The organism is Actinoplanes sp. CA-142083 (assembly GCF_050942195.1).
Classification (GTDB): domain Bacteria; phylum Actinomycetota; class Actinomycetes; order Mycobacteriales; family Micromonosporaceae; genus Actinoplanes.
The window spans coordinates 9,862,758-9,973,869 of the sequence record NZ_CP192076.1 but is presented as its reverse complement, the minus strand read 5'-3'; the positions used below and the strand labels follow the sequence as shown (position 1 = coordinate 9,973,869).

At 70.4% G+C, this 111,112-nt stretch carries 112 protein-coding genes and 3 pseudogenes (2 of these 115 only partly in view); 66 read left to right on the top strand and 49 right to left on the bottom strand.

All coding sequences use genetic code 11. The features are described 5' to 3' along the window. The 5 genes in view from ACQPZX_RS46030 to ACQPZX_RS46010 are tightly spaced (at most 27 nt apart) and all read left to right on the top strand, a layout consistent with a single transcriptional unit that may run on beyond the window. Positions 1–789 carry the 3' portion of an ABC transporter permease gene (locus ACQPZX_RS46030; RefSeq protein ID WP_433370714.1) on the top strand. 483 nt of this gene lie to the left of the window's left edge, so 789 of the gene's 1,272 nt are visible here — the last part of the coding sequence; its start codon lies beyond the left edge, outside the window; it ends in the stop codon at positions 787–789. 5 nt (positions 790–794) lie between these two features. Next, the gene (locus ACQPZX_RS46025; RefSeq protein WP_433385897.1) at positions 795–2,063 is read left to right on the top strand and encodes an ABC transporter permease; all 1,269 of its coding nucleotides are present in this window, start codon (positions 795–797) and stop codon (positions 2,061–2,063) included. Positions 2,064–2,090: 27 nt separating this feature from the next. Next, on the top strand, positions 2,091–2,831 hold the full coding sequence (locus tag ACQPZX_RS46020) for a cytidine deaminase (protein ID WP_433370711.1): 741 nt from the start codon (positions 2,091–2,093) through the stop codon (positions 2,829–2,831). An 11-nt stretch (positions 2,832–2,842) separates the two neighbouring features. Then, positions 2,843–4,120 carry a thymidine phosphorylase gene (locus ACQPZX_RS46015; RefSeq protein WP_433370709.1) on the top strand — a complete coding sequence of 426 codons (1,278 nt, stop codon included), beginning with the start codon at positions 2,843–2,845 and terminating at the stop codon, positions 4,118–4,120. Between the two features lie 6 nt (positions 4,121–4,126). Further along, positions 4,127–4,807 carry a DUF4272 domain-containing protein gene (locus tag ACQPZX_RS46010; protein ID WP_433370706.1) on the top strand — a complete coding sequence of 227 codons (681 nt, stop codon included), beginning with the start codon at positions 4,127–4,129 and terminating at the stop codon, positions 4,805–4,807. On the opposite strand, the gene ACQPZX_RS46005 is transcribed toward ACQPZX_RS46010, so the two are convergent. After that, a complete protein-coding gene (locus ACQPZX_RS46005; RefSeq protein WP_433370703.1) occupies positions 4,804–5,595 on the bottom strand; it encodes a putative RNA methyltransferase in 792 nt (263 codons plus the stop codon). The genes ACQPZX_RS46010 and ACQPZX_RS46005 overlap by 4 nt on opposite strands. A 26-nt stretch (positions 5,596–5,621) precedes the next feature. Between ACQPZX_RS46005 and ACQPZX_RS46000 the strand changes: the two genes are divergently transcribed. The 6 genes from ACQPZX_RS46000 to ACQPZX_RS45975 all read left to right on the top strand — a co-directional run bounded on the left by ACQPZX_RS46000 (position 5,622) and on the right by ACQPZX_RS45975 (position 13,189). Then, complete coding sequence (locus ACQPZX_RS46000) at positions 5,622–6,707, top strand: adenosine deaminase (protein WP_433370700.1); 1,086 nt, start codon at positions 5,622–5,624, stop codon at positions 6,705–6,707. A 432-nt stretch (positions 6,708–7,139) separates the two neighbouring features. Further along, the gene (locus ACQPZX_RS45995; RefSeq protein WP_433370698.1) at positions 7,140–10,748 is read left to right on the top strand and encodes a nitrate- and nitrite sensing domain-containing protein; all 3,609 of its coding nucleotides are present in this window, start codon (positions 7,140–7,142) and stop codon (positions 10,746–10,748) included. Then, positions 10,745–11,149 (top strand): roadblock/LC7 domain-containing protein, encoded by a 405-nt coding sequence (locus tag ACQPZX_RS45990; protein WP_014447580.1) that lies wholly within the window; start codon positions 10,745–10,747, stop codon positions 11,147–11,149. The genes ACQPZX_RS45995 and ACQPZX_RS45990 overlap by 4 nt, the downstream gene beginning before the upstream one ends. A gap of 90 nt (positions 11,150–11,239) precedes the next feature. Next, on the top strand, positions 11,240–11,620 hold the full coding sequence (locus ACQPZX_RS45985) for a DUF742 domain-containing protein (protein ID WP_122982576.1): 381 nt from the start codon (positions 11,240–11,242) through the stop codon (positions 11,618–11,620). A gap of 1 nt (position 11,621) precedes the next feature. After that, a complete protein-coding gene (locus ACQPZX_RS45980; RefSeq protein WP_433370695.1) occupies positions 11,622–12,212 on the top strand; it encodes a GTP-binding protein in 591 nt (196 codons plus the stop codon). 320 nt (positions 12,213–12,532) lie between these two features. Continuing rightward, a complete protein-coding gene (locus ACQPZX_RS45975) occupies positions 12,533–13,189 on the top strand; it encodes a 4a-hydroxytetrahydrobiopterin dehydratase (RefSeq protein ID WP_433370692.1) in 657 nt (218 codons plus the stop codon). Positions 13,190–13,232: 43 nt separating this feature from the next. Here ACQPZX_RS45975 and ACQPZX_RS45970 read toward each other — a convergent pair whose 3' ends face one another. From ACQPZX_RS45970 to deoC, 5 genes are all read right to left on the bottom strand, one after another. After that, on the bottom strand, positions 13,233–15,623 hold the full coding sequence (locus tag ACQPZX_RS45970; protein ID WP_433370690.1) for a transposase: 2,391 nt from the start codon (positions 15,621–15,623) through the stop codon (positions 13,233–13,235). 32 nt (positions 15,624–15,655) lie between these two features. Further along, on the bottom strand, positions 15,656–16,537 hold the full coding sequence (locus ACQPZX_RS45965) for a DNA primase (protein WP_433370687.1): 882 nt from the start codon (positions 16,535–16,537) through the stop codon (positions 15,656–15,658). A gap of 119 nt (positions 16,538–16,656) precedes the next feature. Continuing rightward, entirely contained in the window at positions 16,657–17,502 is an 846-nt protein-coding gene (locus ACQPZX_RS45960; protein ID WP_433370684.1) for an aldehyde dehydrogenase family protein, read from the bottom strand. Continuing rightward, entirely contained in the window at positions 17,495–18,913 is a 1,419-nt protein-coding gene (locus ACQPZX_RS45955) for an aldehyde dehydrogenase family protein (RefSeq protein ID WP_433370681.1), read from the bottom strand. Before ACQPZX_RS45955 ends, ACQPZX_RS45960 begins: the two co-directional genes overlap by 8 nt. A 6-nt stretch (positions 18,914–18,919) precedes the next feature. Next, positions 18,920–19,846, bottom strand: coding sequence for a deoxyribose-phosphate aldolase (gene deoC / locus ACQPZX_RS45950; RefSeq protein ID WP_433370679.1), 927 nt, complete (start codon positions 19,844–19,846; stop codon positions 18,920–18,922). A gap of 59 nt (positions 19,847–19,905) precedes the next feature. Here deoC and upp point away from each other — a divergent pair, with 59 nt between their 5' ends. Further along, positions 19,906–20,538 (top strand): uracil phosphoribosyltransferase, encoded by a 633-nt coding sequence (gene upp, locus ACQPZX_RS45945; RefSeq protein WP_433370677.1) that lies wholly within the window; start codon positions 19,906–19,908, stop codon positions 20,536–20,538. On the opposite strand, the gene ACQPZX_RS45940 is transcribed toward upp, so the two are convergent. Genes ACQPZX_RS45940 through ACQPZX_RS45930 form a run of 3 tightly spaced genes read right to left on the bottom strand, consistent with a single transcriptional unit; the run spans position 20,535 to position 24,983 of the window. Beyond that, positions 20,535–21,023: an NUDIX hydrolase gene (locus tag ACQPZX_RS45940; RefSeq protein ID WP_433370674.1), complete on the bottom strand. Its 489-nt coding sequence runs from the start codon at positions 21,021–21,023 to the stop codon at positions 20,535–20,537. The two genes, upp and ACQPZX_RS45940, sit on opposite strands and share 4 nt — an antisense overlap. Further along, positions 21,020–22,135, bottom strand: coding sequence for a glycosyltransferase (locus tag ACQPZX_RS45935; RefSeq protein WP_433370672.1), 1,116 nt, complete (start codon positions 22,133–22,135; stop codon positions 21,020–21,022). Before ACQPZX_RS45935 ends, ACQPZX_RS45940 begins: the two co-directional genes overlap by 4 nt. Beyond that, entirely contained in the window at positions 22,128–24,983 is a 2,856-nt protein-coding gene (locus tag ACQPZX_RS45930; RefSeq protein WP_433370669.1) for a bifunctional glycosyltransferase/CDP-glycerol:glycerophosphate glycerophosphotransferase, read from the bottom strand. Before ACQPZX_RS45930 ends, ACQPZX_RS45935 begins: the two co-directional genes overlap by 8 nt. A gap of 104 nt (positions 24,984–25,087) precedes the next feature. Here ACQPZX_RS45930 and galE point away from each other — a divergent pair, with 104 nt between their 5' ends. Continuing rightward, on the top strand, positions 25,088–26,098 hold the full coding sequence (galE, locus tag ACQPZX_RS45925) for a UDP-glucose 4-epimerase GalE (protein WP_433370666.1): 1,011 nt from the start codon (positions 25,088–25,090) through the stop codon (positions 26,096–26,098). 58 nt (positions 26,099–26,156) lie between these two features. Further along, positions 26,157–26,840, top strand: coding sequence for a GOLPH3/VPS74 family protein (locus ACQPZX_RS45920; RefSeq protein WP_433370663.1), 684 nt, complete (start codon positions 26,157–26,159; stop codon positions 26,838–26,840). A gap of 3 nt (positions 26,841–26,843) precedes the next feature. On the opposite strand, the gene ACQPZX_RS45915 is transcribed toward ACQPZX_RS45920, so the two are convergent. Both ACQPZX_RS45915 and ACQPZX_RS45910 read right to left on the bottom strand, forming a co-directional pair. Next, positions 26,844–28,466 carry a phospho-sugar mutase gene (locus tag ACQPZX_RS45915; protein WP_433370661.1) on the bottom strand — a complete coding sequence of 541 codons (1,623 nt, stop codon included), beginning with the start codon at positions 28,464–28,466 and terminating at the stop codon, positions 26,844–26,846. An 87-nt stretch (positions 28,467–28,553) separates the two neighbouring features. Further along, on the bottom strand, positions 28,554–30,473 hold the full coding sequence (locus tag ACQPZX_RS45910; RefSeq protein WP_433370658.1) for a serine/threonine-protein kinase: 1,920 nt from the start codon (positions 30,471–30,473) through the stop codon (positions 28,554–28,556). Between the two features lie 205 nt (positions 30,474–30,678). Between ACQPZX_RS45910 and ACQPZX_RS45905 the strand changes: the two genes are divergently transcribed. Further along, entirely contained in the window at positions 30,679–32,244 is a 1,566-nt protein-coding gene (locus tag ACQPZX_RS45905) for an acyl-CoA mutase large subunit family protein (RefSeq protein ID WP_433370655.1), read from the top strand. Between the two features lie 251 nt (positions 32,245–32,495). Beyond that, on the top strand, positions 32,496–33,752 hold the full coding sequence (locus tag ACQPZX_RS45900) for an amidohydrolase (protein ID WP_433370652.1): 1,257 nt from the start codon (positions 32,496–32,498) through the stop codon (positions 33,750–33,752). A 143-nt stretch (positions 33,753–33,895) separates the two neighbouring features. Here the strand turns inward: ACQPZX_RS45900 and ACQPZX_RS45895 are convergent, their stop codons facing one another. After that, positions 33,896–34,798, bottom strand: coding sequence for a DUF4349 domain-containing protein (locus tag ACQPZX_RS45895; protein WP_433370649.1), 903 nt, complete (start codon positions 34,796–34,798; stop codon positions 33,896–33,898). Positions 34,799–35,014: 216 nt separating this feature from the next. Between ACQPZX_RS45895 and ACQPZX_RS45890 the strand changes: the two genes are divergently transcribed. The 4 genes from ACQPZX_RS45890 to ACQPZX_RS45875 all read left to right on the top strand — a co-directional run bounded on the left by ACQPZX_RS45890 (position 35,015) and on the right by ACQPZX_RS45875 (position 38,450). Further along, on the top strand, positions 35,015–35,647 hold the full coding sequence (locus tag ACQPZX_RS45890; protein WP_433370646.1) for an MBL fold metallo-hydrolase: 633 nt from the start codon (positions 35,015–35,017) through the stop codon (positions 35,645–35,647). Between the two features lies 1 nt (position 35,648). Beyond that, entirely contained in the window at positions 35,649–36,566 is a 918-nt protein-coding gene (locus ACQPZX_RS45885; protein ID WP_433370643.1) for a hypothetical protein, read from the top strand. Between the two features lie 109 nt (positions 36,567–36,675). Further along, positions 36,676–37,413 (top strand): SCO6745 family protein, encoded by a 738-nt coding sequence (locus ACQPZX_RS45880; RefSeq protein WP_433370640.1) that lies wholly within the window; start codon positions 36,676–36,678, stop codon positions 37,411–37,413. Between the two features lie 53 nt (positions 37,414–37,466). After that, a complete protein-coding gene (locus ACQPZX_RS45875; RefSeq protein WP_433370637.1) occupies positions 37,467–38,450 on the top strand; it encodes a GNAT family N-acetyltransferase in 984 nt (327 codons plus the stop codon). 64 nt (positions 38,451–38,514) lie between these two features. Here ACQPZX_RS45875 and ACQPZX_RS45870 read toward each other — a convergent pair whose 3' ends face one another. Together ACQPZX_RS45870 and ACQPZX_RS45865 are read right to left on the bottom strand one after the other, a co-directional pair. After that, complete coding sequence (locus ACQPZX_RS45870) at positions 38,515–39,708, bottom strand: acyltransferase family protein (RefSeq protein WP_433370635.1); 1,194 nt, start codon at positions 39,706–39,708, stop codon at positions 38,515–38,517. Between the two features lie 42 nt (positions 39,709–39,750). Further along, positions 39,751–40,212, bottom strand: a complete 462-nt coding sequence (locus ACQPZX_RS45865) for a gamma-glutamylcyclotransferase (protein WP_433370632.1) — start codon at positions 40,210–40,212, stop codon at positions 39,751–39,753. Between the two features lie 98 nt (positions 40,213–40,310). Here ACQPZX_RS45865 and ACQPZX_RS45860 point away from each other — a divergent pair, with 98 nt between their 5' ends. After that, positions 40,311–41,711 (top strand): NAD(P)H-quinone dehydrogenase, encoded by a 1,401-nt coding sequence (locus ACQPZX_RS45860; RefSeq protein WP_433370630.1) that lies wholly within the window; start codon positions 40,311–40,313, stop codon positions 41,709–41,711. On the opposite strand, the gene ACQPZX_RS45855 is transcribed toward ACQPZX_RS45860, so the two are convergent. After that, the gene (locus ACQPZX_RS45855) at positions 41,641–42,402 is read right to left on the bottom strand and encodes a DedA family protein (protein ID WP_433370627.1); all 762 of its coding nucleotides are present in this window, start codon (positions 42,400–42,402) and stop codon (positions 41,641–41,643) included. The two genes, ACQPZX_RS45860 and ACQPZX_RS45855, sit on opposite strands and share 71 nt — an antisense overlap. 348 nt (positions 42,403–42,750) lie before the next feature. On the opposite strand from ACQPZX_RS45855, the gene ACQPZX_RS45850 reads away from it, so the two are divergent. Genes ACQPZX_RS45850 through ACQPZX_RS45840 form a run of 3 tightly spaced genes read left to right on the top strand, consistent with a single transcriptional unit; the run spans position 42,751 to position 46,105 of the window. Next, positions 42,751–44,325 (top strand): circularly permuted type 2 ATP-grasp protein, encoded by a 1,575-nt coding sequence (locus tag ACQPZX_RS45850; RefSeq protein ID WP_433370624.1) that lies wholly within the window; start codon positions 42,751–42,753, stop codon positions 44,323–44,325. Further along, positions 44,319–45,257: an alpha-E domain-containing protein gene (locus ACQPZX_RS45845; protein ID WP_433370621.1), complete on the top strand. Its 939-nt coding sequence runs from the start codon at positions 44,319–44,321 to the stop codon at positions 45,255–45,257. Before ACQPZX_RS45850 ends, ACQPZX_RS45845 begins: the two co-directional genes overlap by 7 nt. After that, positions 45,254–46,105 (top strand): transglutaminase family protein, encoded by an 852-nt coding sequence (locus tag ACQPZX_RS45840; protein WP_433370618.1) that lies wholly within the window; start codon positions 45,254–45,256, stop codon positions 46,103–46,105. Before ACQPZX_RS45845 ends, ACQPZX_RS45840 begins: the two co-directional genes overlap by 4 nt. On the opposite strand, the gene ACQPZX_RS45835 is transcribed toward ACQPZX_RS45840, so the two are convergent. Then, positions 46,089–46,535, bottom strand: a complete 447-nt coding sequence (locus ACQPZX_RS45835; RefSeq protein ID WP_433370615.1) for a DoxX family protein — start codon at positions 46,533–46,535, stop codon at positions 46,089–46,091. The two genes, ACQPZX_RS45840 and ACQPZX_RS45835, sit on opposite strands and share 17 nt — an antisense overlap. Positions 46,536–46,630: 95 nt before the next feature. On the opposite strand from ACQPZX_RS45835, the gene ACQPZX_RS45830 reads away from it, so the two are divergent. Beyond that, positions 46,631–47,266 (top strand): TetR/AcrR family transcriptional regulator, encoded by a 636-nt coding sequence (locus ACQPZX_RS45830; RefSeq protein ID WP_433370612.1) that lies wholly within the window; start codon positions 46,631–46,633, stop codon positions 47,264–47,266. Positions 47,267–47,279: 13 nt separating this feature from the next. Here ACQPZX_RS45830 and ACQPZX_RS45825 read toward each other — a convergent pair whose 3' ends face one another. Next, on the bottom strand, positions 47,280–49,031 hold the full coding sequence (locus ACQPZX_RS45825) for an acetyl/propionyl/methylcrotonyl-CoA carboxylase subunit alpha (RefSeq protein WP_433370609.1): 1,752 nt from the start codon (positions 49,029–49,031) through the stop codon (positions 47,280–47,282). 59 nt (positions 49,032–49,090) lie between these two features. Here ACQPZX_RS45825 and ACQPZX_RS45820 point away from each other — a divergent pair, with 59 nt between their 5' ends. Genes ACQPZX_RS45820 through ACQPZX_RS45810 form a run of 3 tightly spaced genes read left to right on the top strand, consistent with a single transcriptional unit; the run spans position 49,091 to position 51,377 of the window. Then, positions 49,091–49,645: a helix-turn-helix transcriptional regulator gene (locus ACQPZX_RS45820; protein ID WP_433370606.1), complete on the top strand. Its 555-nt coding sequence runs from the start codon at positions 49,091–49,093 to the stop codon at positions 49,643–49,645. Between the two features lie 28 nt (positions 49,646–49,673). Continuing rightward, positions 49,674–50,618 (top strand): ATP-binding cassette domain-containing protein, encoded by a 945-nt coding sequence (locus ACQPZX_RS45815; RefSeq protein WP_433370603.1) that lies wholly within the window; start codon positions 49,674–49,676, stop codon positions 50,616–50,618. 3 nt (positions 50,619–50,621) lie between these two features. Then, complete coding sequence (locus ACQPZX_RS45810; RefSeq protein WP_433370600.1) at positions 50,622–51,377, top strand: ABC transporter permease; 756 nt, start codon at positions 50,622–50,624, stop codon at positions 51,375–51,377. Positions 51,378–51,406: 29 nt separating this feature from the next. On the opposite strand, the gene ACQPZX_RS45805 is transcribed toward ACQPZX_RS45810, so the two are convergent. The 5 genes from ACQPZX_RS45805 to ACQPZX_RS45785 all read right to left on the bottom strand — a co-directional run bounded on the left by ACQPZX_RS45805 (position 51,407) and on the right by ACQPZX_RS45785 (position 55,397). Beyond that, positions 51,407–52,021 (bottom strand): Maf family protein, encoded by a 615-nt coding sequence (locus ACQPZX_RS45805; protein ID WP_433370597.1) that lies wholly within the window; start codon positions 52,019–52,021, stop codon positions 51,407–51,409. A gap of 66 nt (positions 52,022–52,087) precedes the next feature. Beyond that, entirely contained in the window at positions 52,088–53,242 is a 1,155-nt protein-coding gene (locus ACQPZX_RS45800; RefSeq protein WP_433370594.1) for a S8 family serine peptidase, read from the bottom strand. Between the two features lie 3 nt (positions 53,243–53,245). Beyond that, positions 53,246–54,625 (bottom strand): hypothetical protein, encoded by a 1,380-nt coding sequence (locus ACQPZX_RS45795; protein WP_433370591.1) that lies wholly within the window; start codon positions 54,623–54,625, stop codon positions 53,246–53,248. Next, positions 54,625–55,053 carry a hypothetical protein gene (locus ACQPZX_RS45790; protein WP_433370588.1) on the bottom strand — a complete coding sequence of 143 codons (429 nt, stop codon included), beginning with the start codon at positions 55,051–55,053 and terminating at the stop codon, positions 54,625–54,627. Before ACQPZX_RS45790 ends, ACQPZX_RS45795 begins: the two co-directional genes overlap by 1 nt. Positions 55,054–55,199: 146 nt before the next feature. Next, complete coding sequence (locus ACQPZX_RS45785; protein ID WP_433370586.1) at positions 55,200–55,397, bottom strand: acyl-CoA carboxylase subunit epsilon; 198 nt, start codon at positions 55,395–55,397, stop codon at positions 55,200–55,202. A 101-nt stretch (positions 55,398–55,498) separates the two neighbouring features. On the opposite strand from ACQPZX_RS45785, the gene ACQPZX_RS45780 reads away from it, so the two are divergent. The 4 genes from ACQPZX_RS45780 (at position 55,499) to ACQPZX_RS45765 (ending at position 60,330) form a co-directional block, all read left to right on the top strand. After that, the gene (locus tag ACQPZX_RS45780; protein WP_433370583.1) at positions 55,499–58,588 is read left to right on the top strand and encodes a protein kinase domain-containing protein; all 3,090 of its coding nucleotides are present in this window, start codon (positions 55,499–55,501) and stop codon (positions 58,586–58,588) included. Between the two features lie 69 nt (positions 58,589–58,657). Then, positions 58,658–58,873, top strand: a complete 216-nt coding sequence (locus tag ACQPZX_RS45775) for a hypothetical protein (RefSeq protein ID WP_433370580.1) — start codon at positions 58,658–58,660, stop codon at positions 58,871–58,873. A 23-nt stretch (positions 58,874–58,896) separates the two neighbouring features. Next, positions 58,897–59,628, top strand: a complete 732-nt coding sequence (locus ACQPZX_RS45770; RefSeq protein WP_433370577.1) for a M50 family metallopeptidase — start codon at positions 58,897–58,899, stop codon at positions 59,626–59,628. Positions 59,629–59,670: 42 nt separating this feature from the next. Next, positions 59,671–60,330 carry a M50 family metallopeptidase gene (locus tag ACQPZX_RS45765; RefSeq protein ID WP_433370575.1) on the top strand — a complete coding sequence of 220 codons (660 nt, stop codon included), beginning with the start codon at positions 59,671–59,673 and terminating at the stop codon, positions 60,328–60,330. A 4-nt stretch (positions 60,331–60,334) separates the two neighbouring features. Here ACQPZX_RS45765 and ACQPZX_RS45760 read toward each other — a convergent pair whose 3' ends face one another. Beyond that, the gene (locus ACQPZX_RS45760; protein WP_433385895.1) at positions 60,335–61,903 is read right to left on the bottom strand and encodes an acyl-CoA carboxylase subunit beta; all 1,569 of its coding nucleotides are present in this window, start codon (positions 61,901–61,903) and stop codon (positions 60,335–60,337) included. 116 nt (positions 61,904–62,019) lie between these two features. On the opposite strand from ACQPZX_RS45760, the gene ACQPZX_RS45755 reads away from it, so the two are divergent. The 3 genes from ACQPZX_RS45755 to ACQPZX_RS45745 are packed head-to-tail and all read left to right on the top strand — an operon-like array spanning position 62,020 to position 64,422. Beyond that, positions 62,020–62,940, top strand: coding sequence for a hypothetical protein (locus ACQPZX_RS45755; RefSeq protein ID WP_433370572.1), 921 nt, complete (start codon positions 62,020–62,022; stop codon positions 62,938–62,940). Positions 62,941–62,990: 50 nt separating this feature from the next. Further along, a complete protein-coding gene (locus ACQPZX_RS45750; RefSeq protein WP_433370569.1) occupies positions 62,991–63,845 on the top strand; it encodes a biotin--[acetyl-CoA-carboxylase] ligase in 855 nt (284 codons plus the stop codon). A gap of 4 nt (positions 63,846–63,849) precedes the next feature. Further along, entirely contained in the window at positions 63,850–64,422 is a 573-nt protein-coding gene (locus tag ACQPZX_RS45745; protein ID WP_433370566.1) for a PH domain-containing protein, read from the top strand. On the opposite strand, the gene ACQPZX_RS45740 is transcribed toward ACQPZX_RS45745, so the two are convergent. The 3 genes from ACQPZX_RS45740 to ACQPZX_RS45730 are packed head-to-tail and all read right to left on the bottom strand — an operon-like array spanning position 64,388 to position 66,309. Continuing rightward, a complete protein-coding gene (locus tag ACQPZX_RS45740; protein WP_433370563.1) occupies positions 64,388–64,912 on the bottom strand; it encodes a GtrA family protein in 525 nt (174 codons plus the stop codon). The two genes, ACQPZX_RS45745 and ACQPZX_RS45740, sit on opposite strands and share 35 nt — an antisense overlap. A 32-nt stretch (positions 64,913–64,944) precedes the next feature. After that, positions 64,945–65,493, bottom strand: a complete 549-nt coding sequence (locus ACQPZX_RS45735) for a GtrA family protein (protein ID WP_433370560.1) — start codon at positions 65,491–65,493, stop codon at positions 64,945–64,947. Between the two features lie 51 nt (positions 65,494–65,544). Then, entirely contained in the window at positions 65,545–66,309 is a 765-nt protein-coding gene (locus ACQPZX_RS45730; protein WP_433370557.1) for a sigma-70 family RNA polymerase sigma factor, read from the bottom strand. A 285-nt stretch (positions 66,310–66,594) separates the two neighbouring features. On the opposite strand from ACQPZX_RS45730, the gene ACQPZX_RS45725 reads away from it, so the two are divergent. Both ACQPZX_RS45725 and ACQPZX_RS45720 read left to right on the top strand, forming a co-directional pair. Then, positions 66,595–68,403: a phosphoenolpyruvate carboxykinase (GTP) gene (locus ACQPZX_RS45725; RefSeq protein ID WP_433370554.1), complete on the top strand. Its 1,809-nt coding sequence runs from the start codon at positions 66,595–66,597 to the stop codon at positions 68,401–68,403. Positions 68,404–68,518: 115 nt separating this feature from the next. Next, positions 68,519–69,289, top strand: a complete 771-nt coding sequence (locus ACQPZX_RS45720; protein WP_433370552.1) for an isoprenyl transferase — start codon at positions 68,519–68,521, stop codon at positions 69,287–69,289. On the opposite strand, the gene otsB is transcribed toward ACQPZX_RS45720, so the two are convergent. Continuing rightward, entirely contained in the window at positions 69,286–70,092 is an 807-nt protein-coding gene (otsB, locus tag ACQPZX_RS45715) for a trehalose-phosphatase (protein WP_433370549.1), read from the bottom strand. The genes ACQPZX_RS45720 and otsB overlap by 4 nt on opposite strands. Positions 70,093–70,348: 256 nt before the next feature. On the opposite strand from otsB, the gene ACQPZX_RS45710 reads away from it, so the two are divergent. The 4 genes from ACQPZX_RS45710 to ACQPZX_RS45695 all read left to right on the top strand — a co-directional run bounded on the left by ACQPZX_RS45710 (position 70,349) and on the right by ACQPZX_RS45695 (position 74,274). Further along, positions 70,349–71,740, top strand: a complete 1,392-nt coding sequence (locus ACQPZX_RS45710; protein ID WP_433370546.1) for a PhoH family protein — start codon at positions 70,349–70,351, stop codon at positions 71,738–71,740. A 283-nt stretch (positions 71,741–72,023) separates the two neighbouring features. After that, positions 72,024–72,743, top strand: coding sequence for a lytic transglycosylase domain-containing protein (locus ACQPZX_RS45705; RefSeq protein ID WP_433370543.1), 720 nt, complete (start codon positions 72,024–72,026; stop codon positions 72,741–72,743). A gap of 119 nt (positions 72,744–72,862) precedes the next feature. Further along, a complete protein-coding gene (locus tag ACQPZX_RS45700) occupies positions 72,863–73,576 on the top strand; it encodes a S1 family peptidase (protein ID WP_433370540.1) in 714 nt (237 codons plus the stop codon). Between the two features lie 38 nt (positions 73,577–73,614). Further along, on the top strand, positions 73,615–74,274 hold the full coding sequence (locus ACQPZX_RS45695; protein WP_433370537.1) for a rhomboid family intramembrane serine protease: 660 nt from the start codon (positions 73,615–73,617) through the stop codon (positions 74,272–74,274). Here the strand turns inward: ACQPZX_RS45695 and ACQPZX_RS45690 are convergent. Further along, the gene (locus ACQPZX_RS45690; protein WP_433370534.1) at positions 74,271–74,666 is read right to left on the bottom strand and encodes a MarR family winged helix-turn-helix transcriptional regulator; all 396 of its coding nucleotides are present in this window, start codon (positions 74,664–74,666) and stop codon (positions 74,271–74,273) included. The two genes, ACQPZX_RS45695 and ACQPZX_RS45690, sit on opposite strands and share 4 nt — an antisense overlap. Further along, positions 74,639–75,502, bottom strand: a complete 864-nt coding sequence (locus ACQPZX_RS45685; protein WP_433370531.1) for an LLM class flavin-dependent oxidoreductase — start codon at positions 75,500–75,502, stop codon at positions 74,639–74,641. The genes ACQPZX_RS45690 and ACQPZX_RS45685 overlap by 28 nt, the downstream gene beginning before the upstream one ends. Positions 75,503–75,718: 216 nt before the next feature. Between ACQPZX_RS45685 and ACQPZX_RS45680 the strand changes: the two genes are divergently transcribed. Continuing rightward, positions 75,719–76,033 (top strand): hypothetical protein, encoded by a 315-nt coding sequence (locus ACQPZX_RS45680; RefSeq protein WP_433370528.1) that lies wholly within the window; start codon positions 75,719–75,721, stop codon positions 76,031–76,033. A 25-nt stretch (positions 76,034–76,058) separates the two neighbouring features. Further along, complete coding sequence (locus tag ACQPZX_RS45675; RefSeq protein ID WP_433370525.1) at positions 76,059–77,327, top strand: hypothetical protein; 1,269 nt, start codon at positions 76,059–76,061, stop codon at positions 77,325–77,327. Here ACQPZX_RS45675 and ACQPZX_RS45670 read toward each other — a convergent pair. Beyond that, positions 77,317–77,772 (bottom strand): nucleoside 2-deoxyribosyltransferase domain-containing protein, encoded by a 456-nt coding sequence (locus tag ACQPZX_RS45670; protein ID WP_433370522.1) that lies wholly within the window; start codon positions 77,770–77,772, stop codon positions 77,317–77,319. The genes ACQPZX_RS45675 and ACQPZX_RS45670 overlap by 11 nt on opposite strands. Next, on the bottom strand, positions 77,769–78,065 hold the full coding sequence (locus ACQPZX_RS45665; protein WP_433370519.1) for a DUF1905 domain-containing protein: 297 nt from the start codon (positions 78,063–78,065) through the stop codon (positions 77,769–77,771). The genes ACQPZX_RS45670 and ACQPZX_RS45665 overlap by 4 nt, the downstream gene beginning before the upstream one ends. Positions 78,066–78,163: 98 nt before the next feature. Between ACQPZX_RS45665 and ACQPZX_RS45660 the strand changes: the two genes are divergently transcribed. After that, positions 78,164–78,748, top strand: coding sequence for a Uma2 family endonuclease (locus tag ACQPZX_RS45660; RefSeq protein WP_433370516.1), 585 nt, complete (start codon positions 78,164–78,166; stop codon positions 78,746–78,748). A gap of 14 nt (positions 78,749–78,762) precedes the next feature. Here ACQPZX_RS45660 and ACQPZX_RS45655 read toward each other — a convergent pair whose 3' ends face one another. Both ACQPZX_RS45655 and ychF read right to left on the bottom strand, forming a co-directional pair. Beyond that, the gene (locus ACQPZX_RS45655) at positions 78,763–79,551 is read right to left on the bottom strand and encodes a GNAT family N-acetyltransferase (RefSeq protein WP_433370513.1); all 789 of its coding nucleotides are present in this window, start codon (positions 79,549–79,551) and stop codon (positions 78,763–78,765) included. Positions 79,552–79,618: 67 nt separating this feature from the next. Beyond that, positions 79,619–80,698 (bottom strand): redox-regulated ATPase YchF, encoded by a 1,080-nt coding sequence (gene ychF, locus ACQPZX_RS45650; protein WP_433370510.1) that lies wholly within the window; start codon positions 80,696–80,698, stop codon positions 79,619–79,621. Positions 80,699–80,798: 100 nt separating this feature from the next. On the opposite strand from ychF, the pseudogene ACQPZX_RS45645 reads away from it, so the two are divergent. The 5 genes and pseudogenes from ACQPZX_RS45645 to ACQPZX_RS45625 form a co-directional block, all read left to right on the top strand. Further along, positions 80,799–81,813 (top strand): annotated as a pseudogene (locus tag ACQPZX_RS45645) (bifunctional transcriptional activator/DNA repair enzyme AdaA); the annotation flags it as partial. 86 nt (positions 81,814–81,899) lie between these two features. Next, a pseudogene (locus tag ACQPZX_RS45640) lies at positions 81,900–82,286 on the top strand (DNA-3-methyladenine glycosylase family protein); the annotation flags it as partial. Positions 82,287–82,370: 84 nt separating this feature from the next. After that, positions 82,371–82,865 carry a methylated-DNA--[protein]-cysteine S-methyltransferase gene (locus tag ACQPZX_RS45635; protein WP_433370507.1) on the top strand — a complete coding sequence of 165 codons (495 nt, stop codon included), beginning with the start codon at positions 82,371–82,373 and terminating at the stop codon, positions 82,863–82,865. Positions 82,866–82,915: 50 nt separating this feature from the next. Next, the gene (valS, locus tag ACQPZX_RS45630; protein WP_433370504.1) at positions 82,916–85,516 is read left to right on the top strand and encodes a valine--tRNA ligase; all 2,601 of its coding nucleotides are present in this window, start codon (positions 82,916–82,918) and stop codon (positions 85,514–85,516) included. Positions 85,517–85,746: 230 nt separating this feature from the next. Continuing rightward, positions 85,747–86,289: a hypothetical protein gene (locus tag ACQPZX_RS45625; protein ID WP_433370501.1), complete on the top strand. Its 543-nt coding sequence runs from the start codon at positions 85,747–85,749 to the stop codon at positions 86,287–86,289. Positions 86,290–86,521: 232 nt separating this feature from the next. Here ACQPZX_RS45625 and ACQPZX_RS45620 read toward each other — a convergent pair whose 3' ends face one another. Continuing rightward, positions 86,522–87,277 (bottom strand): hypothetical protein, encoded by a 756-nt coding sequence (locus ACQPZX_RS45620; RefSeq protein ID WP_433370498.1) that lies wholly within the window; start codon positions 87,275–87,277, stop codon positions 86,522–86,524. A 54-nt stretch (positions 87,278–87,331) separates the two neighbouring features. Here ACQPZX_RS45620 and ACQPZX_RS45615 point away from each other — a divergent pair, with 54 nt between their 5' ends. Beyond that, the gene (locus ACQPZX_RS45615; RefSeq protein WP_433370495.1) at positions 87,332–88,468 is read left to right on the top strand and encodes a DNA recombination protein RmuC; all 1,137 of its coding nucleotides are present in this window, start codon (positions 87,332–87,334) and stop codon (positions 88,466–88,468) included. Positions 88,469–88,796: 328 nt separating this feature from the next. On the opposite strand, the gene ACQPZX_RS45610 is transcribed toward ACQPZX_RS45615, so the two are convergent. Beyond that, positions 88,797–89,771 carry a 4-hydroxy-3-methylbut-2-enyl diphosphate reductase gene (locus ACQPZX_RS45610; protein ID WP_433370492.1) on the bottom strand — a complete coding sequence of 325 codons (975 nt, stop codon included), beginning with the start codon at positions 89,769–89,771 and terminating at the stop codon, positions 88,797–88,799. 38 nt (positions 89,772–89,809) lie between these two features. Between ACQPZX_RS45610 and ACQPZX_RS45605 the strand changes: the two genes are divergently transcribed. Genes ACQPZX_RS45605 through ACQPZX_RS45590 form a run of 4 tightly spaced genes read left to right on the top strand, consistent with a single transcriptional unit; the run spans position 89,810 to position 92,366 of the window. Then, positions 89,810–90,331, top strand: coding sequence for a hypothetical protein (locus ACQPZX_RS45605; RefSeq protein ID WP_433370489.1), 522 nt, complete (start codon positions 89,810–89,812; stop codon positions 90,329–90,331). A 53-nt stretch (positions 90,332–90,384) separates the two neighbouring features. After that, entirely contained in the window at positions 90,385–90,924 is a 540-nt protein-coding gene (locus ACQPZX_RS45600) for a hypothetical protein (protein WP_433370486.1), read from the top strand. 9 nt (positions 90,925–90,933) lie between these two features. Continuing rightward, on the top strand, positions 90,934–92,163 hold the full coding sequence (xseA, locus tag ACQPZX_RS45595; RefSeq protein ID WP_433370483.1) for an exodeoxyribonuclease VII large subunit: 1,230 nt from the start codon (positions 90,934–90,936) through the stop codon (positions 92,161–92,163). Continuing rightward, a complete protein-coding gene (locus ACQPZX_RS45590; protein WP_433370480.1) occupies positions 92,160–92,366 on the top strand; it encodes an exodeoxyribonuclease VII small subunit in 207 nt (68 codons plus the stop codon). Before xseA ends, ACQPZX_RS45590 begins: the two co-directional genes overlap by 4 nt. On the opposite strand, the gene ACQPZX_RS45585 is transcribed toward ACQPZX_RS45590, so the two are convergent. Beyond that, on the bottom strand, positions 92,359–92,925 hold the full coding sequence (locus ACQPZX_RS45585) for a DUF4245 domain-containing protein (protein WP_433370477.1): 567 nt from the start codon (positions 92,923–92,925) through the stop codon (positions 92,359–92,361). The genes ACQPZX_RS45590 and ACQPZX_RS45585 overlap by 8 nt on opposite strands. 100 nt (positions 92,926–93,025) lie before the next feature. Between ACQPZX_RS45585 and glpX the strand changes: the two genes are divergently transcribed. Continuing rightward, a complete protein-coding gene (gene glpX, locus ACQPZX_RS45580; protein ID WP_433370474.1) occupies positions 93,026–94,069 on the top strand; it encodes a class II fructose-bisphosphatase in 1,044 nt (347 codons plus the stop codon). 10 nt (positions 94,070–94,079) lie between these two features. On the opposite strand, the gene ACQPZX_RS45575 is transcribed toward glpX, so the two are convergent. The 3 genes and pseudogenes from ACQPZX_RS45575 to ACQPZX_RS45565 form a co-directional block, all read right to left on the bottom strand. After that, positions 94,080–95,057, bottom strand: a complete 978-nt coding sequence (locus tag ACQPZX_RS45575; protein ID WP_433370471.1) for a hypothetical protein — start codon at positions 95,055–95,057, stop codon at positions 94,080–94,082. Between the two features lie 2 nt (positions 95,058–95,059). After that, positions 95,060–95,578 (bottom strand): SigE family RNA polymerase sigma factor, encoded by a 519-nt coding sequence (locus tag ACQPZX_RS45570; RefSeq protein ID WP_433370468.1) that lies wholly within the window; start codon positions 95,576–95,578, stop codon positions 95,060–95,062. A gap of 73 nt (positions 95,579–95,651) precedes the next feature. Continuing rightward, positions 95,652–95,921 (bottom strand): annotated as a pseudogene (locus ACQPZX_RS45565) (GNAT family N-acetyltransferase); the annotation flags it as partial. A 26-nt stretch (positions 95,922–95,947) separates the two neighbouring features. Here ACQPZX_RS45565 and ACQPZX_RS45560 point away from each other — a divergent pair. Further along, positions 95,948–96,541, top strand: a complete 594-nt coding sequence (locus tag ACQPZX_RS45560; RefSeq protein WP_433370465.1) for a TetR/AcrR family transcriptional regulator — start codon at positions 95,948–95,950, stop codon at positions 96,539–96,541. Here the strand turns inward: ACQPZX_RS45560 and ACQPZX_RS45555 are convergent, their stop codons facing one another. From ACQPZX_RS45555 to ACQPZX_RS45545, 3 genes are all read right to left on the bottom strand, one after another. After that, positions 96,542–97,033: an SRPBCC family protein gene (locus ACQPZX_RS45555; RefSeq protein ID WP_433370462.1), complete on the bottom strand. Its 492-nt coding sequence runs from the start codon at positions 97,031–97,033 to the stop codon at positions 96,542–96,544. It abuts the gene before it with no gap. Continuing rightward, positions 97,020–97,367, bottom strand: coding sequence for an ArsR/SmtB family transcription factor (locus ACQPZX_RS45550; RefSeq protein ID WP_433370459.1), 348 nt, complete (start codon positions 97,365–97,367; stop codon positions 97,020–97,022). Before ACQPZX_RS45550 ends, ACQPZX_RS45555 begins: the two co-directional genes overlap by 14 nt. Before the next feature lie 67 nt (positions 97,368–97,434). Further along, complete coding sequence (locus ACQPZX_RS45545; protein WP_433370456.1) at positions 97,435–97,890, bottom strand: MarR family winged helix-turn-helix transcriptional regulator; 456 nt, start codon at positions 97,888–97,890, stop codon at positions 97,435–97,437. A 158-nt stretch (positions 97,891–98,048) separates the two neighbouring features. Between ACQPZX_RS45545 and ACQPZX_RS45540 the strand changes: the two genes are divergently transcribed. Genes ACQPZX_RS45540 through ACQPZX_RS45530 form a run of 3 tightly spaced genes read left to right on the top strand, consistent with a single transcriptional unit; the run spans position 98,049 to position 100,441 of the window. Continuing rightward, positions 98,049–98,810, top strand: a complete 762-nt coding sequence (locus ACQPZX_RS45540; protein WP_433370453.1) for a G5 domain-containing protein — start codon at positions 98,049–98,051, stop codon at positions 98,808–98,810. Between the two features lie 60 nt (positions 98,811–98,870). Further along, positions 98,871–99,704, top strand: a complete 834-nt coding sequence (locus tag ACQPZX_RS45535; protein WP_433370450.1) for a nucleotidyltransferase domain-containing protein — start codon at positions 98,871–98,873, stop codon at positions 99,702–99,704. Then, a complete protein-coding gene (locus ACQPZX_RS45530) occupies positions 99,701–100,441 on the top strand; it encodes a Type 1 glutamine amidotransferase-like domain-containing protein (RefSeq protein WP_433370447.1) in 741 nt (246 codons plus the stop codon). The genes ACQPZX_RS45535 and ACQPZX_RS45530 overlap by 4 nt, the downstream gene beginning before the upstream one ends. Here the strand turns inward: ACQPZX_RS45530 and ACQPZX_RS45525 are convergent. Both ACQPZX_RS45525 and ACQPZX_RS45520 read right to left on the bottom strand, forming a co-directional pair. Continuing rightward, complete coding sequence (locus tag ACQPZX_RS45525) at positions 100,429–100,791, bottom strand: PH domain-containing protein (protein WP_433370444.1); 363 nt, start codon at positions 100,789–100,791, stop codon at positions 100,429–100,431. The two genes, ACQPZX_RS45530 and ACQPZX_RS45525, sit on opposite strands and share 13 nt — an antisense overlap. A gap of 23 nt (positions 100,792–100,814) precedes the next feature. Further along, entirely contained in the window at positions 100,815–101,138 is a 324-nt protein-coding gene (locus ACQPZX_RS45520) for a 4a-hydroxytetrahydrobiopterin dehydratase (RefSeq protein WP_433370441.1), read from the bottom strand. Positions 101,139–101,321: 183 nt separating this feature from the next. On the opposite strand from ACQPZX_RS45520, the gene ACQPZX_RS45515 reads away from it, so the two are divergent. After that, entirely contained in the window at positions 101,322–101,747 is a 426-nt protein-coding gene (locus ACQPZX_RS45515; RefSeq protein WP_433370438.1) for a (deoxy)nucleoside triphosphate pyrophosphohydrolase, read from the top strand. Here ACQPZX_RS45515 and ACQPZX_RS45510 read toward each other — a convergent pair. Next, complete coding sequence (locus tag ACQPZX_RS45510) at positions 101,733–103,268, bottom strand: long-chain-fatty-acid--CoA ligase (protein WP_433370435.1); 1,536 nt, start codon at positions 103,266–103,268, stop codon at positions 101,733–101,735. The two genes, ACQPZX_RS45515 and ACQPZX_RS45510, sit on opposite strands and share 15 nt — an antisense overlap. Then, positions 103,265–104,437, bottom strand: coding sequence for an acyl-CoA dehydrogenase family protein (locus ACQPZX_RS45505; RefSeq protein ID WP_433370432.1), 1,173 nt, complete (start codon positions 104,435–104,437; stop codon positions 103,265–103,267). Before ACQPZX_RS45505 ends, ACQPZX_RS45510 begins: the two co-directional genes overlap by 4 nt. Before the next feature lie 64 nt (positions 104,438–104,501). On the opposite strand from ACQPZX_RS45505, the gene ACQPZX_RS45500 reads away from it, so the two are divergent. From ACQPZX_RS45500 to ACQPZX_RS45485, 4 genes are read left to right on the top strand one after another with little or no spacing between them, the layout of a single operon-like run. Next, complete coding sequence (locus ACQPZX_RS45500) at positions 104,502–105,131, top strand: TetR/AcrR family transcriptional regulator (protein ID WP_433370429.1); 630 nt, start codon at positions 104,502–104,504, stop codon at positions 105,129–105,131. Beyond that, positions 105,128–106,537, top strand: coding sequence for an aldehyde dehydrogenase family protein (locus tag ACQPZX_RS45495; RefSeq protein ID WP_433370426.1), 1,410 nt, complete (start codon positions 105,128–105,130; stop codon positions 106,535–106,537). The genes ACQPZX_RS45500 and ACQPZX_RS45495 overlap by 4 nt, the downstream gene beginning before the upstream one ends. Further along, on the top strand, positions 106,534–107,622 hold the full coding sequence (locus tag ACQPZX_RS45490) for an alcohol dehydrogenase catalytic domain-containing protein (RefSeq protein WP_433370423.1): 1,089 nt from the start codon (positions 106,534–106,536) through the stop codon (positions 107,620–107,622). Before ACQPZX_RS45495 ends, ACQPZX_RS45490 begins: the two co-directional genes overlap by 4 nt. 12 nt (positions 107,623–107,634) lie before the next feature. After that, positions 107,635–108,189: a DUF6886 family protein gene (locus ACQPZX_RS45485; protein WP_433370420.1), complete on the top strand. Its 555-nt coding sequence runs from the start codon at positions 107,635–107,637 to the stop codon at positions 108,187–108,189. Here the strand turns inward: ACQPZX_RS45485 and ACQPZX_RS45480 are convergent. After that, a complete protein-coding gene (locus tag ACQPZX_RS45480) occupies positions 108,175–108,948 on the bottom strand; it encodes a hypothetical protein (RefSeq protein WP_433370417.1) in 774 nt (257 codons plus the stop codon). The genes ACQPZX_RS45485 and ACQPZX_RS45480 overlap by 15 nt on opposite strands. A gap of 127 nt (positions 108,949–109,075) precedes the next feature. On the opposite strand from ACQPZX_RS45480, the gene ACQPZX_RS45475 reads away from it, so the two are divergent. Both ACQPZX_RS45475 and ACQPZX_RS45470 read left to right on the top strand, forming a co-directional pair. Further along, positions 109,076–109,468: an SUKH-3 domain-containing protein gene (locus tag ACQPZX_RS45475; RefSeq protein ID WP_433370414.1), complete on the top strand. Its 393-nt coding sequence runs from the start codon at positions 109,076–109,078 to the stop codon at positions 109,466–109,468. 70 nt (positions 109,469–109,538) lie between these two features. Then, entirely contained in the window at positions 109,539–109,838 is a 300-nt protein-coding gene (locus tag ACQPZX_RS45470) for an Imm21 family immunity protein (RefSeq protein ID WP_433370412.1), read from the top strand. Between the two features lie 89 nt (positions 109,839–109,927). On the opposite strand, the gene ACQPZX_RS45465 is transcribed toward ACQPZX_RS45470, so the two are convergent. Beyond that, the gene (locus tag ACQPZX_RS45465; protein ID WP_433370409.1) at positions 109,928–110,512 is read right to left on the bottom strand and encodes a TetR/AcrR family transcriptional regulator; all 585 of its coding nucleotides are present in this window, start codon (positions 110,510–110,512) and stop codon (positions 109,928–109,930) included. Continuing rightward, a protein-coding gene (locus tag ACQPZX_RS45460; protein ID WP_433370406.1) for an acyl-CoA dehydrogenase family protein crosses the window boundary here: on the bottom strand, positions 110,509–111,112 show its 3' portion. It continues 599 nt past the right edge of the window; 604 of the gene's 1,203 nt are visible here — the last part of the coding sequence; its start codon lies beyond the right edge, outside the window — the gene reads right to left on this strand; it ends in the stop codon at positions 110,509–110,511. The genes ACQPZX_RS45465 and ACQPZX_RS45460 overlap by 4 nt, the downstream gene beginning before the upstream one ends.

The window sequence follows — 111,112 nt, the reverse complement described above, 5'->3', positions numbered from 1 at the left end:
GTGGCCGGCTTCGCGTTCGGCCTGCCGCCCGGCCTGCACCTGATCGTGGCGCTGCTGTTCGGCCTGATCGGCGGCGCGCTCTGGGGCTTCCTGCCCGGCCTGCTCAAGGCCCGCACCGGGGCGCACGAGGTGATCACCACGATCATGCTCAACTACGTGGCCACGCTGTTCCTCGGCTGGCTGATCCTGCAGAAGGGCGTGCAGGACCCGGACCGCACCGACGCGATCAGCAAGGCCATCAGGACCTCGGCCGAGCTGCCGGCGCTGCCCTCGCCGCTGCGGGTGCACCTGGGCATCGTGCTCGCGGTGCTGGTGACGGCCGGGGTCGCCTGGCTGATCAACCGGTCCTCGTTCGGCTTCGAGCTGCGCGCGGTGGGCGTGAACCCGCCGGCCGCCAAGACCGCGGGCATGAGCGTGGCCAGGACGTACACGCTGCTCATGGTCGTCGCCGGCGGCCTGGCCGGCCTCGGTGGCGCGGTGCAGGTGCTCGGCACCGCCGACAAGCTCACCGCGCAGGTGGCCGGCAACATCGGCTTCGACGGCCTGCTGGTCGCCCTGCTCGGCCGCAACAAACCGTGGGGCACGCTGCTCGCCGCGATCCTGTACGGCGCGCTGCGGGCCGGCGGCAACCTCATGCAGGTCGACGTGGGCATCTCGCTCGAGCTGGTCACCGTCCTGCAGGCCCTCATCGTCATCTTCATCGCCGCGCCCGCCCTGGTGAAGACGATCTTCCACCTCCGCGCCGCCCGTTCCGCACGGCTCGGCGCCTCGATGGCGAAGGGCTGGTGAGCCGCGTGTCCACGGCCACGCTGGAAGGTCCGACCACGGTCGACGCTCCGGAGCGCTTCTGGAACCGGGAGCGGCGGCTCGGCGTCGGCATCACGGTCATCGGCCTGATCGCGACGTTCGTGTTCGGCGCGCTGGCGGAGTCCAAGACCGCCCGCTTCACGCTGAGCACCGACGCGAGCGGCGCCGCGCTGTCCATCAACGGGCAGGTCGGCACGATCGCGTTCGGCCTGGTCGCCGTGGTGGTCGGCGTGATCATGCTGATCGGCAAGGCCCGCCGCTACCAGACGCTGCTGCTGAGCCTGGGGATCCTGGCCTTCGTGCTGTCGTTCCTGTGCTGGCAGGTGGCCGGGAAGTTCCTGCCGCTGGTCGACACCCTGGACGGCAGCGTCGAGTACTCACTGCCGCTCGTCCTCGGCGCGCTGGCCGGCGTGCTCGGCGAGCGCTCCGGCGTGGTCAACGTGGCGATCGAGGGCCAGTTCCTGATGGGCGCGTTCGGCGCGGCCCTGGTCGGCACCCTCGCCACCAGCGTCTGGGCCGGCCTGGTCAGCGCCATGGTCGGCGGCGTCATCATCGCCGCGATGCTGGCCGTGCTGGCCATCCGCTTCCTGGTCGACCAGGTCGTGGTCGGCATCGTGCTCAACCTGTTCGCGCTGGGCGTCACGGGCTTCCTCTACGAGCGGCTCATGCAGCCGAACGCGCTCAAGTACAACGAGCCGCCGCAGCTGCCCGAGTGGAAGATCCCGGGCCTCTCCCACATCCCGGTGATCGGGCCGGTGCTGTTCGACACCAACCTGCTGGTCTGGCTGGCGCTGGTTCTGGTGTTCGTCATCCACTTCGCGCTCAAGGGCACCCGGTGGGGCCTGCGTACGCGGGCGGTCGGCGAGCACCCCACGGCGGCCGACACGGTCGGTGTGCGGGTGCGCGGGCTGCGGTACATGAACGTGCTGCTCGGCGGCGTCGTGGCGGGCTGCGGCGGCGCGTACTTCACGCTGGTCTCGACCGGCGCGTTCAACAAGAACATGACCGCGGGCGCCGGCTTCATCGCGCTGGCCGCGCTGATCTTCGGGCGGTGGACGCCGTTCGGGGCGCTCGGGGCGGCGCTGTTCTTCGGCTTCGCGCAGAAGCTGGCGTACTACCTGAGCGTGGCCGGCAGCCCGGTGCCCAACCAGTTCCTCAACATGCTGCCGTACCTGGCGACGATCGTCGCGGTGGCCGGCCTCGTGGGCCGGGTGCGGGCGCCCGCGGCCGACGGCGTGCCGTACACGAAGAGCTGACATCTGTCGATACGGCAGAATCGGCTTATGGAGATCGACTGGGCTGGCCTGCGTGCCGCCGCCATCGAGGCGATGCGGCACGCGTACGCCCCCTACTCCGACTTCCCGGTCGGGGTGGCGGGTCTGGTGGACGACGGCCGGGTGGTCGTCGGCTGCAACGTGGAGAACGCGTCCTACGGCGTCGGGCTCTGTGCCGAGTGCGGGCTCGTCAGCTCGCTGCACGCGACCGGCGGCGGCCGGCTGGTGGCGATCTCCTGCGTGGATGCCAACGGCGAGCCGCTGATGCCGTGCGGGCGCTGCCGTCAGCTGCTCTACGAGCACGGCGGGCCGGAGTGCCTCGTCGAGGCGGTGCCGGCGCCGCTGCGGGTGCACGACCTCCTTCCGTACGCGTTCGGCCCGGCCGACCTGGAGAAGGTCAACGGACCCGTGCTTCATGCCGTGCCCGAGTCGCTGGCCAAGTGGCGCGGCCGGGGCACGGTCTTCGTGCACCCCGACCTGTCCGGCGGTGAGACGGTCTGGACCGGTTACTGGGAACGGTCCGGGGGCAGCCCGGCCGAGAGCGACGCTGAGAAGGGCGTGCTCGAGGAGGGACCGAACTTCCCCACGGCCGCCGAGGCGGTCGCGTGGGGTCACGTCCGCACGCCGCGGATCGTGGTGGTGGACGCTTCCGGCGGGCTGGCGTGGGCCGGCGAAGGTGAGCCGCCCGAGGGTATTCCGTCGCGCTGGGAGCCGTCCGACCACCCCACCCACCGCCCGAAAAACGACTGAAGGCTGACCAAATGACCGAGTTCGCCGCTGTGGACGTCATCCGGGCCAAGCGGGACGGGCACACGCTGTCCGACGCGCAGATCGACTGGGTGGTCGATGCGTACACGAAGGGCGTGGTCGCCGACGAGCAGATGTCGGCGCTGGCCATGGCGATCCTGCTGCGCGGCATGACGCCCGCCGAGATCGCCCGCTGGACCGCCGCGATGATCGCCAGCGGCGAGCGGCTCGACCTCTCCGCGGTGACCCGTCCCACCGCCGACAAGCACTCCACCGGCGGCGTCGGCGACAAGATCACGCTGCCGCTCACCCCGCTCGTGGCCGCCTGCGGCGCGGCCGTGCCGCAGCTCTCCGGCCGCGGCCTCGGCCACACCGGCGGCACCCTGGACAAGCTCGAGTCGATCGCCGGCTGGCAGGCCACGATCAGCAACGAGGCGTTCAAGCGGCAGCTCGAGGACGTCGGCGCGGTGATCTGCGCGGCCGGCGACGGTCTCGCGCCAGCCGACCGCAAGCTGTACGCCCTGCGCGACGTCACCGGCACGGTCGAGGCCATCCCGCTGATCGCCAGCTCGATCATGAGCAAGAAGATCGCCGAGGGCACCGGCGCGCTGGTGCTCGACGTCAAGGTCGGCTCGGGCGCCTTCATGAAGGACCTGACGACCGCCCGCGAGCTGGCGAGCACCATGGTGCGGCTCGGCCAGGACAGCGGCGTCACCACCATCGCCCTGCTCACCGACATGAGCACGCCGCTCGGCCTGGCCGTCGGCAACGCGGTCGAGGTGGCCGAGTCGGTCGAGGTGCTCGCCGGTGGCGGCCCGGCCGACGTGGTCGAGCTGACCCTGGCCCTGGCCCGCGAGATGCTGGCCGCGGCCGGAGTCGACGCCGACCCGGCCAAGGTGCTCGAGTCGGGCGCGGCCATGGACACCTGGCGGCGGATGATCCGGGCCCAGGGCGGCGACCCCGACTCGCCGCTGCCGGTGGCCCGGGAGAACGAGGTCGTCCGCGCGCCGAGGGACGGCGTGGTGACGGCCGTCGACGCGTACGGGATCGGGGTTGCCGCCTGGCGCCTCGGCGCCGGACGCGCCCGCAAGGAGGACCCGGTCAGCTTCGGGGCCGGGGTCATGCTCAAGGTCAAGCCGGGTGACCGGGTGACGGCCGGAGACGTGCTGTTCGAGCTGCGTACGGATGAACAGTCCCGAATTCCCGCCGCGCGCGCCGTGGCCACGGATGCGGTGATTGTCGGAGATGCCGCTCCCGCCCTTACCCCGCTGGTGCTCGACCGCATAGCCTGACGCACCATGACGAAGGCCGCACCCGATCCGCGCGCGGTTCGCGAGGCGAGTCTGGACGAGCTCGACCGGCTCGGCCTGCCGATGCCGCCGCCGGGCTTCCCGCTGATCTGGGAGCTCGGCGACACGGTCGAGCTGCGGCCGACGCTCGACATCGAGGCGCGGTGCGCGGTGCTGCATGTGGTCGTGGCGCGCTGCTTCGGCATGCCCACCGAGATCGCCATGAGCTGGCTGCTCGGCTCGCACCTGGTCGACCTGGTCACCCCGCCGGAGTGGCAGTTCGTCATCGGCGCCAAGGGCGACCACCGGTCCTTCGTCCTGCACCACGACGCGGTCTTCGCGCTGTCCTGGCTGCTCGGGCTCAGCCGGCACCTCGACCCGACCGCGCCGCCCGAGGACCGGATGATGTCGCAGATGCCCGATCTCCCGGCAGGCGAGACTTTCGGTAACTGGCGGTCGCGGTCGCTGATGTCGCCCCGGGACCCGGTCGAGGCGGCCGTCCTGCTGGATCTCTACTACTGCCTGGACTGGGCGTTCCAGGAGGTCGAGCGGCTCGGCGGCCGGCTGCCGGGAGAGATCGACGCGAACGCGATCGGGCAGCGGCGGTGGGCCCTGGAGTGGGCGGTGATCTTCCACGGGCCGTACCACGACAAGCCACCGGAATGGGAAGAGGTCGACCTCTCGGTCTAGCGCGGCCGGTATGCGGTCAGATGCACGGCGGCGGTCACCGTGACGTCCTCGGTGGGCGCGGTGGCGCCGTGGCGGGCGCTCGGCGTCATGCCGATCAGGGTGCGGGCCTCCGCGGCCGTGAGGCGCAGCCGGCCGGCCAGCTTCTCGCCGCCGAGCGCCTCGAAGTGGTCGTCGAGCGTGTTTCTCACCTTTTCCGATTTTTCGGGATCCACCCGGATCAGGCCGTGCGCGGCGATCAGCTCCTGCAGGTGCTCCGCGGCCGGGGTCACCACCAGCAGGGTGCCGCCGGGCCGCAGAACGCGGCGGAACTCGGCGCCGTTGCGCGGGGCGAAGACGTTGAGGATCGTGTCCGCCGCCGCGTCCGCGATCGGGAGCGGCCGCCACAGGTCGGCCAGCACCGCCGCCGTCCGGGGATGGGCGCGGGCCGCCCTCCGCAGAGCCGGCTTGGATACGTCCAGCCCAAGGCCGATCTCTGCCAACTTGTCCAGAGCGCGCGCCAGATAGAAACCGGTGCCGACGCCGGCGTCGACCGCCAGGCCCGGGCCGGCCGCCGCCGCCAGCGCGTCGGCGATGAAGTCGTAGTGCCCGGCCGCGAGGAACGTCTCGCGGTCCGCGACCATCTCCGCGGTGTCGCCGACGTGCGGGAGGCGGCCGGCGCTCAGGTCCGCGTACCCCTGTCTCGCCATGTCGAAGCTGTGGCCGCGCGGGCATCGCAGGGCCCGGTCCCGCCGGTGCAGACCCTGCCCGCAATTCGGGCACCGCAGGTACGGCAATGCTCCGTCGATCATTCGTCCCCGACCTCTAGGCTCGGCTGATGGCGGCCATCACGCACTCCGACATCGTCAAGGCGCCCAAGGCGCTGCTGCACGACCACCTCGACGGTGGGCTGCGCCCCGGGACCGTCCTCGAGCTCGCCGACGCGGTCGGGCACCCGCTGCCGGCCGGCGACGCCGAGGCGCTGGGCGCGTGGTTCGTGGCCGCCGCCGACTCCGGCTCGCTGGAACGCTACCTGGAGACCTTCGCCCACACCGTCGCGGTCATGCAGACCGAGGCGGGCCTGCACCGGGTGGCCCGCGAGTGCGCGCTCGACCTGGCCGCCGACGGCGTCGTCTACGCCGAGGTCCGCTACGCGCCCGAGCAGCACCTGGAGTCGGGCCTCTCGCTCGACGCGGTGGTCGACGCGGTCAACGCCGGCTTCGTGGACGGCTGCGCCGAGGCGGCCGCGCTGGGCCGGCCGATCCGGGTCGGCGTCCTGCTGACCGCCATGCGGCACGCCGCCCGCTCGCAGGAGATCGCCGAGCTGGCCGTGCGGTACCGGGACGCCGGGGTGGTCGGCTTCGACATCGCCGGCGCCGAGGCGGGCTTCCCGCCCACCCGTCACCTGGACGCCTTCGAGTATTTGCAGCGTGAGAACTTCCACTTCACCATCCACGCCGGCGAGGCGTTCGGCCTGCCCTCGATCTGGCAGGCCATCCAGTGGTGCGGCGCCGATCGGCTGGGTCACGGTGTCCGCCTGGTGGACGACATCACCGGTTCGCCGGCCGCCGGCGACGCGGTGCTCGGCCGGTTGGCGGCCTATGTTCGCGACAAGCGGATTCCGCTGGAATTGTGCCCTTCGTCCAATGTGCAGACCGGGGCGGCCCCCTCGATCGCCGAGCACCCGATCGGGTTGCTGCACGACCTTCGCTTCCGCGTCACGGTCAACACCGACAACCGGCTGATGAGCGGCACCTCCATGTCGCGCGAGATGGCCCTGCTCAGCGAGGCTTTCGGGTGGGGCTGGAGTGAGCTGCAGTGGCTGACGATCAACGCCATGAAGTCCGCCTTCATCCCCTACGACGAGCGGCTCGCGATCATCACCGAGATCATCAAGCCGGCGTACGCCAAGCTCCTGGGTTGAGTGCCGTGGTGCAAATAGCACCCCACCTATGGGCTGCGGTTCTGCCGGTTCGGTGAGGTCACTCATCCGTTCGGTCAGAATGGTCCCTACAAACACTGCAAAATCCGGCATCTCACCTTGCTCTGCGGCTCGGACCGCGCCATCGTCTCTCCTGCCCCGATCCACTACGATCGGGCCCGATCGGCCTGCGCCACCCCCACGCTGTGCCGGTTGTCTGAGTGACAGTGAGAGACGCACACAGATACAGGCAGTCATATCGAACCGGCGTTGTCCCTGTTGGACAGGACAACATCGCATCACACAACCGGTCCGTGCCCGCCTGGTCTTTCTCTTTGACACTCGTCGTGATGGAATCTCGGGGGCCCGACGCGGGAGTCGGCCGTGTGCGGTGCCCGGCGACCGAGGCCGGGCCCGAATCAGGAGGACGGTGACGTGAGCAAGCGCCCCAAGACGGCGACCGGCGTCATGTCGCGTCTCCGTCGGCCGGCCGATCGGCTGCGAGATCTGCCGATCTGGTCGAAGCTCGGCTTGATCATGCTGGTTCCCACCCTGGCGACGATCATCGTCGGCGTCAGCGGCCTGGTGGACCACATCGATACGGCCAGCAACGCGGAGCGCGCACGTAACCTTGCGGTTCTGTCCGAGGCCGCCGGTGGCCTCGTCGACCGCCTTCAGAACGAACGCGCCTACGGCGTCATGGTCAAGACGTACGGCAACACCGACGTCGGCAAGGCGGCCGTCGAGGCGTACAACGACGAGCACGCCGCGGTCGACCAGGCCAAGGTGCCGTACTCGCAGCAGAAGGCCGCGCTCGACGACGTGCCGCCCAAGGTGGCCACGCTCCTGCTGCGCCTCGACCGCAACCTGGAGGAGCTGCCCTCCAAGCGGAGCCAGATCGCCAACAAGGCGCTGCCGGTCAGTGACGTCGAGGACACGTACACGATCCTCATCAACGACCTGCTCACCGTGCGTGACGTGTCGGCGCAGCTCTCCACCGACACCGAGCTCTCCGACCACCTGCGCACCGTCGCCGCCGTGGCCCGGGCCAAGGAGTACGTCGCCGAGCAGCGCGACATCGGTCACAGCGTCCTCGGCGAGGGCGACTTCACCTCGACGCTGCGCCGCGACTTCCTGCTCACCGACACCGGCCTCAAGCTGGCCACCGATACGGTGCACTCGATCGGCACCGACGCCGAGATCCAGCTCTTCGACCGGATCCAGAACGTTCCGGACGGCCGCGCCGCGACGAACTTCACGATCCAGCTGAAGAACCTGCAGGGCAACAACACCCGCAACATCCCCTACGACGCCCAGTCGTGGGAAAAGGCGATGATCGGCTACAACAACCTGTACCGCCAGGTTGAGCAGAAGATGGACGCCGACGTCGTCGCCCAGGCCACCGACCTGCGCAACGACGTGAACCGGCGGGTGTTCATCGAGACCAGCGTGCTGCTCGCGATGCTGCTGCTCGCGATCCTGTTCGCCTGGCTCGTCGCCCGGTCGATGGCCCGCTCGCTGCGTGAGCTGCGGCAGGGCGCCCTCTCGGTCGCACAGTTCGGCCTGCCGCACGCGGTGTCCCGGCTGCGTGACCCCGCGCTCGCCACCTCGCTCACCCCGGCCCAGGTCGCCGACCAGATCGCCGAGCCGCTGCCGGTGCGCAGCCGGGACGAGTTCGGCCAGGTGACCGAGGCGTTCAACGCGGTTCACCTCGAGGCGGTGCGCACCGCGGCCGAGCAGGCCGCCCTGCGGGCCTCCGTCGCGACGATGTTCGTCAACCTCGCCCGCCGTTCGCAGATCCTGGTCGACCGGCTCATCGGTCACCTGGACCGGCTGGAGCGCGGCGAGGAGGACCCGGACCGCCTGGCCGAGCTCTTCCAGCTCGACCACCTGGCCACCCGGATGCGTCGTAACGACGAGAACCTCCTGGTTCTCGCGGGCGCCGACTCGACCCGCGTGCAGCGGGAGCCGGCCGCCCTGATCGACGTGCTCCGCGCCGCGCAGTCCGAGGTCGAGCACTACACCCGCATCGAGTTCGGCATGATCGACCGGGACATCGAGGTGGCGGCGCACGCCGTCAACGACATGGTCCACCTGGTCGCCGAGCTCTTCGACAACGCGACCGCGTTCTCCCCGCCCAACTCGACGGTCACCGTCGAGGCCCGGCGGCTGGGCGACGGCGCGCTGCTCTCCGTCGAGGACCGCGGCATCGGCATCAGCCGCGAGCAGCTGCGCGACCTCAACGAGCGGCTCGCCAACCCGCCCATGGTGGACGTGGCCGTCTCCCGCATGATGGGCCTGGTCGTGGTCGCCCGCCTGGCCAACCGGCACGGCGTCAAGGTCGAGCTCCGCCCGGCCGACGCCGAGCGCGGCACGGTGGCCGACGTGAGCCTGCCGCTGCAGGTGCTGATCACCGGCGCGATGGCCGGCCGCGGCATCGGCGGCGGCTACGAGGGCCTCCCGCCGGGCGGCGGCCGTCCCGGCATGCCCGAGCCGCTGGCCCTGGAGAGCGGACGCGGCGGCTACCCCGGTGGTGGCTACCCCGGTGGCCGTCCCTTCGACCCCAACCCGCCGATGAACAACGGCGGCATGCTCGGCACCGGTGGCCGGTCCGTTCCGGCCTGGTCCGACCTGACCGGGGCGCCCTCCAACGGCGGCGGCAACGGCTTCGGTGGCGGCTCCGGCATCGGCGGCGCCTTCTCGAACGGTTCCAACGGCAGCAACGGCAACGGCTCGGCGAACGGCTTCTACGGGCCGCGCAGCAACGAGATGATCCCGCCGCTGCCGTCCGGTCCCGCGCCGTCCGGCCCGCAGGGCTTCGCCGGCCCCGACGGCCTGCCGCAGCGCCGCAACGGCGAGCAGTTCCGGCCCGGTCCCGACACCGACAGCGGCTTCGGCGCGACCATCCCGCGTCAGCTGCCGTCCAACCCGGAAAGCCAGGGCCGCGGGTTCGTCCCGCCGGTCTCGGCCCCGCCGGTTCCGCCCGTCTCCGCGCCTCCGGTGCCGTCCGGCCCGCCGTACGCCCGGCCCACCTCGGTGCCGCCGGTCAACGAGCAGCCGCCGGTCTCCGGCCCGCCGACCGCGGCTCCGGCCGCGCCGCCGGCCTGGCCGCCGGTCGCTCCGGAGCGTGACCCGGGCGCGGCGCCGCACGTGCCCGAGAGCCTCGCGGCCGCGCTCGACATGACCGCCGAGATCCCGCGCTACCGCCCCGAGGGGCAGCAGCCGCAGGTCGAGCGGCCGAGCAACCCGCAGACCGCACCGATCCCGTCGTCCGCGCCACCGGCTCGCCCGGTGTCCGCGACGCCGACCTCGGGTGGCTCGCAGGCGGACGCCCAGCGGGCGGCCGCGGCGGCCCGGGCGGCCCACGAGGCGGCGACGGCCCAGGCCGCCGAGGCCCAGGCCACCGCCGCGGCGCAGATCGCCGCGGCCCAGGCCGCGGCCCGCCAGCGGGACAACAACCAGGGCCAGTTCGCCGACGAGACCATGGAGCTGCCGATCTTCCGGGAGCTCGAATCCGCCTGGTTCACCACCGCCCGTCCGGCCGACAGCAAGCAGCCGGCCGGCGAGGAGGCGGTGACCGCTCAGCGGATCCCGACCGGCGAGCCGACCCGTACGGTCGGCGTGCCACAGCAGGCCGGTTCGCCCGAATCGCGTGACCACGATCCCGCTCCGGTGGGCGTTGGCGCCGCGAACGGCTACGGTTCTTCGAATGGCAGCGCTACCAACGGCGGCGTGGTGTCCAACCCCTGGCACACCGCGGCCGACGAGGGCTGGCAGGCCGCCCGTGCGGCAGCAGAGCACTCGATCGATTCCACCACCACGGCAGGGCTGCCCAAGCGCACACCGATGGCGCAGCTCGTCCCCGGCGGTGTCGACCGTGGCGAGAAATCCGTCCAGAAACGTACTCCCGAGGGTGTCCGCGGTCTGCTGTCCGCGTACCACCGGGGTGTGCAGCGCGGTCGCACCAAGGAACAATCGACCAACCCGGAGGAGACTCCGGGAGGGCAGCAGTCCTCGCAGGCTGGCAAGGAGCATGAGGCATGACATCTACGCAGGATCTCGGTTGGCTGCTGGCCAACTTCGCCGACCGCGTTCCCGGAGTCGCACATGCGATCGCGGTCTCCGCCGACGGTCTGCTCCTGGCAGCCTCGCGGGACCTTCCGCGTGACCGTGCCGACCAGCTGGCGGCCATCGCCTCCGGCCTGGTCAGCCTTACCCAGGGCGCCGCGCGGTGCTTCGAGGGTGGCGCGGTGCTGCAGACGGTCGTCGAAATGGACAACGGATTCCTCTTCCTGATGTCCATCTCCGACGGCTCGTCGTTCGCGGTGCTCGCAGCGCGCAGCTGCGACGTCGGACAGGTGGGCTACGAAATGGCCCTTCTGGTCGACCGCGTCGGCGAGGCCTTGACTCCCGCGCCGCGTTCCGCGGCCGGCGTTCTTGGCTGAACGGGCAGTGAGCCGGTTCTCTCGGCTGCTGTTCAAAAACTTGACAACAAGAGACACTTCTAGGGTTCGAGGAAGGGGTGAGCGGTGACGATGCCCGAGCGCGATGAGCCGACCGGCGCGCTGGTCAGGCCGTACGCCGTGACCCGCGGTCGGACCCGGCCGAAGCTTGAGATAGCGCTGGAAGCGCTGGTCGAGACAACCGTGCGCGGCCGATCTGGCATGATCCGCGGCGGGCAGGGTGGAAGCGAGCATCAGTACATCGCGGCTATGTGCGACGGCGGCCGTGTGCAGTCGCTCGCGGAAATCGCCGCACGCATGCAACTGCCGCTCGGTGTGGCTCGAGTGATCGTCGCCGACATGGCCTCTGACGGCCTTGTCGCGGTGTACGAGCCCACCTCGCTGGAAGACGAGACCGACGCGGTAGGCACGGAATTGTTGGAAAGGGTGCTGAGTGGACTTCGCAGGCTCTGACATGTCGCACCGTCCCGCTGCTGGGGGGCGCGTTACATCGGCGAAGATTGTCATCGCCGGTGGGTTCGGCGTCGGCAAGACGACGCTGGTCGGGTCGGTCTCGGAGATCACCCCGCTGACCACCGAGGCCATCATGACCTCGGCCGGTGTGGGTGTCGACGACAACCGGCAGGTGCCGGGCAAGATGACGACCACTGTCGCCATGGACTTCGGCCGTATCAGCATCGACCGTGACCTGATCCTCTACCTGTTCGGTACCCCCGGCCAGACGCGGTTCTGGTTCATGTGGGACGAGCTGGTGCGGGGCGCGATCGGTGCCGTGGTGATGGTGGACACCCGCCGTCTCGCCGACTGTTTCGCCGCCATCGACTTCTTCGAGCATCGTCGCCTGCCGTACCTGGTGGCGATCAACTGCTTCGACGGGATGCAGTACCACAACGCGCAGGACGTGCGGGACGCGCTGGCGATCTCGACCGACGTGCCCGTGGTGAGCTGCGACGCCCGCAACCGCGAGTCGACGAAGAACGTCCTCATCTCGCTTGTCGAGTATGTGCTGACGATGCGTCGCTCGCGCGCGGTAGCGCCCGCCTGACGGTCGGTGGAAGCCCCGCTCCGATGAGTCGGAGCGGGGCTTCTGCACGTCCAGGGTCCGGTACGCACAGTTACCGTTCGAGCGCGGCGGGCGCCGTCGTGTTCGCGGCTGCCGCCGTCGCCCACGTACCAGCAGTCCTCGGCGGACACCCCGAGACGGGCGCTCACAGCCGCGTAGAGCCGCAAATCGGGCTTGCGGTACCCCCTATGCCGGGAGAACGCGGCAACGTCCATACGGGGCGCATAGGGCGTCGGGGGCCAGGACTCGTACAGCTCGCTCGCACCGAACCATGATGCCGGTCGTGCGGGAATGATGGGCGCATGACGAAGCTCACGGGACGACAGATCGCCGACGAGGGGCTGACCGGGTGGGTGCCGCTCGCCAACGCCCTGCACACCCGCGTGCGCAGCGGAGACTTCGCGACCGGGCTGGCCCTGGTCAACGCGATCGGCGCGGCGGCCGAGGAAGCGAATCACCACCCGGACATCGACCTGCGCTACCCGCACGTGAACATCCGGCTGTCCAGTCACGACGAGGGCGGGGTCACCTCGCGCGACGTCGAGCTGGCCCGCATCATCACGGCGCTGGTGGCCGACTCGGGCCTGTCCCAGACCACGCTCGGGGTGAGCGAGCTGGAACTGGCCCTGGACACGCCCAACCTCAAGGCGCTGCTGCCGTTCTGGGCCGCCGTGATGGCGATGGAACCGGCGCAGAGCCTCGAGCTCGGCGACGACCTGCGCGACCGGGCCGGCACGCTGCCGCTGATCTGGTTCCAGGAGTCGGGCAGCGAGGAGCCGAGGCAGCGCTGGCACCCCGACATCTGGGTCGACCCGGCCGAGGTGCAGCCTCGCATCGACGCCGCGCTGGCCGCGGGCGGCACGCTGGTGAGCGACGCGGAGGCCCCGAGTTACTGGGTGCTCGCCGACCCGGAGGGCAACAAGGTCTGCCTGTGCACCTGGCAGCACCGCGGCGCGTGACCTGCTGATGCTCCCGGGAGCTCGTGCTCCCGGGAGTCGCCAGTCAGCGTGAGTAGTTGGCGCTGTTGTCGCGGAACTCGTCGGCGCCCTCGCGGTCGCGGGTGAAGTCCCAGCCGCCGGCCGACTCGCGGCCGGGGCGGCCGCCCATGGCGAACCCGCCGATCTCCTGGCCCCGGCGCCAACCGCGGAAGTAGCCCGTGGTGTGCGCCGCGATGCTCGCCGCGTCGCGGACGATGCGCAGCGGGCGCTCGTCGCGCAGCGGGGAGCCCGGCACCAGGTTGGCCTGGGGGACCCGCTTGGGCAGGCCGGCCGGCGTCTCGGCCGCGATCTCGGGCGTCGCCGCCCGCTCAGCCGCGCGCCAGCCGCTGTCGTTCGGGTTGGCCCAGTTCAGGTCGGCCGGGGTGTCGCTGTGGCCGGTGAACCAGGCCGAGCGAGCCGCCGCGAAGATCAGCAGGTCGGTGTCGTTGCTGTCGGCCGGCACCGGCGGGTTGGTGCTGCGGTCGAGCGCGGTGAGCTTGGTGCTCGTCGTGCTGACCACGCTGCTGGTGCGGCGCACGTTGCGGGCGGCCTCGCCCTCGACCAGCCGCAGCGACGGCGGGTCGTTGATCGGCGGCAGGTCGGCGACGGTGGTGTCGAGGCTGTTGCCGATCCGGGGCTCGACCAGACGCAGGGCCGGCGGCTCCTTGGGCATGTCCTGCCACGGCGGCTTGACCCGGCCGGAGTCGGACGGCGGCGCGCTCGCCGAGGCGGCGGGCGTGGAGATGTCGTCGCCGCTCGGGTTCATCAGCGGCCAGTTGGCACGGGAGCCGGGCTCGGCCGGCTCGGGCCGCTGGGTCGGCATCGGTAGCGACGAGTAGTCGGTGGCGCTGCCGGGTGCGGGACTGGACGGCGCGCGGCTCGGCAGCGACGAATAGTCGGTGGCACTGCCGGGCGCGGGGCTCGACGGCGCGCGGCTCGGCCGCGGCGGGATGACCGTGCGCTGACGCTCGGCGCGGGCGCTGTTGATCGCCGCGTTGGTGAGCGTCGCCCGGAACGGCTGCCCGCTTTCGGCCGGGGAGACCGAGGCGGGCGGCAGCGAGGACGACAGCGACGACGGCATCGAGGACGACAGCGGCGACGGCATCGAGGTGGGCGGCAGTGAGGCGGCCGGCAGGCCCGAAGCCGGGCGAGCGGCCGGCGACGACGGCGCCGGGGCCATGGGGTTGCGCGCGGCGGGCCGCGAGCCGGGCGTGATCGGCGTCATGCCGGGCGGGGGCGGCGGCACCGAGACCGGCCGGTTGCCGGGCACGGGCGCGCGGTTGGGGAACGCGGCCGCGGCAGCCGGCGCCGCGGGCGGCGGCGTGACCGGGCGGGGCGCGAGCGGCGGCGGGGCCACCGGGTCGGGAGCGACCGGCGGCGCGTTCATCGGCTGCGGGGTGGTCGTGGCGCTGCCCGCGCTCATCGGCTCGCGGCGGCTGCGCCGGCCGGCGGCGGCCGGGACGGACTGGAGCGCGGCGGGCTGCGAGCGCCGGGTGGCGCCGCCCGAGGCCGGGGCGCTGCGGGCGCTGATCGTGCCGATCAGCGAGGCGCAGGCGGCGTCGCAGGAGCGGACCGCGCCGATGGCGTTACGGACCGTGTCGGCGGCGGCCGGCGCGAGCGACTTGTTGACCCCGCCGCGGCGGGGGGACTCGCTGATCGCCACGTGGAGCGCGGTGACCGCGGAGATGATCTCGTCGTCGGAGCCGGCGCCGGCCCGGATCAGCTCGGCCGCGACCTGCTCGGCCACCAGCTGCGACTCGGCGCCGCCGGAGGTGAGCCGGCCCGGCTCGGGCAGCGCGTCGAGCACGGCCAGGGCGAGCGGGTGGGACGGGTCCGGGTACGCCCGCAGGGCGGCGGGGTAGAGCTCGCGCAGAACCTCGCGCAGCGCCACCGCGGCCGCGTGCCGGCCGCCGAGCAGCGCCACGTGGGCGGCCAGGACCGGCTTGTAGCTGACCAGCTCGCGCGGGGCGGCCTGGTTGACCGCGGCGATCGCGCCGGCCTGCAGCGCCCGGGCCAGGCCCACGGCCCGGCGGGCGGCCGGCGGGGCCTGCATCTCCTCGACGGAGTCGTCGTCGGCGAAGCGCTCGGCGAAGTCGTCGGTGGTGTCGTCGTCGGTGACGACCAGAGGTCGTCCGGCGGCGATGAGTAGCGAGGTGACCAGGTGGTCGTCGCTGTCGGCGGCCACCGCGGCGTCGGTGAATCCACTCGTCCGTTCCACGAGGAGCGCGCCCAGCTCGGCGTAGCCGCCGGGGTCGTCGCCGATCTCGTGGACGCCGAGCAGCCGGCCTGCGTCGTCAACCACGGCTATGGTCAGTTGCGCGGTTTGGGCCCCACGCACCGAATCATCAGCCGACGCGAGACCGCAGTACACGCGCACGAGCGCCACGGCGTCGTCCTCCTCCCCGGGTAGCAGCATCTGGCCAAGCACTGATGGTCCCTGGTAAGGGGTCAGTCGCGCCAGTCCACAGCAGCAGAGATCTTGCCGATTACCGAACGCCATCCGAGGCTTGCCTGTTGTGCCCCGATTTTCTTCAATCGACGTCGACCGAAGAATCCGCCCATCCCGCCGCTTTCCGCGGACCGGAGGGACTCGTCCAGGTCATCGAGCGGCGACCCGGGCGACAGGGCCAGGATCACCGGCTTGAGCCGCAGAGCGTACCCCAGGTCGCGGGCCACCTCGCCGGCGGCGATGAGCAGCGGCAGGTCCCACGTGTCGTGGCCGCCGCGCAGATTTTCCACCACGAGGTCGAGCTCGTAGCGGTCGTCCGCCGACGGGTCGATGTCGGCCGACTGTACCCGCTCGGCCAGGGTGGCCCAGCTGTCGAGTTGCGCGAGGTCGTGCGGAGCACCCGAACGGATGAAGGAGACCAGCGACTCGGGGCTCTTGAACGCCAGCAGACGGCCCTTGTGGCTGAGGAACATCGGCACTTCCTCGTCGGCCGCCTCCTCCTCGTCCTCGTCCTTCTCGTCCTCGAAGTCGGCCGGATCGGGCTCTTCCGCCTTGGCCGTGCCGGAGTCGTCGCCGCCCTCGGCGAGCAGCGCCTGGAACTCCTCGTCGACGATGACCTCTTCCTCGTCGTCGTCGCTGACCGCCTGGCGCTTGCGCGCGTCGAACGGATCCTCTTCCTCGGCCTCGACCTCGGTCGGGGTCAGCTCGGAGGCCATCCGGTATGCCCGGAGGGTCAGACCGACGCCGCCGGGCAGGGCGATCTCGACCGGCTCGATGCGGACGTCCTCCCAGAGCTCCTCACCGGAGAGCCCCGACTTGGCGTCCTCGGACTTCTCGTCCACGGGCGTCGACGCCTCGGACTCGTCGGACTGGCTGGCCACGGTGACCTCCGGGATGATGCGGGTCGGTTGGACGGTGATTCTGCCGACACACCCTAATGGGCGCGCCTGAGAGTGGACCGACCGTCCCCCGTACTTCCGCATCGGCCGACAAAGGAGGGTCAGAAACCCTTCGGGTGCCAGACCGTCTTGGTCTCCAGCAAAGCGGTCATCGGGCGTAGTCCGGGATCGTCCCGGAAGTCGACCTCGCCGCGCGGGCGCAGCACCCGCTTGAGCGTGCCGGAGGCGGAGCGCTCCAGCTCGGCGGCGAGCTCGGGATCCGTCACCCCGGTCAGGTCGAGTGCGTTGACATCGTCGTGCGAGGCCAGCCAGGGCGCCGTCTCGGGGGCGCGTCCGGTGAGGATGTTCACCACGCCGCCGGGCACGTCGGAGGTGGCCAGGACCTCGGCGAAGGTGATCGCCACCTGGGGGCCGGCCGCGAGCACGACCACCGTGTTGCCGGTGACGATCGCCGGCGCGACGACGCTGACCAGGCCGAGCAGCGACGCCGGGGCCACCACGCCGACCACTCCGGTGGGCTCGGGCGAGGAGAGGTTGAAGAACGGGCCGGCGACCGGGTTCGCGTTGCCGACCACCTGGGCGATCTTGTCGGACCAGCCCGCGTACCAGATCAGGCGGTCGATCGCGGCGTCCACCTCGTCGGCCGCGACGCCGAGGGCGGCGAACTCGGCCCGCCGGGCCTCGACCATCTCGGCGATGCGGTAGACGACCTGGCCACGGTTGTAGGCGGTGGCGGACGCCCATTTCGGCTGCGCCTTGCGGGCCGCCACGACCGCGTCCCGGGCGTCCTTGCGGGAGGCGAGGGCCACGTTGTCGCCGTCCACGAGATAGGTCCGTCCTGACTCGCTGCGGGGGAAGGCCCCGCCGACGTAAAGCTTGTAGGTCTTGCGCACCGAGAGGCGGGCGGGTGCCGCGGCTTTCGGCGCCTTGGTGGCTGACTTAGGCAAGGTACGCCTCCAGGCCGTGCCGGCCACCCTCGCGGCCGTAACCGGATTCCTTGTAACCGCCGAACGGCGACGTCGGGTCGAACTTGTTGAAGGTGTTGGCCCAGACCACCCCGGCGCGCAGCTTGTCGGCCACGGCCAGGATGCGGGAGCCCTTGTCCGTCCAGATGCCGGCCGACAATCCGTACGGCGTGTTGTTGGCCTTCTCTATGGCCTCGTCCGGCGTCCGGAAGGTGAGCACCGACAGCACCGGGCCGAAGATCTCCTCGCGGGCGATCCGGTGGGCCTGGGTCACGCCGGTGAAGATCGTCGGGGCGAACCAGAAGCCGCGGTCGGGCAGCTCACACGGCGGCGACCAGCGTTCGGCACCTTCCGAACCACCAATTTCCGACAATTCGGTAATCTTCTCCAGCTGCGCGCGGGAGTTGATCGCGCCGATGTCGGTGTTCTTGTCGAGCGGGTCGCCGACGCGCAGCGTGGCCATCCGCCGCTTGAGCGAGGCCAGCAGCTCCTCGGCGATCGACTCCTGCACCAGCAGCCGGGAGCCCGCGCAGCAGACGTGACCCTGGTTGAAGAAGATGCCGTTGACGATGCCCTCGACGGCCTGGTCGATCGGGGCGTCGTCGAAGACGATGTTGGCCGCCTTGCCGCCCAGCTCCAGCGTCAGCTTCTTGCCGGTGCCCGCGACCGAGCGGGCGATCTGGCGGCCCACCTCGGTCGAGCCGGTGAACGCGACCTTGTCGACGTCGGGGTGCTCCACCAGGTAGCGGCCGGTGTCGCCGGCGCCGGTGATGATGTTGACGACGCCCGGCGGCAGGTCGGCCTGGCGGCAGACGTCGGCGAAGAACAGCGCCGACAGCGGGGTGGTCTCGGCCGGCTTGAGGACGACCGTGTTGCCGGCGGCGAGCGCGGGCGCGATCTTCCACGCGAGCATCAGCAGCGGGAAGTTCCACGGGATGACCTGGCCCGCCACGCCCAGCGGCTTCGGATCCGGGCCGAAACCGGCGTACGCCAGCTTGTCGGCCCAGCCCGCGTAGTAGAAGAAGTGCGCGGCGACCAGCGGCAGGTCGACGTCGCGCGACTCCTTGATCGGCTTGCCGTTGTCGAGCGACTCGAGCACGGCCAGCTCGCGGGAGCGCTCCTGGATGATGCGGGCGATGCGGAAGAGGTATTTCGCGCGCTCGGCGCCGGGCAGCGCCGACCACGGGCCGAAGGCGCGGCGGGCGGCCGCGACGGCCCGGTCGACGTCCTCCGGGGCGGCCAGGGCGACCTCGGCGAGGACCTCCTCGCTGGCCGGGTTGACGGTCTTGAAGGTGCCCTTGCCGTCGGAGAATTCGCCGTCGATGAACAGGCCGTAGGTGGGGGCGATCTCGACGATCGACCGCGACTCGGGTGCCGGGGCGTATTCGAACATTTGGCCTCAGTCCAGCGTGAAGTAGTCCGGACCGGCGTAATGGCCGGTGGTGAGCTTGGTGCGCTGCATCAGCAGATCGTTGAGCAGCGAGGAGGCGCCGAAACGGAACCAGTCCGGAGACAGCCAGTCGTCTCCGACCGTCTCGTTGATGAGCACGAGGTACTTGATGGCGTCCTTCGTCGTACGGATGCCGCCGGCCGGCTTGACGCCCACCTGCCGCCCGTGCTGCGACCGGAAGTCGCGCACCGCCTCCAGCATGATCAGCGTGACCGGCAGGGTGGCCGCGACCGGGACCTTGCCGGTGGAGGTCTTGATGAAGTCGGCGCCGGCCATCATCGCCAGCCACGAGGCGCGGCGGACGTTGTCGTACGTGCCCAGCTCGCCGGTCTCGAGAATGACCTTGAGGTGGGCGTCGCCGCACGCCTCCTTGACCGCGACGATCTCGTCGAAGACCTTGGCGTAGTCGCCGGCCAGGAACGCGCCCCGGCTGATCACCATGTCGATCTCGTCGGCGCCGCCGGCCACCGCGTCGCGGGTGTCGGCCAGCTTGACGTCGAGCGGCGCCTGGCCGGACGGGAACGCCGTGGCCACGCTGGCCAGGTGCACCCCGCTGCCGCGCAGCACGGACGCGGCCACCGGGACCATGGCCGGGTAGACGCAGACCGCCGCGACGGACGGGCAGGACGGGTCGGCCGGGTCGGGGCGCAGCGCCTTGGCGGACAGGGCGCGCACCTTGCCCGGCGTGTCGGCGCCCTCGAGCGTGGTGAGGTCGACCATCCGGATGGCCAGATCGATGGCCTTCGCCTTGGCGGTCGTCTTCACCGATCGGGTGCCGAGCGCGGCCGCCCTGGCCTCGACGCCCACCTTGTCGACCCCGGGAAGCCCGTGCAGGAGGGCCCGCAGGTTGGCGGTCGACGTCGCTGTCGCAGTCATGAAAAGGATTCTACGCAGGCCGGTAACATTTGATCTTGACTGACCGGTAGGTTGGCGCCGTGGACGTACTCGTCGTAGATCACCCGCTGGCCCAGACCCGGCTCACCGCGATGCGCAACGCGGAGACCGACTCGGGCGTCTTCCGAGCCTCCCTGCACGAGCTCACCACGATGGTCGTGTACGAGGCCGCCCGCTCGTTCGCGGTCGAGCAGTACCCGATCACCACGCCGGTCGCGCCCACCGAGGGCATCCGGCTGGCCAACCCGCCGCTGATCGTCCCGGTGCTCCGGGCCGGGCTCGGGATGGCGGACTCGGCGCTGGCCCTGCTGCCGGAGTCGTCCATGGGGTTCGTCGGGCTGGCTCGCGACGAGCACACGTTCGAGCCCCGGGCCTACATGGAGTCGCTGCCGGCTGACCTGTCGGGGCAGCCGGTGCTGGTGCTCGACCCGATGCTGGCCACCGGGGGGTCGCTGCTGCATTGCTGCCGGTTGCTCGTCGACCGCGGCTGCACCGACGTGATCATCTGCTGCGTGCTGGCGGCGCCGGAGGGGATCTCCCGGCTCAAGGAGTCGGGGCTGCCGCTGCGGCTGGTGACCGCCTCGATCGACCAGGGGCTGAACGAGAAGGCCTACATCGTGCCTGGTCTGGGTGACGCCGGCGACCGCCAGTTCGGTGGGATGCGGCGGTTCTAGAGAGTGGAGTAACTCCAGCTCTGGGCCTTGCCGTTGGCGAAGGGCATGACGCCGTGGAAGACGGTGGGGGCGTCGGCGAAGACCAGCGGTAGGAAATGTCGGTCCGACTCCCACATGGGTACGTTGCCGGACAGGACGTCGGCGAGTGGGATCCAATGCAGGCTGCCCTCGTCGTTGGCGGTCAGCGGAGTGCCGGTCCAGGCGGGGACGCGGAAGAGGAACCCGAACCAGTTGCCGCCGTCCTTGCCGAAGCCGGGCCAGGAGATCGTGCCGGCCAGCTCGAGTGACGTGCACTCGATGCCGGCCTCCTCGTGGATCTCCCGGCGCATCCCGGCCGCGACGTCCTCGCCGGGCTCGAGCTTGCCGCCGAGCCCGTTGTAGTAGCCGTAATGGATGTCGTCGGGGCGGGCGTCCCGGCGGATCATCAGGATGCTCTTGCCGTCCTCGGCGAAGACGTAGCCGAGGGTGGCCAGCGTGGCTCTCATCGTTCCAGCAAGGCGAACAGCGCTTCCCAGCGGTCGATGACGCTGTCCGGCGAGAACCGCCGCACCGACTGCTGGCCGGCCTCGCCCAGCCGCCCGCGCAGGTCGCGGTCCTTCATGAGTCGCTCGAGCCCCGATGCCATGCCGGGCACGTTACCGGCCGTCACCACCAGGCCGCCGCTGACCTCGTCGTCGATCAGCTCGCGGATGCCGGGCGCGCAGTCGAAGGCGACCGTCGGCAGCCCGTACGCCATCGCCTCCATCACCGCGATCGGGAAGCCCTCCTCGCGTGACGGCAGCGCGTAGATCGAGGCGGCGCTCAGCGCCGCGTCGATGTTGTCGGTCTGGCCCTGGAAGATTTGGGTGTCGTCGAGGCCCAGCTCGCGAGCCTGCGCCCGCAGCGCCTCCTCGTCGGGACCCGAGCCGAAGACCTTGAGTCGCCAGTCGGGGAACTGCGGCCCGGCCAGCGCCCACGCCTCCAGGAGCATGTCGATGCCCTTGTCGTGGGAGAGGCGGCGGAGCGTGACGACCGTCTTCTCGTCGAGCGTGGGCAGCGTCCTGGGCACGGTCATCAGCGGGTTGGGCATCGCGCCGACGTTGGTCATGCCGGCCCGGGCCCACCCGTCCGCGTCGGCGTCGGTGAGCGCCAGGTGGATGTCCAGGTCCTCGTAGTAGATGCGGGCCCGGTTGTAGCGGCTGCTGTCCTTGCTGGCCTCGAACGACTCGTGGGACATGCCGACGGTGATGAGGCCGGTGGTGTCGGCCGCGGCCACCCACTCGCCCGCCCACACCTGGGCCGCGATCACCACGCCGCCCGGCCGGGCCGCCTGGAACAGCTCGGTGAGCTTGCGCGCGCCGACGGCTTGTTGCGCCGCGCGGCGGCGACGCCAGAAGGCGTCACCTTTGCGGGGCAGTCGGCGGTCGTGCAGGGTGACCGTCTCGTACGGCCGATCGGAGCCGTAGTCGCGGTAGACGTTGGCCGGCTCGACGCCGATCAGCGTGACCCGGTTGCCCCGGGCGGTGAACAGCCCGGACACGTCGTGTGCCCACTGCTGGAGGCCGCCGAGCTCGTCGACGGCGTTGGTGACGATGAAGATGTCCCGGGGCTCAGCCACGGCGTGCCCCCTGGGCGAAGAATCGGTCGACGACCGCCTTGGCCGCGGTGCCGGTGTCGTACTCGCAGAACCTCGCGGTGAAGGCGTTGTGCCGCTCGGCGTACCGCTCCTTGAGCTCGCCCAGGTCGGCGAGGGCGGCGAACAGCTCGTCCTCGGTGCGGGTCAGCGGGCCGGGCGCGAATTCGGCGAGGTCGAAGTAGGAGCCGCGGCTGCTGCCCACATAGTCGTCGTAGTCGGGCACGTGGAAGATCAGCGGCCGGTCGAGCAGCGCGTAGTCGAACATCAGCGACGAGTAGTCGGTGATGACCGCGTCGGCGATCTGCATCAGCGGCGTCACGTCGTGCACGTTGGCGACGTTGCGCACCGAGTGCGCGTACATCGGCGGCAGCGCGAACGAGACCAGGTAGTGCGGGCGGATCAGCAGCACGTACTTGTCGCCGAAGCGCTCGACGAAGTCGTCCAGCGAGAACGGCAGGGTCAGGCCCTTCGACCCGGTCGCGATCTCCTCCGGGCGGAAGGTGGGCGCGTAGAGCAGCACCTTGCGGTCGTCGTGGAGATTGAGCTGCTTGCGCAGCGCGTCGACCTGACTGTCGTTGGTGGGATTCACGAGTACGTCGTTGCGCGGGTACCCGACGCGCAGCAGGTCGGCGTGCACCCGCATGCCCTTGGTCAGCGTGTGCACGTCGTGCTCGGTACGCGCCAGGAAGAAGTCGAAGCGGTCGATGGCGTCCTGGAGCTTCTGCTGCTGGGACGCGGTCTGGCGCTTGATGTTCGCCTCGTCGAAGCCCATCCGCTTGAACGCCGAGCCGTGCCACGTCTGGATGTATGTGGTGCCCGGCCGCTTGCGCAGGTCGTGCGGGAAACCCTGGTTGTCCACCCAGTACCGGGCCCGGCCCAGCTCGCGCAGGTACGCGTACGACTGCCGGCGCACCAGCTTGACGTCGCCGGGGAAGCCGTTCGGGTGCTCGTCCGCGTACGACCAGACCGCGCGGAACCGTACGCCGGAACGCTTGAGCTCCTCGTAGATGGCCCGTGGGCTGTCGGAGAACTGCTTGCCCATGTGGCTCTCGAAGACGATCGTCCGCTTGCTGATCGGCATCCGCGAGAAGACCCTGTCGTACCAGGCCAGCTTGGTCCTGCGCTTCTCGAGCCGCTGCCGCACGTCCCGCCGGAGCGTCGCGGCTTTGCCCCAGGCGCGGGCGCCGAGCGGCTGGGAGCGCACCTTCTTGAGGGTCGCGTCGCCGGCGCGGGCCCGCTTGCCCTCGGCCGACAGCCGCAGCGCCAGGTTGCCCCGGTCGGTCTTGTAGGCCTCCATGCGGTCGGCGGCCAGCCGGGACAGCCGCGGTCGCACCGGCAGGCTGAGCTCCTCGGTCAGCTCGTCGGAGGCGAACAGGTGCAGGTCGCAGGTCTCGCCGCGGGCCTTGACCCGCAACGCGAACGAGTAGACCGGGTCGACGAAGCCGATCGGCCGCGGCGCCTTCTCGGGGGTGACGGTCGCGGTCCAGGTCAACTGGGTGCCGGCGGGGGTGGCCTTGGCCTTGGCGCTGAACTGGCGCCGCCGGTTGCGCCGGGCGATCATGACCAGTTTCGCCGAGGAGGCGCCGTCGAGCCGGCCCAGCGGGTTGGTGACCACGCCGCTGATCGTGATCGCGCGGCCGCTGCGCGACACCGAGGTGATCCGGCTGCCGAGGGTGAGCTTGGCCAGCGGCAGGTCCTGGAAGCCGACCTCGGTCACGTCGAGCACCTCGCGGCCCAGCGGGTCGTCCAGGTGCCGGTCGCACCAGAAGATCCGGCCGTCGCGGACGGTGAGCGTGGTGGTCAGGTGCGCCCGGTGCTCCTTGTTGGCCATGTAGTCGTGCGCGGTGGCCACGCCGTCGAGGTCGTCCATCCGAGCCATGTAGGCGGCGATCGCCGGCAGCGGTTTGGCCTGCTTGAACGCCTCGGGGTCGATGCCGCGCACGTACGGCCCGGCGACCTCGATCAGCCGCCGCTGGTCGTCCTCGGGGGCGTCGCCGATGCCGGCCAGGTGGGTGCGCAGGTCGTTCTCGATGAACCGGATGTCCTTCTGCAGCCGCAGCTCGGGGGTGCCGTAGCGGGCGAGCAAGGCGTCGATCTGGCGGGTGACCGCGATCCGGTCGGTGAGGTTGCGGACGTCCCGGGCACGGTTGGTGATCGAGAGGGAGGCGGCCCGGCGCTCGACGTTCCAGGTGTAGACCCGCTGCGGGATGACCGCGATCCCCTTGGCGGTCAGGTAGGCGTGCGCCGAGAAGACGTTGTCCTCGTAGTACCGGTCCTCGAGGAAGACGAGGTTCTCCCGGGTCAGGAAGTCGTGCCGGTAGAGCTTGTTGGTGGAGAGCACGTCGTACAGCAGCTCGGGCTCGTCGCGCAGCGACTCGTAGACCACCTTGCGCTGCACCAGCCACGGCATCCAGGAGTGCTCCTTGCCGGTGCCGACGTCGTGCCGCACGCACCGGCCGATCACCATGTCGGCCCCGGACTCCTCGGCCATCGCGACCATGTTGCGGCAGGCGTGCCGGTCGAGGGTGTCGTCGGAGTCGAGGAACATGATGTATTTGCCGCGGGCGTTGCGGACGCCCTCGTTGCGCGGGGCGCCGCAGTGCCCGGAGTTGGCCGCCAGCCGGATGAACTTCACGTCGTCCGGGTGCTGCGCGGCCAGCCGTTCCATGACCTCGGGGGTGCTGTCGCTGCTGTGGTCGTCGACGACGATCACCTCGCGGCTGCGCAAGGACTGATCGAGCACCGACCGGACCGCCGTCTCGATCCGTGCCGCGTCGTTGTAGACGATGACGACGACCGTGACATCGGGCCGGGGGTGGGGCGAGGTCACGCTGAGATGTCCTTTCGGAGAACGGCTCCCGTGGCGGCAGCATCATAGGTTAAGACGTCGTTCTCCTAAAAATTACCTGTGGTGCACCAGCTAAGGTCGTCGCCGTGAAGGTGCTTCTCGCCGGCGGGGCCGGTTTCATCGGCAGCACGATCGCGTCATGCCTGATCGACGCGGGTCATCAACCGGTCATTCTGGACAATCTGGTCACCGGCCGTCGCGAGTTCTGCGAGGGGCGCCCGTTCTACGAGGGCGACATCGCCGACCGGGCCGTTCTCGACCGCGTCTTCGACGAGCACCCGGACATCTCGGCGGTCGTGCACTGCGCGGCGCTGATCGTCGTGCCCGACTCGGTGGCCCGCCCGATCCACTACTACCGGGAGAACGTGGCCAAGACGCTCGAGCTCGTCGACCACTTGGTCGCCCGGGGCGTCACCCGTCTGGTGTTCAGCTCGTCCGCCTCGATCTACGAGCCGAACGACGAGTTCAGCGTGGACGAGAGCTCGGCGCTGGCCGCCTCGAGCCCGTACGCGCGGACCAAGCTCGTGGTCGAGCAGATGCTGACCGACATCACCGCCGCCACCGGGCTGAGGGTGCTGTCGCTGCGCTACTTCAACCCGATCGGGGCCGACCCCAAGATGCGCACCGGCCTGCAGGTTCCGGCGCCGAGTCACGCGCTGGGCAAGCTGATCGAGGCCCACCGCGCCGGCGCGCCGTTCCGGGTGACGGGTGTCGACTACCCGACCCGCGACGGCTCCGGCATCCGCGACTACGTCCACGTGTGGGACCTGGCCGGCGCCCACCTGCGCGCGCTCGAGGTCTTCGACACGCTGTTCGCCGGCGACGAGCGGTACCAGGTGATCAACCTGGGCACCGGCACCGGCACCACGGTGCTGGAGCTCGTCGAGGCGTTCAACCGGGTCGCCGACGACCCGGTCGCGGTCGAGCAGGCGCCGCCCCGCCCGGGCGACCAGGCGGGGGCGTACACCCGCAGCACCCGCGCCGCCGACCTGCTGGGCTGGCACGCCGAGCACTCGGTCGCCGACGGCATCCGGGACACGCTCGCCTGGTTCGCGCAGCGTGACCGGGTCCTGCCCGATCTCGCCGAGAAGCGGTGAGGATTCGACCCGACCTGGCGATCTCCTCGCGTGACTCGGGCCACTATCGTTGCGTCACATGACCTCCATTCCGCTCGCCGAGGAATTGCTCCTCCTCGCCTACGACGACCAGACCGGCAAGGCGACCGGTTCCCGCATCGGGCTGGACCTCGGCATGGCCGCGGCCGTGCTGGTCGACCTGGCGCTCGCGGGGCGGGTCGCGTACTCCGACGGTTTCCTCAAGGTGATCGACCCGACCCCCACCGGCGAGCCGATCGCCGACACGGTGCTCGCCAAGGCGTCCGACGACGAGCCGCACACGCCGGGCCAGTGGGTGCAGCGGCTGCGTCACCGGCTGCGCTCGCGCGTCCTCGAGGACCTGGTCGCCCGCGGCGTGGTGCAGGACGTGGACGAGACCCAGATGGAGTTCATCCACGTCCACCGCTATCCGACCACCGACCCGGCCTACGAGGCCGAGATCCGGCGCCGGCTGGCGGAGGCGCTGACCGGCCAGAGCATGTGCGACGAGCGGACGGCCGCGCTGGCCACGCTGCTGGTCGCCTGCCGCATGGAGCCGGCGCTGCGCCTGCCGCCCGAGGAGAGCGCGCGGGCGCACCAGCGGCTCGAGCAGATCGCCGCGGGCGCCGGCTTCTCCGGCTCGCTCGACCTGGAGGACTCGGTGGTCCGCCCGTCGGTCGCGCTGGTCGTGCACACGCTGGGCAAGGCCATCAGCGCCGCGCTGGGCGCGCCCAAGCCGGTTTAGCGGTCACACGCCGAGCGCGGCGGCGACCTCCTGACGGAGGATCTGCAGGGCGTCCGCCGCGCGGGCCCGGGCCGTCGTCACGTCGCCCTGGGTGACTTCTTCAACCACTTCCAGGTACGCCTTGAGCTTGGGCTCCGTGCCCGAAGGCCGGATCACCACCCGCACCGCGGCGGTGCGGAAGGTCAGCACGTCGTTCTCCGGCAGCAGGTCGTCGACGGCCGTCACCGGCGCGCCCAGCAGCGTCGCCGGTGGCTGCCGCCGGGCCCGGCCCATCGCCACGCCGATCTCGGCGAGGTCGTCGACCCGCACCGAGAGCTGGTCGGTGGCGTGCACGCCGAACTCGGCCGCCAGCTCGTCCAGGCGGTCCTGGACGCCCTTGCCGTCCTTCTGCAGGCCCGCGGCGACCTCCGCGGCGGTCAACGCGGCCGTGATGCCGTCCTTGTCGCGCACGAGGGCGGGCGCCACGCAGTAGCCCAGCGCCTCCTCGTAGCCGAACGCCAGGTCCTCGGCGGCCCGCACGATCCACTTGAAGCCGGTGAGGGTCTCGGCGTACGGCACGCCGCGGGCCGCGCAGAGCCGGCCGAGCAGCTGCGACGAGACGATCGTCGTCGCGTACGTGCCGGGCACGCCCCGCCGGATCAGGTGGTCGGCGAGCAGCACCCCGAGCTCGTCGCCGCGCAGCGGACGCCAGCCGTCCGGGCCGGGGATGGCCAGCGCGCAGCGATCGGCGTCCGGGTCGTTGGCGATAGCCAGGTCGGCGTTGCACATCCTGGCCAGTTCGAGCAGCTTGTCCATCGCCCCCGGCTCCTCCGGGTTGGGGAAGGAGACCGTCGGGAACTCGGGATCGGGCTCGGCCTGCTCGGTCACCGACGGCGGCATCCCGAACCCGGCCGTGACGAACGCGGCAGCCAGCGTGCCACCGCCGACGCCGTGCAGCGGGGTGTAGACCACGGTCAGGTCGCGCGGGCCGCCGGGCGTGAGCACGTTCGCGGCGCTCTGCACGTACCTCTGGACGATCTTCTCGTCGAGAAGTGTGCCCGGCACGCCCAGCCGGACCCCGGCGACCGGGCCGACCGCCCGGATGGCGGCCTCGATGCCGGAGTCGGCCGGCGGCACGATCTGCGCGCCGTCGCCGGCCGGGCCGCCGAGCTGCCGTCCGAGGTAGACCTTGTAGCCGTTGTCCTGCGGGGGATTGTGGCTGGCCGTGACCATCACGCCGGCCACCGCGTCGAGCGCCCGCACCGCGTAGGCGAGCACCGGCGTGGGCAGGGTCGAGGGCATGACGAGCGCCTCGCGGCCGGCGCCGGTGGCGACGCGGGCGGTGCGCTCGGCGAAATCGCGGGAACCGTAGCGGGCGTCGTACCCGATCACCAGCGGGCCCTCGCCGCCCTCGGCCGCGAGCCAGGCGACCAGCCCGGCCGCCGCCCTCGTGACCACGGCGAGATTCATCCCGTTCGGCCCGGCGCGCAGCCGGCCCCGCAGCCCGGCCGTGCCGAAGGTCAGCGGCCCGGCGAACCGGTCGCGTAGCTCGTCGGCCGTGCCCGGCAGCCCATCGATCAGCTCACGCAGCTCGGCCCGGCTCGCCGGATCGGGATCGTCGGCCAGCCAGGCCTCGGCTTCTTCCAACGGGGTTGTCTGGGGTTTTCCGCCGCGGGCCGGCTCAGTTCGCAGTTCGTTGTCGTCAGGCGCCACTAGGGATTGATAGCACAGCCCTCAGCTGTTGATTTTGAAGCTCTCCACCATCGCGTCGAAATACTTCTTGCTGTCGGCGAAGCTGGCGTCCGACGTCGTGAGGTAGAAGGAGTACATGCTGCCGCCGGCGGTCGTCATCCGCCAGATGCCGTGGCGCATGGCGTCGCCGCTGCCGCAGGTGTACTCGAACTGGGCGCCGGGCTGCCCGGAGACCTCGACGTCGGCCGTGTCGACCTGCTTGTACGGCGACGGGCACGCCTTCGACTTCTTGAGGGTGCCGGGCGCCGTCTCCGAGACGAACCGCTGCGGCTTGATCGAGCCCGGCTCGACCAGGACGCGTACCTTGCGCTGCTTGTCGCCGGGGTCGACGTAGTCGACGTAGTTGCCGCTCGCGGCCCTCTTCCAGCCCGCCGGCACCTTGACGCTGACCTTGTCGTTGCCCTGGTAGTCCTGGGTCTGGACGTCGGAGGCCGCGGCCTGGCTGGCGCCCGGCTGCGCGACCGGTGTCGTCGGCGTGCCGCTGCCGCCGCCGGAGAGCGAGATGACCAGCACCAGCACGATCACCAGGGCGAGCGCGCCGCCGCCGGCGATCAGCTGCTTGTTGCGCGGCCAGCCCTTGAACGTCTCGACGGCCTTGCCGGTGGCCGCCTTGGCCGAGCCGACCGCGTTGTCGATCATCGCCTTGCGCTTGGCCGCCGGGCTGCGCACGATCGTGCCGCCCATCGGCTCGCCGGCCGCGCGGGCGCCGTTCCACGCCTCGCGGGGTGGGATGACGCTCGTCGGGTCGGCGCCGTGGGCGGCCGGCAGGAAGCCGGTCGCCGCGCCTGGCATCAGCGTGTCGTCGGGCTCGGGAGCACGCCGGCGGCCGCCGGGGGTGGGGGCGTTGCTCTGCTGGAGCTTGGCCAGGTGGTCGGTGAGCGACGCGCCGGGGGCGAGCATGGCCCGGCCGCCGATCTGACCGCTCGGCTGCGGGGGCAGCGGCTGCGTCTCGGCCGGCGCGGCCGGCGGGCGCTGGGCCGGAACCACCGAGTACGGGTCGGTCATCATGTGCGGCGGGCTGGTGCTGGCCAGCGGGCCGGCCAGCTGCTGCCGGAGCATCGTGCGCGCGGTCTGCACGTCCATCCGCCGGTTCGGGTCCTTTTCCAGCAGGCCCATCAGCACCGGGGTGAGCGAGCCGGCCCGCACGGCTGGGGCCGGCGGGTCCTCGACCACGGCGTGCATGGTCTCGATCGGGTCGCCCTTGTCGAACGGCGGACGGCCCTCGACGGCGGTGAACAGCGTGACGCCCAACGAGAACAGGTCGCTCGGCGGGCCGAAGTCGCTGCCCATGGCGCGCTCGGGCGAGATGAAGTGCGGCGAGCCGAGCACCATGCCGGGCGTGGTCAGCTGCACGTCGGTGGGCATGCGGGCGACGCCGAAGTCGGTCAGCACGCAGCGGCCGTCAGAGCAGATCAGCACGTTGGCCGGCTTGACGTCGCGGTGCAGCACGCCGTGGGCGTGCGCCACCTCGAGCGCGCCGAGCAGCGCGATGCCGATCTTGGCGACGACGCGGGGCGTGACCGGCCCGTCCTCGATCACCATGTCGGCGAGGCTGCGCGCGTCGAGCAGCTCCATCACGATCCACGGGCGGCCGTTCTCGTGCACGACGTCGTAGACCTGCACGACGGCCGGGTGCTGAAGGGCGGCGGCGGCGCGGGCCTCGCGCATGGTCCGTTCGTACATCGAGTCGCGGTCGCTGGGAGCCAGGCCAGGCGGGAGGACGACCTCCTTGATGGCCACGTCGCGGCGCAGCAGCGTGTCCGCCGCGCGCCACACCGTGCCCATGCCGCCGTGCCCCACCGCCGCGCGGAGCGTGTACCGCCCGCCGATGAGCGTGCCCGGGGCTGCGCGTCCGCTGGTGGGAGCAGTGTTGCCGCCGCTCCACGTCGGAATCTGAGTCACTGAGGATGCCACCGAGGGGATGTAGGGGCTGTCGACCAACCCCGCTATCTTGCCGGGTGCGCCCCCCTATTTGAAAGTCACGACGCGGGTGTTCCTGGGAAGTCGACGGACCGTGACCGGAAAGCCGCTTTCCGTTCGGCTTATCGGACTCTCTGTGCAAAATCCCTCACGCTTGCGACCTGAACGAAGCCTTAGGATCACGGTTGTGAACGCAGAGTCGGGTTTCGAGATCAAGCCGGTCTACCGCCCCGGGGACGTGCCCGCGGACGTGCCGATCGGCGAGCCGGGGGAGTATCCGTACACCCGTGGCGTCTACCCGACGATGTACACCAAACGCCCCTGGACCATGCGGCAATATGCCGGTTTCGGCACCGCCGCCGAGTCCAACGCCCGCTATCACCAGCTGCTCGCCCACGGCACCATGGGCCTGTCGGTGGCGTTCGACCTGCCCACCCAGATGGGGTACGACTCCGACGACCCGATCGCCCACGGCGAGGTCGGCAAGGTCGGCGTGGCCATCGACTCGATCGACGACATGCGGCAGCTGTTCCGCGACATCCCGCTCGACCAGGTCTCGACCTCGATGACGATCAATGCCCCGGGCTCGGTGCTGCTGCTGCTCTACCAACTGGTGGCGGAGGAGCAGGGCGTGCCGGGCGCGGCGCTGCAGGGCACGATCCAGAACGACATCCTGAAGGAGTACATCGCCCGCGGGACGTACATCTTCCCGCCGAAGCCCTCGCTGCGGCTGGTGGCGGACACCTTCGCGTACTGCCGGGCCGAGATCCCGAAGTGGAACACGATCTCCATCTCGGGTTACCACATGGCCGAGGCGGGCGCGTCCCCGGCGCAGGAGATCGCCTTCACGCTGGCCAACGGCATGGAGTACGTGCGGGCCGCGATCGCCGCCGGGCTCGCCGTGGACGACTTCGCGCCGCGGCTGTCATTTTTCTTCGTGGCCCGCACCACACTGCTCGAGGAGATCGCGAAATTCCGCGCGGCCCGGCGGATGTGGGCCCGGATCATGCGCGAGGAGTTCGGCGCGAAGGATCCGAAGTCGCTCATGCTGCGCTTCCACACGCAGACCGCGGGCGTCCAGCTCACCGCCCAGCAGCCCGAGGTCAATCTGGTGCGGGTGGCGATCCAGGCTCTGGGTGCGGTCGCCGGCGGCACGCAGTCGCTGCACACCAACGCGTACGACGAGGCGATCGCCCTGCCCACCGAGAAGTCGGCCCGGCTCGCGCTGCGCACCCAGCAGGTCCTCGCCTACGAGAGCGGCCTGACCGGCACGGTCGACCCGTTCGCCGGCTCCTATGCGATCGAGGCGCTGACCGACGAGGTCGAGGCCGAGGCCACCCGGCTGGTCGAGCGGGTTTTCTCGTACGGGTCGGCGGTGGACGCGATCGAGCAGGGCTTCCAGAAGGAGCAGATCGAGACGTCGGCGTACCAGATCGCCAACGAGATCGACTCCGGGGAACGGGTCGTGGTGGGCGTCAACCGCTTCACGACGGAGACTGAGGAGCGGTACGAGCCGCTGCGCGTCGACCCGGCGATCGAGGCCGCCCAGGTGGCCCGTCTCGCCGAATTGCGGGCGGAAAGGGACTCGACGGCCGTCGAGAGCGCGCTGGCCGATTTGGCGAAGGCCGCCCAAGGGACCGAGAACGTCCTACCGTTGATGAAAGAGGCGTTGCGGCTACGTGCCACCGTGGGCGAGGTATGCCACACGTTGCGTGGTGTGTGGGGCGTCCACCACCCGGTGGAGCGTTTCTGATCGGACTCGTGGTGTGGGTCATCACCTCCGCGATCCGTTACACGTTGTAGGAGGTGGTGGGCCAGATGCTGCGCAGGGACGACACCCCGGGCATCCCCTCGCCTCTCATCGAGCGCTCTTATCAGGGCATTCGTGACCCAGCGCTACCCAGCGTGCACGGGAATGATGTTGCACAGCGTCACCAAAATGGGTCTAAGCTGTCGCGCGTCAAACAAACACGACAAACTTTCGAGAGCGATACGGAAACCGACGTGACTACTGCTCTGGCGCCTGGTGAAGAGGCGCAGACGGAGTGGCCCGGGCCGCTGCCCGGCGCCGAGCCCCTGCCCGGCCAGCTCGACCGCTGGCTCGCCGCTCACGGCGCGGAGCTCGTAGCGATTCGTCGGCACATTCACTCCCACCCCGATCGTTCCCACCACGAGTTCGAGACGGCCGCGCTGATCGCCCGCGAGCTGGCCGTGGCCGGCCTCTCCCCGCGGCTGCTGCCCAAGGGCAACGGTGTGATCTGCGACATCGGCGAGGGCGACCGGGTCGTGGCGTTCCGCGCCGACCTCGACGCGCTGCCGCTGCAGGACCTGAAGGACGTGCCGTACCGCTCGACCGTCGACGGCGTCGCGCACGCCTGCGGCCACGACGTGCACACCACGATCCTGCTCGGCCTCGGGCTCGCGCTGGCCCAGCTCGCCGAGCAGGGCCAGCTGCCCGGCCGGGTCCGGCTGATCTTCCAGCCCGCCGAGGAGAGCATCCCGTCCGGCGCGCCCGAGGTGGTCGTGGCCGGCGGGCTCAAGGACGTCGTCGCGATCTACGCGCTGCACTGCTACCCGCAGCTGCCGGCCGGCCTGGTCGGGGTCCGCTCCGGGCCGTTCACCGCGGCCGCCGACATCGTCGAGGTCAAGTTGACCGGCCCCGGCGGGCACACCGCCCGGCCGCACCTGACCGCCGACCTGGTGCACGCCCTGGGCCGGGTGATCGTGGACGTGCCGGCGCTGCTGGACCGGCGCATCGACCCGCGGGCCGGCGTCTCGATGGTGTGGGGCTCGGTGCACTCGGGCGACGCGTTCAACGCGATCCCGGCCTTCGGCGAGGCGCGCGGCACGGTGCGCATCCTCAGCCGGGAGGCCTGGCGGGAGGCTCCCGAGCTGATCACCAAGCTGATCCAGGACGTGGTCGCGGCGACCGGCGCCGAGGCCGAGGTCGGGTACCGCCGCGGCATGCCGCCGGTGATCAACGACCGGATGGCCACCGCGGTCATCGCGGGCGCGGCCGGCGCGGCGCTCGGCGCCGACCGGGTGGTCGAGGCCGAGATCAGCATGGGCGGCGAGGACTTCTCGTTCTACCTCGACCACGTGCCCGGCGCGATGATCCGGCTCGGCACCGGGGTGCCCGGCTCCGACGAGCGGTACGACCTGCACCAGGGCAGCTTCGACGTGGACGAGAGCGCGATCGGCTACGGCGTGCGGGTCTTCGTGCACACCGCCCTGGCGGCGCTGGCAACCGGCGCGTTCTGAGCTGGCTGGCTCCGCTTCGCTCCGCGGGCGATCGCCCCTTCGGGGTTGATGAGGAGTCAGCCGATTTCCCGGCGCCGCAAACCCCGCGGCGACGGCAAATCGACTGCCTCCTCATCAGCGGGGCGATCGCGGGCCGTACCGTGTCAGGGCTTGTCGGGTTTTTCGGTTTGCTGCTGTGGAGGGCCCGGCGGAGCCGGCTGGGGATAGACCGCCGGCACCGCTCCCGGAGCGACGAGAGCCGGCTGGCCGGTGGCGCGGGTCGGGCGCAGGCGCCGGTACAGGTAGAACAGGCCCCACACCGGCAGGCCGATCACGATCAGCCAGGGGAGCAGCGCCCCCAGCACGGTCAGCAGCACCTTGAGCGACGCCAGCAGCGCGTCCCAGCCGGCCGAGAGCCCGCCGAGGAACCCACCCGGGTTGTCTTCGACCTGCGCCGCCGGCGCGGCCGGGCCGAGGAACGTGACGGTGATCGTGGACAGCGCCGTGAGGTCGGCCAGCCGCCGCTTCTTGGCCTGCAACGACGCCAGGTCGGACTCCCGCGACGCCACCTCCTTCTCCAGCATGACCAGGTCGTTCAGCGACTTGGCCTGCGCCAGCAACCGCCGCCCGCTGTCCACCCGGGCCTCCTGCACGGTGATCCGGGCGTCGAGGTCGACGGTCTCCTCGGTGACGTCCTCGGTGCTGATCTCGCGGTGCTCTTCTTTGCCCAGCTTGGACAGTTGGTCGACGGTGGTGGAGAACTTGTCGGCCGGCACCCGCAGGGTCAGCGTGGCCGTGCCCGAGCCGCCCTCGCCGCTGGTGCGGTTGTCCGAGCCGATGAAACCGCCGGCCGTGGTCGCGATGCCGGAGGCCTGCCCGGCGGCGGCGTTCACGTCGTCCTTGACGCGCACCGAGATGCTGCCGCGATAGATGATGGACCGCTGGTCGACGCTCAGATCGGGCGCCTGCGCCGGCTGGTCCTTGCCGGTGGCGGGATCGGGCGCCGCCTCGGCGACGCCGCCGTCGGCCCGCTGCTCCGGGGCGGCCGCTTTGTCGGCCGCCGACACGCCGGAGGAATTGGATTGTGAATCGTCGGACGCTCCGGCGCCGCATCCGGCCAGTAGAACCCCCGTGAGAAGCACGGAGGAGGCGATGTATATGGGTCTGACGCGCATGGTTTTCTCCCATCCCCGTTGGGCGTGCACCTGGGACGTACGGCACACGGGACCCGGTTCCGGCAGACTGCGGGGTGAGCGGTTACGAATCGGCAGCGGAGGGGTCCCGTGCGCGTCACGAAGTTCACGCATTCCTGCCTCCGGATCGAGGGCGACGGAGTGCTGGTCGTCGATCCGGGCGAGTTCAGCGAGCGATCCGCGCTGGATGGCGCGGACGCGGTGCTGATCACTCACGAGCACATGGACCACCTGGATGTCGCGGCGGTGGCCGACGCCGCGGGGAAACGTCCGGAGCTTCGCGTCTTCGCCCACGCGGAGGTGCTGCCCAAGCTCGCCGCCTTCGGCGACATCGCGACCGCCGTGGGTCCGGGTGAGCAATTCGGTGCCGCCGGTTTTCGCGTACGGGCATTCGGCGGCCACCACGCGCTGATCCACCCGGACATCCCGCGGATCGCGAACCTCGCCTATCTGATCGGCGACGACGACACGAACGTCTATCACCCCGCCGACTCGTTCACCGTTCCGGAGGACACGGCCGTGGACACGCTGTTCGTCCCGTTGAATGCTCCATGGATGAAGCTGATGGAGTCGATCGACTTCGTCCGGGCGGTCCAGCCCGGCCGCGCCTACGCGCTGCACGACGCGCTGCTCACCCCGACCGGCGCCAAGATCTCCGACGGGCACCTCGACCGGCTCTCCGGCGCCGCCTACGAGCACGTGGCGCCGGGGACCACGATCTGACGTGCCCAGCGCAACCGACCAGCTGATCCAGCGGCTGTACGAGGAGCCGCCGGACGGCTTCGTGGCGGCCCGGACCGCCGCGATCAACGACGCCAAGCAGGCCGGCGACCGGGACGCGGCGAAGCGTCTCGCGGCGCTCAAGAAGCCCACGGTGGCCGCCTGGGTGGTCAATCTGCTCGCGACGCGGCGACCCGACCTGATCGAGGAGCTGGTCGACCTGTCGGCGGCTCTGCGCGAGGCCCAGCGCGGCCTGCAGGGCGACCAGCTGCGCGAGCTGACCGCCCAGCGCCGGCAGGTGGTCTCGGCGCTGGTGGGCGCGGCTCGCAAGCTGGCGCTGGAGGTGGAGCCGGGCGCCAAGCTCCCGCTCGGCGAGGTCGAGGCGACGCTGTCCGCGGCGCTCGCCGAGCCGGCGGTGGCGGCGCAGGTGCGCACCGGGCGGCTGATCCGGGCGGCCAGCTACGCGGGCTTCGGCGAGGTGCCCAAGCCCCGGCTGCGCCTGGTCGGCGACGACTTCCAGGAAGACCTCGCCGACGGGGAGCCGGAGGACGAGGGCGGCGAAGTCGTCGAGTTTCCGCAGCAGTCCACACGGGAGCGTCAGGCGGCCGAGCGCCGCCGGCGCCAGATCGAGCAGCGCCGCCGCGACCTGCGCCGCGAGCTGGGCACCGCGGAGGCCGCCGAGCAGCGCGCCGACGAGCAGCTCGAACGGGCCGAGAGCGCCGAGCGCGACGCCGAGCACCTGGTGGAGGACCTGGACGCCGAGCTGGCCGAGCTGGAGCGGCGGCGCACCGAGGCGCAGGCCGACGTCGCCCGGCGCAAGCAGGCCCGGCGCAACGCCGAGCGGGATGTCGCGGCGGCCCGCCGCCGGGTGGGCGACGTGCAGGCGGCCCTGGAGGATCTTGAAACGGACGAGTCCGACTGATCGCCATCCAACCGCCCCGCCCGCCGCCCTGAATCGGCCTAAAGCGCCTATTCGCGTCGGGACGGGAAGAATATTTTCCAGATCGGGCAGGGAAGAGCAGAATCGGCGCGTGACCCCCGAACAGGCTGCCGCCAACGCCATGACGGGACTCGCAACGATCGTCGGCGCCTTCGCCGAGTCACCGCAGACGCTGCGCCGCGCGCGGCTTCTGGGGCTCTCCGGCTGGGCGTACCACGTGTCTGCGCGGGCCGGTGCGCTCGGCGACGTACGACCCGAGACGGTGGCCGCGGCCATCGGATTCATCGCTCCCGACGCCGTCATCGACGGCTGGGAATCGACCGCCAAGGCGTCGGCCCCCATGGAGGTGGCCAGCTGGCACCTGCACGAGCTGTGCAAGTGGGGCATCGAGCAGCTCGGCGGCTTCCCCAGGCTGACCAGGATGCTCGAGCTCGCCGGCCGGGTGGTGGAGGCGGTCGACATGGCCGCGCTGCCGCTGTTCGCCGCGTGGCGGGCGATGCCGGTGCCCGACCGGGCCGCCGGGGCGCGGGCCGCGTTCGCCTTGCACCTGCTGCACGAGCACCGGCTCGGCGTGCACCTGGTGGCCGTGCGGGCCAGCGGGCTGACCCCATTGCAGGCCATCATCGCCGGGCCCGAGGGGGAGACGGGGGCGGTCGCGTTCGGCTGGCAGCCGCCGTACCCGCCGGCCGGCCCGATCGTGCGCCGGCTGATGTGGGCCGACTCGGTGGCCGACGCGCTGGCGGGGCAGGCTTACGCGGCGCTCGACATGGCCGAGCGCATCGAGCTGGTCGGCCTGCTCGAGTCGCTGAGCCAGCGCCTGACCCGCTGAGCCCGGTCGATATTCGGTCGACCGGGGGCTGTGGTTCGTGGTCCGATGCGCGGATGACCGCTGCCGCGATGACCGCGCTGCCCGAGGGCTGGACCACGCGCCGGCCGACGCTCGATGACGTGCCCGAGATTCTCGCGGTGGTGCATGCCAGCGACATCGCGGCGATCGGTGAGCCCGACTTCACCGCCGACGAGGTGCGGGAGATGCTCACCGACCCGCATACGGAGATGAGCCGGGACAGCTGGCTGGCGCTCGACGAGGCGGGCACGATCGTCGGCTGGACGTTCCCGCACAACATGACCGGTGGCGACCGTGACTTCCTCGAGGTCTTCGTCGACCCCGAGCGCGGGCGCCCGGCGATGCGGCCGCTGCTCGCGCTGATCCTCGACCGGATGACCGAGCGGGCCGCCGAGCTCGGCCACCACCGGTATGAGGTGCGTGCCGGCGCCATTCCGACCGAGCAGCCGTACATCGATGCTCTCACCGAGGCCGGCTTTGCCTTCCTCAAGCAGCACGCCCGCATGCGGATGCCGCTCGACGGCGTGCCGCACACCGCGCCCGAGCAGCCGGCGGGGGTGACGGTGCGGCCGGTTCGCGGCGACGACGAGGACGATCTGCGCGCGCTGCACGCGGTGATCGAGGAGGCGTTCCGGGAGACCGACCACTTCGCGGTCGACTATCCGACGTGGCGCGCTCAGGTCGCCAACGAGCCGTCGGTCTCCTTCGACGAGTGGTTCGTCGCCGAGGTGGACGGCCGCGTGGTCGGGTCGCTGCAGTCGTCCGATACCGGCATCGACGACAACGAAGGCTGGGTGAAGAGGCTCGCCGTGCTCCGCTCGTACCGGAAAAGGGGTGTGGGTGAGGCGCTCCTGCGCCGAGCTTTCGCGGTCTATGCCCGGAAGGGCCGATCGCACGCGGGCCTCGGTGTCGATCTGGAGAATCCCACCGAGGCCGTGCGCCTCTATCTGTCGGTCGGCATGACGCCGATGTACCGGGCCAACGTCTACCGCACCTATGTGGAGGCTCGCGCCGCCTAGCGGCGCCAGGTGCGGGTCGCGCCGGCGCGCGCGTTGCCGGCCCGGTAGTGGTCCGCATCTCCGGCTAGACCGACGCGGTGACCGGCTCGGTCTCGACGCGAGGTGGGATCGGGGCCGGGGCGCCGTCCTTCTTGCGGAGGAAGCGCTTCGGGGTGTGCTTGCGCCACCACTTCTCGGCCGGCTCCTCGACGAAGTGGAACAGCGCCCACGACATGGCGGCCACCACGAGGCCCATGCCGAGCAGCGTGAAGAGCACCGCGTCGTTGTCGCGCATCCGGCCCCACTCGTACGTCGCGAGCCGGCTCACCGAGTGATGGATGAGATAGAAGCCGTAGGACCAGAGGCCCAGCAGCACCAGCGGCTTGGCGTTGAGGACGCCCTTCAGGCCCCGCATCTCGCGCTGCACGAAGGCCAGGATGATCAGCACGGAGAGGATCGCGACGCACTGCCGGACGGTGAAGTCGAGCTGGTTGACGAGGCCGTGGGAGAGGCGCATCCGGCCCTGGTAGTAGGCGATGACGTAGACGAACAGCAGCGCGATCGGGAGGAACGGGCGCAGCGGGAAGCGCCAGCCGCGCTGCAGGGCGATCGCGACGGTCAGGCCGAGCAGGAACTCGGGCAGGTAGACGATCGGGTTCCGCATCACCCAGCTGGCGTGCGGGGCGGAGAGGTGCGCGACGGCGAGCCAGTTGACCGCCCACATGCCGATCAGGCCGAGCGCGGTCGCGGCGGCGAGATAGCGGGTACGCGTGCGCACCGCGATCCAGCCGAACAGCGGGAACATCGCGTAGAAGAGCAGCTCGACGCTGAGCGTCCAGGTCACCTCGTTGCCGGGCAGCGTCGGCGTGACGTGCGGGAACCAGGTCTGCACCAGGAACACCGAGGAGATCAGGCTCCACCACTCGATCGGCTTGTGCGCGGCGATGTAGTACGCGTAGACGCCGAGCGGCAGCGCGACCAGGTGAGCCGGCCAGATGCGGCCGACGCGCCGCCACCAGAACGAGCCGGGGTGCTCGCCGGGCTTGTAGACCCACATCATCAGGAAGCCGGAGAGCACGAAGAAGAACGTCACGCCGTGCCCGCCGATCTCCGAGTACGGGAAGATCAGCGGCGAGCGCCCGAAGCCGGTCTTGCCGCCCAGCCCGGTGAAGTGGTGGGTGAAGACCGCGAAGGCCGCGAAGAACCGCAGACTGGTCAGCGCGTCCAGGCGTTTGGGCAGCGCGGCCCCCGTGGCGGCCCGCAGGCCCTGTAAAGACATAGGACGTGAACGGTAAGTGAAGGCTGGGTGGCCTGTCCAGCCTCAGACTTCGGGGGTCGAGGTCGCGCTCGGTCGATGGCGGAGGTCCTCGACGTAGTCGTCGGGCGCGCCGGCCTTCTCGGCCGCGTTGGCGATCTCGGAGAGGTACCACGCGGTGGGCAGGCCGCCCTCGTAGCCGTCGTAGACGTACACCCACGCGCTGAACTCGCCCTCGAGCGTTGATACACGCACGGTGAGCTTCTGGTACGCCCCCGCAGTCACGCCCTCGACCTCGTCGAGCTGTGCGGCATCCCACGGATGCACGTCGTAGAGCGACACGAAGACGCGGTCGCCCGGCGACTCGACGATCGTGGTCACGGCCCCTTCCCAGCCCATTTCCGCCTCCCCGGCGAAGGTCAGGCGCCAGCCTTCTATCCACCCCACGCCGACCATGGGCGAGTGCGGACAGTAGGCCCGCATGCGGGCCGGGTCGAGGTTTGAGCCATACGCGGCGTAATGACGCACGGCGATGACGATAGCCGGATACGGCGGTCGTGGAGAATACAAGAAGTGCGTGTCGGCACAAGCCACCGGTTTTGCGCCGGTATACGGAGGGGAACGTCGTGAGTCGGATCGTGATCATCGGTGGGGGTCCGGGCGGGTATGAGGCTGCCCTGGTCGCCGCCCAGCTGGACGCGGAGGTGACCCTCGTCGAGGCCGACGGCCCGGGAGGCGCCTGCGTGCTGACCGACTGCGTTCCGTCGAAGACGTTCATCGCCAGCTCCGAGGTCATGACCGGTTACCGGCACAATGACCGGTTCGGCATCCGCTCGGCGGGCCTCGAAGGGGTCACCGTCGACGCGGTCGCGGTGAACAACCGGGTCAAGAAACTCGCCCTGGCCCAGTCCAGCGACATCCAGGCCAAGCTGGTCAAGGCGGGCGTCGAGGTCATCCACGGCCGGGCCCTGCTCGGCGAGGACACCCTCGGCCACACCCACCAGGTGCTCGTGATGCCCGACGGCGGCGAGATGTATTCGATCGAGGCCTCGACCGTGCTGCTGGCGACCGGCGCGACCCCGCGGGTGCTGCCCACCGCCCGGCCGGACGGCGAGCGCATCCTCGACTGGCGGCAGGTCTACGACCTCACCGAGCTGCCCGAGCACCTGATCGTGGTCGGCTCCGGCGTGACCGGCGCCGAGTTCGCCAGCGCGTACCTGGCGATGGGCACGAAGGTCACGCTGGTCTCCAGCCGCGAGCGGGTCATGCCGCATGAGGACGCCGACGCGGCCATGGCGATCGAGCGGGTGTTCCGCGAGCGCGGCATGACGATCCTCAACCAGTCGCGCGCCGAGTCGGTGGTCAACACCGGCGACGGCGTGCTGGTCACGCTCTCCGACGGCCGTACGGTCGAGGGCTCGCACGCGCTCATGGCGGTCGGCGCGATCCCGAACACCGACACGCTGGGCCTGCGGGAGTACGGCGTCGACGTCGGCCCCGGCGGATACCTCACGGTCGACCGCGTCTCACGTACCAACGTGCCCGGCATCTACGGCGCCGGCGACTGCACCGGCGTGCTGCCGCTGGCCAGCGTGGCCGCCATGCAGGGCCGGATCGCGATCTGGCACGCCATGGGCGAGGCGGTGGCGCCGCTGCGGCTGCGCACGGTCTCGGCGAACGTGTTCACCGACCCCGAGCTCGCCACCGTCGGCGTCTCGCAGAACGAGGTGGACTCCGGCCGCACCCCGGCCCGCCAGGTGATGCTGCCGCTGACCGGCAACGCCCGGGCCAAGATGGCCGACCTGCACGACGGCTTCGTGAAGCTCTTCTGCCGGCCGGCGACCGGTCAGATCGTGGGTGGGGTGGTGGTGGCGCCCAAGGCGAGCGAGCTGATCCTGCCGATCACGATGGCGATCGAGAACAACCTGACGGTGGACCAGCTGGCCCACACGATCACTATCTACCCGTCGTTGTCGGGGTCGATCGCGGAAGCTGCCCGTCAGCTGATGCAGCACGAGCGGCAATGACGTCGGCCTCGGCCGCGGCCTGAGCGGCCGCGATGTCCACCGCCCGCTCGGCGTCGACCTCTTTCTTGCCACCGAAGAGGGCGAGGATCCAGCCGGCGGTGCCGAAGACGGCCGCGGCGGTGGCGGCGATCGCGAACAGGCGCCACGCCGACTGCGTGATGGCCGTGCCGCCGACGTGACCGACCAGGCCGCCGTAGCCCGCCCAGCAGAGCGCGGCGGCCCCGTCGTAGAGCACGAACAGCTTGATCGGGTAACCCGTGCGGCCGGCGTGGAAACCGGCGGCCATCCGGCCGCCGGGCACGAACCGGCACAGCAGCAGCACGAGAGGCCCCGGCCGGCGCAGCCCCCGGGTGAAGCGGACCGCGGCCTTGCGGGTCCGGGACTGCTCGCGGGGGTGCTCTTCGACGTGTTTCGGGCCGCAGCGGGCGCGCAGGGCGGACAGCCAGCCGCGGCCGACCTGGCCGGTCGAGCGGCCCAGGAAGTACGCGATGGAGTCGCCCGCGAACATGCCGGCCGCGCCGATCGCGATCACCAGAGCAAGATCGAGGTTGCCGTAGACAGTGAGCGCGCCGGATGTGATCATGATCGCCTGGATCGGAACGACCGGAACCATCGCGTCGATCGTCAGGAAACCGAACAGCGCCAAGTAGGCCCACACCGGTGTGGCCATCATGGTCAACAGTTCGGTCATCGCTTCGGCCACCTCACGGCTTCAGGGCTCGCCACATTCTTGACGGGGTTACCTGAGAATGTGCTGTGTTACAGCATGCGCCCTGATCAGGCCCATCCCACGGTGATACCCGACACGGTGTCATCACGATCGCTTGGTGAAACCGGCGCCGGTTATTTCCCCCGATTTCATCCCACAGCGCGGCGCGAGTTTTTCGCGCGTCCCGCGCGGGCGTACGGTGGCTTTGCCGGAGACACCGGGTCCCCCGTTCTCGGTGTGGCCGGCCAGGGCCGTCGGTAGGTCCCGTACCGACGGCCCGCCCCCTGCTTCTGTTACGTGCGTGCAATGAGCCGTGCGTAGGGTCCTCGCATGGCGGATCTTTTCGAGGAGTACCGCCTCGGCCCCGGCTGGGACGAGATGTTCAGCGAGCTGGGCATGCCCCGCCAGAGCTACGAGGCGCTGCACGCGACGCTCCAGCCGCTGTCCAGCTCCGAACTGGGCGTTCGCGCCGAGGTGCTGGCCCGGGCGTTCCTCGACCAGGGCATCACGTTCGCGCTCAAGGGCGTCGAGCGGCCCTTCCCGCTCGACATCGTGCCGCGCATCATCGCCGCCGCCGAGTGGCGCGCGGTCGAGCTCGGGGTGGCCCAGCGGATCCGGGCCTTGGAGGCATTTCTTGCCGACGTGTACGGGACGGGCCAGGTGCTCGCCGACGGCGTGGTGCCGCGCCGGGTCATCGCGACCAGCGCCCACTTCCTGCGCGCCGCCGCCGGGATCAACCCGCCCAACGGCGTCCGGATCCATGTTGCCGGTGTTGATCTGATCCGCGACGAGCAGGGCACCTTCCGGGTGCTGGAGGACAACGTGCGCATCCCGTCCGGGGTGAGCTACGTGATGGAGAACCGGCGGGCCATGGCGCAGGTGCTGCCCGAGGTGTTCGCGGCGACCCGGATCCTGCCGGTGGAGAGCTATCCGGCGATGCTGCTGCGGGCGCTGCGCGCCGCCGCGCCGATCGGGGTGAGCGATCCGGCCGTCGTGGTGCTCAGCCCCGGCGTCTACAACTCGGCGTACTTCGAGCACGCGCTGATCGCCCGGGAGATGGGCGTCGAGCTGGTCGAGGGGCGCGACCTGGTCTGCGTCGGCAACGACGTGGCGATGCGGACCACGGCCGGCGAGCAGCGGGTGGACGTCATCTACCGGCGGATCGACGACGACTTCCTCGACCCGGTGCACTTCCGGGCCGACTCGGTGATCGGGGTGGCCGGCCTGCTGAACGCGGCGCGCGCCGGGCGGGTCACGATCGCCAATGCGGTCGGCAACGGGGTGGCCGACGACAAGCTGCTCTACACCTATGTGCCTGACCTGATCCGCTACTACCTCAACGAGGAGCCGCTGCTCCCCAACGTCGACACCTACCGGCTGGACGAGCCGGGGGTGCTGGATGACGTGCTGCCGTCCCTGGGGGAGCTCGTCCTGAAGCCGGTCGACGGCGCGGGCGGCGCCGGAATCGTGATCGGCTCCCAGGCCTCCGCGGGCGAGCTGGACGCCGTACGCGAAAAGATCTTGGAAAATCCCCGCGGGTGGATCGCGCAGCGTGAGGTGAAGCTCTCGATGGTGCCGACGCTGATCGGCAATCGGCTCCGCGGGCGGCACGTCGACCTGCGGCCGTTCGCGGTCAACGACGGCGAGAAGATCTGGGTGCTGCCCGGCGGGCTCACCCGCGTCGCGCTGCCCGAGGGCGCGCTGGTGGTCAACTCCAGTCAGGGCGGCGGCTCCAAGGACACGTGGGTGCTGGCCGCGGACGACGACGTGGTGCCCTTCGAGGTGCCGCACCTGCCGGCCACCCCGGCGCCGCTCCCGGTGGCCGCGAGCCCCGATCTCGGCCCGGGCGCGTCGGGCGCCGAGGAGCAGCAGCAACAGCAGCAACAGGGGAGGTTCTCGTGCTGAGCCGCATCGCGGAGTCCCTCTACTGGATCGGCCGCTACGTCGAGCGGGCCGAGGACACCGCCCGCATCCTCGACGTGCACCTGCAGCGCACGCTCGCCGACCCGTGGACGCAGGAGGACGCGGCCTGCCGGTCGCTGCTCGCCGTGATGGGCGTGCCGATCACCGAGGGCGTGGTCACCTCGGCCGGCGTCGTCGGGCTGCTCGGCCTCGACGACCGCAACCCGTCCTCGGTGGTCGGCGCGCTGGCCGCGGCCCGCGAGAACGCACGTGGCGCCCGCGAGACCGTCTCGTCCGAGATGTGGGAGTGTCTCAACTCGACCTGGCACGGCCTGCCCAACGCCCGGCGGCGCGTCGAGCAGCAGGGGGTGCACTCGTTCTTTCGCTGGGTGCGGGAGCGCTGCGCGGTGATGGGCGGGCTCACCGACGCCACCATGAGCCGCGACGAGGGCTGGCTGTTCCTGGTGCTGGGCCGCAGCGTCGAGCGCGTCGACATGACCGCGCGGCTGCTGCGCACCCACTCGCGGGCCGGGGGGAGCATCCCGTCCTGGATGACTTTGTTGCGGTCGAGTGGGGCGTGGGAGACCTTCTTGCGTACGTATCGGGGCGCGCTCGACGATCGGCACGCGGCCGAGTTCCTGCTGCTCGACAGGTTGTTCCCGCGCTCGGTGTTCGCGGCGCTGTCCACGGCCGAGAGCTGCCTCGCCGATCTGGAGCCCGATCCGGGGCGGGCCGGTGTGGCGACCGACGCCCAGCGGATCGTGGGGCGGGCCCGCACCAACCTCGAGTTCCGCGGGGCCGACGAGCTGATCGGGGAGATGTCGACGGTGCTGGCCAGTCTCGAGAAGACTTGCTCGCAGGTCAACGACGCGGTGTCCCGCCGCTACTTCCGGCAGACGACGGCTGTGAACTGGGTGCGAGGGGCTGTCGCATGACCGTGGACTCGTGGCGGCTACGGATTCAGCACAAGAGCGGCTTCGACTACGCGGGGCCGGTGACGTCGTCGTACAACGAGGCGCGTATGTGGCCGCGCAACGAGACTCGGCAGGCGGTGCTCGACGCACGGGTGGAGGTCTGGCCGCCCGCCCGCACCTACCGCTACGAGGACTACTGGGGGACGGTCGTCACCGCGTTCGACGTGCACGCCAAGCACGAGGCGCTCACCGTCACGGCGACGTCCACGGTGGAGACGTTGCCGCCCGGCGACCTGATCCCGAACGGCTTCGTCTGGGACGCGTTGGGCCAGCACGTCGACCGCTGGTACGAGCTGCTGCTGCCGACCAAACGGACCGGGCTCGACTGTTCGCTCCGCGAGATCGTGGCCGACATCAAGGCGGCGCATGCCACCCCGCACGCGGCGGGGCTGGCGGTCTGCGAGTTCGTACGCGCCGAGGTGACGTACCAGCCCGGCGCGACCGGGGTGCAGAGCGACGCGCTGCACGCCTGGGAACAGCGCAAGGGCGTGTGCCAGGACATCAGCCACCTGACCGTCGGCATGCTGCGCGAGATGGGCATGCCGGCCCGGTACGTGTCGGGCTATCTGCATCCATCGCCGTCGGCCGGGATCGGCGACAGCGTGGTCGGGCAGAGCCACGCCTGGGTGGAGTGGTGGGCCGGCCGGTGGACGGCCTTCGACCCCACCAACGGCGTCCCGGTGGGCGAGCGCCACGTCGTGGTGGGGCGAGGCCGCGAGTACGGCGACGTGCCGCCGCTCAAGGGCGTCTACGCCGGCCCGCCGAGCACCGGCCAGGGTGTCGAGGTGACGATCACCCGCCTACGGTGATCGCGACCGCGGCGCCGATGAAGAGCAGTTGCATCGGGGTGCGGACGGCCAGCGGGGTGGCCGGGCGCCCGCCCAGCTGAACCTTGCGGCGAGCGGCCGAGACGTTCGCCGGGAACATCAGGATCATCAGCAGCGCCAGCCCGGCGGCGGCGAGGCGGGCGGTGGCCGGGATCAGCAGGCCCAGCGCGCCGGCGAGCTCGAGGACGCCGGTAAGGGTGACCAGCAGATCGGGCCGGGGCAGGCGGGGCGGGACCATCGCGATCAGGTCCTGGCGGCGGCCGAGCCCGAAGTGGGCGAGGCCGGTCAGCACGAACATCAGCGCCAGGCCGACGCGCAGCGCGGGCCACCAGCCGTCCAGGGCGTCGATGCCGGCCATGCCGACCAGCCGGGCGAGAGCGGTGCCGGCGATGAGAGCGATCAGGGGTGCCATCTTCGTTCTCCGAATCTTGCCGCTGTCTAGAATCTTTACATCGACAAGATAGGCGCGCTCGAAGCATCTTGTCAACGGCAAGTTAGAATCCGCCCATGGCGAAGCAGACCTACCACCACGGCGACCTGCGCCGGGCGTTGCTGCAGGCGGCCGACGAGGCGATCACCGAGCACGGCGTGGCCGCGCTGAGCATGCGCGACCTGGCCCGCCGCGCCGGCGTCTCGCACGCCGCGCCCACCCACCACTTCGGCGACAAGGCCGGCCTGCTCACCGCGTTCGCGACCGAGGGTTTCGAGCAGCTGGCCAAGGCGCTGGCCACCTCACGGCTGGCCAGCAACAGCTTCCTGGAGCTGGGCGTCACCTACGTCCGCTTCGCGGTGACCCGGCGCGCGATGTTCGAGGTCATGTTCCGCCCCGACCTCTACCACCCCGACGACCCCGAGCTGCTGGCCGCCCGTGCGAAGTCGGCGGACGCCCTCTACGCCGCCGTCTCCGACTTACCCGACAGCATCCGGCCCGCGGGCGACGCCGCCCCGGCCGCCCGTCCGGCTAAGCCGGGCACCGCCGAAACGGCTCCGCCCGAGGTGCGCAAGGCCGGACTGGCCGCCTGGTCGATGGCCCACGGCTTCGCCACGCTCTGGCTGACCGGCGGCTTTCCCGACCGCGACCTGGACCCGACCGAGACGGCCCGGCGCCTGTTCACCGAGCTCAACCGCGACTACGCCCCTTAGCGCTGGAGCCCGCTCAGTCGATCGTGCAGATCACCGTGCCGGCCGTGACCGTGGCGCCGACCTCGGCCGACAGGCCCGCGACCGTGCCGGAACGGTGTGCCTGCAGCGGCTGCTCCATCTTCATGGCCTCGACCACGACGATCGTGTCGCCCTCCTGGACCTCGTCGCCGTCGGAGACCGCGACCTTCACGATCGTGCCCTGCATCGGCGCCGTCAGGGCCGCCGCCCCGCCCGCGGAAGCCGCCGCGGCCGCGCCCCCGGACCGGCGCGCGGCCGGACGTGCGGGGGCGCTCCCGCCCGTACGCGTGAAAAGGCTTGCCGGAAGGCTCACCTCGAGTCGCTTTCCGCCCACCTCGACCACGACGGTCTCGCGCTCGGACGGCGAATCGTCGGCGGCGACCGCCGCGCTGAACGGCGGCACCCCGCCGGCCCACTCCGTCTCGATCCATCGCGTGTGGACGGTGAACGGCGAGCCCGTGAACGCCGGATCGCGGACGACGGCCCGGTGGAACGGCAGCACGGTCGCTATGCCCTCCACGACCGTTTCGTCGAGGACCCGGCGGGCTCGCTCGAGCGCCTCCTCGCGCGTCGCGCCCACCACGATGATCTTTGCGAGCAGCGAGTCGAAGTTGCCGCCGATCACGCTGCCCGACTCGACGCCCGCGTCGACCCGCACGCCGGGGCCGAGCGGCCAGGTCAGCGCCGTGACCGTGCCGGGCGCGGGCAGGAAGCCGCGGCCCGGATCCTCGCCGTTGATGCGGAACTCGATCGCGTGGCCGCGGGGCGCCGGATCCTCCGCGAGGGGCAACTCGAGGCCGTCGGCGATGCGGAACTGCTCGCGCACGAGATCGAGGCCCGCCGTTTCCTCGCTCACCGGGTGCTCGACCTGGAGGCGGGTGTTGACCTCGAGGAAGGAGATGGTGCCGTCCTGGCCCACGAGGTATTCGACAGTGCCGGCGCCGTGGTAGCCCGCCTCGCGGCAGATCGCCTTGGCGCTGGAGTGGATCTGGGCACGCTGGGCGTCGGAGAGGAACGGGGCCGGCGCCTCCTCGACCAGCTTCTGGTGGCGGCGCTGGAGCGAGCAGTCGCGGGTGCCGACCACGATCACGTTGCCGTGGGTGTCGGCCAGGACCTGCGCCTCGACGTGGCGGGGACGATCCAGATAGCGCTCGACGAAGCACTCGCCCCGCCCGAAGGCCGCCACCGCCTCGCGGGTCGCGCTCTCGAACAGCGCCGGGATCTCCTCGAGGGTGCGCGCCACCTTGAGCCCCCGGCCGCCGCCGCCGAACGCCGCCTTGATCGCCACGGGCAGCCCGTGCTCCTCGGCGAAGGCGATGATCTCGCTCGCGTCGGCCACCGGCTCGGCCGTGCCGGCCACCAGCGGCGCGCCGGCGCGCTGGGCGATGTGCCGGGCCGTCACCTTGTCGCCCAGGTCGCGGATCGCCTGCGGCGTCGGGCCGATCCAGGTGAGGCCGGCGCCGAGCACGGCCTGGGCGAACTCGGCGTTTTCCGAGAGGAAGCCGTAGCCGGGGTGCACGGCGTCGGCGCCGCTGCGGGCCGCGACGTCGAGCAGCTTGTCGATGCGCAGGTAGCTGTCGGCGGCGGTGTCGCCACCCAGCGAGTACGCCTCGTCGGCGAGCCGGGCCGGCAGACCGTCGCGGTCGCTGTCGGCGTAGACGGCGACGCTGGCGAGGCCGGCGTCCTGGCAGGCCCGGATGACCCGGACGGCGATCTCGCCTCGGTTGGCGATCAATACCTTGCGCACGGCCTGAGCTTAGTGGCAGTCACCGACAGTTCTACTCTGAAGTAGTGTCCGCTACGCGCATGATGATCCTCGGGCTGGTGCAGTGGATGCAGCCCGTCCACGGCTACGACGTGCGGCGTGAGCTGCTCAGTTGGAGTGCGGACAAGTGGGCCAACGTCCAGCCCGGTTCGATTTATCACGCATTGCGCAAGCTTGCCGACGAGGGCCTGCTCCGCGAGGTGTCGACCGAGCAGGTCGCCGGCCGGCCCGCTCGCACCAGTTACGAGATCACCGACAAGGGCCGGGCGGAGTTCCAGACGCTGTTGCGCAACGGCTGGTGGAACCTCGCGCCGGCGCCGGATCCGTTCATGGCCGCGTTCGCGTTCCTGCATGCCCTGCCCCGCGAGGAGGCCGCGGCGGCGCTGCGCAACCGGGCCATTCAGTTGCGGGCCGGCGTGCAGCAGCTGGAGGCCGCGACCCAGGCCGAGTGGGCCGACCAGAAGCCGATCTATGTGGCGTGGATGTGGGAGCTGCAGATCAACCGGGCCGAGGCCGAGATCGCGTGGTGCGAGCGCACGGCGGAGAAGATCGAGGCCGGTGAGCCGTACCTGCCGGGTATAATCAAGTTTGACTAATAAAACTTGACCATCGTACGCTGCCCGCATGATAGAAACTCGCGGGTTGCGCAAGGCGTTCACGTCGCGCCAGGGGCGCGAGAAAAAGACAGTCGAGGCCGTACGCGGTGTCGACCTGGACGTGTCCGAAGGGGAGATCTTCGGGTTCCTCGGTCCGAACGGGGCCGGCAAGACCACCACGCTGCGGATGCTCGCCACGCTGATCGAGCCGGACGGGGGCACCGCCACGATCGCCGGCGCCGACCTGCTGCGCGATCCGGCCGAGGTGCGCCGCCGCATCGGATACGTCGCCCAGGGCGGCAGCACGTGGGACGACTCCACCGCGCGCGAGGAGCTGGTGCTGCAGGCGCGCCTTTACGGCGCGAGCAAGGCGACGGCCCAGGCCCGTGCCGCGAGCGTGCTCGAGGGTTTCCAATTGAGCGAGTACGCGGACCGCAAGTGCAAAACGTACTCCGGCGGTCAGCGTCGCCGGGTCGACATCGCGCTCGGCATCATCCACGAGCCCAAGGTCGTCTTTCTCGACGAGCCGACCACCGGTCTCGACCCGCAGAGCCGCGCGCACATGTGGGACGAGATCCGCCGTCTGCGTGCGGAGGGCATGACGGTCTTCATCACCACGCACTACCTCGACGAGGCCGACGCGCTCTGCGACCGCATCTCCATCATGGACAACGGTGAGATCGTCGCCTCCGGCACCCCATTTTCCTTGAAGCGCGAGATCTCCGGCGATGTCGTCCGCGTGGGTCTCCCGGTGGATGCCATCGCTGCCGCGGTGGCCGCTTTGTCGGCTTACAAGACGGAGACGTTCGACGACGGCGTGCGCCTCAACGTGGACGACGGGGCGACCGCGATTCCCCAGATCCTGCGCGCCCTCGATGCGGCCGATGTTCCCCTGGCCTCGATCGAGCTGCACCGTCCGAGCCTCGACGACGTCTTCCTGACCAAGACCGGCCGATCCCTGCGGGAGAGCTGACTCATGAAGCTTCTGCGTGACACTTCGCTGATCTTCCAGCGCCAGATGCAGCTGCTGCTGCGGAACCCTGTGTGGATCTTCGTGGGCGTCTTCCAGCCGGTGATGTATCTGCTGCTGTTCGCGCCACTCCTGAAGCCCGCGCTGCAGGTGAGCTCCAACGCCGAGGCGTACGAGATCTTCGTGCCCGGTCTTCTGGTCCTGCTCGCCATCTTCGGGGGGCTTTTCCAAGGCTTCGGCCTGATCGCGGAGCTGCGCGCCGGGGTGATCGAACGGTCCCGGGTGACGCCCGTCAGCCGGCTCGCCCTGCTGCTCGGCCGGTCATTGCGCGACGTGGTCTCGCTGATCGCCCAAGCCGTGATCATCACGCTGCTGGCGCTGGTCTTCGACCTGCGCGTGGTCCTCGGCAACCTGCTGCTGGCGTACCTGATGCTCGCGCTGATCTCGCTGATGACGTCGGCGCTCAGCTACGGGGTCGCGCTCGCGGTGAAGAGCGAGGACGCGCTGGCGCCGCTGATGAACACGGTGGCCCAGCCGGTGCTGCTGCTTTCCGGGATTCTGCTGCCGTTGACGTTCGCCCCCGGCTGGTTGCAGGGCATCGCGGACTGGAATCCGTTCTCGTGGGCGGTGGACGGCACGCGGGCGCTCTTCCGCGGCGATCTGGGCTCGCCCGACGTGTGGCAGGGCCTGCTCATCATGGCCGTGCTGGCGGCCGCGGCGGTGGCCTGGGCGGCGCGGATGTTCGCCCGAAGCGTGCGCTGAGCTCTTACGCCTTTAGGCGTGTTGCGTTTTCAGGCGCGCCAGAGATCGGTGATCGAGGCGTCCATTTCGATGAGGAGTTTGCGGAGGAGCGGCAGCGACAGCCCGATGACGTTGCCCGGATCGCCTTCGATCCGCTCGACGAAGGCTCCTCCGCGCCCATCGATCGTGAACGACCCCGCCACATTCAGCGGCTCGTCGGTCGCGACGTAGGCCGCGATCTCCTCATCGGTGATGTCGGCGAAATGCACCACGGTCGTGCCCACGGCCTCGGCCTGCCGCCCGCTGACCAGCCCGGTGAGGTGGTGCCCCGTGTGCAGCACCCCCGACCGGCCGCGCATCATGCCCCACCGTTTGGCGGCCTCTTCCGCGTTGGCCGGCTTCCCGAAGATCTGCCCCTCGAAGGCCAGCACGGAATCACACCCGAGCACCAGAATCCCGGGGTCGGCCGGCAACTCGGCCGCGATGGCGCGCGCTTTCATCCGCGCCAGCACCAGGCAGAGCTCATAGGCGTCCTCCGCCTCGACGACGGACTCATCCACGCCACTGACCATCACTTCGGCCTCGATCCCCGCGGCGCTGAGCAGAGCCCGCCGCGCGGGACTGGCCGAAGCAAGGACAAGCCGGTAGTCCACGTCGTTTCCCACGTCCCCGAGGCTACAAGCCCCGGATGCGCGGAAGGTGGACAGAACCCCGCGTTTCCGCCCAGAGTTTCAGAAGTTGCGCCGCCGCCGGACCACCAGAAAGGCGACGGCAGCGCCCGCCACAACCAGCCCGGCCAGCGCCCCAAGAATCAACGGCGTGCTACTCGACGCCGGCTTGGCGTCGCCGACCTCCGGTGCGGCAACAGTGGTAGCGGCCGGATCGATATACCCCTCGTTGCCACTTCCGGTAACGCTCCCCGTTGGGGCGGCGGACGCGGCGCCGCTTCCCACCGGAGCCACATCGGCGGTCAACGCCTTGACGACGTTCAACTTGCCGTAGCCACATTCGTCGTCGCGCCCGGGTGGACCGATGTCGTCTGCGGTGGCCTCCAGGCGGTGAACAATTTCAGGCCCCGACAGGTCGGGAAACTTCGCCCGCACAAGCGCGACAGCTCCCGAAACGATGGCCGTCGACAAGGATGTCCCATCAGCCTCGGCATATCGGTTCTTGGGCTCGGCAGTGGTGATGTCGACGCCGGGGGCGCAAATATCAACCTTTTTGTCGACGACTGAGCCAGATGAGTGCTTTCCGTTTTCGTCGACTGCCCCGACGGCCAGAACGCCGTCGATCGCTGCCGGATACCCGATGATGGCGTCCTCGCTGGTGTTTCCAACGGCGGCCACAACAACGACGCCATTGTCGATCGCCGTATCGACTGCGTCGATCAAATCACCCGATGGTCCGGTCACCGCGGAGAAATTTATTACCTTTGCGCCGTGAGCCTCCGCCCAGCCAACACCCTTGACCGCTCCGTCGAGAGACACGTCGCTTATTTTGTCGGTGACTTTTACGGGAAGTATCTTGGCCGCAGGAGCGAGCCCAAGAACTCCATTGCCGCCGCTCTTTCCGTGGGCGGCGATCAGTGCCGCCACATTTGTTCCGTGGCCGACGCTATCCACGCGCCCGTCCCCTTTGCCGCCAGGCTGAAGATCGACTCCGGCTAGGAGGTTCCGCTGGAGATCGGGATGGGGGTATACGCCTGTGTCTAATACAGCAACGGTTACGCCGGATCCATTGCTGATGGCCTGCGCCTTTGCTACATCCAGACTTTTCAGATGCCACTGATCGTTGCGGATTCCGTCTGCATAGGCGGGCGCCGCCGGAAGTGCGAGGGCGGCGGCAAGCATGAGAGCGCCCGCGGCCGCGGCGAATCGAAAACGCATTTGTCAGCCGAGTCCGATTGCCGGCCCCGGGTCGACACGCTGCACTGGTGCCGGCGACACCACGGGGTCGACGCCCTCGGCGGTCTCCCACGGGTTGTCGGGGTACCAGTTCGCGCCTGCCGCCTCATCACGACGGCCGGACCGTCGACCGGCCGCACCCTGGCCGTACATACCGTTGGCGGACACGCCGTTACGCGGCCCAGCGGCGCCGTCACGTTCACCGATCACGCCACCAACCGGGTTGATGCGCGCGCCGGCACGACCGGCGCCCGGCTGGCCCAGGCCGCTTGAGGCGCCACGCCCCGGCGCGCCGCCTGCCTGCATTCCGCCGATCACCCCGTTGGGAGCCATGGCACGCAGCCCGCCCTCGGGCAGGCTTCCGCCCGGCCGCAAAAGCCCCTCGCGCGGTACTCCGCCGCTACGTCCAAAGCCGGGCGTGGCCGGCGTCAGGGGTGAGGTGCCGCCGGGCAACAGCCCCGGGGCCGGCGGAAGCAGGCCGGAGTTGGGAAGCGAGCCGGTGCCGCCAGGAAGGGTCGGAGCGATCGGGCTGATACCCGGTGCCGTAGGCGCCGGCAGCGTGGGCTGAGCCCCGCCCAGGACAAGCCCGGGCTGTGCCGTTCCGACGCTTGGCGGGGGAACCGTCGTCGGCGTGGAGGTCGGGAAGGTCGCAGTGGCGTTCGCCGGTCTTGTAGAAGCGCCACCGTCGTCGGGGTAACTCGGTGTAATCGGCGGGATCGGGGGAGGAGTGTAGGTGTCACCATCTTTGACGGTCTTGTTCTCATCGCGGATTTCCAGCTTGGTGTAGCGCGCCGGCTTGACGATGCGGGCCTGGGCCTGTGCCAAGTCCGTGCTCACGCTGCTGAGCAGCGTGGCCGCCTGGACGCGGAGCTCCTCCTGGCGGCCGGGGGCCACCGGCGGCTCGTCGCCGCTTGGGCTGGGGCTTGGGGTGGGCGTCGTGGTGTTCTGCTCGGCCTGCTTCTTCGCGTTGAACGTGTCCAGCGCCGTCTTGTTGCTCTGGTACTCGGCGTAGATCTTGTTCATCTTGACCTGGGCCTGGTAGATCGACCCGGTCGCGGCGGAGAAGGCCTCGTGGTTGGTGATCGACGCTTCGTAGGTGTCCGTCAGGTTCTTGATGAGCTCGTCGAGCCGGGCCAGGTAGGCCGCCGAGGCCGGGCTCTTGCCGGGGGGCCAAGCGGCCGCGAGGTTGTCGCGGTACTCCTGCACCTGGAAACGGTGCTCGCTCAGCAGCTCGGACGATTTCTGCCAGCCGCTGACCAGGTCCCACTGGGCGTCCGTGTTGGGGTTCTGGATGAGCTCTTGCATCTTGTCGAGCGTCATCGACTCCCACGGGGTGCCGCCGCCACCGCCACCTGCGTCGAGCATCAGGCTGCTCCTTCGCCGGACTGGTCGGACGGGATGCCCACCCGGTCGAATGCCTTGTCCACATCGCGCACCTTCGCGTGGGCGAAGGCGTCGGAGCCGCTGTACGTCTTGCTGATGTCCTCGGCGGCCGTCGCGAAGCCCTGCGTCCCGTTCGCGTAGTTGTACACGTTCTGGTGGGCCACGTCCGCGGCCTCGTGGTGGACGAACAGGAACGTGAGCAGCTCGATGAACTCGCTGGGCGGGTCGGGAAGCTTGGTCGACATCGCGTCCGTGACGGGGGAGAGGTGCGGGGCGTAGCTGTCCTTCACATTCGCGGACAACTTGGTGGCGAACTGCTCCATCGCCTGGATGTCGGCCTCGATCTGGCTGAAATCCGTGTACCCGTAGTCGCGCAACCAGGCGGGACCGCGGTCCTCGTCAGGAATCACTGTCGCCCTCCCGTACCGAACTTCTCGACCGCCGGACCCCGGCGAACGCATAGGCGAGCGTAGTCGGTCACCGCCAGCGACGGGGAGCCCACCTCGGCGCCTGTGGACAGTCGAAACCCATCCGAGATCGATCGATGGTCGCGTATCTATCGGGGGAGGGCGGACTGGCGCCAGGAAAGGGGTCGCATCGACGGCCGTGCGGACATCGCCCAAGCCGAGGGCGCGGCGGGGCGGGAAATCGCATCCATCGAAGTGGATCGGACGGCGAAGATCGCGGCCAAGGCGGCCAGCTCATGATCGGTGGGAGTGCCGCGCACTACTCTGACCAGGGGTTCCGCATCCATCGACCGAGCGTACGACCTTGGTGGGGTTGTCCGGTGACACGAATCCCACACTCGGCTGATCGATTCGCTGTCGCTGGACATGACCGGGTATTTTCTGCGTGATGTCTTCTTCTCCCCCAGCCGTTGTCGCTGACCGTTACCGGCTTGTCGCGCCGCTCGGTCAGGGCGGGATGGGTCGCGTCTGGCGGGCGACCGACGTTGTCCTGCACCGTGACGTGGCCATCAAGGAGCTGGTCCCGCCGCCCGGGCTGACGCCGGGCGAGCGGCAGGAGATGCGCGAGCGCTCGCTGCGCGAGGCACGCGCGATCGCGCGGCTCAACAACGTCAACGTGGTCCGCGTCTTCGACGTTCTGCGTACGGATGCCGACCCGTGGATCGTCATGGAATACGTGCCGTCCCGCTCGCTGCAGGACACGCTGGCCGCCGAGGGCCCGTTCAACCCGGTGCGCGCCGCCGAGATCGGTCTCGGCGTGCTGGGTGCCCTGCGCGCGGCACACCGGGCGGGCGTGGTGCACCGCGACGTCAAGCCGGGCAACGTGCTGATCGGCGCCGACGGCCGCGTGGTGCTCACCGACTTCGGCCTGGCCACCGTGCCGGGCGACCCCAATGTCACGCGTACGGGCCTGGTGCTGGGCTCCCCGGCGTACATCGCCCCCGAGCGCGCCCGCGACGGCACGGCCGGCCCCGGCGCCGACCTCTGGTCGCTGGGCGCCACCCTCTACGCCGCGGTCGAGGGCGCGTCGCCGTTCGCGCGCCCCTCCGCGATCGCCACGCTAGCGGCCCTGGCCACGGAAAATCCGCCGCCCGCGCGCAACGCCGGCCCGCTCAAGCCGGTGCTCAACGGCCTGCTCCGCAAGGACCCGACGCACCGGATCAACGCGGAGGAGGCGGAGCGCCTGCTCAACCGCGCCGCCGGCCGCCGCTCCAAGCTCGCCTTCCCGATGAGCCCGACCATGCGCCGCCCGGGTGTGGGCCGCGACCGGCCCAGCGGCCTGATGGCGCCGACCGGTTCCACCCCGGTGGTGCCGGGTCCGCGCCCGCCGGTGGTGCCCGCTCGGCCGGTCGATCCGCCGGGCCGTCCGCCCGTGTCGGGTGGCCGCCCGGCGGCCGGCGGTGGCCGGCCGCCGGTCTATATCCCGGGCAAGGCGCAGGTCGGCCCGTCCGCGGAAACGCCGACGCGGGTCGACGGTCCCAAGGCCGACGCTCCCCGTCTCGACGCGACGCGGGTGGACACGCCGCCGGTCCGTGACGACAAGACCAAGATTTTCGGTACGCGTGGCAGGCCCACAACCACACCCGGGCAGCCGCCCGCCACTGGTCAGGGCCGGCAGTCCGCCACCCCGCCGACCCACACGAGCCGCGGTGAGCGAGGCGGTTTCACGGCCGCCGACGTCGCCGCCAACCGTCGTCGCCAGGCCGCCCCCGAGCACGAGCAGTCACTGGCCGACGCGACCGCGCTCGTCAGCCGCATCGACACCCCACCCGCCGACGCCACGACGGTCGTCGGCGACACCGCAATCGACGCCACGACGGTCGTCGGCCCGCCCGCGGACGCCACGACAGTCATCGGCGCACCCCGAAAGGGCGCGCAGAAGCCAAAGAAGGCCCCCGCCAAGGCGACTCCCGCCGAGGCAAGGGCCACGACCGAGGCGCCCTCGGCCGGAGCGCCTTCGGCCGACGCGCCTGCGGTTGAGGCGCGCGCGGCGGAAGCGCCTGCGGTTGAGGCGCGCGCGGCTGAAGCGCCTGCGGTTGAGGCGCCTGCGACCGAGGCATCTGCGGCCGAAGCGCCGGCAGCCGATGCATCGTCAGCCGGAGTGCCCCCGGCCGAGGCGTCCGGAGCAGCCCCGACCAAGGCACGTCTGGCCGAAGCGGCCCCGACCAAGGCACCTCCGGCCGAAGCGGCCCCAACGGAGGCGGCATCGGTCGAGCCGAGTCCTGCCGAGTCGAAGGCGAAAGCCACAAAGGCGGCCGCCGAGGCAAAGGCGGCCAGGGCGAGCGCGGCCAAGGCGACCGCGAGCGCGGCCGAGGTAAAGGCGGCGGAGCCCGAGCCGACCGACGCGGAGCCGGCCGAGCCGGATTCGGACGCGCAGACGGCCGACAGCGCTGCGACCGAGCTCGCTCCCGCGGCCGAGAAGGACGCCGAGAGCGGCGAGCCCGAGACCACCGCGGACACGCTCGAGAGCGACACCGATGCCGACGCGGCGAACGAGCGGGAGACCGAGGCCGAAGCCGCGGAGGAGAGTGAGCCTGCCGCCGACCCGACCGACGAAGCCGCCACGACGGATAAGTCGGAAAAATCGGAAAAGGGTACCGCGCTGCAGTTCCCACTGGCGCGCCCGGATCAGCCGACAGAGCGAGCAGAATCCCCGGACGACCTGACGCCCATCTCTCCGGCGATCAATCGCTCGACCCGCCCGGCGTGGCGTCCCATGGAGGTCACCCCCTCCAGCCGCGGCGGCGTCACCGTCTTCGGCACCCGCCTGACCTACCCCCAGGCCGCGGTCGGCGCCGGCATTCTCCTGCTGGTCCTGGTCCTGATCGGCGTTCTGACCGCCCAGGCCTTCGGCAACGACGACCAGACCGGGAACAAGCCCAACGCCGCCCCCACCACCCAGCAGCAGCCGGCCGGCGCCGCCAGCAACGGCGGCACCACCAGCCCGACCGGCGGCGCCGGCACCGCGACGACCGCGCCCTTGACCCCGTCGAGCGCGCCCGCGAACACCGATCCGGCCAACGTCACCCTCCCGGCCGGCTGGCGCATGTACACCGCCGGCGCGACCGGCGGCGGCCCCGGCTTCACCATCCCGCTGCCGAGCGGCGCCAAGCCCACCGGTGGCGGCACCGAGCTGCGGTTCCGGTGGAACAACCGGCTTCTGATCATCGATCGCAGCAACTCGCCGCAGGCCGATGCCTACCAGGACTGGAAGACCCAGGAGGCGGGCCGCCGTGGCAGCTACCGGAACTACCAGCTCATCAAGATCGACCGCGTGAATTACCGCGACTACGAGTCGGCCGCCGACTGGGAGTTCCTGTACACCACGGACGGCGGCAACGCCCAGCACGCGGTCAAGCGGAACATCCGCGTCGACGGCAACGCCGCGTACTCCATCTCCTGGTACACGACGCCGGAGGACTGGGCCGCCTCGCAGAGCGATTTGCAGCTGCTCTACCAGGGCTTTCAGCCCAAGTAACAAAACCGATGTGCGTGAAGCCGGATGAATGGGTAATTCATGCGGCATCACGGATGGAGGTGCAGTGCCATGAACTGCCGACGGCACGGCAGTAAGCCCACAATCGCCCTCTGGATGCTGGTCGCGGCAGCGGATCTCGCGATCCTGGTCGCCGCCACCGGCCTGGTCACCATGCTTCTGATCGTGGCGGGCCTGGTCGCCCTCGCCGGCGGCGTGCTGGCCACGCGCACCTTGTTTCGGCCATCGGCCGAGGCCGCCGAGGCGGTGGCACGCCGACGCGCATAGCGTGATCGGCTACAGTCCCCGGCGTGTCGATCGACGGTGTGACTGATCTTTGGGACAAGCTGCTCGGCGCTCAACCGGACCCGCCCGGCCTGCTCGTGCTGCTCACCGCCTTGGCGGGCCTGCTCGCGGTGGCGTTCCGGCCGGTGTGGCGGGTGGCCCGCAACGCGGTGACGATCGCCCATGAGGGTGGTCACGCGCTGATGGCCCTGCTGACCGGTCGCCGGTTGCGCGGCATCCGCCTGGAGTTCGATACGTCCGGCCTGACGCTCTCGTCCGGCCGCCCGACCGGCCCGGGCATGATGCTGACGCTGCTCGGCGGCTATATCGCCCCGTCGCTGCTGGGCGTGCTCGGCGCCTGGCTGCTCGGCGGCAACCGGATCACGCTGCTGCTCTGGCTGGCGGTGGTCCTGCTGTTGCTCATGCTGATCAACATCCGCAACCTGTTCGGCGTGGTCTCGGTGGTGATCACGGGTGCCGTCGTGTTCGCGGTCTCCTGGTTCGCCTCACCCCAGGTGCAGGCGATTTTCGCGTACGCGGGGGTCTGGTTCCTTCTTTTCGGGGGTGTGCGGCCCGTCTTCGAGCTGCAGAGCCTCCGCCGGCGCGGGCGTATGCCCGAGTCGGACGCGGACCAGCTCGCCCACATCACCCACGTCCCGGCTCTCTTCTGGGTCGGCGTCTTCCTCATCGTGGATCTGGCCGCCTTGGTGATCGGCGCGTTCCTGCTAGCGGGTCAATGGTTGCCACAATCCGCCTGACGGGTGATGGAACGGTGACACCACCGTCGATACGTTCCGGTTATGGCGGGCAATGTCGGAATGGCCTGGACGACCGCAGTGGTCGCGTTTGTCGCCGCCGTGCCGTTGGGCAAGTTCACCCTGCTCGCGATCACCTGTGCCCACGAGGGCGGCCATACCCTGCTCGGACTGCTGACGGGGGTGAAGGTCGGCCGGATCACGGTGAGTCGCGACGGTGGCGGCGAGACCGGTTTCCCGGAGAAGGTTCCCTGGCTGGCCGACGTGCTCAGCACGATGGCCGGCTATCTCGGCCCGTCCGCGGTCGGGCTCGGCGGCGTCTATCTGCTCGGGCATGACAAGGCCGAATGGGTCCTGTGGATCAGCCTCGCCCTCTTCGTGTTGCTGCTGTTCCGGATGGGCAACCTGCTCGGCTTCGTCACGGCGATCGCCACCGGCTTCCTGCTCTGGTACGTCGCCACGCACTGGAGCGACCAGGCGCAGCTGACGTTCGGCTACGCCTGGGTGTGGTTCCTGCTGATGGGCGGGGTACGCGCGATCACCGGCCTGTTCTGGGCGACGCACGGCGGCGACCGAACCTCGGACGCGGCCGTGATGCAGCGCCTCACCCTGCTGCCGGACGTCTTCTGGCTGGGCGTCTTCTGGCTCGCCGCGATGGCCGCCCTCGTCTTCGGCGGCGCGAAGATGCTGCAGCTGGGCGTGTGACCGCTCAGAGCGGGATGTTGCCGTGCTTCTTCGGTGGCAGCGTCTCTCGCTTGGTGCGCAGCATCCGCAGCCCGCGGGTGATCTGGGCGCGGGTCTCCGAGGGCTGGATGACCGCGTCGACGTAGCCGCGCTCGGCCGCGATGTAGGGGTTGGCGAGGGTGTCCTCGTATTCCTGGATCAGCTCGGCGCGGCGCTCGGGAGTGTCGATCTCGCCGCGGTAGAGGATGTTGACCGCTCCCTGGGCGCCCATGACGGCGATCTGGGCGGTGGGCCAGGCGAAGTTGAGGTCGGCGCCGAGGTGCTTCGACCCCATGACGTCATAGGCGCCGCCGTACGCCTTGCGGGTGATGACCGTGACCTTGGGAACCGTGGCCTCGGCGTACGCGTAAATCAGTTTTGCGCCTCGGCGGATGATGCCGTCCCACTCCTGCGAGGTGCCGGGCAGGAAGCCGGGCACGTCGACGAAGGTGACCACCGGGATGTTGAAGGCGTCGCAGGTCCGCACGAAGCGGGCGGCTTTTTCGCTGGCCGCGATGTCGAGGGTGCCGGCGAAATGCATGGGCTGGTTGGCGACGACGCCGACCGGGCGTCCCTCGACGCGACCGAAACCGATCACGATGTTCTGCGCGTAGAGGGGCTGGACCTCGAGGAAGTCGTCGACGACGGTCTCGACGACCTTCTTGATGTCGTAGGGCTGGTTGGCCGAGTCGGGGATCAGCGTGTCGAGGTTGCGGTCGGCCTCCGAGATGTCCAACTCGGTCGGCATCTCGAAAGCGACCGGTTCGTCCACATTGTTGGACGGGAGGTACGACAGCAGCGCTCGCACGTAGTCGATCGCATCGTCCTCGTCCGAGGCCATGTAGTGAGCGTTGCCCGACCGCGAGTTGTGCGTGCGCGCCCCGCCCAGTTCCTCGAAGCCGACCTCTTCGCCGGTGACGGTTTTGATCACGTCGGGGCCGGTGATGAACATGTGGGAGGTCTGGTCGACCATGACGGTGAAGTCGGTGATCGCGGGGGAGTAGACGGCGCCCCCGGCGCATGGGCCCATGATCAGCGAGATCTGGGGGATGACGCCGCTGGCGCGGACGTTGCGGAAGAAGATGTCGGCGTAGAGGCCGAGGGCGACGACGCCTTCCTGGATGCGGGCGCCGCCGGAGTCGTTGATGCCGATGATGGGGCAGCCGGTTTTCATGGCGAGGTCGAGGACTTTGACGATCTTTTCGCCGAAGACTTCGCCGAGGGAGCCGCCGAAGACGGTGAAGTCCTGGGAGAAGACGCAGACCTGGCGGCCGTCGACGGTGCCGTAGCCGGTGACCACGCCGTCGCCGTACGGCCGGTTCTTGTCGAGGCCGAAGTTGGTGCTGCGGTGGCGGGCGAGCTCGTCGAGCTCGACGAAGGAGCCCTCGTCGAGCAGCAGCTCGATGCGCTCGCGGGCGGTTTTCTTGCCGCGGGCGTGCTGTTTCTCGACGGCGCGGGCCGAACCGGCGTGGACCGCCTCCTCGGTGCGGCGTTCGAGGTCCGCGAGCTTCCCGGCGGTGGTGTGGATGTCGGCCTCGACCGATTCCTGCTGCATCGTCACGGTAATCCTCGCCGTAGGTATAAGAGCCTCGCTCGTGATCGTAATGCCGGGGCGGCCGGGCGGTGCTACGAGTGCGTTTCGCACCCAATGCCCTATTCGTTACTCCAGGCGTGACGAACTGGATGACCGCGGCCGGGCTCGCCCTCATCGCCGGTGGCCTCGCCACATTGATCAGCTTCCGTTCGATGCTGTTCGGCGGCGGGGAACGCCGGGCCCGCCGGCGGTCGGACCGGGCTCTCGAGGCGCCGCGTCGTCGTCCCGCGCTGCCCGCGGCGCCGATTCCCGAGCCGGCCGAGCCCGAAGACCTCGTCGGCGCGGGGTCACGGCGTGCGCGGCGAGGGCGGCGGCGGGCGCTGGCCACGGCATCCCGCGAGCAAGAGATCCCGTCGCTGTCGCTCGGGTCCGAAGAGGACGATCGCGGTGGGCTGGCCTCGATCGGCTTCGCCGACGAGGAAGACCCCATTGACGCGTACGCCGACAGCTGCGTCGACGCGGAAGAGGACGAACCCGCGGTGGAAGAGGAGGAGCTCGCGCCCGCCCCGCGCCGCTCCGACCGGTACGGGGACCGCGTCGAGGGCTGGGTCCGGCCCGAGTACCACGACCAGCCCGACGAGCCCCGCCCCGGCGAGTACTGGACGCCCATCCCGGTCGACCTCGCCGGCGACGCCGAGCCGTCCGCTAAGGGCTACGGCTGGCCACGCCCGGTCGAGCGTCTCCCGGCCGTCCCCGACTACGAGCCGGCAACCGGCTTCGACCTGATCCCGGTCGTCTCCGAGCCCACCGAGGTCGTCCCCGCCTGGCCGATGAACGACGACCGCCCGGGCCGGATCCGCCTGCCCCGCTCGTGGGCGACCCGCAACGACAAGCCGGCCCGCAACGAGAAGCCGGACAAGCCGCCGGCCACCGAGCGCCGGCGGCCTCGTCCGCGGCCCCGCCCGGAGCCGCCGGCCGACCGCAACACCACCGTCTATGTGAGCCGCCACGCGGCCGACCCGCCACCGCCGCCCCCGCCCCCACGCCAGGGCCGCTGACCGGCCCGCGGGCTCGCCCTTGCTCAGGGCCGCCGGGCTACGCTCGGCGAATGCCCGCTTCGCCGTACACGGACCTGGACCGGCCGCCGCTCTCGTCGCGCGGTCTCGAGCGGGCCCTGGTGACCCCCAGCAGCTTGTGGACGAAGATCGACATCCGCGCCGAGACCGGCTCCACCAACGCCGACGCCGCCGCGGCGGCCCTGCGCGGCGAACCCGAGGGCCTGGTCGTGGTGGCCGAGCAGCAGACCGCCGGCCGCGGCCGCCGGGACCGGCAGTGGACCTCGCCGCCGCGCGCCGGCCTCACCCTGAGCGTCCTGCTGCGCCCCGGCGTCGCCGACCCCGAGCGTGGCTGGCCCGCCGCGCCCACCGGCGTCTACGGCTGGCTGCCGCTGATGACCGGCGTCGCCCTGGTCGAGGCGGTGCGCCGGGTCGCCGAGGTCGAGGCCGCCCTGAAGTGGCCCAACGATCTGCTGGCCGACGAGCGCAAGTGCGCGGGCATCCTCGCCGAGGTGTCGGGCGACGCCGTGGTCGTCGGCATCGGACTCAACGTGACCACCCGCGCCGAGGAGCTGCCCGAGACCAACGGGCTGCCCGCGACGTCGCTGCGGCTGGCCGGCGCGGCCGCCACCGACCGCGACCCGATCCTGCGCGCCCTGCTGCGCGGCATCGCCGGCTGGTACGGCGGGTGGCGTGAGGCCGGCGGCGACGCGGAGCTGTCCGGCCTGCTCGGCGCGTATCGGCGGGAGTGCGCCACGATCGGCCGGCGGGTGCGGGCGCTGCTGCCCGGCGGCGGCGAGATCACCGGCGAGGCGGCCGACGTGGACAACAACGGGCAGCTGGTGATCCGTTCGGCTGACGGCGGGGAGCATCGCGTCTCGGCGGGTGACGTGCTGCACGTACGCTGACGGCGTGGCGTTCCCGGACGAGGTTCTCACCGACGAGGAGGAGGTCGTCCTCCACCTGCACCCGCACTGGAAGACGACGATCCGCCCGGCCCTGGTCGTGCTGCTGGCGCTGGCCACCGCGGCCTTCGCCTGGGTGATGCTGCCGCAGAACAACGGCGGCTTCCTGGGCTTCGGCGTGGTCGCCCTGATCATGGGCTATTACGGCATCCGGTACGGCGTCGCCCCGCTGGTCGTCTGGCGCTGCACCCACTACGTGGTGACCAACGAGCGCGTCCTGCTGCAGGACGGCGTGATCGCCCGCGAGCGCCGCGACCTCCCGCTGAACCGGATCAACGACCACCTGCTGACCCAGTCGGTCCTCGACCGCCTTTTCGGCTGCGGCACGCTGACCATCGACTCGATCGGCGACCAGGCCGCCGTCCTCGTGGCCGTCCCGCACGCCCACCAGCTGCAGACCGCGCTCTACGAGCTGATCGAGCAGCTGCCGGACGAAGAAGAAGAGGAAGAAGAAGAGGAGCCCGAGGTGCCGCCGCAGCGCGGCATTACCTCCTGGCGTCGAGCTCGGCCTCCGCGCTGAGCTCCGCGAAGCCGGCGACCGCGTCGAGGTCGGCCAGCTCGGCCTCGTGGCCGTCGACCGGGGGCTTCAGGAAGACGAACGTGCGGTACGCCCAGAAGCGGAAGACCGTCGCGATCACGATGCCGATCAGGGTGACGCCCATGAACAGGAGCTCGTCGTGCTCCTCGGTGAGGCCGAAGCCGTACTTGCCGATCGCCACCGCGCCGGACTGGATGAACATGCCGACCAGGTTGAAGCCGAAGAACAGCGTGTACTCCCGGCGCAACGCCGTACGCGTGTGATGCCGGTAGGTCCAGTAGCGGTTCGCGAAGTACGCCAGCGTGGTGGTCACGATCGTCGCGATGACGCTCGCCTTGACCGCGCCGATCGGTAGCGCTGCCCACGTGATCGCGATGTAGAGCAGCGTGTTGCCGGCGCCGATGACTCCGAAGGCGATGGCCTCGGGGGCAAGACGGCGCAGGCGTTCCGTCAGCGTGCTGGCTGAAGGCATGGGGGTCAACCTTTGGTGAGGAGATGAATCTGTCACGCCGTGTCACGCACCGGCGAGGGCGTTGCCACGTTAGTCGCGTGGTGCTCGGGTTGCCGCCCCGCGGTGCTCTTATCGGGGGACGTTGTGGCGCGGAACACGAATCGCCGGTACGACCAGAAGCGGAACAGTGTGCCCAGGCCCGTCCCGATGAGCAGGCCCGAGACGTTGTCGGCGAGCGCCGACTGGAACTCCGGCCAGACCGAGCCCAGACCGTAATGGCTGATCGCGAGGCAGGCCAGGCCGATGCCGAGGCCGATCGCGTTCAGCACGAAGAACAACGTGTACTGCCGGGCCATGTTGTCGTGGACGCGGTCCCGCCAGGTCCAGAACCGGTTGCCGGCGAACGCGAACGTCGTCGCGATGACCGTGGAGACGGTCTTGGCGAACAGCGTCTCCCAGCCCGCATTGAGCAGCACGTTGAAGATGGCCACGTCGATCGCGAACGAGATCGTGCCGACCGTGCCGAACTTGCCCAGCTCGCGGATGAGCCCCCGAAGCCTCGCTCGCAGGCGGGACGGTGGCGTCGGCGAGATCTCGGGCACGCCCCGAGAGTACCGGCCGCTGTCACGGTGCGCAGTTTTCGTTGGCGAGTCTTAACCGGCCCTGTCGGCATGGTGACGCTGGCGGTACGAACGGTGACGCAGCCCGTCGATCTCCCGGATCTCGGCGAACCGCCCCCGGCACTCGCCGCACCAGCCCAGGTGGGCACGCATCCGGCCGTCGTCGCGGGGCGCGAGGCGGCCGCACAGGTGCCCGCCGAGCCGGTCGCCCGCCCAGCGGCACTCCGGGTGATCGGCGGCCGCTACGTGCTGTTGGAGATAAAGACTGCGTAGCCCTTCCCGGGCGCGGTGGGCGAGCACGGCCACCGCGTTCGGCGTCATGCCGAACATGCCGGCCACCTCGGCGGGCGTGTTGCCCTCGACCGCGGTCTGCCAGAGCACGTCGCGCCAGCGCTCGGGCAGCTGCTTGAAGGCGGCCGCCGCGTACGACCGTTCGAGCCGGTCGAGCGCCGGGTCGGTGAACGGCTCGCCCTCGTCGTACCGGGTGAGGTCGTCGGTGAACTCGAGCCGCCGGTCCCGCCGCGCGCGGTGGTAACAGACATGCCGCATCGTCGTGTGCAGGTAGGCGCGGAAGGCGACCAGCGGCCCCCGCCCGGCCCGCAACGACGCGAACACCTTCGCGAACGTCTCGGCGACCAGGTCGTCGGCGTCCGCCGCATCGCGGGAGAGCCCGTACGCCAGTTGCCGCGCCGCCGTGCGATGGCGCTCGTACAGCGTGCCGTAGGCGGCCGTGTCGCCGGCCCGGACCGCGGCCAGCAAATCGGTGTCCGAGTCCGGCTCTGCTATCGGGATCGTCATTCCTGCCCCCTAAAGACGGGAAGACCAGATATCCGAAGTTTAAGGCGTTTAGTCCGATTTGGGAAAGTCCACCGAACGGCCCGGCTTGGAACGCCTGAAAAGCCGATGCTGCGCGCAACTGCGCTAAGCGACGAAGAATCGATCGTCTGCAAGCAAAGTTTCCGAGGATTGTGCGGTCTTCCACAGAAATTCCCGATGAACCTCACGTGGCGCGGCCTTAGGCTCATGTGACTCCCATGACCTCCTCCCCGGGGTCATTGGTCAGTGCCGACCGAAGGAGATCGCATGCAGCAGCCCCCGACCTCGCACGCCCGCCTCCTGGCGTGGGTCGACGAGGTAGCAGCCCTGACCACGCCCGACCGGATCGTCTGGTGCGACGGCTCGGAGTCCGAGTGGACCGGCATCACCGATGCCCTCGTCGACTCCGGCGCCCTGGTCCGCCTCGACCCGGCCAAGAAACCCAACTCGTTCTGGGCCCGCACCGACCCCGGTGACGTGGCCCGGGTCGAGGAGCGCACCTTCATCTGCTCGGTCGACGAGGCCGACGCCGGACCCACCAACAACTGGATGGCGCCGGCCGAGATGAAGGCGACCATGACGGAGCTCTACCGCGGTTGCATGCGCGGCCGGACGATGTACGTCGTCCCGTTCTGCATGGGCCCGCTCGACGCGCCGCAGCCGATGTTCGGTGTCGAGCTCACCGACAGCCCGTACGTCGTCGCCAGCATGCGGATCATGACCCGGATGGGGGCCGGGGTCCTGTCCGCGCTCGAGGAGACGAACGCCGACTTCGTGCCGGCGCTGCACTCGGTCGGCGCGCCGCTCGCGCCCGGCGCTTCCGATGTCGCGTGGCCGTGCAACGAGACCAAGTACATCTCGCATTTCCCCGAGACCCGGGAGATCTGGTCATTCGGCTCCGGCTACGGCGGCAACTCGCTGCTCGGCAAGAAGTGCTACGCGCTGCGTATCGCCAGCGTGGCCGCCCGCGACGAGGGCTGGCTCGCCGAGCACATGCTGATCATGAAGCTGACCTCGCCCGAGGGTCAGGTCCGCTACATCGCCGGCGCGTTCCCGTCGGCCTGCGGCAAGACCAACCTCGCCATGCTCGAGCCGACGCTGCCGGGCTGGAAGGTCGAGACGGTCGGCGACGACATCGCCTGGATGCGCTTCGGCGAGGACGGCCGCCTGTGGGCCACCAACCCCGAGTTCGGCCTGTTCGGCGTCGCGCCCGGCACCGATTTCCACACCAACCCGAACGCGATGCGCACGCTGGCCCGGGGCAACTCGGTCTTCACCAACGTCGCGCTCACCGACGACGGCGACATCTGGTGGGAGGGCATGGGCCAGCCGCCCGCGCACCTCACCGACTGGAAGAACCACGACTGGACGCCTTCCTCCTCGGCGCCTTCGAGCCACCCCAACAGCAGATTCTGTACGCCCATCGAGCAGTGCCCGATTCTGGCCGACGAGTACCACGACCCGCGCGGCGTCCCGATCGACGCGATCCTGTTCGGCGGCCGCCGCAAGACGACGGTCCCGCTGGTCACCGAGGCGCGCGACTGGGTGCACGGCGTCTACCTCGGCGCCACGCTTTCGTCGGAGACGACCGCCGCGGCCGTCGGCCAGGTGGGTGTGGTGCGCCGCGACCCGATGGCGATGCTGCCGTTCATCGGCTACCACGCCGGCGACTACTTCCAGCACTGGATCGACATGGCCAAGGGCGCGTCCGGCGACGCCGCCAAGCTCCCGAAGGTCTTCTACGTCAACTGGTTCCGGCGCGGCGATGACGGCCGTTTCCTGTGGCCCGGGTTCGGCGAGAACAGCCGCGTCCTCAAGTGGATCGTCGAGCGCCTCGACGGTCGCGGCGAGGCCGTGGAGACGGCCATCGGCCACGTTCCGACCACGGACGCCCTGGACGTGACCGGTCTGGACATTTCGGACGCCGACCTGGCCGCCATCCTCGAGGTCGACCGCGACGAGTGGCTGGCCGAGATCCCGCAGGTCACCGAATGGTTCACGAAGTTCGGCGACAAACTCCCGGCGGTTCTGTGGGCCGAGCTCGACGCCCTCCGCGCTCGACTCACCGACGCCTGACCCCTTCCCCGTATCGGCGGTCACCCCGCATTTCGGGGTGACCGCCAACTAGCCCAAAGGTAATTAACCGCCCGGCCGAGGTCGTCCGCGCACACGGGGGCTAGGGTTTGGGGCGATGAGTGTGCGGTCGCTGATCTATTCCTTCTACGAGCGTCGCCTGGCCGGGAAGCTGGTCGGCAAGCCCGTGCCCCAGCATGTCGGCGTCATGTGCGACGGCAACCGGCGGTGGGCCAAGGAGATGGGGTTCGTCGACCCCAACGACGGCCACCGGGTCGGCGCGGCCCGGATCAAAGAGCTGCTCACCTGGTGTGACCAGGCCGGCATCCGGCATGTGACGCTCTATCTGCTCGCCACCGACAACCTCCGTCGCCCGGCCGCGCAGCTCGACCCGCTGCTGCGGATCATCGAGGATCTCGCGACCGAGCTGGCCGAGGACGGCAACCCCTGGCGGCTGCGCATGGTGGGCGCGCTCGACGTGCTGCCCGCCACCACCGCCACGGCGTTGAAGGCGGCGCAGGAGAAGACGCGGGACCGCACGGTCGGCGTCGAGGTCAACATGGCGGTCGGCTACGGCGGCCGGCGCGAGATCGCCGACGCGGTGCGCTCGCTCATGCAGCAGCACGCGGCCGCGGGCGGCACGCTCGAGGAGCTCGCCGAGATCCTCGACGTCGAGCACATCGCCGAGCACCTCTACACCCGCGGCCAGCCCGACCCCGACCTGATCATCCGCACCAGCGGCGAGCAGCGGCTCTCGGGCTTCCTCCTGTGGCAGTCGGCGCAGTCGGAGTTCTACTTCCACGACGCCAACTGGCCGGATTTCCGGCGCATCGACTTCCTGCGAGCGCTGCGCTCGTACGCGAACCGCCAGCGCCGTTTCGGTGCTTAGAAGCTTTTCAGTCCCTCGGCGAGGAACTGAGCCACCGCGTCGGGGGACTCCAGGGTCAGGTCGGCGGCGCTGGACACCTCGGCGCCCGTCTCGGGGTTGGCGACCGCGACCGCCACGCCGAAGAAGCCGGGATCGACTGCCTCGCGGGCGCGCAGCGCGTCGAACGCCTTGATGTCGGACATGTCGTCGCCGAAATACCAGGCGCAGCGGGCGTTGCGGACGCCCTCGGTGATGACCATGCCCTTGTCCTGGTCGACCGGCGGCTTCAGCTCGATCACCATGCGGCCGCCCTGGATCTTGAGACCATGGCGCTCGGCCTGCTCGTGCCCCCAGCGCTCGACCTCGCCGGCCAGTTGCGGCGCGGTGCGGTAGTGCAGGGCCACCGACAGCCGCTTGAACTCCACCAGAATCTGCGGCGGCAGCTCTTTCTTGGCCCGCTCGGCCAGGTCGGACATCGCCGGGATCCACGGCAGGGCGGCCGGCTCGGTCACCACCTCGCCGTCGTGCCACACCTCGAGCCCGTAGAGGCCGTAGAGGTCGACGCGCTCGAGTGACGCGAATCTCGACCGGAGAAAGCTCACCGGGCGAGCCGAGACGATCGCCACCCGGCGGACGGCGGTCGCCAGGCTCTCCAGCACCCCGGGCACGGCATCGACCGGCTGGGACGCGTCGGGGTCGTCGGTCACGGGGGACAGGACGCCGTCGAAGTCGAAGAAGAAGGTGGTCTCGGCCGCGCGCTCGGCCGTGACGGCCCACGCGTCGGCGATGCTCGGCGGATGGATCGGACGCTGAGTCTCTGCCACGAAGTCAGATTACCTGCCGGAAGTCCGGTTGGTGGCCTGAGAAATTGCCGTGAGCCGGGTTTTGCGTACTACCGCGGTGGCTTGTTGACCGCTAGCGTTCTAGTCATGACGCGGGGTCATCCCGAGTCAGCCGGACGGCCCGGACCTGCGACACTGTGCGCCACGGGGCCCCGCAATCCGACCCCGTGCTGTAAGCCGGCCGCCGGAGGTGCGGACCGCGGGCGTCAACGGGTTGCACGCCCGCTGGAGCAGGCCTGTGACACCACGCCGATCTGACGCCGAGGGCACCTCTTCCAGCACTCGCGCCGCGTCGCGTCGCACATCCCGCGACCGTCACGCCGACGCCGAACCGGCCCCTATGGGCCGGGTTTTTGTTCTGGACACCTCGGTCCTGCTGTCCGACCCGGCGGCCATTCGCCGGTTCACCGATCACGAGGTGGTCATCCCACTCGTGGTCATCACGGAGTTGGAGGGCAAGCGTCACCACCCCGAGCTGGGCTGGTTCGCGCGGCAGGCGCTGCGCAATCTGGACGAGCTGCGGATCAAGTTCGGCCGGCTCGATCAACCGGTGCTCTGCAACGACGAGGGCGGCACCCTGCGGGTGGAGCTCAACCACGCCGATCAGAGTGTGCTCCCGCATGGTTTCCGCAACGACTCGAACGACACCCGCATCCTGTCCGTGGCGTTGGGCCTCGCTGCAGAAGGCCGCGACGTCACCCTGGTCAGCAAGGACATGCCGCTGCGGGTCAAGGCGGCCTCGGTGGGCCTCACCGCGGACGAGTACCTCCACGGCCAGGCCAGCGACCCGACGTGGACCGGCATGGCCGACCTCAAACTCGCCGAGGAGCAGGTCAACGCGCTCTACGCCGGCGAGGAGCTCGAGCTCGAGGAGGCCGAGAACCTGCCCTGCCACACCGGCCTGGTGATCCACTCGTCGCGCGGCTCGGCCCTGGGCCGGGTCAACCCCGACAAGACCGTCCGCCTGGTCCGCGGCGACCGGGAGGCGTTCGGCATCCGTGGCCGCTCGGCCGAGCAGCGTGTCGCCCTCGACCTGCTGCTGGACGAGTCGATCGGCATCGTCTCGCTGGGCGGCCGGGCCGGCACCGGCAAGTCGGCCCTGGCGCTGTGCGCGGGCCTCGAGGCGACGATGGAGCGCAACCGCCACAAGAAGGTGATCGTCTTCCGCCCGCTGTACGCCGTCGGCGGTCAGGAGCTGGGCTACCTGCCCGGCACCGAGAACGAGAAGATGTCGCCCTGGGCGCAGGCGGTCTTCGACACGCTCGGCGCGGTGGCGCACGCCAACGTCGTGGAGGAGGTCATGGCCCGCGGCATGCTCGAGGTGCTGCCGCTGACCCACATCCGCGGCCGCAGCCTGCACGACGCCTTCGTCATCGTCGACGAGGCCCAGTCGCTCGAACGCAACGTGCTGCTCACCGTGCTCTCCCGGATCGGGCAGGGGTCGCGGGTGGTGCTCACCCACGACGTCGCCCAGCGGGACAACCTGCGGGTGGGCCGGCACGATGGCGTCACGGCCGTGATCGAGGCCCTCAAGGGGCATCCGATCTTCGCGCACGTGACCTTGACGCGGTCCGAGCGGTCGCCGATCGCCGAGGTGGTCACCGATCTGCTGGAGGACATCCCTCTCTGAGGTGACCCTCGTGCCGGGGAACTTTCGACCGGTTTACGCGTAAATTTAGTGTGAGCAACCTCACAAGAGTGCGTCGGCATTTCACATCCACTTCACGTTGCGCAATGGTGTTCGGCGAGCGCCATCGCGTGGTCATCTTCGTCGGAGATCGACGTCGGGCCACCACCCCGATCGAAGCCGATCGGGGTGTCGGCCCGAGTGGTCGCGGTGCTCGCGGCATGGGCAGCCACCTTCCCCGGTGGCCGGACATGCCGCGTCCCTGCCCCCGACGAAGGGATACTTCGTGAGTCGGCCTTGGAGCCGGGTCGGAGTACGTTCCGCGTCGGTCGGCCTGCTGGTAGCGGGCTTGATCGGCGGCGTGTACCTCGGCAAGGACCGCGTGGTCCAGGCACCACAGCAGAGTTCCGAAGCGTCGAACGTCGTCCAGGTGGATGTCGACGACATGCAGCTGCTCAAGCAGCGAGCCGGCCAGCACGCCGCGGCCCGCGCCTACCAGCGCCAGGCCGAGGGCGACGCCGCCGCGAAGGCGGCCACCGAGGCGAAGGCCGCGGCCGGCAAGGCGCACGAGCTCGAGACCAAAGCCATCGCGGCGAAGAAGGCTCAGGAGAAGGCCGCCGCCGAGGCCGCGGCCAAGAAGAAGGCCGAGGAGACCGGCGGTCCCGTCGAGTACACCGGGCCCGTCCCCACCTCCTGCAACGAGTACACGGGCAGCCGGAAGACCGGATGCGCGCTGATGCTCGACGCCGGCTTCGGGATCGACCAGTTCCCCTGCCTGGACAAGCTGTGGAAGAAAGAGAGCGGTTGGAACTACCGCGCTTCCAACGCCAGCTCCGGCGCGTACGGGATCCCGCAGGCCCTGCCCGGCAGCAAGATGGGGTCGGTCGCCTCGGACTGGAAGACGAACCCGGCCACGCAGATCAAGTGGGGTCTCGGCTACATCGAGGGCCGGTACGACACGCCCTGCGGCGCCTGGTCGCACTCGCAGAGCACCGGTTGGTACTAAGTAGACAAATCTCACCGAAACGGGCCGCGCGGCTACCGCGTGGCCCGTTTCTGTTGTGATCAAATACGCGCATGGTCCGAAAAGCCGCGCTCATCCTCATTGGTGTCATGGTGAGTGTGATGGCGGCGCCCTGGGCGCATGCCGGGGTGACGGTCGTCGGCGGCGACGTCGCCCCGCTCGGGAAGTTCCCATGGATGGTGCGGCTGTCGATGGGCTGCGGCGGCACCCTGATCGGGCCCCGGGTGGTGCTCACCGCCGGGCACTGTGTGGACGGCACCGGCAACACCAAGACCATCAAGGTCACGGCCGGGGTCGTGGACCTCAAGTCGGCCAAGGCGCTCACCGCCCACTCGGTGTCGGTGATCCGGGCCGTCGGCTTCCGCGACGAGACCCGCGGCGACGACTGGGCCGTCATCCGCCTCGACCACGCGCTCGCCCTGCCCACGCTGCCGCTCATCGCGGGAACCGACGACAACGGGCAGTTCGTCGTGCTGGGCTGGGGGCAGACCCGCGAGGACTCGATGAAGCAGGAGCGGCGGCTGCACTACGCGACGGTGCCCACCGTGCCCGACGCGAAGTGCGCCGCCGAATACCAGAAGGCCGGGGTCAAGCTCGTCGCCAAGGAGTCCATCTGCGCCGGCAAGCACGGCGTCGACACCTGTCAGGGCGATTCCGGCGGCCCGATGATCGGGCGTGACAACACCGGCGAGTGGGTGCAGGTCGGCATCGTCAGCTGGGGGCTCGGCTGCGCGCGGGACGGCTATCCGGGCGTCTACACCCAGATCTCCGCTTTCCGCGACGAGATTCGCAAGGCGGCCAAGAAGCTGAGCTGACGTGGCAGCGTTTGCCGTCGCCTGGAACCATGGGAACCATGAGTTACGGCGGGGCGGACCCTCAGTCAGATGCCACCAGGTTCGGCACCGAGGCCTTCTACGCCTCGCTGGGGCGGGCCTTCGTGACCATGTGCGCGGTGATCCCCGTTCTGTTCCTGATCGAGGTCATCGACAAGGGGATCGGGTCGGGGCAGCTCGACATGGCCGGCGGGATCATCCCGCACCACCTCTCCGGGCTGGACGGGGTGCTGTTCAGCCCGTTCCTGCACGCGGGGTGGGATCATCTGTACGGCAACGCGGTGCCCCTGATCCTCGTCGGCACCTTCGCGCTCGCCGGAGGCGTCAAGCGGTTCATCTGGTCGACGTTCGTGATCATGCTGGTCAGCGGCGTGGGCGTCTGGTTCGTCGGCGACCCCAACAGCGTCGTGGTCGGCGCCAGCGGCGTCATCTTCGGCTATCTGGGTCTGCTGCTCACCCGGGGCCTGGTCGAGCGCAGCTGGTGGAACCTCGGCGTGGCCGCCTTCATCGGCCTGCTGTACTGGTACCAGCTCTACAACATCCTCCCGACCGACCAGCCGATCTCCTGGCAGGGGCACCTGCTGGGCCTGCTCGGCGGCGTGATCGCGGCGATCCTGTTCCGGCGCAAGCGGGTCAAGCCCGAGCCGGCCCTGTACACGCCGACCCTCGGTTCCCCTTAGGAGATTCGCTTCAGCAGCGCCTTCAGGTCCTTCAGCTCGGCGTCGGTGAATCCCAGCGCTCGCTCGGTCTCCTGATAGAGGCGCTCGCCCTCCTCCAGGACGCGCCGCCCCTCCGCGGTGAGATGCACCAGGTTGCGCCGCCGGTCCGCCGGGTCCGATCGCCGTTCCACCAGGCCCTTCCGCTCCAGCGCGTCGACCAGGTCGACCATCGTGGTGCGGTCCACGTTCAGCTTGCCGGCGGCCTGCTGCTGCGCGAGCGCCGGCCCGTCGCCGAGCACGGTGAGCACGGCCAGCTCCCGCCCGTTGATCCCCAGCGGCCCGAGCGCGGCCGCGGTGCGCTCGGTGAGTGCCAGCTGCGCGTGTTTCAGCAGGTAGCCGAGGCGGTCCCGCATCCGGACTCCCTCATCCTGGGCAACAGTTCCCCCACCTCCGCGACGCGCCCCAGCCCGCCGCCCCGGGGCATCAGGATCAGGTCGGTGAACCCGGCCGCCCCGAACGCCTCGACCGCGTGGAGTATCTCATCGCCGGTCTCCGGCACCGGAAACTGGACGCCCCGCCGCAGCGAGCCCGGATCCCGGCCGACGGCCTCGCAATGCCGATCCAGCACCTCCATCAGCCGGCCCAGGTCGCCCGGGGCGGTCTCGAAGGTCGCGGTCAGCCACCCGGTGGCGTGCTCGGCCACCACCCGCATGCCCCGCCGCTCGCCGTTGCTGGCCAGCCACAACGGCATTTCGCGCTGCATGGGCTTCGGCTCGGACGGCACCCCTTCCAGCCGGTAGTGCTCTCCGGAGAAGTTCGTTTCCGGCCCCGTCCAGAGCAGCCGCAGGATCTGGGCCGCCTCATCCAGCCGCTCGACCCGTTCCCGCGCCGAGATCGCCGGCAGGCCGATGGCCGGATCGACCTCCGGATCGCCGCCGGCGCCCAGCCCGACGTCGAGCCGCCCGCCGCTGACGTGGTCGACGGTAGCGGCCATCTTGGCGAGCAACGCCGGATGCCGATAGAGGTTCCCAGTGACCAGCGTGCCGAGCCGCACGCGGGCCGTCGCTTCGGCCATGGCCGCCAGAATCGTCCAGGCCTCGAAGATGTCGCCGGTGCGATCCCGCCCCATCGGCCGGAGGTGATCGAACACCCAGCACGAGTCAAAGCCAACGTCGTCCACAAGCCGCCAGAGCCGCCGATACTCATCGATCGCAAAATGCTGCTGAGAAGCCTTCCACCCGATTCGCATAGCCATCAGCCTAGCCGACCGTCAGCCGAGCTGACTATCACCCGACCCCCATCGACCTCGGGCGAGCCCGCCCGTCGGGCATGCTCGGCAAACCACGCGGCAACTTGTGCGGAAGTCGACCGGCGACACGTGTTGACCTGCGCGAACGTGGGTTTGAGCCGCAGGGGCAACCGCCATTTCCTGCGTACTCGAGGGTCCCTCATTCGAAGTACTCCTATGTCGGTTCGGATCACCTACCCGTACGGTTCGCTGCGTATACCGACTATTCAAATCGAAGGGCAGCGCCATGTTGATCCTGAAGATGATCAAATGAGCGAACCGCCGGCCGCGCCGAAAACGCATTCGCGCGGTCTCTGGGTGACGATAGTGATTTTGCTGGCGCTGCTTGTCGCCGTCGTCGCCGGAATTCTGTCCTGGGCCTCGGGCGCGAGTGTTCCCACCGCGATCCTCGACGCCGCCAAGGCATTTGGAGGGGCGGCCGCGCTCTGTCTCGCCCTCTGGTACTTCATCCTGGGAGGCCGCACGCAATGACAGTTCGACTTGAGGGCAGGGCGCCGTGCTGATTCCGCAGACGATCACCGGAATTCGCTGGAACGAGTTCCATTTCACCACCGTGGTTCCGTTCCGATGGGTTCTCGAAAATCACATTTCCGGCCTGGTGCTCGAGGACGCCATGCGCGATCTTGCGGAGGGCAAGGCGGTGGACCCTCGCGCCGCCCAGCTAGGGCCGGTGCGCGAGCGCATGCAACGTCCCTTCCGCCGAGTGGTGATGGAGAGGCGCAGCGTCGGCGGCGAGTCGGTACGCGTGCGGACGATGGCTTCCACCCCGAAGCTGCGCAACACCATGGGTTCGCTGCGCGACTACCTCCTTCAGCAGTTCGCGGTGACCCCGGAGGAGGCCTTCGGCGTGCTGCCAGGGTTTGTCGCGGTGTGGCCCGAGTCCATGGAGGAGCGCCGGGAAACCATCTCCGTGCCCGGTGTCCAGGGCCTTTGGGCCACCTACGACTACGGGCGGCTTGGCCGGGGCGCGCTAGCCGACGGCGAATGCCGGCACCAGGCCGGCCTGGACATCAGCGCCGATCCGAAGGTCCCGGCCGCGCTGAAGGACAAGCTGCTGAATCAGTTCGTCACTGTCGAGGTCTTTCACGGCATCGATGCCGAGCGGGCCGGCGGAATGTTCCTCGATCTGAACTTCGAGGGCACACCGGTGGACACCATCACGAAGGCCAACCTCGATTACCGGAACAAATGGATAACCGCGACGAAGAGAATTTTCGACGAGCTGAAGGTCGAATACGCGACGACGGGCCGTCAGCTCACCATCAGCCATCGGGGCATGAATCAATGGATTCTGCTGACCCATGCCGAGCAGATGGTGAAATCCATCATCCTCGGCCCGTCCAAGGCGTTGATCAAGTCGCGCAAGCCGGAGTCCTGGGACGGCGTCGATTTCGACCGGCTGCACGCGGCCGGGGTGACCTGGTTCGGCGAGATATTCGACTACTTCGGCGGTCCCGATGTGCTGGGCGACAAATCGCGCGTCATCCGGACGATCGCGGTCCGCGTCGCCCTGGCCAGCCTCGGAAATGCGTTCTACCGCAACGACGCGGCCGCCATGGCCGAGGCCCGGGCCACGCTGCGCGACATCAACTGGATCGTCGGCGAGGAATGGAACGGAATTGGCGGGAAGGTCGTGGTGACCGAATCCGGCGCCTCGATGTCGGCCGGCTCCGGCAAGGAATCGATCACCAGAGCCGTGCAGGCGGTCACCAAACCGGAGACAAAGGCGGGTCAGGCCGTCCGGGCCCGCGCCGCTAGGGGCTGACCAGGGCGTTGGCCGCGGCGCAGGTGGACTCGAGGTCGGCGTGGAGCGGCAGGCCGGGGCGGGCCAGTTCGAGCTGCTGGACGACGTCGAAGCGGCGCTCGTAGCGCGGGTCGGCGCCGACCGCGAGCGGCTTGGCCGAGGCCGCCCAGCGGCCCAATTCGTACAGGACGATCGGCTGTGTGGTCTCGTGCGAGAACCAGAACAGGATCACGTCCGCCTGCGCGAGCTGGTCGAACTCCCAGCGGATCTGCCGGGCGCCCTCGGTGTCGTCGCCCATGGGGAAGTCCACCCGCCGCGGGTTGTAGATGGCCGGCCAGGCCGGTCGCAGGTGGTCGATCGCGTCGCGCTGCCAATCGCGTACGCCGCTGATGCCGCCGGCCAGGAAGATCCCCGGCCGTGGCGGCGCCGCCGGCCTGTCCGGGGCGACCACCACCGTGGTCGTCACTTCGGTGGGGCGGGACGCAGGACGACCGTCACGACGTCACCGTCGCCGATGTCCTCGGCCTTCCGGACCGCGTCCTTCAGCGGCACCAGATAGCGGCCCTCGCGGGGAAACAGCGCCGTCCGGAACTCCGTGGCCCCGATGACGACGTGCACCGGAACCTGACCCCAGTAGATCAGCGACCGCGCCTCTTCCTTGAGCTCGGCGCTGTCGGACTCGGACATGGCCACGAAGTAGTACGGAGCCGGGCCACGCCACTCAATGATCTCGCCGTCGAACATCCATTCCACGGTCACCTATTGAACCAGGCCGTGCTCGATGCCTGTCCCGGTCCGGTCGTTGGGTAGAGCGCAGCACGCCCAAGCACGCCATTACCGAATGCTACGGTGGCGGCATGACTGCGGTGCCCGAGTGGATGCGCCCGCCTCGCCCTGAGGGGTGGTATGCCGACGATCTCGACCACCTTGCTGAGGCACCGCGTCACACCGAGCTGATCGATGGAGCGCTCGTCTTCATGATGTCTCCCCAGCGGGCCTGGCACAGCCGGACTGTCTCCGCGTTGCTGTTCGCCCTCACGGAGCAGGCGCCGGCGGGCGTCGAGGTCGAAAGGGAGATGACGATTCGGCTCGACAACCTGAACCGTCCCGAACCCGATCTCCTCGCCACAAGAGCGTCCTACTATGACCCGAACCGCACGTTCTACACACCCGACCAGGTGCTTTTCGTAGTCGAGGTGGTCTCGCCGGAGTCGGCGCACCGAGACCGGACGGTCAAGTTGCGTAAGTACGCAGAGGCCGGCATCGCAAACTACTGGCGCGTCGAGGATGAGGACGGCGCACCGGTGGTCCACGCCTACGAACTCGATGGGCCGACCCAGTCGTACGCACCGACCGGAATCCACCGGCACGAGCTACGCACCACGACGCCGTTCGCGATCAAGCTTGACCTGGACGGGCTGGTGCCCGGCCGCAAGAGCTGAGCCGGGCGCTCGCCTCAGCGCCGCCACATGTAGGGCGTCGTGGTCGATACCTTTACCAGGCCGGAGCGTTCCAGGATCGGGCGGGAGTACTCCGTCGAATCGCTGTGCACCAAAGTCTTTCCGGCTGCCATGGCCGATCGGGCGCGGGCCGCGGTGAGCGCTCGGTAGATGCCGCGTCCCCGCCAGGGTTTCAGGACGGCGCCGCCCCAGAGGCCGGCGAAGTCGCTGTCCTCCACCGGTTCCAGCCGTCCCGCCCCGACCATCTCGCCGTCGGCCTCCGCCACCCACAGCTCCATCCCGGTCCCCAGCTCTAGCCGGTGGAGAAGGGCGTCGGCCATCTCCCGCGAGGCCGGATCGCCGAATGCCTCATCCGACATCGCGCTCATTGCCCGGACGTCACGCTCGCTGGTCACCTGGCGCAGCGTCACCCCGGCCGGGAGTGGCAGGTCCGCGGCCAGGGCGGAGATGTCCCCGATCATGATCGATTCCGGGTCGTCCGGGACGAAACCGTTCCGGAGCAGGGCCTCGTGCAGGCCGGGAGCGTGGTCGTGGCCGCGGGTCTTCCACTCGACCCGGACGATCGCCGGGTCGGCCCGGTAGTGTTCCAGGGCCTCGGGGACCAGCCGGTCGATCGCCTCCGCGGTGGCGTCGTGAAGCGGCGGATAGGTGATGAACCCCCGCCCGCCCTCGAAGGTGGCCAGCCGCAAGGGACCGTGCCGGGCAACCGAGACCGCGCTGGGCGTCTCCGCCTCGGTGCGCAGTTGCTCGTCGTAGAGCCGGAGGAGATACGCCGCGTCTTTCATCGCCGACCAGGCTGACGGCGACGCCACCCCGGTGCAACCGATTTAGCCCGCCCCGGCCGGCCCGGGATCAGACGTTGAAGCGGAACTCGACCACGTCGCCGTCCTTCATGATGTAGTCCTTGCCCTCCATGCGGACCTTGCCGGCCGCCTTCGCGGCCGCCATCGAACCCGCGGCCATCAGGTCGTCGTAGCTGACGATCTCGGCCTTGATGAAGCCTCGCTGGAAGTCGCTGTGGATGACGCCGGCGGCCTCGGGCGCGGTGGCGCCGCGCGAGATGACCCAGGCGCGCGCCTCCTTCGGGCCGGCCGTCAGGTACGTCTGCAGGCCCAGCGTGTCGAAGCCGACGCGGATCAGCTGGTTGAGGCCGGGCTCCGTCTGGCCGGTGGACTCGAGCAGCTCCATCGCCTCGTCCGGCGGGAGGTCGATCAGCTCGGACTCGATCTTCGCGTCCATGAAGACGGCCTCGGCGGGGGCGACCAGGGCGCGCAGCTCGTCGAGGAACGCCGCGTTGCCGAGCTCGGCCTCGTCGACGTTGAAGACGTACAGGAACGGCTTGATCGTCAGCAGGTGCAGCTCGCCGAGCAGGGCGAGGTCGATGCCCGAGCCGCCGGAGTACAGCGTCGCGCCCTCGTCGAGGACCTTGAACGCGGCCTCGGCGGCGGCGACCACCGGCGCGCGGTCCTTCTTGAGCTTCGCTTCCTTCTGCAGGCGGGGCAGCGCCTTCTCGACCGTCTGCAGGTCGGCGAGGATGAGCTCGGTGTTGATCGTCTCGATGTCGTCGGCGGGCGAGACCTTGCCGTCGACGTGCAGCACGTTCGGGTCGGAGAACGCGCGGACGACCTGGCAGATCGCGGAGGCGTCGCGGATGTTCGCGAGGAACGCGTTGCCGCGGCCCTGGCCCTTGGACGCGCCGCGCACGAGGCCGGCGATGTCGACGAAGCTCACCGGGGCCGGGATGACCTTCTCGCTGCTGAACAGCTCGGCCAGTTTCTCCAGGCGCTCGTCGGGCAGCCCGACGACCCCGACGTTCGGCTCGATCGTCGCGAACGGGTAGTTCGCGGCGAGCACGTCGTTCTTGGTCAGGGCGTTGAACAGGGTGCTCTTGCCGACGTTCGGCAGGCCGACGATTCCGATGGTGAGGCTCACGGGCATCCAGTCTACGCAGCCATCAAATCAGCGGTCCGGTCCGACGGTCATGTCCGAATCCCGCCAGCCATCCCAAGCGAAACGCCGCAGACTGAAGAGCATGGAACTGGACTTCGAACGGTGCTACCGAGCCGTGGACAGCCGGGACCAGCGCTTCGATGGCTGGTTCTTCACCGCCGTGCGGAGCACCGGCATCTACTGCCGCCCGTCCTGCCCGGCCATGACGCCGAAAAGGGAGAACGTGACGTTCTTCCCGTCCGCGGCCGCCGCCCAGCGCGCCGGCTTCCGGGCCTGCAAGCGCTGCCTGCCCGACGCCGTGCCCGGCTCCCCGGAGTGGGACGTGCGGGCCGACCTGGTCGGGCGCGCGATGCGGCTGATCGGCGACGGCGTGGTCGACCGGGAGGGCGTGCCGGGCCTGGCGAGCCGTCTCGGCTACACCGAGCGTCATCTGAATCGTCTGCTGACAGCAGAACTGGGCGCCGGGCCGCTCGCTCTGGCCCGGGCGCAGCGCGCGCAGACCGCGCGCATCCTCATCGAGACGACCGACCTGGGCCTGGCCGAGATCGCGTTCGCGTCGGGTTTCGGCAGCGTGCGGCAGTTCAACGACACGATCCAGGAGGTCTACGCCCAGGCGCCGAGCCAGTTGCGCGAGCGTCGCCGGATCACGGAGGCCGAGCCGGGCACGATCTCGCTGCGACTTCCTTACCGGTCGCCGTTGCACATCCCGGCGCTGCTCGATTTTCTCGAGTTGCGGGCGCTTCCCGGCGTGGAGGAGCGGTCGGGTGACACGTACCGGAGAGGTTTGAATTTGCCGCACGGAAGCGCGACCGTCGCGCTGACCCCGGCCGACCGCTGGGTTTCCGCGACGCTGCGGCTGAGCGATGTGCGTGACCTCGCGCCGGCCGTCGCCCGATGCCGTCGGCTGTTCGATCTCGATGCCGATCCCGACGCCGTCGATCTCACCCTGGGTGCCGACGTCGCGCTGAGCGCGTCGATCAAAACCGAGCCTGGCGTACGGGTACCGCGCGCCGTCGACGGGTTCGAGATGGCTGTTCGGGCCGTGGTCGGGCAGCAGGTCAGTGTGGCCGGAGCTCGCACGACGCTGACTCGCATGATCCGCGCGGCCGGCGGCTTCGCGGCTCCGCCGACTGATAGTCCAGGCTTGGGTAGCGGGGCTCCGCCGACTGATAGTCCAGGCTTGGGTGGCGGCCTGGTCGGCTTCCCGGCCGCGCGCGTGGTCGCCGACCTGCCCGACTCCGCGTTCGGGATGCCGGCCGCGCGCCGCGACACGATCCGGCGCCTGGCCGAGGCCGTCGCCGACGGAAAGATCGACCTCGAGCCCGGCGCCGACCGCGAGGAGTCGGTGGCGAAGCTGATGGAGCTGCCCGGCATCGGCGCGTGGACCGCCGGATATGTGGCGATGCGCGCGATCGGCGACCCGGACGTTTTCCTCCCGACCGACCTGGCCGTGCGGCGCGGCGCCGCGGCCCTCGGGCTGCCGTCGACTCCCAAGGCGCTCGAAAAGCACGCCTCGCTCTGGCGACCTTGGCGTTCCTACGCGCTGATCAGGCTCTGGCGCGCGTCCTGACCGAAGTTATCCACAGGCTCGGAGAAAGTCGCACGCGGGCGGCCGCGACGGGCCAGGCTGTGTGCCAACCCCCTGGAGGACGAGATGTTGAAGTACCAGACGATGCCGACCCCGGCCGGCCCGCTGACGATCGTGGTGGGCGAGACGGGTGGCGTGCGCGCCGCCGGTTTCACCGAGAGTCTCGACGAGCTTCTCCCGCTGATCCACCCCGCGTTGGGAGGCGAGGCGATCCCGGCCGACGACATAGGGCCGGTGACCGGCCACGTGCGCTCCTATTTCGACGGTGACCTGGCCGCGCTCGACGAGGTGACGGTCGAGCAGCGCACCGGCGGCGAGTTCATGGCGCACGCCTGGCGGGTGATGCGCGACATCAAGCCCGGCAGCCCGGTGACGTACACGGAGTTCGCCCACATGGCGGGCCGTCCGGCGGCGGTGCGCGGGGCCGCGGCCGCCTGCGCGCGCAACCCGGTGGCCCTGTTCACCCCGTGTCACCGGGTGCTGCGGCTCGACGGCTCGCTCGGCGGCTACCGCTGGGGCCTGACCGTGAAGCGGCAGCTCCTCGACCACGAGGCCGCGTGACGAGGGTTATTGGGCGGCCGGGGCGAGCGGCGAGCCGTAGCATTCTGCGCATGACTGATACGGGTATGACCGCGCGCGCCGGTCTCCCCGAGCGGCCGTCGCTGGACGGGCTCGAGGACAAGTGGGCGCGCCGCTGGCAGGAGGAGGGTACGTACGCGTTCGACCGTTCCAAGGAGCGGGCGGATGTATACGCGATCGACACGCCTCCGCTCACCGTATCGGGCGAGTTGCACATGGGCCACGTCTTCTCGTTCACCCACACCGACACGGTCGCGCGGTTCCAGCGCATGCGCGGCAAGACCGTCTTCTATCCGATGGGCTGGGACGACAACGGGCTGCCGACCGAGCGCCGGGTTCAGAACAAGCACGGCGTCCGCTGCGACCCGTCCCTGCCCTACGACCCGTCGTGGCAGCCGCCGGCTGCCCCGGAGGGGCCTGGGTCCTCCGCGCCGTCCGGAGGACCAGGCGCCGGCAAAAGCAGAGCGTCGAAGGACGCGATCTCGATCTCCCGGCGCAACTTCGTCGAGCTGTGCGAGCGGGTCACGGCCGAGGACGAGCAGACGTTCGAGGCGTTGTGGCGCAAGCTCGGGCTGTCCGTCGACTGGGGAATGACGTACACGACGATCGGCGTCCGCGCCCGGGCCGCCTCGCAGCGCGCCTTCCTCAACAACGTGGCGCGCGGGGAGGCGTACACGGCCGAGGCGCCCACCCTGTGGGACGTCGGTTTCCACACCGCGGTCGCGCAGGCCGAGCTGGAGGACCGGGAACGTCCCGGCGCCTATTACAAGCTGCGCTTCCACGGCCCGGACGGCGCGGTCGAGATCGACACGACCAGGCCGGAACTGCTGCCCGCCTGCGTCGCGCTGGTCTTCCACCCGGGCGACGAGCGCTACCAGCACCTGCTCGGCAAAACGGTCCGCACGCCGTTCTTCGGCGTCGAGGTCCCGGTCTACGAGCACCGGCTCGCGGCGCCCGACAAGGGCACCGGCATCGCGATGGTCTGCACGTTCGGCGACCTGACCGACGTCATCTGGTGGCGTGACCTGCAGTTGGAGACGCGGGTCGTGCTCGGCCGCGACGGGCGCTTCCTGCCCGACCGGCCCGACGGCGTCCCCGCGGCGGCCTACCAGCCGTTCGCCGGCCTGACGGTCAACGCGGCCCGGCGCGAGATCGTCCGGCTGCTGCGCGAGGCGGACGACCTGGTCGGCGAGCCGACGCCGATCACCCATCCGGTGAAGTTCTACGAGAAGGGCGACTCGCCGCTCGAGATCGTCACGAGCCGGCAGTGGTTCATCCGCAACGGTGGCCGCGACGCCGACCTCCGCGAGCGGATGCTGGCCCGTGGCCGGGAGCTGAACTGGTTCCCCGAGCACATGCGACACCGCTACGAGCACTGGGTCAACGGCCTGACCGGGGATTGGCTGATCAGCCGGCAGCGCTTCTTCGGCGTGCCCATCCCGATTTGGTACCGGCTCGACGACGCTGGCGAACCGGACTACGGCCAGCTTCTCATACCGGACGAATCATCACTGCCGGTTGACCCCTCCTCGGAGTGTCCGCCCGGCTTCGACGAGTCCCAGCGGGACGTCCCGGGCGGCTTCACCGGCGACCCCGACGTCATGGACACGTGGGCCACGTCGTCGCTCACGCCGCAGATCGCCGGCGGCTGGCACGATGACGAGGACCTCTTCCGCCGCGTCTTCCCGATGGACCACCGGCCGCAGGCCCACGAGATCATCCGGACCTGGCTGTTCACCACGGTCCTGCGCGCCGACCTGGAAAGCGACGTGCTGCCGTGGCGCAACGCGATCCTCTCCGGCTGGATCCTCGACCCCGACCGCAAGAAGATGTCGAAATCCAAGGGCAACGTGGTCACCCCGGTCGACCTGCTCGAGGCGAACGGGTCGGACGCGGTCCGCTACTGGGCGGCCAACGGCCGACCGGGCGCCGACCTGGCCTTCGACACAGCCCAGATCAAGGTCGGCCGGCGGCTCGCGACCAAGCTGCTCAACGCGTCGAAGTTCGCGCTCGGGCTGGGCGCGGCCGAGGCGCTGCGGCAGCCGGTGACCGAGCCGCTCGACCGGGCGATGCTGGCCCGGCTCGCGACCGTGGTCAGCGCGGCGACCGAGGGGTTCGAGCGGTACGACCACACCGAGGCGCTGCAGGTCACCGAGGCGTTCTTCTGGACGTTCTGCGACGACTACATCGAGCTGGTCAAGGAGAGGGCGTACGCGGAGGGCCCGGCCGCCGACTCGGCGCGGGCGGCGCTCGCGGCCGGCCTGTCGGTGCTGCTGCGGCTGTTCGCGCCGTTCCTGCCGTACGTGACCGAGGAGGTCTGGTCGTGGTGGCGGTACGGCTCGGTCCACCGCTCGACCTGGCCCACGAAGTACGAGCTGACCCGGGTCGCCGGCGAGGGTGAGGCCGACCTGCTCGACCTGGCCGGCGACGCGCTGCGCCAGGTGCGGCGGGCCAAGTCCGACCGGAAGCTGTCGATGAAGGCCGACGTGCCGCTGGCCGAAGCGCTCGGCCCGGCGGCGCTGCTCGACCGGCTCGCCCTGATCGAGGGCGACCTCAAGGCGGCCGGCCGGATAGCCAAGCTCGACCGCCTGCCCGAGCGGGCCCCCGAGCTGGTAATCGCCTGCGCGTTCTGAGGCGGCTCGTTGCGAGAGCGCGCCGCTGTCCAGGGCGACGCGGACCGCGTGCTCAGGGATGGCCGGCTGCTCGCGCCTGGGCGGCCCGGCCGCTCGTTCCTCGGCGGCCCTCCGCGGCCCGGCTGCTCGCCTCTGGGTCGGCCCGCGGCCCGGGCCGCGCGATCTCAGCTGATGGCCCGGGACCGGCGAAATGCCGGTCCCGGGCGCCCGGGCGGGGCAGCATGAAGGGCATGTCGATCGCGCCCGAGCAGGTGGAGGCGCCTGCCGCCGACGCCGTGCTGTTCCGGTCCTCGCCGTGGCGGACGTTCATCGCCGTCTTCGCGCTGCTGATGATCTCGTTCGGCCTGGTGTCGCCGATCGTCGCGCTGATGGCCGGCGGCACCGGCAACCCGTGGTGGCAGACCGCCCTCGAGGCCGGCTCGATCAGCGCGCTGGCGGCCGGCGGGTACGCCTGGTCGACCCGGGGAGCGCTGAAGACCTGGATCCGGATGTCGTCGGGCGGGCTCGAGGTCGCCGCCCAGGACAGCGACCCGATCCTGCTGGCCTGGCCGGACATCGCGCACGTGGAGGTGCGCCGCCAGGGCATCCGCGCGGTCCTCGAGGTCACCCCGATCGACCTCGACCGGGTGCACCCGGTGCAGGACGAGGGGCCGGGCGGCCCGGCCATGACCGAGACCGCCACGGGTACGGCCTTCACCGCCGACCTCACCGAGGTGTGGCCGGGCCCGCGCGCCCTGCGGCGTGAGCTGGCCCGCCGCCTCCCGGCCGCCTAGCCGAACCGGCGCCTCCCGGCCGCCTAGCCGAACCGGCGCCTCCCGGCCGCCTAGCCGAACCGGCGCCTCCCGGCCGCCTAGCCGAACCGGCGCCTCCCGGCCGCCTAGCCGAACCGGCGCCTCCCGGCCGCCTAGCCGAACCGGCGCCTCCCGGCCGCCCAGCCGGGGCCGCCGCCCAGCGGGGCCGCCGCCTAGCGGGGCCGCCGCCTAGCGGGGCCGCCGCCTAGCGGGCTCAGAAGTCGAAGTCTCCGCCGAAGTCGCCGCCGCCGAAGTCTCCTCCACCGCCGAAGTCGCCGCCGCCGCTGAAGTCGCCCATGTTGTCGCCGCCGAAGTCGCCGGCAGCGTCCTGGAAACCGTCCTGGTAGCCGTCGCCGTAGCCCATGTCGCCGAAGCCCGGCGAGAAGAGCGCGTCGAAGATCAGCATGCCGCCGAGGACGCCGGCGCCGGCGCCGAGGGCCGTCTTCCACACGGGCGTCGAATACCAGCCGGCCGGCACCGGACGGCCCTGCACCCGGCCACCCGGGTAGTAGTACGGCGTGTCGGCGCCGGGGGTCGGGCCCGCCTTGTAGTGCTGGCCCTGCACGTTCACCTCGCGCTCCTGGGTGATCCGCCCGGCGCCCTGCGCGCTCAGCAGCGGCGGCAGGTCGGGGCCGGGGTCGATGCCCATCGCCACGCGGGCGGCGCGCACATAGTTGAGGCCCTCGAGCGCGGACTCGCGAGCCAGCTCGTACTGCTTGACGGTTTTGGCCTGCTGCAGCTGCCCGCCGGCCGCGTTGTACCGCTCGCCGGCGTCGGACAGCGCCTGCCGGGCCGCGGCGTCGTCGCCATGCAGATTCATCAACTGGCCGCCGAGGCGCTCGTACCACCGCTGGGCGTCGGCCCGCGCGTCCTCGAGCTGTGTCTGCTGGGTGGCGGCGCCGTTGCGGCGCGCGAGCATGACCACCAACAGGACAACGATGACGATGGCCAAGATCAGCAACACACTCATGTTTCAACGGTACCCTCGCGATTCTTGTCGTACCTATCTGGCAATGTGCCCGTTGTGACCGTCTCGACGCTGGCCGTGGTGCTGCTCTGTCTCGCGGCGGGCGCCGCCCTCGGCTGGCTGGCCGCCCGCATGCGCGCGGCGGCCGACATCGCCCGGCTCGAGGCCACGGTCCAGGCCCACCGCGACGGCGAGGAGCGGCTCGAGCAGTCGATGCGAGCGCTGTCGTACGAGTCGGCCGCCCAGTCGCAAGAGGCGGTGGCCCTCGCCGTCAGCCCGCTGCAGGACACGCTCCGCCGCTACGAGCTGCGCGTCGCCGAGCTCGAGCGAGAGCGCGTCGATGCGTACGCGGAGCTTCGCGAGCAGGTCAGGCAGATGGGCGCGGTCTCCGGCGAGCTGCGCACCGAGACCAAACAGCTGGTTGCCGCCTTGCGCGCGCCGCAGGTGCGGGGCCGCTGGGGCGAGCATCAGTTGCGCCGGGTAGTCGAGGCGGCCGGCCTGCTGGAGCATTGCGACTTCGCCGAGCAGGTGACCGCGGCCGCCGACGGGCAGGGCTGGGTCCGTCCCGACCTGGTGGTGCGGCTGCATGGCGGCCGCAGCGTGGTCGTCGATGCGAAGGCGCCGCTGGAGGGCTATCTGGCCGCCGCCGAGGCGCGCGACGAGCGCACCCGCGACGCCTGCCTCGACCAGCACGCCCGCCACCTGCGCGCGCATGTCGACGCGCTGTCCGCCAAGGAGTATTGGACGGCCTTCGAGCCGGCCCCCGACTTCGTGGTGCTGTTCGTGCCGGCCGACCCGTTCCTCGACGCGGCGCTGCGGCAGGATCCGATGCTGATGGAGCACGCCTTCCGGCGCAACGTCGTGCTGGCCACCCCGGCCACGCTGGTCGCGATGCTGCGCACGGTGGCGTTCTCGTGGCGTCAGGAGGAGCTCGCCCGCAACGCGGTCGAGGTGCACGGCCTGGCCCGCGAGCTCTACGCCCGGCTGGCCACCCTCGGCGACCACGTGGGCAAGCTCGGCTCGGCGCTGGGCGGGGCCGTCACGGCATACAACAAGGCGGTCGGCTCGCTGGAGTCACGCGTGCTGGTGAGCGCCCGCAAACTGGCCGAGATGGGTGTGGCACGCGAGGAGATGCCGACCCCACCCCAGGTGGAGGTCGCCCCTCGCCAGCCACAAGCGCCCGAGCTCAGCTAGTCGCCCGCGCCCACCCGGCGGCACGCAAACCTGGCCGGCAGCGCGCGAGCCTGGCCGGCAGCGCGCGAGCCTGGCCGGCAGCGCGCGAGCCTGGCCGGCAGCGCGCGAGCCTGGCCGGCAGCGCGCGAGCCTGGCCGGCAGCGCGCGAGCCTGGCCGGCAGCGCGCGAGCCTGGCCGGCAGCGCGCGAGCCTGGCCGGCAGCGCGCGAGCCTGGCCGGCAGCGCGCGAGCCTGGACGGCAGCGCGCGAGCCTGGCCGGCAGCGCGCGAGCCTGGCCGGCAGCGCGCGAGCCTGGCCGGCAGCGCGCGAGCCTGGACGGCAGCGCTGGGTCAGCTTGTCGTGCGAGCCGCTGCGGCCTTCATGTCGCGGCGCAGCTCCTGCGGCAGCGAGAAGGTCAGACGCTCCTCGGCCGTCGTGTACTCGGTGACTTCGCCGAAGCCCCGGGAGGCCAGGTGCGCCAGCACGTCCATGACCAGGTCTTCCGGCACGCTCGCGCCCGAGGAGACCCCGACGGTCGTGGCGCCGGTCAGCCAGGAGTCCTGGATCTCGGCGGCGTAGTCGACCAGGTGACCCGCCCGCGCGCCGGCGTCGACCGCCACCTCGACCAGGCGTACCGAGTTCGAGGAGTTCTTGGAGCCGACGACGATCACCACGTCGCACTCCGGCGCGATCTCCTTGACCACGTGCTGCCTGTTCTGCGTGGCGTAGCAGATGTCGTCGCTGGGCGGCGACTGGAGCAGCGGCAGCCGGGTCTTGAGCCGGGCCACCGTCTCCATCGTCTCGTCGACCGAGAGCGTGGTCTGCGACAGCCAGACGACCTTGGACGGGTCGCGCACCACGACCTTGTCGACCGAGTCAGGGCCGTCGACCAGCTGGATATGGGCGGGGGCCTCGCCGGAGGTGCCGATGACCTCCTCGTGGCCCTCGTGGCCGATCAGCAGGATGTCGTAGTCGTCGGCGGCGAACCGCTTGGCCTCGTGGTGCACCTTGGTGACCAGCGGGCACGTCGCGTCGATCGCCTTGAGGTTGCGGGCGCGGGCCTGCTCGTGCACCTCGGGCGCGACGCCGTGCGCGGAGAAGACGACGGTGGACCCCTCGGGAACCTCTTCGTTTTCTTCCACGAAAATGGCGCCGCGTGCCTCGAGCGTGCTCACGACGTGTTTGTTGTGCACGATCTGCTTGCGTACGTAGACCGGGGCGCCGTACAGCTTCAGCGCCTCCTCGACGGTCTGCACCGCCCGGTCGACGCCGGCGCAATAGCCGCGCGGCTTGGCCAGCAACACACGCTTACGAGGTTCGGTCACCCGGCCATGGTACGCGGGGCCTGCGCAATACTCGTCCGGTGACGGACACCACGGACGAGACGACGATCGATGAGCCGACCGGCCGCTGGGCGCGCGCCGGGCGCCTGGCCCGCTGGCTTTTGGGCGCTTTCTCCCTGGTAGCGGGGCTGACCTGGATCCTGTTCACGATGCACGGCCCGACCGCGGTACTCGATCTCTGCGTCGGTCTGGTGCTCGCCGGGGCCGGCCTGGTGCTGCTCATGCCACACCGGATCCGGCTGCCGCGGCTGGTGACCACGATCGTGATGGCCATGGTGGCGATCGCGGGCACCGCCGCCGGTCTGGCTTCCTCGACCGAGCGCACCTGCTGCGCTTATGCGTACGTCCTGGATCGTGGTTTCCCCTTCACCTGGGTGCAACGGGCCGGGGTGGGCCCCGACCCGGCCTCCGCCGAGCGGCTCGCCGGGTCCGCCAACTGGACGGTCGATCTGGTCTCGCTCGCGGCGAACCTGCTGCTGTGGGCGTACGCGGGGATGTTGATCGTGGTGATCGCGGTGCTGGCGCGTCGCCGCCGGGCGTAACAACAACTCCCGATTTGGCCCGATAGGGCGGGTCTTGCGGAGATACTCGGCGCATGGGCGATGCCGAGACGGACGATCAAGGCCCGCTGGCATCGGTTCTGATCATGCTGCGGCTGCTGGCCGCCTGGTGCTTCGCCGCGATCGGCGCGCTCGGCCTGCTGATGGGCTTCTCGGACACCAACTATGTGATCTTCCACGCGGTGCTGCTCGCGGCTGGCGTGGCCATGCTCGGGTTCCGCCCGATGTTCCGGCGCCCGCGGCCGATCGCCTACCTGGCCGGCGCCGCGGTCGCCCTGCTCGGCCTGGTGATCTCGGCGCTGCCGCGCGCCTCGGCCGCCGTGTGCTGCCATCTCTCCGGCTACGACAATCCGCACGGCTTCCCGTTCGCCTTCCTGGCCGGCGGCCATCTCGACCCCTGGCGGGCCTTCGCCGACCTGGTCTTCTGGGCCTGCGCCGGCCTGTTCCCGCTGGTTGTGATCAGCCTGGTCGCGCCGGCCGCCGAGCCGGCGCCGGATCACCCGGCCGGGCACACCGCGCACGCCGAACAGCGGGCCGAGGTAGCGGACGACGAAAATGTCGGAGGCCTTCCGTAGTCTGGCCCGGTGAGCGAGCCCGACAGCACGCCGAAAAGCACCGCCGACGAGCCCTGGCCGGTGCGCGTCGTCAGTCAGAAGGTCGGCGCCTGGATCGCCAAGCTCGGCTGGGTCTGGGTCGACGGCCAGGTCGCGCAGATCAGCCGCCGCCCGGGGTCCGCGGTGGTGTTCCTGACCCTGCGCGACCCCTCGGCCGACCTCAGCCTCACCGTGACCGCGCATCGTGACGTGCTCGACGCCGGCGCCCCCGAGCTCGCCGAGGGCGCCCGGGTCACGCTGCACGCCAAGCCGGAGTTCTATCCGGCTCGCGGCACGCTCAGCCTGCGCGCCGACGAGATCCGTCAGGTCGGCCTCGGCGAGCTGCTCGCCCGCCTCGATCGGCTCAAGAAGCTGCTCGCCGCCGAGGGCCTGTTCGCCCGCGAGCGCAAGCGGCGCCTGCCGTTCCTCCCGCGCCGCATCGGCCTGATCACCGGCCGGGCCAGCGCCGCCGAGCGCGACGTCCTGATGAATACCCGCCGTCGCTGGCCCGCGGTCGACATCAAGGTCTACAACGTGCCGGTCCAGGGCCCCACCGCGGTGCCGCAGATCATCGAGGCGCTCAAGGTCCTCGACGGCGACGAGTCCGTCGACGTCATCGTGATCGCCCGCGGCGGCGGCAGCGTGGAAGATCTGCTGCCCTTCTCCGACGAGGCGCTCTGCCGCGCGGTCTTCGCCGCCCGCACCCCGGTGGTCAGCGCGATCGGCCACGAGACCGACACCCCGCTGCTCGACTACGTGGCCGACCTGCGCGCCTCCACGCCGACCGACGCGGCCAAGCGCATCGTCCCCGACCTGGCCGAGGAGCGACAGCTCATCGACGTCGCCCGCCGCCGCATCGAGCGCTCGCTGCTCACTCTGATCGAGCGCGAGGAGCACCGCATCGAGCAGTGGCGGTCCCGGCCGTCGCTGGCCCGCCCCGAGCTGCTGGTCGACCAGCGCGCCGCCGACGTGACCGCGCTGCGCGAGCGCGCGGTCCGCAACCTCGAGCACCGGCTGCGCCGGGCCGACGACGACCTGCGGCACACCCTGGCCCGGCTGCGCGCGCTGTCACCGGCGGCGACACTGCAGCGGGGGTACGCGATCGTGCATCGCGAGGACGGCCACGTGGTCCGCGCGGCCACCGAGGTGAAGATCGACGACATCGTGCGGGTGCGGCTGGCCGAGGGCGAGCTCCACGCGACGATCAAGGAGAGCGAATGAGCGACGAGACCCTGTCCTACGAGCAGGCCCGCACCGAGCTGGCCGCCGTGGTGGAGCGGCTCGAGCAGGGCGGCAGCTCGCTGGAGGAGTCGCTGGCCCTGTGGGAGCGCGGCGAGAAGCTGGCCGACGTGTGCCAGCGCTGGCTCGACGGGGCCCGCGAGCGCATCGACGCCGCCCGCGCGGCTCGGGCCGACGCTACTTGAGCGAGGTGGCGAGGGCTTCCAGGTTGTCCATGCCGGTCTTGCCGACCACCACGATCGTCCGCTTCTGGTCGGCGAGCACCAGCGCCTTCTCGCCCGGTCGTCCGTCGTAGACCCGCCACACCCCGGCCGGGCTGCGGAAATTGCCCAGCGCCTTGGCGTCCGCGCCGAGCTCGCCGGGGAGCAGCGAGGCCGACGGCACGCTGCTCTCGACCAGCTGCACCGGGTCCTTGTCGGGGTCGACGTATCCGAGTCGCAGCGTCGCGCCGTCGCTCTGCCGCTTGAAGGTGGCGCTGGAGGTGTGCCAGTCGTCGCCGAGGCCCTGCGGCAGGACCACGGTGAAGGCCGCCGCCTGCTGCGCCTCCTGGATCGTCGGCGCCGGGTCGACCGTGATCGGCGCGTCGCCGCTCAGCACGACCCGGTAGAAGATCAGCAGCAGGGCGATCGGCACGAGCAGCACCGCCAGCGACATCACCATGTCGCGCGGTGAGCGCTCCCCACCGCGTCCGAGACGCGCTGATGGCTGGGTTTCGCTTTCGTCGGCGATCGGCGCTGGTTCCACTCACCCATTGTTAACCATGTCGCTGAAGCGGGACTTTGCGCATCCGCCCATGTGAGGATCGTGGGACTACCAGCCCCGCAACGTCGCGAGGAGGCGCTCCATGCCTGCCCGGGTTCCGCAGGATCTCGACCGCAACATCGCCCTCGACCTGGTCCGCGTGACCGAGGCCGCAGCCATGGCCGCGGGCCGCTGGGTGGGCCGAGGCGACAAGAACGGTGGCGACGGCGCGGCCGTGGACGCCATGCGCAAGCTCATCAACTCGATCCAGATGCGTGGCATCGTGGTCATCGGTGAGGGCGAGAAGGACGAAGCCCCCATGCTCTTCAACGGTGAGCAGGTGGGCGACGGCACCGGCCCCGAGGTGGACGTGGCCGTGGACCCGATCGACGGCACCACCCTGATGAGCAAGGGCATGCCCGGCTCGGTCAGCGTTCTCGCGGTCGCCGAGCGCGGCGCGATGTTCGACCCCAGCGCCGTCTTCTACATGGAGAAGATCGCGGTCGGCCCCGACTGCGCCGACGTGGTCGACATCAACGCCCCTACGGCCGAAAACCTGCGCCGCATCGCGAAGGCCAAGCGCTCCAGCGTCTCCGACGTGACGGTCTGCATCCTCGACCGTCCCCGCCACGCCACCCTGGTCGAGGAGGTGCGCCAGGCCGGCGCCAACATCAAGTTCATCTCGGACGGCGACATCGCCGGCGCCATCTCGGCGGCGCGCGCGGAGTCGGATGTGGACGTGCTGATGGGCATCGGCGGCACCCCCGAGGGCATCACCGCGGCCTGCGCCCTGAAGTGCCTCGGCGGCATGATCCAGGCGAAGCTCTGGCCGCGGGACGACGCCGAGCGAGAGAAGGCCCTGGCCGCCGGGCACGACCTCGACCGCGTCCTGACCACGGACGACCTGGTGACCGGCGACAACTGCTTCTTCGTCGCCACCGGCGTGACCTCGGGCGACCTGCTGAAGGGTGTGCGCTACCGTTCGGGCGGCGCGCACACCCAGTCCATCGTCATGCGTTCCAAGAGCGGCACGATCCGCGTGATCGACAGCTACCACCGCCTGGAGAAGCTGGCTCTCTACTCCGCCGTCGACTTCGACGGCCACCTCCCGACGGTCGCCCTGGGAGAAGGCGACCCGGTCATCTGAGGAAGCCGGCTCAGAACTTGCCGTGGGCGACGTCAGCGATGGTCACCCTGGTCACCGTGTAGTTGACGACCACGCCATCGCTGGTGAGCCTGATCGGCAGGCCGGTCTCGGCGTCGACGGTCAGCGTCTCGGCCGGGGTGATGGCGGGCTTGCCGGCGGTCAGGGTGAGCACGGCCCGGCCCTGGTAGGTGCCCTTCGCGACCTTGATCTCGGGGATCTGGCCGAGAAGGCGCAGCACGCCCGCGCGGACCTGCGGGTTGCCGGCGCCGTCGCGCAGGGCGTCCATCGAGTTGTTCCAGACCCAGTTGTCGGTGGTGTTGAGCTGGGCCAGCTCCTTGAGGCCCTTCGGGATCTTGGCGCTGGTCGGGGCGGGGGGCACCACGCCGGGGTCGTCGAGGGTGGGCTTGACCTTGGGGTTGGCCGGGACGTACGCCCATGCCATGTCCTTGCGGGCCTCGTTCAGGTCGCCGGTGGCCGCCTTCTTGGCCGCGGCGATCACCTTCTTCCGGCCGGCCTCGTCGTCCTGCTTGTGCCCGTTCTTCACCTGGGCCGGCAGGGCGCCCTTGGTCTTCGCGAAGTAGTAGTCGCCGTTGTCGGCGTGCAGGTCCCAGACGTCGACCTTGAGCCCGCTGTCGAACACCTGGTCGCGCAGCAGCAGCGTCGCGTCTCCCACCGGCGGCGAAGCCTTGGACAGGTAGCCGACGAGCTGAACCAGCGGGGATTCCGCCGCGGCGGCGCTCGAGGTCGCCGGGGTCGGGCCGGCGAGCTGCTGGGAAGGCGTCTGAGTGCCGCTGGTGGCCACCGCGATCGCGGCGACGGCGGCCACCGCGAAGCTGGTGCCGGCGGTCGCGCGCCACGCGATCCGGCGCTGCCGCAGCTTCCGTCCCCGGCTTTCGATCTGGTCGAGGTCGGGCGCCCACGGACGGTCCCCGACCATGCCCTGCAGCGCCGCGCTCAGGCGCTGCTCGGTGTTGTCGTCGTACGACATGGTCAGCTGTCTCCTCGGTTCAGGACGGACTTGAGCTTGATCAACGCCCGGCTCGTCTGGCTCTTGACGGTGCCCTCGCTGCACCCCAGGGCCTCGGCGGTCTCCCGCTCGCTGAGCCCTTCGAGGAACCGCAGGACGACCGTCGCCCGCTGCCGCTTGGGCAGTGACTGCAACGCCTGAAGCAACTCGGCCCGGTTCACCACGTGGTCCGACATGTCGGAGACGGTGATGTCGGCCACCCGATCGTCCGGATGCACGGTCAGGTTCTTGTTCCGGCGCCAGTTACGTCGCGACTCGTTGATCAGGATGCGTCGCACGTACGCGGACGGGTTGTCGGCACGCTGAACCTTGCGCCAGTGGCTGTAGGCCTTCGCCAGCGCCTCCTGGACAAGGTCGTCCGCCAGGTACCAGTCCCCGCACAGCAGGTACGCCGTGCGGTGCAGCGATGCGGCGATCCCCTGGACGAAAACCCGGAACTCCTGCTCCGTGCCGCTCGCCGTTCCGGCCGGTCGGTGCTTCATTACGGTCGTCACACCCGGCAAGACACCGTTATGGCCGTGGGGGTTGTCAGCAAGTCCGATCTTTCCTTGGGAGTTACAGAGCCCGCTCGTAGCAGAGTGACAGGTCCGAGCCGACGTAGACGCCGTACAGCGGAATCGGGCGGTAGCCCTCGCGCTCGTAGAAGCGGATGGCGTCCGGCTGGGCGGTGCCCGTCTCGAGCCGCAGGGTGCTCCAGCCGCGGTCGCGGGCCTTCGCCTCCAGCGTACGTAGCAGGGCAGTGGCCACGCCGGAGCCGCGGCTGGCGGGCTCGACATACATGCGCTTGACCTCGGCGCTGGCCTCGTCGAGCCGGCGGAGGGCGCCTGTTACGGATAGGGAAGGGGAGACGCGTGTCACGGACGGCGGATCGGCCGGCCCAGCAGGAGGCCTTGTCCCGCACGGTGTGGGATGTGCTGGCCAAGCAGGGTCTGGAGCGTCTCACGGTGCGGGCCGTGGCGGCCGCGGCCGGCTGCACGACGGGCCTGGTGATGCACCGTTTCCCCAACCGGCAGGCGCTGCTGCGGCACGCGCGCGAGCTGTTGCACGAGACGTCCCGCCGCCGGGTCGAGGCCTTGGAGGCGTCGGCGGCCTCGCCACGGGAGGCGCTGCGGGCGGTGCTCCGGCAGGGCCTGGCGATCGACGAGGAGACCATCAACGGCAGCGTCGTGTGGATCGGCTTCCTGGCCGCGGCCTTCGCCGACGACGAGCTGATCGAGATCCACCGGCGCAACAACCGGATGTGGCGGGAGAGGCTGGTCCGGCTGGTCGGCGCGGCCGCGCCGGAGTGGGCCGAGCGGGTGCCGACCGTGGCGCTCGCGCTGAGCGCGATGGTCGAGGGTGCGGCGGCCTTCGCGGCCGCCGACCCCACGTCCTACCCCGCGATGGTGCAGATGGAGATGCTGGACGCGGCCCTCCACGCGTACGGCTTGGGGCCGCAAGGCTGATCAGGACAGCGAGACCGCGATCTGCTCGAGCTCGTCGTAGCCCTCCTGCATGCCCGACTCCATCCCGGAGTCGATGACCGCGTCCCGGGTCGCCTTGTCGTTGTACTCGCAGAGGGCCTCGAAATACGTCCGGCCCTCCTTCTCGGTCAGGGTCACCCTGATCAGGCCCGCGTTGTCGTCGGGGTTGGGGATGCCCTCGAAGGCCTCGGTGTTGACCAGCCGCTCGGGCGCGGCGACCTCGCGGAACTCGCCGTGGAAGGCGACCTCGAAGCCCCCGTTCGCCGTCATCACGTAGCGCCAGCCGCCGCCGACGCGGAGGTCGACCTCGACGCTGGTCACGTTGCCCTTCTTGCCGGCCCACCAGCGCTTGATCAGCTCCGGCTCGGTGTAGGCGCGCCACACGTTGTGGCGCGGCGCGTCGAACTCGCGGGTGATCAGGATCTGGGTGTCGGCCGGGAGTGTGACCTTGGCCGTGCCGCTAGTCGTCGCCATGAGAATCCTCCTCGTTGAGCTCCGTCAGGATGGTGTCCATCAGGTCGAAACGCTCGTTCCAGACCTGCTCGTACTTGCGCAACCAGTCGTGGATCGGGCGCAGCGGCCCGGGGTTCACCCGGTAGAGCCGCTGCCGGCCCTCGTCGCGGACGCGCACCAGGTCGACCTCGCGCAGCACCCGCAGGTGTTTGGAGACCTGGGGCTGGGCCAGGCCGAGCATCGCGACCAGGTCGTTGACCGGGCGCTCGCCCTGGGCGAGCAGATCGAGGATCTGCCGCCGCCGGGGCTCGGCCACCGCGTTGAACGCGTCTGTCGTCGTTGCCGCTCGTGCCATGGCCCAATCGTATACCCATAAAGGCATACGTCAAGCCGCAGCCGACAATCGCCGAGGCAAAGCGGATTTATTCGCCGGCTATGGCGTCGAGGGCCTTCGCCAGGGACTGCAGGTCGAGATCGCCGAGGTGGTCGAAGATGCGGCGCCGGACGCTGGAGAGATGCGTCGGCCAGGCCTCCCGGAGGCGATCCAGGCCCTGGGAGGTGAGCACCGCGTTCCACCCGCGGGCGTCGTCCTCGCACTTGATGCGCTTCACGTAGCCGCTGGCCTCGAGCTTGGCCGCCAGCCGGGTCATGCCGCTCAGCGACATGTCGCAGGCCTGGGCGAGCTCGCTCATGCGCATGAGCCCGCATTTCGACTCGGAGAGATGCCGCAGCACGCTGTACTCGCTGAGCGCCATCCGCTGGTCGCGCTCGAGGTCGTGGTTGAGCGAGCGGGGCAGCACCAGCATGAGCCGCCCGAGGGCACGCATGACCGCTTCCTCGTCCGCGCTGAGCGGCGGAACCGGCGGGGTGGCGGTCATGCCATTGATCCTACGACCCGCATGCGCACCTACTTATCTGACGAAGCAACGGCTTAAAGCGGACAAAGGCCCCCGGGGTTGGCATTCCGGGCCGCGCCCGGCACAATGCTGGGGTGCAAAACCAGACAACTAGTGACTCTTGGCAGCAACTGCTCGAAATGCCACGAAAGTCTTGGTGGGCCCGGCTGCCGTTCGGGGTGCGGATGGCCGCCGGCGCAAGCGCCGTTCTCGCGGTGGTCGCGGGCGGGGTCGTGGGCATCGCGACCCTCACGGGCGGTGGCGGCGAAGGGCCGCGGATCGTGACCGAGGTGGGGCAGGCCGCGCCGGCGCCGGCGACCCTCGAAGAGCCGGGAGCTGCCCGGCCGGCCGCCGCGAAACCTCACGCTGAGCGTCGTTTTTCCAACCGATCCGATCGTACGGCGACCAGATCGCCCCAAACCGCAGCGCCGGCCGCACCCGCGGCCTCCAGTCCCGTCGTGGTCGCGCCGGTCGCGCCGCCGCCGGCTTCTGCCGATCCGGTGCGCACGACCCGCACCGAGGTGGAGACCCGGGAGATCCCGTACGAGACGAGGCTTGTCCGCGACCCCGGTCTGCCGCGCGGCGCCACCAAGGTCGAGTCGCCCGGCGTGAAGGGCGTCGAGACCCTGCGCTATCTGGTCACGCTCACCGACGGACGGCCGACCGGCCGGACCCTGATCGACGCGGTGGTGACCCGCCAGCCGGAGCATCGGGTGGTCGCCCTCGGCACCCAGCACGCCGCCGCCAAGAAGAACTGCGGCGAGGCCCTCAACTTCTGCGTCCCGCTCGGCCGGAAGGCGATCTGCCCGAACCGGGGCCGCGAGGAGGACGCGTCGCTCCCGCTGCCCGGCCTGGCCCTCAGCGCCGACGAGCTGAGCTATCTCGAAGGGCTGGCCTGCTGAGAAGGGCTGGCCTGCTGAGAAGGGCTGGCCTGCCGGCCCGCGCGGGGGAAGACTGAGATCGTGCCGCTGACCGAAGCCCGTCTGCTCGAGGTTGCCGAGCGGGTCGCCGAAGTGCCCGGAGTCGCCGGCATCGTCCTGGGCGGCAGCCGGGCGCGCGGGTCACACGCCCCCGACTCGGACACCGACGTCGGCCTCTACTACCGGTCCCCGCTCGACGTCGACCGCCTCGACCGCCTGGCCAAGTCGATCGCCGGGCCCACCGCGATGGTGACCGCCCCGGGCGGCTGGGGTCCGTGGGTCGACGGCGGCGGCTGGCTCCGGATAGACGGCCACGCGGTTGACTGGATCTACCGGGACCTCGACCGGGTGCTGGCCGTGTGGTCCGACGCCGAGCGCGGGAAGTACGGCTTCCACCAGCAGACCGGTCACCCGCTCGGCTTCCCCGACTTCGCGTACGTCGGCGAGCTCGCCCTCAGCCGCAGCCTGGCCGATCCCACCGGCGAGCTCGCCGAGGCGCGGGAGCGGATGCGGGTCTATCCGGCCAAGCTGTCCGAGGCCCTGGTCGCCGGCCTGTGGGAGGCCGACTTCCTGGTCGCGGTCGCCCGCAAGGCGGTCTCCCGCGGCGACAGCGCGTACGTCGCGGGCTGCCTGTTCCGCCTGGTCGGGGTGTGCGCGCACGCCCTGCACGGCGCCGCCAGGGAGTGGCTGATCAACGAGAAGGGCGCGGTCGCCGCGGCGGCCGCCCTGCCCGGCGCCCCCGAGCGGTTCCGGGAGCGGGTCGACGCGATGTTCGGCGGGGTCGAGGGCGACCCGCTGCACCTGACCGGGGCCATCGACGTGGCCGCCGATCTCGTCCTCGACACCGCCGACGCGTGCGCCATGATGATCCGGTGACTGCCGACGCGCCCACGATCCTCGCCACCAGCGCCGGCTTCCGGCGTGGCCCCCGCGGCCCGTACGACGTGCACGCCGGGCCGATCCACCGGTTCGCCGCCGAGCTTTCCGGCGCGAGCAACCCCAGCATCTGCGTGCTCACCCAGGCCACCGGCGATCCGCAGACGCTGATCGGCGCCTGCTATGCGGCGTTCGCCGGCACTGAGTTCCGCCCGTCGCACCTCGCGCTGTTCCCGATGCCGAACGTCGGCGACATCCGGGCGCACCTGCTGAGCCAGGACGTCATCTGGGTCGAGGGCGGCAGCGTCGCGAACCTCTGCGCGGTCTGGCGGGCGCACGGCCTCGACGCGATCCTGCACGAGGCCTGGCAGTCCGGCGTCGTGCTGGCCGGCATCTCGGCCGGCTCGATCTGCTGGCACCAAGGCGGCAGCACCGACAGCTACGGCCCCGAGCTGCGCGGCTTCACCGACGGGCTGGGCTGGCTGCCGTACAGCAACGGCGTGCACTACGACGGCGAGGCGCAGCGCCGGCCCAAGATGCACGAGTTGATCGCGGCGGGCACGCTCGGCGACGGCTACGCGACCGACGACGGCGCGGGCCTGTATTACCGCGGGACCTCGCTGCACGAGGTCGTGGCGGACAAGGCGGGCCCGCAGGGGTACGAGCTCAAGCGGGCAGCGGACGGCTCGGTGGTGGAGACGCCGCTGCCCACCAGGGTCCTGAATTACGCGGAGTAGTGCAGGATCACGTTGTGCACGTGCTGGGTCTTCTCCACCCCGCGGAACTCGACCTCGTGCTGGTGCGTGCCCACGGTGATGACGATCGTGCCGGAGGAGAAGAACTCGCCGGCCCAGCTTTTGTTGCTCACCACGCTCACGCTGCTGACCTTCGAGTACGGGATGCTCGTGATCGCCACGCGCTTACCGACGAAGGACTTGTCCTGGATGATGATGCGCCGGTTGGTGAGCCCGATGAAGCCGGTGCCCGCCCCGATCGCGTCGTAGACGGCGATGATCTGCTCGCCGTCGAGCAGGCCACTCTCCACTTGCTGGAGCTGACCCTTGTTGTCGTAGATGACATCAGCCATGGCGGCAGCCTAGCGAGGCGCCTCTATGGGGTGGGTGAGGTAGTGCCGACAACGGTCCGGTAGAAGTCTTCGATGCGGGCGGCGAGGGTGACCTCACCGTCCGTGATGGCGTCGCCGTCGCGGGCGCCCAGACAGATCTGTGTGTGACCGTCGAGCCGCCGGATGCTGGGGCGAATGTGCAGTGTGTCCGCCGCCACCTTGATCCGTTCCGTCAAAGCGGCATGCTGACTCTCGTCGCATGCCAACTCGCGCTTGAGCTGAACGCCGTCACGCGTCCAGCCGCTCAGCAGAGCAAGTGCGTCGCTCAGATAGTCGGAGCCGTTCGCCCGACGTTTTCTGGCCCGCATCGCCGCACCCCCTAGGCGTCGTTGCCGGCTTGTGGCCAAACTGTCGCCGTGTCGTCATGGTCGGTGCCCCACAGTCTTGTCTTCCACGTCAACCATGTCCACGCCCACATATACGTGTTTGCGTGACGATCGGGACGGCTCGGGCAACCGGAACGGTGAACTTTTGTGGGATCCTTTGACCTCATGCCAGGGGAACAGCACGTCAGCGCCGTGAGATCACGCAAGGTGATCGTCGCGGCCGCGATTATCACGCATGGTCGCGTGCTGGCCTGCGAGCGCTCGGCGCCGCCCGAGGTGGCCGGCCGGTGGGAGTTCCCCGGCGGCAAGGTGGAGCCGGGCGAGACCGACGAGCAGGCGCTGGCCCGGGAGTGCGTCGAGGAGCTGGGCGTCCGCGTCGAGGTCGGCGCCCGGATCGGCCCCGACGTGCCGCTCGCGCACGGGCGCGCGGTCCTGCGGGTCTTCGCGGTCCGGTTGCTGGACGGCGACGAGCCGAGAGCCCTCGAGCACACCGCCATGCGCTGGCTGTCCGTGGACCAGCTGGACTCGGTCCACTGGCTGCCCGCGGACAAGCCGATCGTCGCCGCCCTGCCTCCGCTACTCGGAGCCTGAGTACGTCTTCCGCAGCTCCCGCTTGAGCACCTTCATGCTCGGACCCAGCGGCAGCGCGTCGGCGAAGCGCACCTGACGCGGGTACTTGTGCTTGCCGAGTTTCTCCCGCGACCACTCGATGAGCTCGTCGGCGGTGATCCCGCCCGGGTCGGCCACGACCACCGCGCAGATCTCCTCGCCGTGCACCGGGTCGGGCACGCCGATCACCGCGACCTGCTGCACGGCCGGGTGCCGGGCGAGGGCCTCCTCGACCTCGCGCGGGTAGACGTTGAAGCCGCCCCGGATCACCAGGTCCTTCTTGCGGTCGACGATCGTGATGAACCCGTCCTCGTCCTTGGTGCCGAGGTCGCCGGTGCGGAACCAGCCGTCGACGACCGCCTGCGCGGTCGCCTCCGGGTTGTTGAGGTACGCCGAGAACACGTTGTGCCCGCGGATCACGATCTCGCCCAGCTCGCCGGTCTCCATGAGCTCGATCCGCTCGTCGATCTCGGGCCGGGCGATCTCCACCTCGACGCCCCAGATCGGGTGCCCGACCGTGCCGGGCCGGACCCCGAACGCGGGCTGGTTGGTGGTGGCGGTCGGCGAGGTCTCGGACAGGCCGTACCCCTCGAAGACGGTGGCGTGGAAGGTCTCGCTGAACTTCTCCAGCACCGCCACGGGCAGTGAGGCGCCACCGGACACGCAGAGTCGCAGCGCGGGCAGCCGATCGGCCTTGGCCGCGGCCTCGAGCAGCCCGATGTACATGGTCGGCACGCCGTGGAAGATGGTCACGTTCTCCTGGACCATCAGGTTGATCGCGGCCTCGCCGGTGAACCGGGCGAGCAGCACGATGGTCCCGCCCAGCCGGAACGTGCCGTTCATCCCCACGGTCTGGCCGAAGGTGTGGAACAGCGGCAGGCAACCCATCACCACGTCGTCCTCGTACAGCTCGTGGATGTCGAAGACGTTGACCATCGTGTTCATCACGAGGTTGAGGTGGGTGAGCAGCGCGCCCTTGGGCTTGCCGGTCGTGCCGCTCGTGTAGAACACGACCGCCGTGTCCTCGGCCTCCCGCGAGACGTACGTGCGCAGCGGCTTCACCGCGGCGGCCGCGTCCTCGAGGCGGCGCACGCCCTCGACCGCCGGTCCGACCGAGACCACGCCGACGCCGGCCAGGTTGGACGCCTGGACCGCGTTGGCGAGCTGGCTGGAGTGCGCGACCAGCAGCTTCGCGCCGCTGTCGGCTAGAACGTAGGCGTTCTCCTGCGGGGTGAGCAGGAGGTGCATCGGGACGATCGTCGCGCCGACCGAGAGGACGGCGTAGTAGACCCGGGGGAAGTCGGCGAGGTTGGGGATCTGGATCGCGACCGTGTCGCCCGGGCCGATGCCGAGCTCGCGCAGGCCCGCCGCGTACGCGAGGGTCTGCTTCCACAGGTCGCGGTAGATGATGCGCTCGGTCGTCGCGCTGTCGATCACGGCGAGCTTGTCGGGGTATTTACGGGCCGCTTCGGCCAGGACGGTGGCCAGCGACAGTTGCGTCATGCGAGGTGCCCTCCGATCTTCGTGTACCCCCGCAGGAGGTCGCGGGAGATGATCAGGCGCTGCATCTCGTCGGTGCCCTCGTAGATCCGCATGAGGCGGACCTGGCGGTACCACCGCTCGATCGGGAGCTCACGGGTGTAGCCCATGCCGCCGTGGATCTGCATGACCCGGTCCACGACCCGGTTGACCATGCCGGCCCCGTACAGCTTCGCCATTGACGAAGCATGCCGTGGATCCCAGCCCTGGTCCACAGTCCAGGCGGCGCGCAGGATCAGCCAGCGGGCCGCCTCCAGCTCGACCTCGGAATCGGCCAGCATCCATTGGATCGCCTGGTTGGTACCGATCCGGTTGCCGAACGTCTCGCGCGTGTTCGCGTACTCGATCGCCATGCCCAGCGCCCGCTCGGCGATGCCCAGGGCGTTGGAGGGGATGAGGTAACGGCCCTTGCCGATCCACTTCATGCCGAGCTCGAAGCCCTGGCCGATCTCGCCGAGGATGTTGCGGTGCGGTACCCGTACGTCGTCAAAGATCAATGAAGCGGGACCGCCCTCGCCCATGGTCTGGATGAACTCGGATCGCCAGCCCATCGAGCGGTCGACCAGGAAGGCCGTGGCGCCCCCGTTGCTGGCCTTCTTCTCCGGGTCGGTCACCGCGACCACGATCGCGAAGTCGGCGTCGTTGCCGTTCGTGATGAACGTCTTCTCGCCGTTGAGCACCCAGTCGTCGCCGTCGCGGACCGCGCGCAGCTTGATGTTCGCCGCGTCGGAGCCCGCGCCCGGCTCGGTGATCGCGAAGCAGGAGATCCGGTCGCCCTCGATCGTGGGCCGCAGGAACTCGTCCTTCTGCGCGTCATTGGCGTAGTAGAGGATGTTGTCGGCCTCGCCGCCGAACTTGAACTGCACGAAGGTGCGGCCCACCTCGGTCCAGATCAGCGACTGGAGGACGGCCGGCAGGTCCATCCCGCCGTACTCCTCCGGCGTGGACAGGCCCCAGAAGCCGAACTTCTTGGCCTTCTGCTGGAGCTCGCGCAGCTCGCTGAGCTCCAGGCCGGGCTGGTGGCGGCGCTCGCGCAGCAGCGCCTCCTGCTCCAGCGGCATGACCTCTTTGGTGATGAACTGACGAGCGGTGTCGCGAATCGCACGCTCTTCGTCGGTGAGCGAGAAGTCCATGTCGCTTAAACTAGCGGTGTAAGTTTTAGCATGTCCAGTGCAACTTGTTGGGAGATCTCTGAACATGGCCCGACCTCGCCAAGCCCTGTTGACCCGCGAGCGGATCGTCGCGGCGGCTTCGGCGCTGGTCGATGCCGAAGGGCTGGACGCGCTGTCCGTGCGCCGGCTCGCCACCGAGCTGGGCGTGCAGGGGCCGTCGCTCTACAACCACTTCGCCACCAAGGCCGAGATCGTCGACGCCGTTGCCGACGCGGTGGTCGAGCAGGTCGACCTGTCGGTGTTCGGCCGGCTGGAATGGCACGAGGCGCTGCGCGCGTGGGCGAAGGCGTACCACGCGGTGCTCGCCGAGCACCCGAACATCGTGCCGGTCCTCGCGCAGGGTCCCGGCCGTCGCCCGGCCGGTCTGGCCATGGCCGAGGCGGTGTTCGGGGCGCTGGTCGACGCCGGCTGGCCGCCCGCGCGCGCCACGCACATCGGCGCGCTGATGCGGTACCTGGTGACCGGCTCGGCGCTCGGCTCGTTCGCGCTGGGCTTCGACATCGATCCCGGCTTGTACGACCAGTACCCGCATCTGCACCGTGCGCCGCTGCTGGCGGCGCATCATGAGGCCGTGGACGAAGGCGCCTTCGAACTGGGCCTCGACCTGATGATCAGTGGGCTGATGGCCCGTCAAGAGATTGGTGCTCGCCGATGACATCGCTCGACCGTCCGCATCTTTTCATCGGCGGGGAGTGGGTGCCGCCCGCCTCGACCGAGACGATCCCGGTGGAGAACCCCGCGACCGAGGAGGTCATCGCGCACGTGCCGGCGGGCACGGCCGCGGACGTCGACCGTGCGGTGGCCGCCGCTCGCAACGCCTTCGACGCGTGGGCCGGGCTTCCGCCGGCCGAGCGGGCCGCGGTGCTCGATCGACTGCATACCGCGCTCGCCGCGCGGGCGGGAGATATTGCGAAGACCGTCGGGCTCGAGCTGGGGACGCCGCTCAAGGTTGCTAAAAATGTGCAGGCGGGACTTCCGCTCGCCGTCTTGCGGGGATACGCCGACTTGGCTGGGCGGCCGGAAAATTCTGAGCAAATCGGAAATTCCCTGATTGAGCACGAACCAGTGGGAGTTGTCGGGGCGATCACCCCGTGGAACTATCCGCTGCACCAGGTGGTGGCCAAGGTTGCCGCCGCGATGGCCGCGGGCTGCACGGTCGTGCTCAAGCCGAGCGAGCTGACGCCGCTGGTGGCGTACCTGCTGTTCGACGCCGCCGCCGAGGCGGGCGTGCCGGCCGGGGTCCTCAACCTGGTCACCGGCACGGGCCCGGTGGTGGGCGCGGCGATCGCCGGGCACCCGGGCGTGGACATGGTCTCGTTCACCGGCTCGACCGCGACCGGCCGGGCGATCTCGCACGCGGCCGCCGACCGCATCGCCCGGGTGGCGCTGGAGCTGGGTGGCAAGTCGGCCAACGTGATCCTCGAAGACGCCGACGTGGTCAAGGCGGTCAAGGTCGGCGTCGGCAACGCGTTCCTCAACTCCGGCCAGACCTGCACGGCCTGGACCCGCATGCTGGTGCACCGCTCGCTCTACGACGAGGCGGTCTCGCTGGCCGCCAAGACCGCCGCCGGCTACACCGTGGGAGACCCCTTCGACGAGGCGACCCGGCTCGGGCCGCTGGTGTCGGGGGTTCAGAGCAAGAGGGTCCGTGGCTTCGTCGAGCGGGCCACGGCTCGCTTGGTGGCGGGTGGGCTCGACGCCCCGCTACCGGAGAAGGGATATTTCGTCGCGCCGACCGTCTTCGCCGACGTCGACCCGGAGAGCGAGCTCGCCCAGGAGGAGATCTTCGGCCCGGTGCTGTCGATCATCCCGTTCGCCGACGACGACGACGCCGTGACGATCGCCAACAACTCCCGGTACGGCCTGGCCGGCGGCGTGTGGGGGTCGGACGAGCGGGCGCTCGCGGTGGCCCGGCGCATGCGGACCGGCGCGGTCGACATCAACGGCGGCGCCTTCAACCCGGCCGCCCCGTTCGGCGGATACAAGCAGTCGGGCGTCGGGCGCGAGTTGGGCGAGTACGGTCTTGCTGAGTTCCGTCAGGTGAAGGCGATTCAAAGATGACGACATACTTCAACGGCGTGGTAGTTCGTTCATCCGGAGAGCGGCCCGCGGTGGCCGAGCTGCGGCTGCCTGAGATCGGGCCCGGCCAGGTGCGCGTGCGGGTGCGCGCGGCCGGCGTCTGCCACTCCGACCTGTCCATGATCAATGGGACGCTCCGCGCCCCGTACCCCCTGGTGCTGGGCCATGAGGCGGCCGGCGAGGTGATCGAGGCCGGCGACCACGTGACCCGCGCGGCGGTCGGCGACCACGTGGTGCTCAACTGGCAGCCGCCCTGCCGCAGCTGCTGGTTCTGCACGCAGGGCGAGCCCTGGCTCTGCTCGACCTCCTCGGGCATCGCGGCCCTGGAGAACGGCATCACCCTCGACGGCGCGCCCGTTCACGTGGCACTCGGCCTCGGCGCGTTCGCCACCCAGGTCGTCGCCCCCGAGAACGCGGTGATCCGGGTGCCCGCCGAGCTCGGCTTCGACCGAGCGGCCCTGCTCGGCTGCGGCGTGCTGACCGGCGTCGGCGCGGTCCGCAACACCGCCCAGGTCGCCGCCGGCGAGTCGGTCGTGGTGATCGGGCTCGGCGGCGTGGGCCTGTCGGTGGTCGCGGCGGCCCGCGCGGCCGGCGCTTCCGACGTCATCGCCGTGGACGTCTCCGAGGCCAAGAAGGGCCTGGCCGAGGCGGCCGGCGCCACCGACTTCGTGGTCTCCTCGGACACGCTCTCCAAGGAGATCCGGGTGCGCACCGGGGGTCGCGGCGCCGACCACGCCATCGAGTGCGTCGGCCGGGCCGTCACGATCCGCGCGGCCTGGCGGGCCACCCGCCGCGGCGGCAAGGTGACGGTCGTCGGCATGGGCAGCAACGAGGACCTGGTGCAGCTGTCCGCATTGGACATCTTCTCGTCGGCGCGCACACTGCGCTCCTCGGTGTACGGCGCCGCCGACTTCGACGCCGAGATCCCGCGGCTCGCCGCCGACGTGCTCGACGGCACGCTGTCGGTCGACCACCTGATCTCCGACCGCATCGGCCTGGCCGACGTACCCGCGGCGTTCGACCGCATGTCCAGAGGGGAGGGTGCTCGCTCCGTCGTCGTGCTGTGACAGGCTGTCCCGATGCGACCGGAACCCGGCCAGGTGCTGCACTTCTCGGAGGACCCGACCCTCACCCGCTTCGCCCCGCACGTGGCCGCCACGTCCGGCACGGACACGCCGTACGTGTGGGCGGTCGATGGGCGCAACGCGCCTAGCTATTGGTTTCCCCGGCAATGCCCGCGCGCGATGGCCTGGGTGCGCGACGGCACCACCCAGGCCGACCGCGACCGCATCATCGGCGCGGGCTCGGGCGATCGCGTGCACGCCATCGAGTACGCGTGGCTCCCCGCCATGCAGAACACAACGCTGTACGCCTACCGCTTCGCCGACACGCAGTTCCACCACGTGTCCTCACCAGGCGCCGAGCCACACGCCCTGGTCGCCACCGACGTGGTCACGCCGTTGGGCCCGCCGGAGCCGGTGGGCAACCTGCTCGACTGCCACGAGGCTGCCGGCATCCAGCTGCGGCTGCTGGCCAACCTGTGGTCCTTCTGGGACGAGGTCATCGAGAGCACGGCCGGCTACAGCGGCATCCGCCTGCGCAACGCCCAGCCCCGCCGGTCAGCCGGCGGGTAGCCGCAGGCCGAGCAGCCCACCCAGTTCGGCGAGCGCCAGCAGGTTGATCCCGGTGGCCTCGGTGCGGCGGGTGGCGATCAGTCCCGGCCGGCGCTCCTCGGGCGCTGTCGCCCGGACGATCGACCCGTCGGTGAGCACGAACGCGGTATCGGTGAGACCGTCGTCCAGGCGAACCGTGCTGCCGGCGATGAGCCGCCATCCGTACGATATCTGGGAGAAAACGCGCCCCTCGGTGATCTCGAACGATGGCGCGAGCCGCTGAGCCGCAGCCCGCGCTGCGAACCACCGCCCGATCATCCCCGAGTCCCACGGCACCCATTGCGCGCCCGGCGGGAAGACCGCCTCGAACGGCTCCCAGTAGCTCATCCCCGGCAGGAACGGCAGGAACGGGCAGACCCGGTAGAGGGCCGCGTAGATGTCCGCGCCCGGCGCCTTCTCGAGCACCATGGCGGCCTGCAGCAGCCGCTCGTTCGGATCAGGCGTCCGCGCGGCCAACGCGAGCAGTCGCTCCCGATCCTCGGCGTCGGGCGGCGTGATGGTGGCCGCGCAGTCCGCGCAGATCTGGTGGCCGGCCGGCTGACACTCCGGGCACCGATAGCGCCGGCACTGCCCGCAGACCGTGACGGCGAGCTTCCCGCACGGACAGACCGCGATCGGCTCGACCGAGTCGTCGTAGTAGAGCTCGCCGTGCGGGTAGGACGTGGGCACGGCCTGGACCTGCCCGCCCGGCCCAACCGGCCGTGGCGCCAGGATCGTCACCGGCGTCATGCAGCGGTAGAGGCCGGGAACAACACGTTGGCGACCATCGATCGGGTGATCCAGTGAGCATCCCACTGGCTCATGCTAGGAGACGCGGATATCACTGTCGTGAAGGAAGGGTCGCCGGGTGGACGTCAACGACCTCGTGGACTCCTTGCGGTCGCTCGGCTTCGAAGTGTCGGCCGCGGCGGTTGATTTTCTCGAGCGCTTCGCGTTTCTGCGCCTGACCCACGAGCCGAGCCTCCTGCTGCACGGCGAGCGGGAGTTCAGCTGGACGCTCTTCGACCCCACGGCCGTGGCGACCTCCCGGGACGCCCGCACCGCCCGGCAATGTTCGGCTCTGGCCGGGAAGAGCCTCTGCCCGGTCGGCACCGACGGTTTTCACTTCACCATCTACATCGCCGGCGACGGGACCTTCTTCGCGGGCCGTGACGCCTCGCTCTTCCGGTACGCCGACTCGGTCGACGACTTGTTCAGAGCGCTGCGGGTTGGATCGCGTCCCACCCGTCTGGAGGACTGAGCTCGCCCCGCCGTGTCCGGGTCTTCATGGAGACTCTCAGCGGGTGCCCAAGTAACGCAGGCTGACGCGAATGGGTTGGGTTCGATCGTTTGGCGGACCGCTGATTCTCTTGCCTCGCGATGCGATGCCGTTGTGGGCGGGGCCCTACGCTCCGGACGGCGACGACGAGGTGGACGAGGAAGACACCGACTACTGGCGCGTCTCCGAGGAGGTGCAGGACTACGCCGAGGTGGTCGATGTCGGTGGCATCGAGGCGCTGGTGGTTTACGGAGGTCCCCTTCTGGGTCGAGCCGCGGCAGGTGATGTGCCCGATCGACGGCACTGTCACGGTGCCGCCACCGCCCGACTTCGCCGAGCCGGTCGCGGTTGACCTTGGATTGAGTCTTCCGGACCTGCTCGCCGAACTGGAGAAGGCCTGGCAGCAGGGCCTGCTGCCAGGCCTTCGCATGACGGCTTGTTTTACGGGGTGGTCAGCAGGGCGGTGATGGTGCGGGCCAGGGCGGCCCGCGACGCCGCCACTGACAGGTTCATCGGCTCTCGCCAGGTGGACCAAGTGGGCCACATGCTGACCGCGGTCAAGGCGTTCAGCAGCTCGTCGTTGCCGTCGATCTCGGTGGCGAACAGGACGGCCAGCTCGTCGCGTACGCGGGCCACATGCAGGCGCCGGTAGCGCTGCAGCGTCTCCGAGAACGGCTCCTTGATGGCCGCCGCCTTCGCGTTCGGGGCTATCTGCTCCAGGAGGCGGCCGCGCTGCTTCGCGTACGCCTCGATGCGCTCGGCCAACGGCAGCGTGGCCGAGATCGGGCGGTGTGAGGCGTCCCGCAGCTCCAGGACCCGCTCGCCGCTGGCGGCGAACAGGGCCTCCATGTCGGCGAAGTGGCTCCACAAGGCGCGCAGCGAGACGCCGGCCTGCTTGGCGATCTTTTCCGCCGTGGGGCGCAGGTCGCCCTCGCGGATGAGCTGCTGATGCGCGTCAACGATGGCGTTGCGGGTGCGTTCGGAGCGGGCCGTGCGGCCGTCCACGCGTTGCGGGGAAGCAGTCACTTCTCGCTCCGGTAGCGGTTCAGCTCCCGGCGGGCCAGCGATCGCTTGTGGACCTCGTCGGGGCCGTCGGCCAGGCGCAGTGTGCGCGCTCCGGTCCACAGCGCCGCCAAAGGCGTGTCCTGGCTGACGCCGGCTGCGCCGTACGCCTGAATGGCCTTGTCTATGATCCACTCGACGGTGGACGGGACCGTGATCTTTATGGCCTGGATCTCGGTGTGTGCGCCCTTGTTGCCGACCGTGTCCATCAGCCAGGCGGCCTTGAGCACGAGCAACCGGGCCTGCTCGATGCGCACCCGTGACTCGGCGATCCAGTCCTGCACCACGCCCTGCTCGGCCAGCGGCCGTCCGAACGGGGTGCGGGAGAGCGCCCGCGTGCACATCAGCTCGAGCGCGCGCTCGCCCATGCCGATCAGGCGCATGCAATGGTGGATGCGGCCGGGGCCGAGCCGCGCCTGCGAGATCGCGAAACCGCTGCCCTCGGTGCCGATCAAATTCGAGGCGGGCACGCGTACGTCGTCGAAGAGCACCTCGGCATGGCCGCCGTGATCCCCATCGGTGTACCCGAAGACCCGCATCCCGCGCTTGACGGTGAGGCCGGGC

Excerpts from the sequence above, each read along its gene's own strand:
- ACQPZX_RS46020 (WP_433370711.1), top strand. The coding sequence starts at position 2,091 with ATGGAGATCGACTGGGCTGGCCTGCGTGCCGCCGCCATCGAGGCGATG.
- ACQPZX_RS46015 (WP_433370709.1), top strand. The coding sequence starts at position 2,843 with ATGACCGAGTTCGCCGCTGTGGACGTCATCCGGGCCAAGCGGGACGGG.
- ACQPZX_RS46010 (WP_433370706.1), top strand. The coding sequence starts at position 4,127 with ATGACGAAGGCCGCACCCGATCCGCGCGCGGTTCGCGAGGCGAGTCTG.
- ACQPZX_RS46005 (WP_433370703.1), bottom strand. The coding sequence starts at position 5,595 with ATGATCGACGGAGCATTGCCGTACCTGCGGTGCCCGAATTGCGGGCAG.
- ACQPZX_RS46000 (WP_433370700.1), top strand. The coding sequence starts at position 5,622 with ATGGCGGCCATCACGCACTCCGACATCGTCAAGGCGCCCAAGGCGCTG.
- ACQPZX_RS45990 (WP_014447580.1), top strand. The coding sequence starts at position 10,745 with ATGACATCTACGCAGGATCTCGGTTGGCTGCTGGCCAACTTCGCCGAC.
- ACQPZX_RS45985 (WP_122982576.1), top strand. The coding sequence starts at position 11,240 with ATGCCCGAGCGCGATGAGCCGACCGGCGCGCTGGTCAGGCCGTACGCC.
- ACQPZX_RS45980 (WP_433370695.1), top strand. The coding sequence starts at position 11,622 with ATGTCGCACCGTCCCGCTGCTGGGGGGCGCGTTACATCGGCGAAGATT.
- ACQPZX_RS45975 (WP_433370692.1), top strand. The coding sequence starts at position 12,533 with ATGACGAAGCTCACGGGACGACAGATCGCCGACGAGGGGCTGACCGGG.
- ACQPZX_RS45970 (WP_433370690.1), bottom strand. The coding sequence starts at position 15,623 with ATGCTGCTACCCGGGGAGGAGGACGACGCCGTGGCGCTCGTGCGCGTG.
- ACQPZX_RS45955 (WP_433370681.1), bottom strand. The coding sequence starts at position 18,913 with ATGTTCGAATACGCCCCGGCACCCGAGTCGCGGTCGATCGTCGAGATC.
- deoC (WP_433370679.1), bottom strand. The coding sequence starts at position 19,846 with ATGACTGCGACAGCGACGTCGACCGCCAACCTGCGGGCCCTCCTGCAC.
- ACQPZX_RS45940 (WP_433370674.1), bottom strand. The coding sequence starts at position 21,023 with ATGAGAGCCACGCTGGCCACCCTCGGCTACGTCTTCGCCGAGGACGGC.
- ACQPZX_RS45920 (WP_433370663.1), top strand. The coding sequence starts at position 26,157 with ATGACCTCCATTCCGCTCGCCGAGGAATTGCTCCTCCTCGCCTACGAC.
- ACQPZX_RS45875 (WP_433370637.1), top strand. The coding sequence starts at position 37,467 with ATGACCGCTGCCGCGATGACCGCGCTGCCCGAGGGCTGGACCACGCGC.
- ACQPZX_RS45870 (WP_433370635.1), bottom strand. The coding sequence starts at position 39,708 with ATGTCTTTACAGGGCCTGCGGGCCGCCACGGGGGCCGCGCTGCCCAAA.
- ACQPZX_RS45855 (WP_433370627.1), bottom strand. The coding sequence starts at position 42,402 with ATGACCGAACTGTTGACCATGATGGCCACACCGGTGTGGGCCTACTTG.
- ACQPZX_RS45850 (WP_433370624.1), top strand. The coding sequence starts at position 42,751 with ATGGCGGATCTTTTCGAGGAGTACCGCCTCGGCCCCGGCTGGGACGAG.
- ACQPZX_RS45840 (WP_433370618.1), top strand. The coding sequence starts at position 45,254 with ATGACCGTGGACTCGTGGCGGCTACGGATTCAGCACAAGAGCGGCTTC.
- ACQPZX_RS45835 (WP_433370615.1), bottom strand. The coding sequence starts at position 46,535 with ATGGCACCCCTGATCGCTCTCATCGCCGGCACCGCTCTCGCCCGGCTG.
- ACQPZX_RS45830 (WP_433370612.1), top strand. The coding sequence starts at position 46,631 with ATGGCGAAGCAGACCTACCACCACGGCGACCTGCGCCGGGCGTTGCTG.
- ACQPZX_RS45820 (WP_433370606.1), top strand. The coding sequence starts at position 49,091 with ATGATGATCCTCGGGCTGGTGCAGTGGATGCAGCCCGTCCACGGCTAC.
- ACQPZX_RS45815 (WP_433370603.1), top strand. The coding sequence starts at position 49,674 with ATGATAGAAACTCGCGGGTTGCGCAAGGCGTTCACGTCGCGCCAGGGG.
- ACQPZX_RS45810 (WP_433370600.1), top strand. The coding sequence starts at position 50,622 with ATGAAGCTTCTGCGTGACACTTCGCTGATCTTCCAGCGCCAGATGCAG.
- ACQPZX_RS45800 (WP_433370594.1), bottom strand. The coding sequence starts at position 53,242 with ATGCGTTTTCGATTCGCCGCGGCCGCGGGCGCTCTCATGCTTGCCGCC.
- ACQPZX_RS45795 (WP_433370591.1), bottom strand. The coding sequence starts at position 54,625 with ATGCTCGACGCAGGTGGCGGTGGCGGCGGCACCCCGTGGGAGTCGATG.
- ACQPZX_RS45785 (WP_433370586.1), bottom strand. The coding sequence starts at position 55,397 with ATGGATGCGGAACCCCTGGTCAGAGTAGTGCGCGGCACTCCCACCGAT.
- ACQPZX_RS45780 (WP_433370583.1), top strand. The coding sequence starts at position 55,499 with ATGTCTTCTTCTCCCCCAGCCGTTGTCGCTGACCGTTACCGGCTTGTC.
- ACQPZX_RS45775 (WP_433370580.1), top strand. The coding sequence starts at position 58,658 with ATGAACTGCCGACGGCACGGCAGTAAGCCCACAATCGCCCTCTGGATG.
- ACQPZX_RS45765 (WP_433370575.1), top strand. The coding sequence starts at position 59,671 with ATGGCGGGCAATGTCGGAATGGCCTGGACGACCGCAGTGGTCGCGTTT.
- ACQPZX_RS45760 (WP_433385895.1), bottom strand. The coding sequence starts at position 61,903 with ATGCAGCAGGAATCGGTCGAGGCCGACATCCACACCACCGCCGGGAAG.
- ACQPZX_RS45750 (WP_433370569.1), top strand. The coding sequence starts at position 62,991 with ATGCCCGCTTCGCCGTACACGGACCTGGACCGGCCGCCGCTCTCGTCG.
- ACQPZX_RS45740 (WP_433370563.1), bottom strand. The coding sequence starts at position 64,912 with ATGCCTTCAGCCAGCACGCTGACGGAACGCCTGCGCCGTCTTGCCCCC.
- ACQPZX_RS45730 (WP_433370557.1), bottom strand. The coding sequence starts at position 66,309 with ATGACGATCCCGATAGCAGAGCCGGACTCGGACACCGATTTGCTGGCC.
- ACQPZX_RS45725 (WP_433370554.1), top strand. The coding sequence starts at position 66,595 with ATGCAGCAGCCCCCGACCTCGCACGCCCGCCTCCTGGCGTGGGTCGAC.
- ACQPZX_RS45720 (WP_433370552.1), top strand. The coding sequence starts at position 68,519 with ATGAGTGTGCGGTCGCTGATCTATTCCTTCTACGAGCGTCGCCTGGCC.
- ACQPZX_RS45700 (WP_433370540.1), top strand. The coding sequence starts at position 72,863 with ATGGCGGCGCCCTGGGCGCATGCCGGGGTGACGGTCGTCGGCGGCGAC.
- ACQPZX_RS45695 (WP_433370537.1), top strand. The coding sequence starts at position 73,615 with ATGAGTTACGGCGGGGCGGACCCTCAGTCAGATGCCACCAGGTTCGGC.
- ACQPZX_RS45690 (WP_433370534.1), bottom strand. The coding sequence starts at position 74,666 with ATGCGGGACCGCCTCGGCTACCTGCTGAAACACGCGCAGCTGGCACTC.
- ACQPZX_RS45685 (WP_433370531.1), bottom strand. The coding sequence starts at position 75,502 with ATGCGAATCGGGTGGAAGGCTTCTCAGCAGCATTTTGCGATCGATGAG.
- ACQPZX_RS45680 (WP_433370528.1), top strand. The coding sequence starts at position 75,719 with ATGTCGGTTCGGATCACCTACCCGTACGGTTCGCTGCGTATACCGACT.
- ACQPZX_RS45660 (WP_433370516.1), top strand. The coding sequence starts at position 78,164 with ATGACTGCGGTGCCCGAGTGGATGCGCCCGCCTCGCCCTGAGGGGTGG.
- ACQPZX_RS45655 (WP_433370513.1), bottom strand. The coding sequence starts at position 79,551 with ATGAAAGACGCGGCGTATCTCCTCCGGCTCTACGACGAGCAACTGCGC.
- ACQPZX_RS45635 (WP_433370507.1), top strand. The coding sequence starts at position 82,371 with ATGTTGAAGTACCAGACGATGCCGACCCCGGCCGGCCCGCTGACGATC.
- valS (WP_433370504.1), top strand. The coding sequence starts at position 82,916 with ATGACTGATACGGGTATGACCGCGCGCGCCGGTCTCCCCGAGCGGCCG.
- ACQPZX_RS45625 (WP_433370501.1), top strand. The coding sequence starts at position 85,747 with ATGTCGATCGCGCCCGAGCAGGTGGAGGCGCCTGCCGCCGACGCCGTG.
- ACQPZX_RS45620 (WP_433370498.1), bottom strand. The coding sequence starts at position 87,277 with ATGAGTGTGTTGCTGATCTTGGCCATCGTCATCGTTGTCCTGTTGGTG.
- ACQPZX_RS45600 (WP_433370486.1), top strand. The coding sequence starts at position 90,385 with ATGGGCGATGCCGAGACGGACGATCAAGGCCCGCTGGCATCGGTTCTG.
- ACQPZX_RS45590 (WP_433370480.1), top strand. The coding sequence starts at position 92,160 with ATGAGCGACGAGACCCTGTCCTACGAGCAGGCCCGCACCGAGCTGGCC.
- glpX (WP_433370474.1), top strand. The coding sequence starts at position 93,026 with ATGCCTGCCCGGGTTCCGCAGGATCTCGACCGCAACATCGCCCTCGAC.
- ACQPZX_RS45575 (WP_433370471.1), bottom strand. The coding sequence starts at position 95,057 with ATGTCGTACGACGACAACACCGAGCAGCGCCTGAGCGCGGCGCTGCAG.
- ACQPZX_RS45570 (WP_433370468.1), bottom strand. The coding sequence starts at position 95,578 with ATGAAGCACCGACCGGCCGGAACGGCGAGCGGCACGGAGCAGGAGTTC.
- ACQPZX_RS45555 (WP_433370462.1), bottom strand. The coding sequence starts at position 97,033 with ATGGCGACGACTAGCGGCACGGCCAAGGTCACACTCCCGGCCGACACC.
- ACQPZX_RS45550 (WP_433370459.1), bottom strand. The coding sequence starts at position 97,367 with ATGGCACGAGCGGCAACGACGACAGACGCGTTCAACGCGGTGGCCGAG.
- ACQPZX_RS45545 (WP_433370456.1), bottom strand. The coding sequence starts at position 97,890 with ATGACCGCCACCCCGCCGGTTCCGCCGCTCAGCGCGGACGAGGAAGCG.
- ACQPZX_RS45540 (WP_433370453.1), top strand. The coding sequence starts at position 98,049 with ATGCCACGAAAGTCTTGGTGGGCCCGGCTGCCGTTCGGGGTGCGGATG.
- ACQPZX_RS45525 (WP_433370444.1), bottom strand. The coding sequence starts at position 100,791 with ATGGCTGATGTCATCTACGACAACAAGGGTCAGCTCCAGCAAGTGGAG.
- ACQPZX_RS45520 (WP_433370441.1), bottom strand. The coding sequence starts at position 101,138 with ATGCGGGCCAGAAAACGTCGGGCGAACGGCTCCGACTATCTGAGCGAC.
- ACQPZX_RS45515 (WP_433370438.1), top strand. The coding sequence starts at position 101,322 with ATGCCAGGGGAACAGCACGTCAGCGCCGTGAGATCACGCAAGGTGATC.
- ACQPZX_RS45510 (WP_433370435.1), bottom strand. The coding sequence starts at position 103,268 with ATGACGCAACTGTCGCTGGCCACCGTCCTGGCCGAAGCGGCCCGTAAA.
- ACQPZX_RS45505 (WP_433370432.1), bottom strand. The coding sequence starts at position 104,437 with ATGGACTTCTCGCTCACCGACGAAGAGCGTGCGATTCGCGACACCGCT.
- ACQPZX_RS45500 (WP_433370429.1), top strand. The coding sequence starts at position 104,502 with ATGGCCCGACCTCGCCAAGCCCTGTTGACCCGCGAGCGGATCGTCGCG.
- ACQPZX_RS45495 (WP_433370426.1), top strand. The coding sequence starts at position 105,128 with ATGACATCGCTCGACCGTCCGCATCTTTTCATCGGCGGGGAGTGGGTG.
- ACQPZX_RS45490 (WP_433370423.1), top strand. The coding sequence starts at position 106,534 with ATGACGACATACTTCAACGGCGTGGTAGTTCGTTCATCCGGAGAGCGG.
- ACQPZX_RS45485 (WP_433370420.1), top strand. The coding sequence starts at position 107,635 with ATGCGACCGGAACCCGGCCAGGTGCTGCACTTCTCGGAGGACCCGACC.
- ACQPZX_RS45470 (WP_433370412.1), top strand. The coding sequence starts at position 109,539 with ATGGGTTGGGTTCGATCGTTTGGCGGACCGCTGATTCTCTTGCCTCGC.